A 115,343-nucleotide genomic window follows, 5' to 3' on the forward strand; every position below is an offset into this window, starting at 1 on the left:
CACCGACAAGGCTGCGCAGAATCAGCAGATCACCAGTCAGCAACTGGGCGTCAAGACCGACAAGCCGTTCACTGTCACGATGCGTACGCTGCATGGCGGTCGTCAGGAAGGCGTGAGCATCATCGATATCGACAACGGTACGATGAAGCTGTCGGTCGTCCCGACCCGCGGCATGAACGTGCTGCAGGCATCAGTCGGCGATGTGCGTATGGGCTGGGATTCGCCGGTCAAGGACGTGGTCAATCCGGCCTTCATCGAGCTCAATGGCCGCGGCGGATTGGGCTGGCTGGAAGGTTTCAACGAGCTGGTAACCCGCTGCGGCTACGAGTGGGTGGGCCATCCGGGGATGGACAACGGCGAGCTGCTGACCCTGCACGGCCGTGCAGCCAATATTCCGGCGAGCAAGGTGACACTGCAGATCGACGAAAAACCGCCGTACGCGATCCGCCTCAAGGGTGAATTGAAGGAGCAGGCGTTCAAGAAGGTCGACTTCTCGGTGCAGACCGAACTGGTCACCGAGCCCGGCAGCACGAGCTTTTCGCTCAACGATACGCTGACCAACAATGGCGACTATCCGAAAGAATACCAGGCGCTGTACCACAGCAATTTCAGCACGCCGTTCCTCGAGCAAGGGGCGCGTTTCGAAGCGCCGGTCAAGCAGGTTTCGCCGTTCAACGACAAAGCCAAGGGTGATCTCGGCGACTGGCAGACCTACCGCGCGCCGACGCCGGATTACGACGAGACGGTCTACAACATCGTGCCTTACGGTGATGCCAAGGGTGACACGCTGACCGTTCTGCACAACAAGGCTGGCAGCCTGGGCGTGTCGGTCGGTTTCAATACCAGGCAGTTGCCGGTGTTCTCGCTGTGGAAAAACACCGACACCAAAGGCCAGGGCTACGTCACCGGACTGGAACCGGGGACCAGCTTCTCCTATAACCGCCGCTTCCAGCGCCCGCTGAATCTGGTGCCAACCATTGCCCCGAAAGAGCAACGTCAGTTCCAGATCAGCTACAGCCTGCTGGCTGACAAAGGCGCGGTCGACAAAGCCCTTGGGCAGGTCAAGCACATTCAGGACGGTCGCGAAACTGAAGTGCGCAAAGAGCCGCTGGTGGACCTGAGCAAGGAGCAATGATCGTTATCTGACGATTTTTCAACGCCGCGCTGAAACAGGGCCGGGTGTCGACGCAAGCCATTACGTCGACATCCGGCCCTGCTCGTTTCGGTGGTAAAAAATTCTCACAACACTTGAGGTTTTCGCCTGTCTACACCCTCTCAACCCTTCGAAGACGAGCATGCACATGAAAATCCTGATGGTTTTGACATCCCATGACCAACTGGGCGACACCGGCAAGAAAACCGGTTTCTGGCTCGAAGAGTTCGTCGCGCCGTATTACGCGTTCAAAGAGGCCGGTGCCGACGTTACGCTGGTTTCTCCGAAAGGCGGTCAACCACCGCTGGACCCGAAGAGCGATGAGCCCGACGCGCAGACCGAAGACACCAAGCGTTTCTCCAAAGATGCAGATGCGCAGAAAGCACTCGCTAACACCGGCCTTCTGTCTGGCGTCAATGCTGCCGATTTCGATGCCGTGTTCTACCCGGGCGGTCACGGCCCGCTGTGGGACCTGGCTGAAGACAAGCACTCCATCGCTCTGATCGAGGCATTTGCCAAGGCAGACAAGCCACACGCAATGGTCTGCCATGCACCTGGCGTATTGCGTCACGTCAAAGCAGCGGACGGCCAGCCACTGGTCAAGGGCCGCCGCGTCACAGGCTTCACCAACAGTGAAGAAGAAGCGGTCGGCCTGACCAATGTCGTACCTTTTCTGGTCGAAGACACGCTCAAGCAACTGGGCGGTGACTACTCCAAGGGCGACGACTGGGGCGTTTACGTATTGACCGATGGCAAGCTGGTGACTGGCCAGAACCCGGCCAGTTCGGCGCAGGCAGCCAAAGACCTGATCACGCTGCTGAGCTGATCGATGTGTGCGGTTCGGCGTCCGACGCGATCAGCATCGGGCAACGGACCGCGCGTCATTTAAATCGAATCTTGCACACGCCACACTGACCAATAACCACACCCCTCGACAATAAGGAATACGGTCATGGCTGATGAATCCAAACGCGAAGACCTCGATCACAAGCCGGAAAACGCCGGCAAAGTGGGCGAGAAGAACAAACAGCTCAATCAGCAGGGTGAACAGGCCCGACCTGCCACCTCTCCCGACCCGCAGAAAGACAAGTCAGGCAACTGACGCCGCGTCAGAGCAAGCCGCGCTCGGCACACACCTTCACGACTTGTTCACGCAGCCAGCCACTGGCTTCGTCTCGATCCGCCTGGGCGCTCCACAGCATGTCCAGACTGAAGCCGGGCAAGTCAGGTGGCAGTTCGAATACGCAAATCCACGGCTCATTGCCCAGCAGCGTCTGAATACGGCGTGGCAGAACCAGAATGAAATCGGTGCCTTCCAGCAATTGCAATGCCGCCCGGTAGCTGTTGGCGCGCGCGACGATGTGGCGCTCAAGCCCCTGGCGCTGCAGCCAGCCATCCACCATGTTGGTGTCGGACGTCCAAGGCGTCGGGTAGACATGACGGTGCCGGATGAAGGTTTGCAGGTCGATCAGGGCGCTGACCGGCGCGAACCGGGAGTCCATGATGCAAACCAGATCATCCTCCATCAACACCTGCGAAATCAGGCTGTCCGGGACTCGGTGAAAGCCAGGCCCGAAGCACAGGGCGAGGTCAAACAGACCGTCGTTCAATTGCTCGGCAGGCAACTGCTTCTCCAGCTTTTGCACATTGACCGTCACCGAGAAGCCGGCTGCAACGAAGTCACGCAGCAAATGCGGCAATACCAGCAGCTCGAAATACTCAGGCGCGCAGACCGTGAAGGTGGTCTGTGCGCGAGTCGGGTCGAACAGATCGAGACCGTCATGACACAGGTTGACCGAGCGGAGAATCTGCTGCACATGGTCATGCATGGCCAACGCCTTGCGGGTCGGACGCATGCCGTTGCGGGTGCAGATGAACAGATCGTCCTCGAAGTTGGCACGCAGCTTTTTCAGGCAGTAACTGACCGTCGACTGGCTGACATGCAACGCTTCCGCGACCAGGGTCAGGTTGCGCTGCTCATACACCGAGACAAAGACCATGAGGTCCTGCATGTCCAGCTTTCTCAGGGCATTACTGTTAAGCATCAAGGCATCTCGCTGGCGCTATGACCGGGCGGTCAGGTCAACGCGCACAAGATAGCATCAAAATGCAATCATTCAGCCTGTCTGCCAGTGATGACAGGTTCGCCGAGTGCGTCGCGCAGATGATCAGCATAACGTCGAGGGTCGAGTCGCACCACCATCAACAGCATGATCACGACCAACGCCATCAGTGACCACCATGCACCCGCAAAGCTGCCCGTCAGGTCACGAATCACTCCGGCAAGCAGCGGCGACAGGCTGGCGATCAGATAACCCACGCCCTGCACGAATGCCGTCAGGCTGCCCGCCTGCTGCGGATCATCGCAATGATCCATGGACACGATCAGGCTCATCGGAAAAAGACCGCCAATCCCCAAGCCCAGCAGGCATGCCCACAGCAGGCCCAACTGCTGCGGCATCAAAATCAGCCCGGCAAAGCCGGTCATCATCAATATCAGCAGCACAACCAGCGCCACGCGCTTATCGCGACTGCGGTTGGCCAGCGCCGGAACCAGCAGACCCGATACGACCTCCATCAGGGTCAGAAAGCCCAGCAGTAACCCTGCACCCTGCTCACCCCAGCCGTTTTCCAGATAATAGGGCGCCAGCCAGGCCAACACACAGGTATAGGACGCAGTGCCAAGACCGAAGAAAATCCCCAGCATCCAGGCCCGAGGCATGTGGAAGAAGGTCTGCCGGTGCCCTGCAGCGATTGACGCGTCGGACTGCAACACGTGCCGCTGGGCAAACCAGAAGCACATTGCCAGAAGAGCCAGTAGCGACCAGACCGCCAGGCCGACGCGCCAACTGCCACTGCTGCTCATTACCAGAGGGCTGAATGAGGCGGCCAGCGCGGCCCCGCCCATAATCGCGGTCACGTACAGCCCCATGTACAAGGAGACGTCGGCCTTGAAGCGCGATTTGATCAACGCGGGCATCAGCGCCTGAATCAAGGCAATACCCAGACCCGCCAGCACAGCGCTGAAAATCAGTTCGGCAGCAGAATCGAGAAACAGACGCGCCAGGGTTGCCAGACCGATAAGCGCCAGTGAAAGCATGATGCTGCGATACGAACCCAGGTAACGAGCAATGCCCATGCCGAAAAACATGGCCAGTCCCATGGCCATGACCGGCAGCATGGTCAGCAACGACGCCGTCCCGAAACCCAGCGGGACGTCCAGACGAATCGCCACCAGCAATGGACCGACCGCGGCCATCGAAGGGCGCAGGTTCAGCGCCACCAACAGGACACTGATCATCAACCCCATATTCTGAACCGCCGAGCCACGCATCTGCATACCGTCACCATCGCTATTGATGGTCATGATTAGGCCGGGCGCGTGCTCAGGTGACAAATCAAAATCTGGGCCGTGCTATCTAAAAATCAGTTCACCCATGCCACAGGCAGATTTCAGGCATTCTGCCGACGGCAGCCGCAGGATTCTGCACCCTCGGTCTGTGCGGTTTCAGGCTCAACCACCTCATCCACGCCCAGCCACCAGGTCAGACCGCGACACGGGTATTGCACATAGAACGGCTGGCCCATCATCGGCGTGGCGATCGAGACATTCTGCTCCCAGGCCAGGGCCAGAATGCGATCGAACGGTTCGTGCCAGGCATGCATCGACAGGTCGAAGGTGCCGTTGTGGATCGGCAGCAACCAGCGACCGCGCAGGTCCAGGTGCGCCTGCAGCGTCTGCTCGGGCTGCATGTGCACATCGGGCCACTCGACGTTGTAGGCGCCGGTTTCCATCAGGGTCAGGTCAAATGGTCCGTATTGCTCGCCAATGGTTTTGAAACCATCGAAGTAACCGCTGTCGCCACTGAAGAAGATCCGTTGATCGCCATCGATCATCACCCAGGACGCCCACAAGGTGCGGTTGCTGTCGAGCAGCGTACGCCCCGAGAAATGCTGCGAGGGCGTGGCGACGAACTCGATGCCCACCACCTCGGTCGACTGCCACCAGTCCAGCTGACGCACCTTGTGCGCAGGCACGCCCCACTCGATCAACGTATCGCCCACGCCAAGCGGCGCCAGAAAGTGCTCGGTCTTTTCGGTCAGCGCCTTGATGGCCATGCGATCGAGGTGATCGTAATGGTTGTGCGAAAGAATCACCGCCTTGATCGGCGGCAACTCTTCGAGGCTGATCGGCGGCTGATGAAAGCGCTGCGGGCCAGCCCACTGCACGGGCGAGGCACGCTCGGCAAACACGGGGTCGGTCAGCCAGAACTGGTCGCGCAGTTTGAGCAGAACGGTCGAATGCCCCAGGCGGTAAACAGTGTTGTTCGGCGCTGCCAGCAACTGTTGACGCGACAGCGGCTGTACCGGAATGTCGCCTGCCGGGCGTGTGTCCTTGGGCTTGTTGAACACCTGATCCCAGAAAATCCCGAGCGTGCGCAGCAGACTCGACGGCTTCATGGCCGCATGATTGCGGTATCGCCCTGCGTGGCGGGACAAGACAGGCAGTGAAGAAGCATACTTTTTCTGATGTGTCGAGGCCATGGTTCGCTGACTCCTGGGGGCAGGTTGAGGCTCCAGCCGTGCATTCTTCGTACGTGATCCTGTTGCAGGATGTCCGAGGGAAAATATGTAACAGTGTTTTACACTACACGGTGTAGTTTTAAGCTTGCATGATCCTTGGCGACAAGTAAACTGCTGAGTGTAATTTTCTCTAAACGCACGTTTGAAGCGAACCTAATGACCGAACCCATGCGCCTTACCGATCAGAAACGCGAATCCATCGTCCAGGCGGCTATTGCCGAATTCGGCGATCGTGGCTTCGAGATCACCAGCATGGACCGGATCGCCGCGCGGGCCAAGGTTTCCAAGCGTACGGTCTATAACCATTTCCCCAGCAAGGAAGAACTGTTCGCCGAGATGCTGCAGCGCCTCTGGAGCTGCGCCCCGCCGCAGGCTGAGGTGGTTTTTCGCCCGCAAATCGGGCTGCGCGAGCAGTTGCGGGAATTGCTGTGGGGCAAGATGCGCAATCTGACCAACAGCCACTTTATCGACCTGGCCCGCGTGGTGGTCGGCGCCACCATTCACTCACCCGAACGGGCTCAGGTGTGGATGGCGCGTATCAATGAACGAGAAGAAACCTTCAGTGCCTGGATTCGCGCCGCGCAGAAGGACGGCCGCCTGAAGCCGGTTGACCCGGCCTTTGCCGCGACGCAAATGCATGCATTGCTCAAGTCGTTCGCGTTCTGGCCGCAGGTGACGTTCAGTGCTGCATTGCTTACCCCCGAGGAGCAGCACACGGTGGTCGAGTCGACGCTGGACATGTTTCTCGGCTGGTACGAAATAACCCGCTGACGCTGAAGCGGTCAGTCCAGCACAACGCCCCGGCACTCACCAAAGCCAATCGAGACGTGCCCTTCGCGATGACAACGGGCACGCAGAATCACTTCGTCGCCACTTTGCAGGAACATGCGCACTTCGCCATTGGGTAATGTGACCGGTTGTTTGCCGCCTGCGGTCATCTCCAGCAGGCTGCCATACTGACCTTCCTGGGGGCCGGACAACGTACCGGTGCCGAGCAGGTCACCCGGCTGCAATTTGCAGCCGTTAACGCTGTGATGCGCAACCATCTGCGCCACTGTCCAGTACATGTTCAGCGAGTTGCTCAGACCCAGCCTGTGGGGCGCCAGCCCGTCGGCTTTCATCTGTGCAGTCCGCAATAGCACTTCCAGCTCGATATCCAGCGCCCCGCCCTGCTGATCGTGGTCATCGAGCAGATAAGACAGCGGTTGCGGATCGCCGTCCGGACGTGGCGGTTGGGCACGACGAAACGGTTCAAGCGCTTCGGCAGTCACCACCCAGGGCGAAATCGTCGTGGCAAAACTCTTGGACAGAAACGGTCCCAACGGCTGGTATTCCCATGCCTGTATGTCACGCGCCGACCAATCGTTGAGCAGGCAGAACCCGGCAATATGCTCAGCGGCCCGATCGATCCCGATGGACTCGCCCTGGGCATTCCCCGGCCCGATCCAGACCCCCAGTTCCAGTTCGTAATCCAGGCGTTGGCAGGGACCGAAAGCAGGAGCGTTCTGACCTGCCGCCAGGGTTTGTCCGCTGGGGCGCCGCACAGCCGTACCCGAGGGACACAAGGTCGACGCTCTGCCGTGATAGCCGATCGGCACGTATTTATAGTTGGGCAGCAGCGGGTTGTCCGGGCGGAACAGCTTGCCGACATTCAGCGCGTGATGAATACCGACGTAGAAGTCCGAGTAATCACCCACCCGAGCGGGCATGTGCAACGTGCACTCACTCATCGGCAACAACAAACCGGCAACGCCCTGCAGCCTGTCGCGCTGCGGGCTGTCTTCATCGAGCAACTGCAACAAGGCGGCGCGCAATGCCTGGCGGGCAGCGGCACCCAGTGCAAGAAAATCATTGAGCTGGTCGCGGCTGGCAACCTCGGCAACCTCGGCGGCCGGTGCCTGAAACACCCCGGCCTCTGTTGCTGCGCGCAGATCGAAAATCCTGTCGCCTATGGCCACTCCGCCACGCGGGCAGGTCTGGCCATGGCTGAACACGCCCAACGGCAGGTTCTGCAGCGGGAAATCGGCATGCCCGTTGGCAGATTCGACCCAGCTACGACGATTGAGCGCGGTAGTCATCAGCGTGGCTCCTGGGTGAACGTCCTGGCCATATCCTTCCAGCAGGCATCGTAATCGGTTTGCAGTTGCGGACAGTCGAGCGCGTGACGACTGGGGCGCAATACCTTGCCGGTTTCGAACATGAAGGCCATGGTGTTGTCGATCCTGTGCGGTTTCAGCTCGGCAGCAATGGCTTTTTCGGCGGTAACATTGTCGGGGCCGTGCGCACTCATGCAGTTGTGCAGCGAAGCGCCACCGGGCATGAAACCTTCGGCCTTGGCGTCGTACGCGCCGTCGATCAGGCCCATGAATTCGTTCATCAGGTTGCGGTGGAACCACGGCGGACGGAAGGTGTTTTCCGCCACCATCCAGCGCGGCGGGAAGATCACGAAATCGATATTAGCCTGGCCATGAATAGCCCCCGGTGAGGTCAGCACGGTGAAAATCGATGGGTCCGGGTGATCGTAGCTGACCGTACCGATCGTGTTGAAACGCCGCAGGTCGTACTTGTACGGAACGTTGTTGCCGTGCCAGCCCACCACGTCAAAGGGTGAGTGCTCCAGTTGCGTCGACCACAGCTCACCGAGGAACTTCTGCACCAGTTGCATCGGCTGGCGACTGTCTTCAAACCAGGCAACCGGGGTCAGAAAATCACGTGAGTTGGCCAGCCCGTTGCTGCCGATCGGGCCCAGTTCCGGGAGGCGCAAGGCGCAACCGTGATTCTCGCAGAGGTAACCACGGGCGCTGCTGTCGAGCAGGTGCACGCTGAACTTCAAACCTCGCGGCAAGACGGCGATTTCCAGGGGCTCGATGTCCAGCAGGCCCAGTTCGGTAACGATTCTGAGCCGGCCCTGCTGGGGCACCACCAGCCATTCGCCATCCGCGCTAAAGAACGCTCGCTGCATGGAGGTGTTGGCGGTGTACAGGTAAACGCTGACACCCTCGGCCTGCTCTGCCGCCGAGGTGCTGGCGAGGGGGATGAGACCGTCAATGAAATCGGTCGGTGCCGCGGGGATATCGAAGGCATTCCAGCGCAACCGGTTGGGGTTGATCGGCCCCGGCTCCTGACCGGCCATCTGCCGATCCATGCGCTGGTAACGCGAATGGGCTGCCGATGGCTTGATCCGATACAGCCAGGTACGTCGGGCTTCGCTGCGCGCGACCGTAAAGGCGGTGCCCGAGAACTGCTCGGCGTACAGACCCAGCGGATGCTTTTGCGGCGAATTCTGGCCAACGGGCAGCGCGCCGGGCAGCACCTCGCTGCTGAACTGGTTGCCAAAGCCCGACTGATAAACCAATGCGCCGGAACTGGAGTGGATAGCCATCTGGACCTCTTGTTGTCATGGGGTCGGGCAGAGACAGGACGAAACATTATTTTACGTAAAGCGATTACGCATAACGTAATTTGAGTTTGCCAGCCGGTCAAGCTATAAAGCTGCCTTTCCCGATCGGCGCACAGCACCCCCATGACCCAGGAAACCGAAAGCCCCGCAGGCGGACGCCAGCAGAAGGTCCAGGCCGCTGAAGTCGGGCTGGGCGTGCTCAAGGCACTTGCCGAACTCGCCCCTGCCACGTCCCTTTCGAGACTGGCCGAACACCTGGGCATGCCCGCCAGCAAGGTTCATCGTTATCTGCAGGCGCTGATTGCCAGTGGCTTTGCCGAACAGGATGCTGTCAACAATCACTACGGGCTGGGGCGCGAGGCGTTGCAGGTGGGGCTGGCCTCGCTCGGCAAGCTGGATGTCCTCAAGGTGTCGGCCCCTTGGCTGGCCAGCCTGCGCGATGAGCTGAATCAGACCTGCTTTCTGGCGGTATGGGGCAACAAGGGGCCGACCGTGGTGTATGTCGAACCCTCGATGGGTGCGGTGACGCTGGTCACGCAGATCGGCTCGGTGCTGCCGCTGCTTGGCTCGTCCACCGGTTTGGTGTTCGACAGCTTTCTGAACGACCGCGAAACCGCTGCGCTTCGCGAGCAGGAAGTGCCGTTGCTGAGCGCCGCACAGGTGCGTGAGGTCGAGCAGCATGTCGAGCAGATTCGTACCGCCGGCGTGCACCAGATTCAGGGCTTGCTGATGCCGGGTATCAACGCAGCCTCCTCACCGCTGTTCGCCATGGGTGACAAGCTGGTGGGCGTGATTACCGTGGTCGGGCCGGGGTCGGTGTTGAACGACGCGACACAGGATCTGGCGGCCACGCGGCTTTTGCAAACGGCGGTGGCGATCAGCGAGCGCATGGGCGGTAGCCGTCCGTCAGACTGAATCAGGGGGAAGCACTGGATACCCTGGCAAAATGGCTATCTGCTTGCCACCCTTGAATCGAGCGACCTTCGACGCGGTTACGCCCTTTGGTTTTGGCCAGGTAAAGAAGTCGATCCGCTTCCTTCAGCGCAGCGGTGTGCGCATCCTTCTTCTCTGCTGCGTTGATCGCCACCACGCCCGAGCTGATGCTCAGCCTGCCCAGCGGGCTGGACGAGTGCTCTATACAACTGGCTTCAATGGATGATCTGATTTTTTCCGCAAGTTTCAGCGCCCCTGCCAGGTCGGTTTCAGGCAACAGAATGACAAACTCTTCGCCGCCGTAACGTGCAGCCATATCCCCAGACCGGTCGAGGCTGTTGCCAATCAGCCCCGCCACTTGCCTCAGGCAGTCGTCACCCTGCAGATGGCCGTAGGTGTCGTTGTATTGTTTGAACCAGTCGATATCCAGCAAAATAATTGCGATGGTTGCATCATTCCGGCTAGCCCGCCCCCACTCCTGCTGCAAGGCCGTATCGAAGCAGCGTCGATTGGCCAGGTGCGTCAGGCTGTCCGTGTGAGCGATGATCTCCAGGTCGTTCCTGGCAATGTTCAGTTCCCCCTCCGCAGTGATCAACTGCTGGATTTGCCGATACAGCAGGACGCCCAGAAAAACCAGCGCCAAGATAATGATGCCGGTGATGGTCATGGAGCGCTGTGCATAGGCCCACCAGGGCGCGAACACATGCTGACTGGAGATACCGGCAGCGGCGACGATGGGCAATCCTGACACACGCCGATAGGCATAGATCCTTTCCACCCCATCCACCACGGAGTTGATCACTGCGGTGCCGCTGTCGCTGTACGGCAGATAGCGAGTGAAGATATCGCCCTTGGCCACATTGGTGGTCATCAGTGCGGTTAATGTGGGCCTACGCGCCAGCAGGTCGCCATTGTTCAGAGCGAGGAAGATCACGCCCTTGTCGTCTACATCCATGCGCTGGAAAAACGCCTGGAAATAAGTCACCGGCACCGTGGCCAGGGCAACGCCTGCAAAACTGCCATCCGCCGCATTGATACGCCGACTGACCGGGATGATCATGTCCCCCGTATTGCGGCTTTCGACAATGGAACCTATATGAATGGACGGGTCAGGGTTGTCGCGGTGATAAATGAAGTAGGCGCGGTCTTCGTTGTTTCTGGTCTGCACGCCCTTGGCAAAGGAGTTGGCGACCCAGTTGCCTTGAGCATCGTAGATGAACAGCCCCTGAAGCCCTTTGACGTTCACCAGGTCTTGAGCCATCAGCCTGGTCAAGCGGCTTTGCTGCTCGCCTGCGGCGCCATCCTGCTCAACACGCTCGGCAAGGTCTCGCAGCGTGTTGTCAGCCTGTTGCAGGGTGTCCTGAGCCTGTTGCTCAGCAGCAAGCACGATATTGGACACCGCAATCCTGGCGGTGGCCAAGCGCTCGAGCTTGGACTGGTTCATCTGCCAGGCGGTGGCCATGATCAACGATAGACAGACCAGGGCAATAAAGCCGATCAACGCTTTGCTGAGCGCCGAAGGTGTAAGCCTCGTCGAAATAAAGGAAAGCGGCTTCATAGGATTGTCATCAAATTGGCAGTGAAACCTTCTATGCAGTTTCCATACCTTTGCGACACTTAACCTGAACATCTTGTTGCATCAGGTAACGCTGGCCTTAGTTGGATCGATGCCCGCCTGGCTAGTTGCTCAAGAAGTTGTTACAGGTATCCGGTTTTTTGACGATACAGCTTCTGAGCTGTCCGAAAACAGCTGCCGATACGCTACTGTGAGAGGTGCTCCAATGCCAATGTATCGAACGTTGTTTTTCCGGCATGGCGCAGGCGCGTGTTGGCAGGGTGCTTTCAACGGTGCCGGCACAGCGGCGTTGCCCATCGATCGCTGCGTGTTTCAGGCGCGATCAGCTTATAGCGATGGCCTCAAATGAACACTTACCCGGTCGGCGATGATGACGAAGAACGTATTCGTATCTTGAATGCCTTTTCGTTGATGGATACCCCACCTGAGCACGAATACGATCAGATCGTGCAAATGGCATCGCGGATTTTCGATGTGCCCATTGTGCTGATTTCTCTGGTTCATCGAGACCGGCAATTCTTCAAGGCGCGCGTTGGCCTCGATGTCTGCGAAACGGGCCGCGACGTCTCATTCTGCAATTTCGCGCTCATGGGCCGTAACGTTTTTCTGGTACCGGATGCCTTGCAGGATGAGAGGTTCAGCTCAAACGCTCTGGTGGTCGGCGCTCCCTATATTCGCTTTTATGCCGGGGCGCCGCTGATAACCGCCAGCGGTCATGTGCTGGGCAGCCTGTGCCTGATCGACAATAAACCCAGGGAGACTTTCTCGGAGCGAGATCAGCGGGTTCTTCAGGACCTGGCAGTCATGGTCATCGAAAGAATGGAGTTGCGTCGGCTCGAACTGGAGAATGAAGACAGCCACACCCGCTTTATGAATATCACCTCGACTTCACCCGACGCGATCATCTGCTCGGACAGCAAAAACCGGATCATCTCATGGAACAACTCGGCCGAGATCATTTTCGGGCATCGATCCGAGGACGCCATGGGAAAGCCTCTCGACATCATTATTCCGCCCGAAATGCGCTCCAGGCACCATGCCGGTCTGTCGAGGGTGGCTGCAGGCGGTCCGGCCTCCATCATCGGAAAGTCCATCAACCTGACGGCCGTCCATCGCGACGGTCATACCATCCCCATCGAGCTCTCGCTCTCACAATGGACGTCTGCCGGCGAGCCACAATTCGGAGCGATCATTCGTGACATCACCCAGCGTGTCGAGGCGGACAAATTACTCAAGCATGCGGCCGAATACGATCACCTGACCGGGCTTGCCAATCGATCGACGCTCAAGAGGCGGATCAAGGAGGCGTGCGATGCTCAGCTTTCAGCAGCCATCCTGCTGATCGATCTGGACGGTTTCAAGGACGTCAACGACACGTTGGGCCACGCTGCGGGTGATTTTGTGCTCAAGGTGACCTCTCACCGTCTTCGCGAACACGTACCGGCCTGCCATATGGTCTCGCGTCTGGGCGGCGATGAATTTGTCGTGTTCCTGTCCGAAACGGCAGACCCCGACAAGGCGATCAAGCTGGGCCTGGAGCTCATCGCGGTCATCGAGGAGCCGATAGAGTTTGAAGACAATTCAATCTATATCGGCGCCAGCATCGGCGTCTCCGTAAGGTGTGGCTCCGACTACGACGAGGAGCAAATGCTCGGTAATGCGGACCTGGCGCTCTACCAGGCCAAGTCTGACGGACGCTCCCTGGTTCGCACCTTCACCTCCGAGCATCGACAGACCGCGTCCAGAAGAGGCGCGCTCAGCTCATCGATGCGTCAGGCGTGGGCCAACAAAGAGTTCGAGCTGTACTACCAACCTCAGGTACGACTTGCGGATGGTCGTATCACCGGAGCCGAAGCCCTTATACGCTGGAACCATCCGACACTGGGTGTCGTGTCCCCTGCGGTTTTTCTACCGGCACTGGAAGCCGGTCTTCTTGCGGTGCCGGTGGGCGAATGGATACTGCGTTCAGCCTGTGAGCAGGCAGCGCAATGGCGAAATACCGGCTGCGAGGAATTCCGCATCGGCGTCAACCTGTTCGCCGCGCAGTTTCGCATGCGGGACTTTGCCGAAATGGTTGAAAGCGCGCTTGAAGACTTTTCCTTGCCGGCACACTCACTCGAACTGGAAATCACGGAAAACATCATCCTGCGAAACGAACAGCGCATTATGGAACCGCTGCGCCACCTTCGCTCATTGGGTGTGGGCATCGCATTCGATGATTTCGGTACCGGCTATGCGTCCCTGAGCCTGCTCAAAGACTATCCGGTGACACGACTGAAGATCGACCGCTCATTCGTGAGTGGCGTGGAGCGCAGCAAAAAAGACGAAGTCATCGTCGAGGCCGTCGTCAGGCTGGCAAACGGCTTCAATCTTCAGGTCACGGCAGAAGGCATAGAAACCCGTGAGCAGGAAAGTCTGATGCGCCATTATGTGTGCGACGAAGGCCAGGGCTATCTGTATGGTCGCCCCATGCCGGCGCATGAATTCACCAAGCGTTATATCTCTTCTCACAATTGGCACGCTGACGTGCTCAAGCACAACTGACTCAGAACGAGCCTGGGCAGGCTCGTCTGATCGCGCAATATGGACGCCTCTGGTGATCACTCAGTCCGGCGTCAGTACACCACGCTGGATCTGGTCGCGTTCGATGGATTCGAACAGTGCCTTGAAGTTGCCCTCGCCAAACCCGTCATCGCCCTTGCGCTGAATGAATTCGAAAAATACCGGGCCCATCAGCGTTGCGGAGAATATCTGCAACAGCAAACGACGCTCGCCGCCTTCGGAAGAACCATCGAGCAGAATCCCGCGTGACTTGAGCTCGGCCTCCGGCTCACCGTGGTCGGGCAGGCGGCCTTGCAGCATCTCGTAGTAGGTATCCGGCGGCGCAGTCATGAAGCGCATGCCGGTGGCTTTCAGCGCGTCCCAGGTCTTGATCAGGTCATCGGTAAAGAAGGCTACATGCTGAATGCCTTCGCCATTGAACTGCATCAGGAACTCTTCGATCTGCCCCGCGCCCTTGGACGATTCCTCGTTGAGCGGAATGCGGATCATGCCGTCCGGGGCGGTCATGGCTTTGGAGGTCAGGCCGGTGTATTCGCCCTTGATGTCGAAGTAACGCAGCTCGCGGAAATTGAACAGCTTTTCATAGAAACCGGCCCAATACGCCATGCGCCCGCGGTACACGTTGTGGGTCAGGTGGTCGATGAATTTCAGACCGGCACCGACCGGGTGGCGGTCAACGCCCTCGATGAAGTTGAAATCGATGTCGTAGATCGACGTGCCCTCGCCGAAGCGATCGATCAGGTAAAGCGGCGCGCCACCGATGCCCTTGATGGCGGGCAGGCGCAACTCCATGGGCCCGGTAGCGATTTCCAGCGGTTGGGCGCCCAGTTCAAGCGCCCGGCTATAGGCCTTCTGCGCATCTTTCACGCGGAACGCCATGCCGCATACCGAAGGACCATGCTCGGCGGCAAAGTACGATGCCAGGCTGTGCGGCTCGTTGTTGAGAATCAGGTTGATCGCGCCCTGACGATACAGGGACACGTCCTTGGAGCGGTGGGTCGCGACTTTGGTGAAGCCCATCATCTGAAACACGGGCTCAAGGCTATTGGGCGTCGGTGATGCGAATTCGATGAATTCAAAGCCCATCAGGCCCATTGGATTTTCGTAAAGATCAGCCATGACTGGCTCCTTGCAGGAAAGTGAGAGTGAGTAACCCTGGCAATCACTGTCCTGCGGGCGGCGCACACGGAATCCCTCGCACGCTGCGTGCGAGAAAATCACCGAATATCAGTTGCAGACCAAGAATCTTCATGAGGGCAGCCTACTCCGGCTTGTCCGATTGTGCATCAGGGTGTGCCTGGTAAAAGACCGAGGGCTGCCGGGCCAGATGCTCGACCCGCTGAATACGCACGAATGCAGTCAGGTCGACGCGGTAACGATGCGCTGCGTACAACAGGGGTAGCAGGTAAATATCGCATGGATGCGGTGTTTTTATTTTCGTAAACCCATTACGTAATGCGTAAATTGCGTGATCGGACCCTCGCTGTCAACTCAAGCCTCGCAGCGAATGAGCTAGGATGCATTAACCCGACAATAACAACCCAGGGTGGCTTGATGAACATTCTGTACGACGAACGCATCGACGGCGTGCTGCCTGCCGTCGACAAGCAGCAACTGTTGCAGGCGCTGCAACAGCAGTTGCCCGACCTGGACATCCTGCATCGCCCCGAAGAGCTGCGGCCTTATGAGTGCGACGGGTTGTCAGCCTATCGCACCACACCGATGCTGGTGGCGTTGCCGCGTCATGTGGAAGAAGTCCAGACGCTGCTCAGGCTGTGCCACGCACGGCGCGTACCGGTGGTCGCTCGTGGGGCGGGCACCGGGCTGTCGGGTGGCGCGCTGCCGCTGGAAAAAGGCGTGCTGCTGGTCATGGCGCGCTTCAATCAGATCCTCGAGATCGACCCTTCGGCGCGCCTGGCGCGAGTTCAGCCCGGCGTGCGCAACCTGGCCATTTCCCAGGCGGCAGCGCCCCACGGCCTGTATTACGCGCCCGACCCGTCCTCGCAAATCGCCTGCTCCATCGGCGGCAATGTGGCGGAAAATGCCGGCGGCGTGCATTGCCTCAAGTACGGGCTGACCGTGCATAACCTGCTCAAGGTCGAAATCCTGACGGTGGAAGGCGAGCCCATGACGCTGGGCAGCGACACGCTGGACTCGCCGGGCTTCGACCTGCTGGCACTGTTCACCGGCTCCGAAGGCATGCTCGGCGTCATTACCGAAGTCACCGCCAAGCTGTTGCCCAGACCGCAAGTGGCCAAAGTACTGCTGGCAGCGTTCGATTCCGTGGAAAAGGCCGGACGTGCAGTGGCCGATATCATTGCGGCGGGCATCATCCCCGGCGGGCTGGAGATGATGGACAATCTGGCGATTCGTGCCGCCGAGGATTTCATTCACGCAGGCTACCCGGTCGATGCCGAAGCCATCCTGCTCTGCGAACTGGACGGCGTCGAAGCCGATGTGCACGCTGACTGCGAACGGGTCAGCGAGGTCTTGACACTGGCGGGCGCCACCGACGTGCGCCAGGCGAAAGACGAGGCCGAACGGGTCCGCTTCTGGGCCGGGCGCAAAAACGCTTTCCCGGCCGTGGGTCGCCTGTCGCCGGATTACTACTGCATGGACGGGACCATCCCGCGCCGTGAGCTGCCGGGCGTATTGCGCAGCATCAGGGAGTTATCCGGGCAATACGGCTTGCGTGTCGCCAACGTGTTTCATGCCGGTGACGGCAACATGCACCCGCTGATCCTGTTCGACGCCAATCAACCGGGTGAGCTGGAGCGCGCCGAGGCACTGGGCGGCAAAATCCTTGAGCTGTGCGTCAAGGTCGGCGGCAGCATCACTGGCGAACACGGTGTCGGTCGCGAGAAGATCAATCAGATGTGCGCCCAGTTCAATAGCGACGAACTGACCTTCTTCCATGCCATCAAGGCGGCATTCGACGCCAGCGGCCTGCTCAACCCTGGCAAGAACATCCCGACCCTGCACCGTTGCGCGGAATTTGGTGCCATGCACATCCACGCCGGGCAATTGCCGTTCCCCGACCTGGAGCGCTTCTGATGAGCACGATGGACAACGATGTCAGCCAGGCACTGCTCGAGCGGGTCGAACAGGCGCTGCGCGACAACACGCCGTTACGTCTTCAGGGCGGCAACAGCAAGGCTTCTCTCGGTCGTGAAACCGCTGGCGAAGTACTCGATACCCGCGAGCACCGGGGCATCGTCACTTATGACCCGACAGAGCTGGTGATTACTGCGCGCGCCGGCACGCCATTGAGCGAGCTGATCCAGACACTGGACGCCGCAGGCCAGATGCTGCCTTGCGAACCGCCAGACTTTGGCGCTGCGACGCTCGGCGGTATGGTCGCTGCGGGGCTTTCGGGACCGCGCCGCCCGTGGAGCGGGTCGGTGCGTGATTTCGTGCTGGGCACACGGGTCATCACCGGTCTTGGCAAGCACCTGCGTTTCGGCGGAGAAGTCATGAAGAACGTCGCAGGCTACGACGTTTCGCGCCTGATGGCAGGCAGTTTCGGCTGCCTGGGGCTGCTGACCGAGGTGTCGCTCAAAGTGCTGCCAAAACCACGTCTGTGCAGCAGCATCGTGCTGCACATGGACAGCGCGCTGGCCTTGGCCCGCCTTGCCGAGTGGGGTCAGCAACCGATACCGATCAGCGCAGCCAGCCACGATGGCCACGTACTACGCCTGCGCCTGGAAGGTGGTGAAGGTTCAGTGGCAGCAGCCCGGGACCGGCTCGGCGGCGAGCTGCTCGATGCCGCCTACTGGCAGCAGTTGAATGCGCATCGCCTGCCCTTCTTCGATGACCCGCGGCCCCTGTGGCGGCTCTGTGTACCTGCCGACAGCCGCCTGCCGGATCTGCCGGGCGAGCAACTGATCGACTGGGGTGGCGCGCAACGCTGGCTCAAGTCGGACGCGGACGGACAAACCATTAGAGCGATCACCATGGCGGTTGGCGGCCATGCGACCTGCTACAGCCAGGGCGTCGTCGACAGCCCATTCGAGCCGTTGGCCGCACCTGTGCTGCGCTACCATCAGGCACTCAAGACCCGACTCGACCCGCAGGGGATTTTCAACCCCGGCCGACTGTACGCGGAGCTTTGAAACATGCAGACCACATTAAGTGAACACGCCAGAACCCTGCCGCGTGCCGAAGAAGCCGAACGTATCCTGCGCAGTTGTGTGCATTGCGGTTTCTGCAACGCCACCTGTCCGACCTATCAATTGCTGGGGGATGAGCTGGACGGTCCACGCGGCAGGATCTACCTGATCAAGCAGGTGCTAGAAGGTCAGCCGGTCACCGAGAAAACCCGTCTGCATCTGGACCGCTGCCTGAGCTGTCGCAACTGCGAAACCACCTGCCCGTCCGGCGTGGATTACCACAACCTGCTGGACATCGGCCGCGCGGCGGTTGAAGACCTGGTCCCGCGGCCACTCGCCCAACGCATGCTGCGTGAAGGCTTGCGTCGGGTCATCCCCCACCCCGGACTGTTCAGATCCCTGACCGGCATGGGCCTGAAGTTCAGGCCATTGCTGCCACAGCCCCTGGCCAGCAAGCTGCCGGCAACGGTACACCCTGCCGGCCTTCGCCCGCACACCGGTCATGCGCGCCAGGTGCTGCTGCTGGAAGGTTGCGTTCAGCCGGGCCTGTCGCCCAACACCAACAGCGCCACGGCGCGGGTGCTGGATCGTCTGGGCATCGGCATTACGGCGGTCAGCCAGGCGGGTTGCTGCGGCGCCGTGGATTATCACCTCAACGCACAGCAGGCCGGGCTGGACCGGGCGCGGCGCAACATCGATGCGTGGTGGCCTGCGCTACAGGGCGGTGCTGAAAGCCTGATCCAGACGGCCAGTGGCTGCGGAGCCTTCGTCAAGGACTACGGCCACCTGCTGCGCCATGATCCAGGCTACGCCGACAAGGCCGAGCAGATCAGCGCGCGAACAAAGGATCTGGTCGAACTGCTGCGCGACGAGCCCCTGGAAACCCTCGGCATAAAGGCCGAGACGCGCCTGGCGTTTCACTGCCCGTGTACGCTGCAACACGCGCAAAAACTCGGCGGCGAAGTCGAGCGCGTCCTGACTCGTCTAGGCTTCAATCTGACCACAGTGGCGGACGGTCATTTATGCTGCGGCTCTGCAGGCACCTACTCCATCACCCAGCCTGCCATCGCCCGCCAGTTGCGCGACAACCGCATGAATGCGCTGGAGAGCGGCAAGCCGCAGGTCATCGCCACCGCCAATATCGGCTGCCAGACCCATCTGGCCAGCGCCGGCCGAACGCCCGTGCGGCACTGGATCGAACTGATCGACGCGGCACTTGGCACGCCTGAATCACACTGAACCCTATTCAATAATCACTGCTCCGGAGAACCCCATGAAGATCAAAGCCGTCCTGACCCAGACCGAAGTCAGCCTGATGCTCGGCGCCGCACGTGAAGAGGCGCAGGCCAATGGCTGGGCCGTGTCCATCGCCGTCGTTGATGACGGCGGCCATTTGCTGGCATTCGAGAGACTGGACGACGCCGCCGCCATCAGCAGCTACATCGCGATTGAAAAGGCGCGCACCTCGGCACTCGGCAAACGTGAATCCAAGGGGTACGAAGAGATGGTCAATGGCGGGCGCACTGCATTCCTGAGTGCTCCGCTGCTGACGTCGCTGGAAGGCGGTGTGCCGGTCATCGTCGACGGCCAGGTCATCGGTGCGCTGGGGGTTTCAGGCGTGAAGGCCGAACAGGATGCTCAGATCGCCAGGGCCGGTGTCGCAGCGCTTGACGCCGACTGACCGGTCGACCCGGCTGGTACCACGCAAGCCAGGCCACTGCTGGAGTCTTTACAGCCGGTAGATCGAAATCCAGCTCATGTCCGGATGGGTGGAGTAGATATACGTGCCGGTCTTGTTGAGGACCGCGCCACCTACTGACGGAAAGTAAGCGATGCAGGTGGCGATCCCCTTCACCGTGTCGATCCGGTAGACATCGTAATTACAGGTATAGATCGCGTACACATAGCGGTCATCCGGCGTCACTCCGATGACTTTCACCGGGTAGCCCTGCGTGCCGATCCTTTCCCGATAGAAGGTTTTATTGGTCGCGGCATCGATGATGTAGACCTCGTCGATGCCGCCGACATACAACCAGGCGCCATCGGAACTGAAGGCCATCGAACGCGGGTCGGAAAACCCGGGGATGTCATGTTGCAGGTAATCGACCTTGCTGATCGCAAGAACATCGGTAGGCGCGGTCCGGTCAACCAGCATGGTCGCGTAAAACCTGTCGTTCAACGGGCTGATCCCGAGGGCCAGCGACGCGTTGGTCAGGGCGCCCAGATCGAACTCGTTTTCGACCGTGTAATTCTCGGTCTCGATCAGGCGAATCAACCCGCCGAGCGCGTTCTGAAAGGAAAGGCAGATAAAACGGCCATCGGCACTGCACAGAATCCTGTTGACGTTGGCTGCCGGAAGTATCCTGATCACTTCGCGCATGCGCGTATCGACCACGTAGCACCTTTTCTGGCCGATGGTGTAAAGCCTCTTGCCATCGGGACTCAGGGTAATCGCGCCCGCCCCTGCCCGCTTGATGGCCCCCGTCACGCTGGCGCTGGCGATGTCGACCACACTGACTTCCCGGCCGCTTTCATGAGCGACATACAACGTGGTTTCATCGGGGCTGATAGCGATCTCTGCGGGTACAAAGCCCAGCGGGATAATGCCGGTCAACCACGCGATGTCCAGGGGGACACCTGAACTGACGGGGTCGACGATATGCGTCAAGGCTCTAACGTTCTGAGATGCTTTTTTTTGCATTTCTCTCACCTTTCAATAGGTCTTGTAAGACCGCCAGAACGGGGAATAGATAAGAAGATATATCCCCGTCATCCAACTATGCGGCCAAGACACTTATGCCGCTCCGAGCCAAAAACGTAAGGTCATTGAATACTCAACACGGGGGGATGGGTACTGTCAGAAATAACAGTCGAAATGGGCCGCAACCGCTCGAATGAGGGTATCCCCGACAGTGCAGGACAGCACGGTCGGGCACTCCAGCCCGGAGGCATCGAGCCCGCAGAGCGCCCTTACCATTGGTCAGCGCAATGAACCGGGGAAGCTCGCCAGGGTTAGCCGGGGAAAAGACTCAAGAGCTTTCCCGCACCACCAGCTCAAACCCGAGATCCACCTGCGGATGCTGGGAGACCCCGTCAAGCAGGCCCAGCAATACCTGAGCCGCACGCTGCCCGACTGCTTCCCGGGGCGTGCGTATCGAGGTCAGGCGCGGCACCATGTGCGCGGACCCCGGCAGGTCGTTGAAACCCACCAGAGAGACCCGTTCGGGAATCGCGACGCCCAGGCGCAAGGCCTCAAGTGCAGCGCCCTGCGCCAGGTCGTCGTTACAGAAGAACACCCCGTCGACATCCGGATGCTGGTCAAGCAGACGCGCGAACAACTCCCCGCCCAGACCGATCGAGGAGGCCTGGCGGGTCGAGACCTGCAGCGCCGGGTCGAACAGCCCCGCGCTTTCCAGCACTCGACGGAACCCTTCGCCACGTTGCAGTACCCGAGGGTCGAGCTGGGCGGCCATGTACGCCAGCCGACGGCGGCCACGCCCGAGCAGGTGATGCGCGGCTTCAGCGCCGGCCTGTTGTTGCGAGAATCCGACGCAATAAGCGCCCAGGCGGGTGTCGAGTTCCATCATGTGCACGCAGGGTATACCACTGGTTTCAAGCATCTGGCGGGACGCTGCCGTGTGGTCGAAACCGGTCAGCAGAATACCGCGCGGGCGATTGACCAGATGGTTGCGCAGCAGCTTCTCTTCCTCTTCGGGCGAGTAATGGTAGTTGCCGATCAGCACGTCCAGGCCACGCACGCGCAACACGTCCTGAATGGCTTCCAGCGTCTCGATGAACAGCTGGTTGGAAAGCGATGGCACCAGCACCACGACGGTCTGACTGCAGGAAGAAGCCAGCGCCCTGGCTGCCGGGTTGGCTACATAACCCAGGCTCTGCGCCGCAGCGCGGACCTTTTCGACGAGTTCAGGCGCTACGGTGCTGATCCCGCGCAACGCACGCGAAGCGGTGATCGGAGAGACGCCAGCCAGCTTCGCCACTTCATTGAGCGTGGGCCGGCCGGTCGAGCGGGAACCAATGCGTATCATGCGTTGCCAACTAACATAGGGGTTGCCAAATGTGTCGAATGCCCCATAAGGTAGCGCTGTCTCATGGAACGTGACAATGCTTTATCGCTGGTTTCACAGGGGTTGCCCGGTTCGGGTCCCGCGGAGAACAGCCTCCCATGCTTATTGATGAGCCCAAAACAACGACAAATAACTGGAACAGCCCGGGCTGAGACTCATGTCCACCCGCAAGAAGACAGCGCTGTCTCCAGATGAGGTGCCTACTGTGACAACTGCGAATACTGCTATTTCCGCCCTTGTGGTGATGGGTGTGTCTGGCTGCGGCAAGAGCGCCGTGGGTGCCGAGATCGCGCTGAACAGCGGCGGCCGCCTGATCGAAGGCGATGCGTTCCATCCACCGGCCAACATCGAAAAGATGAGCGCCGGAACCCCCCTCAACGACGAAGACCGTGCCGGCTGGCTGACCCGCCTGGGCGAAGAGATGGCTGCCGCCCTCGCCAAGGGTGAACACCCGGTCCTGACCTGCTCCTCGCTCAAGCTCATCTATCGCCAGCGCCTGCGTGATGCGGTGCCTGGCCTGGGTTTTGTATTTCTGGAACTCAGCAAGGAACTCGCCGCCGAACGTTGCTCGCACCGGCCTGGGCACTTCATGCCCGCCAGCCTGGTGGACAGCCAGTTCGCGACCCTCGAACCGCCTTATGGCGAACCGCTGACATTGATCGTGGACGCCTCCCAGCCTATCGATGTCATCGGCAAACAAGCCGCAGCATGGTGGAAAGGCTCTCACGCCTGACACAGGCATGAGTGCAAAAGACAGCGCTGTCTTGCGCACACACGATTGAAGTCGGCGCTGTTAGGCTTTGTACGAAAAGTCGGCGAGCGAAGGTCAGGCAAGGCAAAAACAGGCGAGGAAGCGGAGTCTACGTGTTGTAAATGAGCATTCCGAGCCTGTTTTTAACGCAGCATCACCGAGCGCAGCCACTTTACGTACAGAGCCTAACAGTTCCTTAAAACAATAAACCGGAGAGACACCCATGTTCGGTATGACCCATGAGACGTTCCTGCTCGTCGATGCGTTGGTGACCATCGTCGGCCTGGTGCTGCTGATCACCACCTTCAAGGTGCACCCTTTCGTCGCGTTGACCCTGGCGGCAGGCTTTCTTGGCCTGACCTCGGGAATGCCGGTGGAAAAAGTCATGAAATCCTTCCAGGACGGCTTCGGCGGCGTGCTGGGCTTCGTCGGCATCATCCTCGGCCTGGGCACCATGCTCGGCAAGCTGATGGCCGATTCGGGCGGCGCGGACCAGATTGCGCAAACGCTGATACGCACCTTCGGCAAACAGAAAGTGCACTGGGCAATGATGTTCTCTGCCTTTCTGGTGGGCATCCCGCTGTTCTTCGAGATCGGTTTTGTCCTGCTGATCCCGCTGGTATTCATCGTCGCGCGGCGCACCGGCGTGCCCATCGTCAAGATCGGCATTCCGCTGCTGGCAGGCCTGTCGGCCGTACACGGTCTGGTTCCTCCGCATCCAGGTCCGTTGCTGGCCATCGGCATCTTCGGGGCTGACATCGGCAAAACCATTTTCTACGGACTGATCGTTGCACTGCCGACGGCCATCATCGCTGGCCCGATCTTCGGTAACTGGATTTCCAAAAGCATCCCCGGCACACCGTCCAAGGAACTGATGGATCAGATCGCCAAGGAGTCGAGCACTGAAAACCTGCCAGGCTTCGGCATCACGCTGGTGACCATCCTGCTGCCGGTCTTCCTGATGCTGCTCAAGACCTTTGCCGACGTGGTGTTGCCGGAAAACAACATGTTCCGCATCTGGATGGACCTGATCGGTCACCCGATCACCGCCCTGCTTGCCGCGCTGTTGCTGGCGTTCTACACCTTTGGTGCCGCGCGTGGTTTCGACCGCAGCAAGATCATGAAGCTGCTGGACCAGAGTCTGGCCCCGGTGGCGGCAATCGTGCTGATTGTCGGCGCAGGCGGTGGCTTCAAGCAGATGCTGGTTGCCAGCGGCGTGGGTGACGTGATCGGGCACATGGCCGTGCAGGCGCAGATCAACCCGATCATGCTGGCCTGGCTGGTAGCGGCGGTCATCCGCATCGCAACCGGTTCGGCGACGGTGGCAACCATTACCGGTGCCGGCATCGTAGCGCCGGTGGTCGGCCTGATTCCAGGGGTCAATCGCGAGCTGCTGGTGCTGGCAACCGGCGCCGGCTCGTTGATCCTGTCGCACGTCAATGACGCCGGGTTCTGGCTGGTGAAGCAGTACTTCAACATGACCGTTGCCGAGACCTTCAAGACCTGGACGGTGATGGAGACCATCCTCTCGGTCGTCGGCCTGATCTTCATCATGCTGTTGTCAATGGCGGTGTAAACCCCGACCAGGCCTTCGCGGGAGCTGAAGCCCGCGAAGGCCTGGCCCCGCCTCACACCTGTGCATCACCCCACTCCAGTCCCCCCGCAATACCCCGCATCAGCGTGGACACGAAGGTGATCCGCAGCCCCTTCCTACACACTCGCTCACCACTTTCATTTGAATTTTCAGAAAGCACGGGCAATCTGGTGCAGTCATGCCTACGCTTGTACTCATATCGAAATGGCTTGAGCAGCGCCGTCGACCGAGAGGATGACGACCTGAAACGGTGCAGCGGTTCACGTTACTTTTTATATGACGCCAGTAAATACGGGCATTTTCACGTCGAAACGGGCAGAATTGGCGCACTCGTCGTATCCGGGATGCAAATCTCGATGACAAGAAAATGAACCGAGGGAATTTAATTCACCTGTGCGACGTCATAAGACGGATGCATTTGGATGCACTCGGCAACAATCACCACGCAAAGGCAAACGCCAGCCTCTTGAGAGAGGCGTTTTCAAGAGGCCATCAAGGAAAAGATTATGTTGATACTCACTCGCAAAGTAGGCGAAAGCATAAACATCGGTGACGAGATCACCGTCACGATTCTTGGCGTTCAAGGGCTTCAAGTCCGCCTGGGCATCAATGCACCCAAAAATGTTTCAGTGCATCGTGAAGAAATCTACAAACGTATCCAGGCAGAACTGGCTCCCAACCAGGACCCACAATAATTCTCGCACTCCCCCTTATTCAATGCTGATTTGCCGTTTATTGGCAGACCGGCCATACGGCGTCCCTGGGACGCCGTTTTTTATGGCCGCCATTCTGCGCTTTTCTGCTGCACCCGCTTAACCGGCTTGAAGGCCTAACACCGCCTGCATGAATCCGTCCGAAATGAACGTCTCGGCAGCTACAGGCTGATGAGCGAGTCTGCGCGTGACCGCCTCCAGTACCGCTCGGCTGGCATCATGATGAAACTGCCAGACGCCGTATATCCGGCCGTCGAAGGCGGGTTCGCTGCCTAATTGCGGGTCGACGCCCAGCCCGGCGCCCAGGCCGAAAAGATGCAGCCCCCTCATTCGACGACCGTGCTGATCGACTGGACAGCCGCCAGCGTCCGAGTCGAGACCACCCTTGGCCTCGCGCAAACTGACGGGGTTGCCATCGGCATCCCACAGTCTCGGCAACACGGGCTGATAGCCAGAGCACTGCACGATTACAGTCGAGTCGGCCAGGGCCAGTCGGGCCTGCTCATGTTCATCGGAGCGTCCGCCCAGTGTCTGCAACATCTGCACGCGCACGCCGGTTTTGCCTACGCGGCCGCTTTGCAGCGCCTCGCGTCCGATCTCCAGCGCACGGTAACGCAAACCTCCGGAACGGTTGACCCGACCTGAAACCGGGCAGACATCACACTGCGAGTCGAATGCGTAACCGGCCGCCTGTGCCAGCTCGGCACTTTCGTAAAACAGCCTGATACTGCTGCGATGAACCAGTGTCAGTTCCTGCAGGCCGGCAAACTCCAGTGCATCCGCCAGATTCTCCAGCGTCGAGAACGCGCTGTGAGATCCCCCGACGATGGTTATGCGCCCGTCACCGGCCAGCGCCGGGGCAAACACTTCGCGCAACTGCACCGCGTTCATGCGCAGCAAGCGGTCGGCGCTCTGGATAGTGCAGTGCTCCGGCAGCGCCAGGCCTTGTCGGGCAAGATCATCGATCAAGTGTTGTGGATCCTGTCGCCCGCCCAGGTTGAGTACCAGCGCCTGGCAGCGCACGCGTCTTTTGCCATGCACACTGTCAACGCGCAGACAGAACCCGTCGCCCTCGCAAATGACTTCATCAAGGCGGGTGCCGGACCATACTTCTACGCCATAACGTTGCACGATGTGGTCCAGCACCAGCCTGGCTGCCTCGGCCATGAGCACGCCCACATCCGACAGTTGCGGCGCGCTCTGTGCCTGCGCCTTGATGCGCCAGTAGGCTGCCGAGTATTCGAGGGTCTCGAACACCTCGCGCAATGCAGGATCGCGAAGGCAATCGATGAATACATCGCCTACCGAGTTGGCAGTGATCCGGTAGTCTCCCAGCGCACCCGCCCCGGGCCGGTCACTTGCATCAATGACAATCAGTCCTTTCGCAGCAAGCCCGGGCATCGCGCCGCTCTTCAGGGCGTTGAACAAAAAACCCATGCCTGCCAGCCCGGCACCGCCCACCACACAACCGCAGGCTGTTTCCATACAGTTATCAAACATAATGATGCTCCATCGTCATTTTCATACGTTGGTGCAGTCCAGAAGTTCTGGATGATCGAATACCTGGCTGATAAGGCGAACCAGCGTCCATGCACGATTCGAGGCGAAACATACGCAGCAGAATACACACACGCTCATTCACGGCGCTGAGGAGACGCCATGGTTAGAAAAGGTGGTCTTCACAAAAAATTACAATACTGCAGGTACAGTTTGAAGTTTCAGACCTGCCAGAAGGGAGGCGTCATGCTACCGCCCTTTTTAAGACAGCGCTTTTATCAACCTGCAAAGAGTGACAATGCGTTACAAAATAAGTCGGCAACTGAATAGTTGCAAAGAAACGCGGGAGTGTCAAACGGGCTGCCGGAGGCCGCCATCGCTCAGTGTCGCTGTATAACCTGATGATTTGAATGACCTTGCATCTTTTGATCCTTGAAGGCCACTTCAAAAAGATAGTGTTCGATGACATTAACGCGCTCAATGCGTTCAACTTATTTTTTATCGTCTGCGCTAAAAACAGCATGCTTTCGACGCTGTTAATTTGACGAGCTCAAAGCGGTTGTGCGCCACCAGAAGTTTCGCGGTCATGAAGACCAGACGTGCCCCGTTCCGGGCGCTGAATGAGGCCGCCACAGCGCCCATAAAAATGACAAGGCCCCGATCAGCGATGATCAGGGCCCTGTAACGTGATGCCGCGGCATCAGCGGGGTGCAGCCGTATCAGGCAGCGCTGTAGTACGCTTTCGCTACTCGAGTCGTCACCGGTTCTTCACGCAGCTCGGCCACCAGCGCAGAGATGTCCCGAACCGTATTGATACGGCTGAGCGGCAGGCTCTTCTGACGCTGGGTGCGCCCCGATACCGGGTCGCTTATCTGCACATTCATCTGCTCGTTGGCAATCGTACAGGTGCAACGCAACGGCAGAAACGCACGTTCCACAATGCTCCTGAGTTCTAACTCGGACAGTCCACTCGCGATCATTTCTTTATCTCCTTATGTGTGTAAGCATGTCCCGGCAGTGACAAAATTTTGATAATTTTTATTGTTGATGACTTTTTAAAAACGGCACGCGCCAGCCCGCCAATTATCTGTCGCCACTTACGTGATGCTTAAACCCGTTATACACGGTGCCCTGCACTTCAGGCAACTTCCATAACTGAATATCCCGCGCCCTTTTAACGCTGTTTCTTATTGAGGGCATCCACAGAAAAAACGATTCACCGTCATGATCTTCAACAAAATGGCACCCGGCGTGAATCACAGCGGATAAAAGGCGCGCGAAGCAAGAGAATAAAGACTGACGAACGGTCAACGCCTGGAACGCAAGCGGCTCGACACGGCACGCACGCCCTGTTGAAAAGGGTCGCGCGTGCCCACGTTGAAAACTTACTCTTGTGTATGTTCCAGGTCCTTGCCGGACAGCCGCAGATGAATCAGCGCAACACGCTCGCCGCGCTTATCGCGCTTTTCTTCAATGTGGAACGGACGAAACCCCATCCGCGGATAAAACAGCAAGCCTGGCACGTTGTGGTTGAAGCACGACGCGATCATTTCGCTCGCTTCGTGCTTGTCGAACGCGATCCCCATCATGGTGGTGATCATGAAGCGCCCTACCCCTCTGGACCGGGCCTTCGGTGCGATGATGACGTTGCCCAGCGAACAGCGGCCGCGAAAGGTGCAGTGAGAGAAATTGGCAAAGCCTACCACCTCACCGTCCATTTCGATGACGGTCGAGTCATGACGCGTTTGAAGCGCTTCACTGAGTTGTGAGGCAGTCAACGGGTACGTTGCCCTGGGGAACATGTAGAACAGCTCATCGGCATTCTGCGGCAGCTCGCAGATGAGAGGGACGTCTTTTTCTTCCAGGGGACGGTGAGTGAACATAGGCGGTAACCTCTTGAAGAAATTGAAGAAAGCGCGGGTATACAGCAATCAGATTGGTGCAGCGGGCGACGGAAGGTGACAAAAACACAGCGCCCTCGCTGACACAGCATAATCCGCAGCTATCGAAAAGGGCTACCTCAATAGCAAAACGTGCTAATGAGCAGCGCTGTTGACCCCGCCTTTGAGCCACCTCGCGCAAGGTGTTGAAGCGATGGGTTTTACTCGAACATCGCGTTCCCGCTCAGCCTGCCAGTAGTTACGGCGAAAGTACGCAATATCCTGTAACCCGGTATTCGTCGGCTGGTCTTGCATCCCGAATGCAGATTCTGCATTTATTTCACTTTGTTGACCGGACTATTCCTTTTATGTCGATTTCGCCACTGGCCCGCTTCAAAGCCCGTCCGCTCAGATGGGTTTGCATGATAGCCATCATTCTTGGCCTGCCCGTCGGCTGTGCAGTGCTTGAACACAAGGAGCGCGAACTGGTGTTTCGCATCGAGCCCGGTACCGCCAGCTGGTACAGCGGTCTGCCGGCAGATGTGCAGGAAATCGAACTCAGTACACCGGCATTCGGTACCTCGCAGAATATCCACGCATGGTGGTGGCCCGCTGCGGACAAGAACGCCCCGGCGGTGTTGTACCTGCATGGATCACGATGGAACCTCACCGGCCAGCTGTTCCGTATCCAGCAACTCAAGGCACAGGGCTACTCGATACTGGCGATCGATTACCGGGGTTTCGGGCAAAGCATGGGCCAACTGCCTTCGGAAAGGTCTGTATATGAAGACGCACGCATCGCCTGGGAACGCCTGAAGCAATTGCAACCCGACCCGCAGCGCAGGCTGATTTATGGACACTCTCTGGGCGGTGCGGTGGCAGTGGATCTGGCTGCCGAGCTGGGCGAAGACGCTGAAAAGGACAATGCACCCGTTCAGGCCCGCGGGCTGATCATCGAATCCACGTTCACCAACCTCGCCGATGTGGCCACCGCGCTTGCCAACACATCGTTGCCGGTGCGTTGGCTGCTGTCGCAGAAGTTCGACTCGCTGGACAAGATTGCAGACATCCATATGCCGGTGCTGATCGTGCACGGCACCGAGGATCGCTATGTACCGGCACGCTTCAGCGAACAGTTGTTTGAGGCCGCGCAGGAACCGAAGAAACTGCTATTGGTGCCTGGCGGTACGCATAACAACAGCATGCAACTCGGGCAGCCCGCTTACAGCCAGGCCATTCGTGCCCTGCTCGATACACCCGCATCGCTGCCTCAGGTAACAAAACAGGGCAAGGACTCTAAGAACGCCGGTTAGACATTGCCGGGCACGTGGCAGTAGTCTTCGGACTCATGGCCAAAGGACCCTGCAATGAACTGTATTGTCGAGTATTCAGACCCGCATCACCGCCTCGCGGTCATCCAGTTGTGGAAGACCGTCTTCAATGACGACATGCCGCACAATCGCCCAGACCTGTCGATCGACAAGAAACTGGCTGTCGACGACCATTTGTTCTTCGTTGCTCTCGCGGATGACGAGGTGGTCGGCACCCTCCTTGCCGGCTATGACGGGCATCGCGGCTGGCTGTATTCGGTCGCCGTCGATCCGCAACAGCGCGGCAACGGCCTGGGCACCCGGCTGGTCAGGCACGCAGAAAAGTCGCTTGCGGGTCTTGGCTGCGTGAAGATCAACCTGCAGATCCATACCTTCAATGAAAGCGTGCAGGCCTTCTATAAAACCCTGGGCTATACGCCTGAGCTCATTATCAGCATGGGCAAGCGGATCGATGCCAACGTAACGGCTCAGTCCTGAGCTGAGGGCTCTCTGTCTGCCGAGGCGACCGAAACCATCGGGCGCCTCAATCATTTATTTACATGAGAATTAATATCAAATTACAATTATTGCTATTAACGTCCTAGCAGAGCATCTTCCTTGAGCACTTCCTTCCAATGCCCTCGCCGTCCCGGCTCTTTTCTGCTGTCCGCGCTTTCTCTGGCAATGTTCTCCGGCGGCGCAGTGCATGCAGCCGAAACCGCAACGCTGCCCGCTACGCAGGTGTCGGCAACCGCGACCGAAGCGCAGGAAGGCTACAGCGCCAAAAGCGCCAGCACTGCGAGCAAGAGTGACGTACCGCTCAAGGAAGAAGCGCAGTCGGTCAACGTGGTGACACCGCAAACCATCGCCGACTACAACGTGCGCTCGCTGGACGATGCCATGAAGTTTGTCAGTGGTGTCAGCCAGGGCAATACCCTTGGCAATACCAAGGACTCGCTGGTCAAGCGCGGCTTTGGCACCAACGATGATGGCTCGGTGCTGCGTGACGGCGTGCGCTCGGTGGTGTCGAAAAATTTCGGTGCCACTACCGAACGCGTTGAAGTGCTCAAAGGCCCGGCCTCGCTGCTGTACGGGGCGATGGAGCCGGGTGGCGTGATCAATGTGATCAGCAAACAGCCGCAATACGTGCAAAGCACCACGCTCAGTGGCTCGGCGTACAGCGAAGGCGGCGGCAGCTTCGGCATCGACACCACCGGCCCGCTGGGTGACTCGGGGCTGGCCTACCGCCTGGTGGCCGAGCGTCAGAGCGAGGACTACTGGCGTAACTATGGCGTTGACCAGCACACGCTGGTCGCGCCATCGCTGTCCTGGACCGGGGAGCGCGCCAGCCTGACGCTGGCTTACGAGTACAACGATTACGTCAGCCCGTTCGATCGTGGCACGGTGTTCACCGGCGGTCATCCGGCCGATATCAGCTACGACAAGCGCCTGGACGAAAAATGGGCCAATACGGTCGGCATCAGCGAAACCGCTACCGCACGCTTCGAGTACCAGCTCAGCGATGACTGGAAAACCCGCCTGACCTACGGCTGGAACAACGACCGCTACAGCCTCTCGATTGCCCAACCGAGCACGCTGTCCAGCAGCGGCGTGCTGCGACGCCAGGCCAATGGCGGCCATTACGATTATGAAACGCGTTATGCCAGCTGGGACTTCATCGGCAAGCAGGAGGTGTTTGGCCAGCAACATGATCTGCTGATCGGTGCCGAGCAGGAGGATTCCGACAAGTACCGCGGCAAGACTTACCGCAATGGCGTACAGGGTGGCTTCAATATCTTTTCGCCCAGCTACGGCAGCCTGGCGGAGCCCAGTGTTGTCAGTACGACCACCAGCAACCTGAGCAATCAACTGACCTCATCGTCCATCTACCTCAAGGACAACTGGCATCTTGATGACCGCTGGATTCTGGTCCTGGGCGGCCGCTATCAGCATTATGACCAGCACATCGCCCAAGGCCTCGGCGCCAGCCGCAACACTAATCTGAACAAAAATGACGATATATTCCTGCCGATGGCGGGACTGGTATTCAAGGTCAATGAGGACCTGTCGTTGTACGGCAACTACAGCCGCTCTTTCGTCCCCAATGAGGCGGTTAACGATGACGGCACCACCTTCGACCCGGAAGAAGGCCGCAGCTACGAAGTCGGCGCCAAATATGCGCTGGCACCGGAACTCGACTTCAACCTCGCCGTGTTTGACATAGAGAAGAAAAATGTTGTGACCACCGTTGCTACCGGCGTCAGCGAAGCGGCTGGCAAAGTGGGTTCACAGGGCGTGGAGCTGGACGTGACCGGTCGAATTGCCGAGCGCTGGGACATGATCGGCACTTATGCCTACACACATACCGAAGTGCTTGATGACCCCAAAAACGAGGGCAACCGTTTGAGTCAGGCACCGAAACATACCGCCAGCCTGTATCTCACCCATCACCTGCAAGTCCCGTCCGGTCTGGGCGAATGGCATGCCGGTGGTGGCGCGCGCTATGTCGGCGATAGGGCGGGTGACAACGCAAACACGTTCTACATGAGCAGCTACACCGTGGCTGATGCGTTCCTGCGCTGGGATGTGCCAATGGCAGGTTATAAAACCCGCCTTCAATTGAACGTGGATAACCTGTTCGACAAGCAGTACTACCCGTCCAGTACCGACAGCCCGTTGCAGGTCAATGTGGGTGAACCACGCACCGCACGCCTGAGCGCCAGCGTCACGTTCTAAGAGGTTGCCACGAAGCAGGCCTGCGCGGGCTTGCTCCGTGGGCAATCAAACGGATGAATCAGAACTTCATTCGGTAAAAACTGATCAGCGCTTCATTGCCATACAGGTATTCGAACCTGCCGATGAATGCGCTCTTCTCCAGCCACTCGTTAGGGCCCAGAGCGACCTGAAAGCGTGGTGTGCAAGTGCACTGGTAATGGCCTTCGCTGATTGGCCATAGCCCGTTCTGAAGTTCGTGCTGGCCCGTTTCGTCAACGAGCAGAGCGCCCCTGCTTTCAACGTTGATCATTTCGCCCAACTGGGTGACCAGCGTGAAACGGGTTTCCAGAAAGGCAAGCTCGGATGACAACTCAACCAGCGTATTGCTGCCGCCGGAGAGTACCGAGCCGCTGAAGTTTTCGCCGTAAAACTCCCCGCCCACTACATTGCTGTTGCTACGCAGTCCGTCGCTGCATATCCCCATGAGCACAGGAGCGTCGGTCTTCAGAATCACGGTCAGCACTTTTTCCAGATGAGGAGCGGCTACCGTGTTACCACGAAAAGCGCGTTTGACGGATTTGTTGAAGTCGATAATGGTCATAGAACTGTTCACTCCATCTTTGAATGGATTCGGGCAACGAATGGCCGGGTGCAGTCCATCGGCATTTATCTACGCCTGCTTTTCCAGTAAGCTCCACGGAGTCGACTGAAATCGTACCGAACGGTTCAGTTCCAGTCTAGAGAATTTTGTACACGATCTGCTCACTGGAGAATTGAGGATATGAATGAAGGTCCGTACTGAAGCTCGCCGCGAAGCCATCATTGATGCCGCAGCAAGTGTCTTCCTCGAAATGGGCTACGAGCGTGCCTCGATGAATGAAGTCACCAAACGAATGGGGGGCTCCAAGGCAACGATCTATAGTTACTTTCCCTCCAAGGAAGAACTGTTCATCGCTGTGGTCAACAGGCTTGCAACTGCCCATCTGGCCGACGCGGTTTCAGAGCTGGCGATCCAGGATGACAAACCGATCGATTTGCGGGCCCTGTTCACGCGCTTCGGGGAACGCATGCTGATGGTGCTTATCAATGATGACAAGGCATTGGCCGTGTATCGCATGGTAGTGGCCGAGTCCGGGCACTCGGACATCGGCATGATGTTCTACGAATCCGGCCCCAGCCAGTGCCTGCAGACAGTCACCTCACTGATGACTCTGGCGATGCGAAAAGGCCAGTTGCGTGAAACCGATCCGCACATCGCCGCGTTGCAGCTGACCTCGCTGTTGACTGCCGAGACCGACATTCGCCTTTACCAACAGGCGCCCATGCCGCTGAGCATCGAAGAAATTCGCGCCATGGTCGAACGCGCAGTGGATACCTTCATGTTGGGTATGGAGAAACGCTGAGTCCGCATAACAGAACCAAGCGGTATTGATAAGAACCGATATTGCAACCCTTCTGACACACCTTGTTACTCTTTTGCAGCCAAGTTAATCCGAATGAGGGCGATAGCTGATTACCCCTTCGGAGAAACACTATGATCCTGCGAAAACTCAACCTGGCCGCCCGTTCGACGCTCTGTTTCGGCGTGTTTTGCCTGATGATCATTGCCTTGGGCTTGCTTGCCCTGCGTCAGGCGGCCGAGCTCAATGCGGCGGAAAAATTCATCGAGACCAATGTGCTTCCGAGCGTGAAACAGCTCGCATCGATCGATCGGGAGTTTGTCAGTATCCGCGGCAACAACGCCCGTGTGCGCAATCCGATTGAGCCGCAGGATCGAAAGACCAAGGCGCTCAGCGATATCCAGCAGTCGCGCTCGCTGATCGCCGGCTATTTTGACACGCTCGGCAAATTGATCGTGACTCCGCAAGGGCGCCAGGCCTTCGACGAATTGTCCCAGGCACAGGCCGGGTATCAGGTGGCACAGGATCGCTACCTCGCCTCGGTAGCCGCCGGCAATCTGGAAGCTGCAGTGGCAACTTCCAATGGTGAAATGAGAAGCGCGGCCGATCAGGTTGAAGCCGGGCTGAAAAAACTCATCGGCGTCAACGACGTCAAAGCCGAGAAAGCCGGCGCTGCCGCTAACGCTGCCTATCAGCAGACGCTGTGGATGGTGGGCATTTTCATCACCGTGGGCGTCATCACCACGCTGCTCCTCGCCTGGATGTACACCCGCAGTCTGACTGGCCCGATTGGCGATTCGTTGAGTATCGCGCAACGCATTGCCACCAATGATCTGAGCAAGGACATCCCGCAACATGGCACTGACGAGGCGGCGAAACTGATTGCCGCACTCGCCACCATGCAGGCCAACCTGCGCAATGCCCTGATCCTGATCGGCGACTCTTCTACCCAGCTGGCTGCGACTTCCGAGGAAATGCATGCCGTCACCGAAGACGCCTCGCGCACCATTCTGCGCCAGACCAACGAGATCGAAATGGCAGCCACCGCCGTCAACGAGATGAGCGCGGCAGTAGAGGAAGTGGCCAGTAACGCCGCATCGGCATCTGAGGTGACCTCGCAATCCAGCACTGCAGCCATGGCTGGGCGCGCGCAGGTCGATGAGACCGTCACGGCGATCAACCTGATGGTCTCCAAGGTGCAGATCACCTCCACTGAGGTACAAGGCCTGGCCGTCATGGCGACGGATATCAGTAAGGTGCTGGATGTGATCCGTGCCATCGCGGAACAGACCAACCTGCTGGCACTCAACGCAGCCATCGAAGCGGCTCGTGCAGGTGAAGCCGGGCGGGGTTTTGCGGTGGTGGCGGACGAGGTCAGGGCGCTGGCGCATCGCACCCAGCAATCGACCCGTGAAATCGAACAGATGGTCGACTCGATCCAGACCGGCACCGGCAATGCTGTCAGCGCAATGGAGCAGACCAGCGTTCAGGCCCACAAGACGCTGGAGATGGCCAATGGCGCCGGCAAGGCGCTGCTGGAAATCACCGAATCCATAAGCCAGATCAATGAACGCAACCTGATGATCGCCACCGCTGCCGAAGAACAGGCTCAGGTCGCTCGAGAAGTCGACAGAAGCCTGGTCAGCATTCGTGATCTGTCCAGCCAGACATCGGAGGGCTCCAATCAGACGGCCATCGCCACTGCCGAACTGTCGACCCTGGCTTCAAGCCTGAACCGTCTCACCAAGCAATTCCGCGTTTAAGCCCCTCTGCCGGGAAGCTCGCTTCCCGGCATCTCCCCTTGTCGAATGGCCTTCCCTGATCTAAGTTGTACGACGACAGATGAATTCTGTCATCTGCGCCGGTTTCGCTCACCTTCAATAATCACAAGAAAAGGGATGAACATGAAAAAGCTGACACTGCTGATGGGGTTTCTGTGCCTGTTCACCGGTTACGTCGCGGCCTCGCCTTCCGACGAGACCGATGTCGCCAATGCCGTAGACAAACTGACACAAGCCATGTGGCACAAGGACATAGCGCAACTCGATGCGCTGACCGCCGACAACCTCACGTATGGTCACTCCAGCGGTACTATTCAGGACAAGAAGGCATTCATTGCGGACATCGAAACCGGCAAGAGCGCCTTCAATGACCTGAAGATGCTCAATCAAAAGATCACCCTGTCCGGCGACGTGGCACTGGTGCGCAATCACTTTTCGGCTCAGGCGGTGAACAACGGCAAGCTTGTGCCGACTGAAATCGAGAACTTCCAAATCTGGCAAAAGCAGAACGGCCAATGGTTGCTGATCGGCCGTCAGGCATTCCGCTTCTGATTCCAGGTTACCAGCGCAGCGCCAGACGCTACTGCTGCGTGCCGAACATTGCCGTCCAGTAAATTCCTGCGTCACTTTTGGGGTCCATTGCGTAGGCTGCGCCCAGCTCGCGGAAATCCGGATTCATCAGGTTGGCGCAGTGGCCCGGGCTCAGCAGCCAGCCATCCACCACCTTGCGCGCACTGTCCTGGCCGGCGGCAATGTTCTCGCCCACCTGCTGACCCACATACCCGGCCAGTTCGGCGCGATCGCCAGGTGTGCGTCCGTCGCGATCCTTGTGGTCAAAAAAGTTTTGATTGGCCATAGCCTGGGAATGACGTTGCGCAGCGGTCCCCAGCACCAGGTTCCAGGCCAGCGGCGTGGCAGCGGCGAAGGATTGCGTGCCGCACTGGCGTGCCTGAGTGCGGGCGTTGTTGATCATTTCCAGAATCTTTTGCCCCTCTGCCTGCCAGTCGCCAAGACGCGACGCTACCAGCGAGCGCGCCAGCACGATACGCCAGTCTCGCCCTTCGCGGCTGACCCCGATGTCGACGAATTGCGGGTCCAGCACCACGCGGCAGAAACTCTCCAGCACCGCCTTGAGTGCAGCGTCGGCATTGTTCGGACCGGACAGGCTTATCGCCTGCACAGTGACCATCGGATAGGAAGCACGGGTCAGCGCCTGTTGCAGGTCCAGATTGCCACTGGCCGGCAGCACCAAACGCGTGTCGCTGGTCAGCGGCGGCAGTTCCATGGACACCTGCTCGCCGCAGCGCTGCGCCTGGCCGCGATAGGCATTGAGGGATTCGATCAATTGCGTTTCGTCACCGGCCAGCGCAGCACTGGAAAAAACGCCAGAGCACAACACCGCCAGAAAGGCTAATGACACTCGCGGGAGCGACAGACGCAGAAGGTAATGAATGACAGGCATGAAAAGTCTCTCTCGGGCTGAGTCCGCCTATGATGCGCGAAATGACCCGGTCGGGCGCAACGCCTTTTTTATGCCTGACCGGAATTTAACAACCGATCGAGCCCAGACGTGCGCCAGACAATGCCTCGTGAGGACGACTTACAGCTTGAAGTTGGCAACCAGTGAGTTGAACGAAGTGGCCAGTCGCGACAGTTCCTGACTGGACGCGCTGGTCTGGTTGGCACCGGCAGCGCTCTGGGTCGACAGGTCCTGAATATTGATCAGGTTGCGGTCTACCTCGCGGGCCACTTGGGCCTGCTCTTCCGAGGCGGAAGCAATGACCAGATTGCGCTCGTTGATGGTGGCTACACCCAGGGTGATTTTCTCCAGCGCCGCGCCCGCACGCAGGGCCAGTTCCTGCGTGTTGGTGGCCAGCGACAGGCTCTTGCCCATCGCCGCAACCGCGCCGTCGGCACCTGACTGCACGGTGCTGATCATGCCTTCGATTTCCACTGTCGATGCCTGGGTACGGTGCGCCAGGGCCCGAACCTCGTCAGCCACGACCGCAAAACCACGACCCTGCTCGCCAGCACGTGCAGCTTCAATGGCGGCGTTCAAGGCCAGCAGATTGGTCTGCTCGGCGATACTGCGAATCACGTCAAGCACCTTGCTGATTTCCCGCACATGCCCGGCCAGCTCGGAGACAGCGCCAGTGGATGCGGTGATCTCGTGGACCATGGTGGTGATGCCCTTGACCGTGTGATCGACCTGACCACGGCCATCGACCGCATCGTCTGTAGCGGACTTCGACGCTTCAGACGTGGACACCGCATTGCGCGCCACTTCTTCCACCGCGGCAGTCATCTGATTGACGGCTGTTGCCGCCTGCTGGATTTCGTCGTTCTGGCGAGTCAGCCCGCGGGTGCTTTCATCGGTGACGGCGCTCAGCTCTTCGGCAGCGGAAGCGAGCTGGTCCGAGGCACTGGCAATCTGTTGAATGGTGTTTTTCAGACCGCCCTGCATATCGGACAGCGCGTTCAACAGTTGTCCGGCCTCATCGCCACTAGTAGAAACAATGGGCTGGGTCAGGTCACCGCCCGCAATGCGCTGAGCACTGGCGACTGCGACAGCCAAAGGACGGGTGATCATGCGGGTAATCAGCACGCCCAGCATGATCGCCACCAGAAACGCGATCACCACACCAATCTCCAGCATCAATACCGAACTGGCCTTCAGGTCGGCAGCAGCGGCTGCGCCTTCCTTGATCTGACGATTGTTGGAGTCGATCATGACGCGCATGTAACTGCGCACCTTGGTAAAGCTTTCCGAGGACAGGCTGTTCAACTGGGTCCGGGCAGCCTCGTAATTACCTGCCTTCATCAGGTCGACAACCTGTTGAGAGCCGGAAATGTAAGCGGGCAGCATCAGTTCCAACTGATCACCGGCAGCGCGCTCGTCATCTTCCAGAGGCGTGGCGCGGTAGATCGCGAACACTTTTTGCGCACGGGCCAGGTCATCACTCAACGCCTGACGAACTCGATCCTTGTCCGCTTCGGAGACACCGCCATCCTGCGCATCCAGCAAACGGTACAACCCGCGGTTGTGAGCGGTAAAGCTGGTCAGCGCTTCATTGGTGTTGCTGACCGATACAAGGTTGTTGGAGAAGGTCAGCTCAAGAGCGTTGGCCAGGCGGGTCACGCCCACCATTCCCAGAGCGCCGACGGCCAGCGTAATCAATGCACAAATGATGAAAGCAGAGAGCAGCTTGGTGGAAAACTTGGACTGACGCAGGACGTTCATGGGGCTTACCTGTTGCTGAATGAGGAGTGGTGTCAGTGCCGGAATGAGTTGATCAAACAGCGATGATGTCATAATGACTTCACCTCATTTGGATCGTTCCACGGCCTCCTCGCTTTTTGATAAAAAGAGCTTTGACAAGTCGCACGTGTGCAACTAATGCCCTCTATCGGTCCTGCCTCGTTCGCACGCTCTTCTTTAATCAGTGCAGCCGCAACGTTTGCGACACGCCGTCTGCCAGGCCATCGTTGCCTAGACGTTGCTCGGCGAATGTTCTCGCTTCAAGGGCCATGCGGTCCAGATGGCGGTCGCGTTGCTTCTCCGCATCGACCATCGCGCTGTTGCCATGCTGTTTGAGCAAATAAGCGTGGATCTGCCGCACTTCCACCGAGTTGTAGATCGGTGCGATATCCATGACCACAAGCAGACCGTCAGTACCGTGATCACGCGTGTTCATGATGACCTGCGGACCACGCGCACCCAGCACCTGAAAACCCATGGCCTCGAAATACGCGACTTTGCCGACCACGCAATACAGCTCTGCGTGCGGATAGCGACTGGTCATTTTCTCCAGCATCGAGCGTGCGATGCCCTGACGGCGGTGGCTGTCGCGCACCGCCATGTAAGCTACGGCGCAGGCCTCCGGGTCATCCTGCACAGGCAGGTACAGCAAAAAACCCAAGACGGTTTCGGGGTCTTCGTCGTCCAGCGCAACGATCAGCTCCACGGCCAGCTGCTGCGAACCGTCCATGGCATTCAGGTACAGATGCACCTCGTACCCCACGCCGTACTGGTAAAGGTTGTACAGTGGGTTGCTCGGCGCGATGGCTACCAGGCTGATGTCAGTCACGTAATCGACGACCATCTGCTGGATCTGGCTACGGATGAATTCCGGCGGCGGGGTGTGTAGCAGCATGATCGTTGGCATGGGACAAGGGGCTCCATTAAAGAGGTGTGTCTGTACAGAATGTGGCCACATGATAGCGCGTCGAGGCATTCAAGACCGATATTGTCATATTGCCAGCATTCTGCAGCGCGGCACCTTAGTTACAACTTATACGATGACCTGGAAAAAGAATATCAAATAGCCACCTACTAACAAGATGGCCACAAGTATCAGTACGATCGTACCAGCGCACATCACGGCCATCTGTAGTGCTACCAGACAATAAAGCTGATAATGATTCACATTAACCTGAACACGGAGAAAAACAGCGTGTTTAATGACTGCCGACATTTAATAAAAATCAAATATTTTCAATGAGATGCATAACTAGCGAACGCAGGAAAATATAACTTGATCCACCGCATATGAACGTGCTCTCAGTGCACCATACGAACGCGGTACAAACATTCTTTACCGGGTCTACCTTTTGCCTGAGTATTTATCTCAATCGCCTCGATACATTTTTATAATCACTGTATTTCCCTCACGCGCCTAAGATAACCCGGCCTACTAAAAATATGAGGGATTCAAAATGCCGTTATTAAACTGGTCCAGACACATGGTGTGTTTAACTGCAGCCGGTCTGATTACTGTTCCGACCGTTTATGCCGCTGACACCCTGACCCGCGACAATGGCGCCGTCGTCGGCGACAATCAGAATTCTCAGACCGCAGGCGCCCAAGGGCCTGTCCTGCTGCAAGACGTGCAGCTGCTGCAAAAGCTGCAGCGCTTTGATCGCGAACGCATTCCTGAGCGCGTCGTGCATGCCCGTGGCACCGGCGTCAAAGGCGAGTTCACGGCCTCGGCCGATATCAGCGACCTGAGCAAGGCGACCGTGTTCAAATCCGGTGAGAAGACCCCGGTATTCGTACGCTTCTCCTCCGTGGTTCACGGCAATCACTCGCCGGAAACCCTGCGCGACCCGCATGGCTTCGCCACCAAGTTCTACACGGCTGACGGCAACTGGGACCTGGTGGGCAACAACTTCCCGACCTTCTTCATCCGTGACGCCATCAAGTTCCCGGACATGGTCCACGCGTTCAAACCTGACCCGCGTACCAATCTGGACAACGATTCGCGTCGCTTCGACTTCTTCTCCCACGTACCGGAAGCCACCCGTACGCTGACCCTGTTGTATTCGAACGAGGGCACCCCGGCGGGCTATCGCTTCATGGACGGCAACGGTGTACACGCCTACAAACTGGTCAACGCCAAGGGCGAAGTGCATTACGTGAAGTTCCACTGGAAATCCCTGCAGGGCCTCAAGAACCTTGATCCCAAGGAAGTCGCTCAGGTCCAGTCCAAGGATTACAGCCACCTGACCAACGATCTGGTCGGCGCGATCAAAAAGGGTGACTTCCCGAAATGGGATTTGTACGTTCAGGTCCTGAAGCCTGAAGAGCTGGCGAAATTCGACTTCGATCCACTGGACGCCACCAAGATCTGGCCGGACGTTCCCGAGAAGAAGATCGGGCAGATGGTCTTGAACAAGAACGTCGATAACTTCTTCCAGGAAACCGAGCAGGTCGCCATGGCCCCGGCCAACCTGGTTCCAGGTATCGAACCTTCCGAGGATCGCCTGTTGCAGGGCCGTGTGTTCTCCTACGCTGACACCCAGATGTATCGCCTTGGCGCCAATGGCCTGAGCCTGCCCGTCAACCAGCCCAAGGTTGCGGTCAACAACGGCAATCAGGACGGTGCGCTGAATACCGGTCACACCACCAGCGGCGTCAACTATGAGCCGAGCCGTCTGGAACCGCGTCCAGCGGATGACAAGGCGCGTTACAGCCAGCTGCCGCTCAGTGGCACTACCCAGCAGGCGAAGATCACGCGTGAGCAGAACTTCAAGCAGGCGGGTGATCTGTATCGCTCCTACAGCGCGAAAGAGAAGACTGACCTGGTGCAGAGCTTTGGCGAGTCGCTGGCCGACACCGACACTGAAAGCAAGAACATCATGCTGTCGTACCTGTACAAGGCAGATCCGGACTACGGCACTCGGGTAGCCGAAGTCGCCAAAGGCGATCTGAGCAAGGTCAAGTCCCTGGCTGCAAGCCTCAAGGACTGATGATCTGATACCCCGTCCCGGTGCTTTGTCGCCGGGACGGTTCCCGTTAGGAGAACGCCCATGAAGCATCTGATCTATGGCTTGCTGCTGTTTGCCGCAGCCGCAAACGCCACACCACCGACTCCCACTCCAGCGCCTTCAGAGCTGAGCGCCGAACAGACTGCCAGCCAGCTGCGCACGCTGTTTTTCGACGCCTCCCGTGAAGGCAACAACCCGATGCTGGACACCTTTATCGAAGCTCATTACGACCTCAATATCCGTGACGAACAAGGCTATACCGGTCTGATTCTGGCGGCCTATCACGGCCATGAAGACTCGGTGATACGCCTGATAGACGCCGGAGCAGACCCCTGCGCCAAGGACAATCGCGGCAATACGGCGCTGATGGGTGCGATTTTCAAGGGTGAACTGAGCATCGCCAAGCGTCTGGTGCAGGCAGATTGTGGTGCGAACCTCACCAACAATGCCGGACAGACCGCCGCCATGTACGCCGCCTTGTTCAAACGCACTGAAGTGCTCAAGGAACTGACCGACAAGGGCGCAGACCTGAGCATTCGTGACAGCATGGGCAATGACGTGGAAGGCTTGTCCAAAGGTGAATTCCAGGCGCCGCCCACCCGCTGACGGCTGCTGGAATCAGTCTTCGCGCTCGATCATTTCGTAGATGCGGCTGGCAAACGCTTCCATGGTGAAGGGTTTGGTGAGCACCCACATGCCCGGATCCAGATGGCCGTTGCCAATGATGGCGTTCTCTGCGTACCCGGTGATGAACAGCACTTTGAGGTCGGGTCGAATGATGCGCGCAGCATCGGCCAATTGCCGGCCATTCATGCCACCCGGCAACCCGACGTCAGTCACCAGCAGGTCGATACGCGCATCGGACTCCAGCACCTTGAGCGCGGATGCACCTTCGCCCGCCTCGATCGGAATGTAGCCCTGATCCTCCAGCACTTCAGCCACCAGCATGCGGATGGTCGGCTCATCGTCAACAATCATTACCGTGCGCTCGGTCTGTGCAGGCGCCGATCCACAGGCATCTGCCGCCTCGATCTCTTCTGGCGCCCCGAGGTAATGACGCGGCAGGTACAGGCACATGTTCGTGCCCTGACCAGGCTCGGAATAGATGCGCACCTGCCCGCCGGACTGGCGCACGAAACCGTACACCATCGATAAGCCCAGCCCCGTACCCTGCCCCAGTGGCTTGGTGGTGAAGAAAGGGTCGAATACCCGATTGATGACCTCGGGCGACATGCCTGTACCGGTGTCGCTGACACACAGCGACAGGTACTGCCCGGGGATCAGGTCGCGGCCTTGCGAACCGCGCTCGTCAATCCATCGGTTGGCCGTCTCAATGGTGATCCGCCCGCCTCGCGGCATGGCGTCCCTGGCGTTGATGCACAGGTTCAACAAGGCATTTTCCAGTTGCGGCGCGTCGATGAAGGTTGACCACAACCCGACCGAGGTCACGACTTCCAGAGTGATGTGCGGCCCGACCGTGCGCCGAATCAGCTCTTCCATGCCGATCACCAGCCGGTTGATGTCGACCGGTTTGGGGTCCAGGGTTTGCCGGCGCGAAAACGCCAGCAATCGATGAGTCAGTGACGCCGCACGTTTGGAGGCATCCTGCGCAGCCCCTAGGTAGCGATCCAGTTCATTGAAACGGCCCTGGCTCACCCGTGTCTTGAGCAGTTCCAGCGAGCCCGTGATGCCGGTCAACAGGTTGTTGAAGTCGTGGGCGATACCGCCAGTCAACTGGCCTACGGCTTCCATTTTCTGGGACTGGCGCAAGGCTTCTTCAGCCTGGCTCAGGCGCTCCTGCTCGCGCAGCCGTTCGCTGACATCGTAGGCAAACAGGTAAGCGCCAATGGCCTGCCCCTGAGCATTGCGCAGCGTGCTGTAACGTATTTCAAAATGGCTGGCCGGATCGTTCGAGTCGCTGAAGCTGACGCTTTCGGCGAACTCTTCGCCCGCTAATGCGCGCGTCCAGCGCCTTTCAAGATCAGCCTTGCTCTGCGGACGGTCGTCGAGCAGGTCGAGCATACTGTCACCCACTTGCGGCCGGATGCCGAACAGGCGCTCGAACTCGCGCAGTGCCGCGCCATTGATGGCCATCCAGCGAAAATTGCAGTCGACGACATGAATGATCGCATTGGTGCCGTTGACGACATCGGCCAGCACATTGCGCTCGGCCACTGCTTCGACAATGCGCGCCTCCAGTGTCTCGTTCAGCTGCTTGAGCTCCAGTTCAGCGCGCTTGCGTTCAGTGATGTCTTGAAACAGTACAGCGACCTGCCGACGGCTGGCCGGCTCGATGCGAAACGCGGTCAAGGCCAGATAGCGCCCGGTGGCCACCAGTTCGCGTTCAAAACGGATCGGCTTGCCGGTCCGCAACACGTCGCCGTAAAACTCCACCCAGCCATCGGCCTCCTCGCGAACCATCTCACGCAGCTTCTTGCCCACCACGTTGGAAATGCCGGCGTGGTACTCATAGGCCGGGTTGGCTTCAACGTGAATGTAATCGCTCAGCGGACCGTGCGGCCCGTCAAGGAATTCAATGATGCAAAAGCCTTCATCCATGGCGTTGAACAGAAAACGATAACGCTCCCGGGATTGCGCCAGGGCGTATTCGGCCTCCCGCCCCGTGACGCTCAGGCTCTCTTTAAGCGAAGCGTTTTCCTGCTCCAGAGCCGCTAGCCGGCTCTGGAGATGCTGTAAATCTGTCGGGGTCAAAGCGGCGGCACCTGAGGCATTGGTTGCGCCGCTTTCCCGTCATGCGGGGCGGCACGAGCACGCTACGAGAAAAACCACTCGCATGCAAAAAATAATGGCGTTTTGAGCTCGTAATTTGTTGGTTCTCGCCAGACCAGAGCGAGAGACGATTTGGTGAGCAGCCTTCACCAGCACAGAAACTTACCCTGCAGGACCGCTCCCATCGCCGCAGCGATGTCAGTTCGATGCTGAGGCTGCGGCATGCAGGCGCAGCCATTGGTCTGCGACTTGCCCCATGTTCTTGGGCTCGCCATTGTTGATCCACGCCATGAATGGCCGATCGAACCTGAACGACGCCCCGCACTGCAAGGTCATGAAGCGCCTGACGTTCTGCGTATTCCGATAGGTGTCATCCACCGGCGTGTCACGCGTGATGAGGTCGGAGTGCCAATCGAAAGCCATGCCTTAATCCTTCTGCTGTCGGGTTGCAGGCACTCTTTATAGCGGGATTCTGGTGCAGTCGCGAGGTTTGGAAGGGCTTGTGGCGTAGAGGAAATTGCGCAAACCCGCCTCACTCTCCCGCAAACGGTACCAGCGACTCCAGCAGCCACGCCCCCGCAGGCCCCAGACTGCGCTGGAACGACCAGATGACGTCCACCGCCGAGCGCCGTGGCCAGCCTGAGACTTGCAGTTCTTTCAGCAGTCCGCCCGAGTAGCGCGACACCAGCCAGCGCGGCAATGCCGACCAGCCAAACCCGAACGCAGCCATGTCCATCAACAGCAGGTAATTGGGTGCCGACCAATGCCGATGGCCGCTGGTGGGCAGGTCGTCAGTGGGGATGCTGTGCTCGATCAGCGTATTGAGGCGCAAGGCGCGATAGCGGGCCAGCTGTTGGTAATCGACCCGTTCCAGCGCGGCAAGCGGATGTTTGTGCGACACGAACAGCCCGAAATCGGCACTTTCATCGATGGTCGCGTGACCGATTTCCGGTGGATAGCTGGCTTGTGCCGACAGCAGCCCCAGTGACGCCCTCCCCGACTGCACCAGGCTGATGGCGTCGCCATGCTCGGCGAACACGCATTCCATCTCCAGCTCTGGAAAGCGTTGATCGAGCTCGGTCATCAGCCGTTCGAAATCGGCAAACTGGTTGGCATCCGACAGCACCAGCGTCAGCCGTGGCTCGACGCCTGCCGCAAGCCGCGCAGCCGCGCGACGCAGCCGGTCCGAGGCGCACAGCAGATCATCGACACGACCCAGCATGACCCTCCCCGCTTCGGTCAGGACCGGTTGCCTGGAAGAACGATCGAACAGCTCCAGGCCCAGATCGATTTCCAGGCGGGCGATTGCTTCACTGATGGTCGATTGACTCTTGCCCAGCCGGCGTGCGGCGGCGCTGAACGAACCCAGGGCAGCAATCTGGGCGAAGGCTTCCAGGGCTTCGGGTGAATAACTCATGGCACTCTCAAATCGGTTTAACCGATGGTATTGATTTTCAGATTAACGCAAACACCGATGATAATGCTGCCATCAACCAGCACCAAGGGCAGCGTAGTATGAGTAACAGCCAACCGCACATTGACCAGCACCCCGGCGTCGCCAGCAAAACCCTGCGTGAGCGGGCACTGCATGCCGCGCTGTTCGAGGCCGGCGGCGTGATTCTGGTCGCACCGTTGCTGGCCTGGCTGATGAACCAGTCACTGGCGATGATGGGCGCCATGACGGTGATGATCTCGACCATCGCCATGCTGTGGAACATGACCTACAACGCGCTGTTCGACCGCCTGCGCAAGCGCTACGGATTTTCCATGAGCCTGACGGTCCGCGTCCTGCACGCAACGGGTTTCGAAGCCGGACTGATTCTGGCCGTGGTGCCGCTGGCCGCATGGTGGCTGACGATCAGCCTGATGGAAGCGTTCTGGCTGGACATCGGCCTGCTGCTGATGTTTCTGCCCTACACCCTGCTGTTCAACTGGGCCTACGACACACTCCGTGAACGCCTGGTGCAGCGACGTCTGGCAAGGTGCGAGGTGTGATGCATCACGCACATGCATACCGTGCATCAAATGTTCTCACTGGCTAATCAAATCCTCGTCATTGCACACTGTCCCCCACTGACCCAGGCAAGGACACCCTTCGATGACAACTGAAGTACTCAAACTGGCGGCGTTCAGCGATGGAGATCGCGGTGGCAACCCGGCAGGTGTGTGGATTGGCGATGCGTTGCCCGATGACGCTGTCATGCAGCAGATTGCCGCCGACATCGGCTTTTCCGAAACGGCGTTCGCTGCGCCTGTCGAAGGCGGCTGGCGGGTGCGGTATTTCTCGCCGCTGGCAGAAGTACCTTTTTGCGGGCACGCGACCATCGCCCTGGGCGCAGCGCTGGCGGCACAGCAAGGCGATGGCGTGTTTCAGCTGACACTCAATCAGGCGCAGATTACCGTCGAGGGCCACGCGTAGGGCTTGCTGACGTCGGCGGCGCTGCAATCGCCGCCTACCTTCAGTAAGCCGATCAGTACGCCGGTGCTGGAACAAGCCCTGGCGCTGTTCGGCTATAGCCATGCCGATCTGGATGAGCGCATTACCCCCGCGCTTATCAATGGCGGTGCCGGGCATCTGCTGCTGGCGCTGAACAGCCGGGCCAGGCTCAAGGCCATGCGCTACGACCAGCAGGCGGGTCACGACCTGATGGTTCGTGAAGGCTGGGCGACGATTCTGCTGGCGTGGGCCGAGACCGATCAGTTGTTCCACACCCGCAACCCGTTTGCGTTTGGCGGCGTCTATGAAGACCCGGCCACCGGTTCGGCCACGGCAGCACTGGGCGGCTACCTGCGCGAGATCGGCTGGCCGCATGGCGGTTTGATAGACATTATTCAGGGCGAGGACATGGGCAGCCCGTCGCGCCTGCGCGCCGAAATCCCGCAGCAACCGGGAAGCTCCATCCGGGTGTCGGGGATGGCGCGCAGGTTGTAATACCGATCAGGTCCTGAGCTTGCTGCCGCCGATCGCCACGCCTACCAGCATCACGGCGACGATCATGAACGCCAGTTCAAGGCTGCTGACATGGGCGATGAAACCGATTGCCGCAGGACCGATCAGAATCCCGGCGTAGCCGACTGTAGTAATGGCCGGGATGGCCACGCTTTCAGGCATGGTCTTCTGCCGACCGGCTGCGCTGTAGCAGACCGGCACGATGTTCGAGCAACCCGCCCCCACCAGTGCATACCCCAGCAGCGCAGCCTGCCAGAACGGGATCAATGTCGCGACGGCCAGGCCCGCCGCGGCACACAGTCCGCCGAGAATGATCACTCGAGTGGAGCCGACCCGTTTTACCACTGCATCGCCAAACAGCCGTCCCAGGGTCATGGTCGCGGCGAATACCGCATAACCCAGCCCGGCATAGGAAGGCTCGACACCCCGCAACGAGGTCAGGAATACCGCGCTCCAGTCGAGCATCGCGCCTTCGGCCAGGAATACAGTGAAGCACAGCAGGCCGATAAACAGCACCACGCCACGCGGAATCGCAAAGGCCGGTCCATCGGACGGACTGCCATAGGGCAATAGATTTGGCGCCGCTTTCGCCAGCGCGGCCAGGGTCAGCACCACCACAATCAGCATCGCAGCAAAAGGCGAGATACCCAGGCTGAGCAGGCCGGCGACACCCGCCGCACCGACAATCCCGCCGAGGCTGAACAGGCCGTGAAAACCCGACATCATCGTCTCGCCGCTGGCGCGCTCGACAATCACCGCCTGCACGTTGGCCGTGCAATCCACTCCGCCCATGCTCGCACCAAACAGAAACAGCGTGGCTATCAATAGCGGCAGACTGGAAATCGTCGCCAGTAGCGGCAGGCACAGGCAGATCAACAGCGTCGAACACACCAGCAGGCGCCGACAGCCAAACCGCGCCGCCAGTGCGCCCGCCAGCGGCATCGAAATGATCGAGCCCACCCCCAGGCACAACAACAAGAGCCCGAGTGTGCCCTCATCAAGGCCCATCCGCTGTTTGACGTAAGGCACCAGCGGCGCCCACGAGGCCACGCTGAAACCGGCAATGAAAAACGCGATACGCGTCGAAGACTGTTCCGCCCGAGCCTTGGCATCCTGGGCTGCGGTGCTGAAAGAGGTCATGCATGCTCCTTGTAATTTGCCGAGTACGGTCACACCGACCAGCGCGACAGCCTAACAAAGCTGATCGATTAGCCAAAACCTCTGATGCACTTAAAGGAGGCTCGTTCCATCGCCATGCGGGGGACGCCTGATTTGCAGCTTTTTGCACCTCAGGCCAGTAGACTGGCGAGCAAGCGCACCAGACAGGTGCGTAATCTGTCGAATCAGCTGTTGCGGAGGCCGTTGTGTACAAAGGTGTGGTGCTGTCGGTCCTGGCGTCTACGCTGTTCGGGGTCATGTATTTCTATACGTCACTGATGACCCCGCTCGACGGTGAAGAAATCTTTGGCTGGCGCATGCTGCTCACCGTGCCATGCGCGACGCTGTTCATGCTGGTCAGCGGTGACTGGCGGCGAGTCCGCGAAGTGGCTGTCCGGCTCAGGCAGCAACCGCTGCTGATCTTCGCGCTGCTGCTGTCTTCGGTGCTGCTCGGTGCGCAGCTGCTGATCTTCATGTGGGCACCGCTGCACGGGCGCAGTCTGGAGGTATCGCTGGGCTATTTCCTGCTGCCGCTGAGCATGATTCTCACCGGCCGCGTGGTGTATGGCGAGCACCTCTCCTACCTGCAGAAAGTCGCTGCGGTGTTTGCCATGATCGGCGTGGGGCATGAGCTGTGGCGGCTGGGCAGTTTCTCCTGGGAGACCCTGCTGGTCGCGGGCGGCTATCCGCTGTACTTCGTGCTGCGTCGCAAGCTCAAGACCGATCACCTCGGCGGGCTCTGGTTCGACATGCTGCTGATGCTGCCCATCGGCCTGTGGTTCATCGCCCACGGCCATCCGCAGGCCATTCAGCAGGCACCGCTGTTGTACCTGCTGATTCCGCTGCTCGGGGTGATCAGTGCCTCGGCGCTGGTCAGTTACATTCTTGCCAGCCGCCTGCTGCCGTTCAGCCTGTTCGGGCTGCTCAGTTATGTCGAGCCGATCCTGCTGGTCGGCGTCGCCCTGCTGCTGGGCGAAAGCATCAGTCGCGATGAATGGCTGACGTACCTGCCGATCTGGCTGGCCGTGGTGGTCCTGATGATCGAAGGCGCCAAGCATATGCTGGCCCAGCGCCGCCGGGACGCGAGCTGAGCGTCAGGACTCGGTGAAACGCTCCAGCTGCATTTCCTGAAGCCGACTGAGGGTGCGCCGGAAGGCAAACGACAAGTAGCCCTCGGTGTACAGCTCGTCCATCGGCACCGGCGCTTCGACATACAGCGGAATGCGCCGGTCATAGCACTCGTCGACCAGCGCGATGAAACGGCGCACGCCATCATCGTTGGGCGACAACTGCGGCAGCTCGCGATCGCCTGCGGTCACCTGCTCGACGCCATCCTCGGTGCCGCGGGCAATTTTCGCTTCGCGCTGTGCGGCCCCCAGCAGCGGCACCTCGCTGAGCAGAATCACCGAAAAGCGATCGCACAAGGCGATGAAATCCATGGCCGCCAGCGGCTGTTCGCAAAGGTCGCGATAGCGGCACCACACGGCCGTGTCGGAATGCTGAACCACGTTGATGCTGCGATAACCGAGCATGACCTGCGAATCGTGAACCGGCTGATCCGCGCTCAACGCGTCGAAGATGCCCTGCAAGGCGCTGGGTCGACCGGCTTCGGCAATCCAGTAACGCTGATGCAGTTGCCCGGGGTGCAGCCGGTGATCCTCGCCGCCGTCGACCGCCACGACATCCATGTACTTGAGAATGGCCGCAACCGCTGGCAGGAAGCGCTCGCGATTATGGCCGTGGCTGTATAACTGCTCCGGTGGCTGGTTGGACGTGCAGACCAGCACCACACCCTCTTCGAACATCACCTGCAGCAGCCCGCCGAGGATCACTGCGTCGCCGATATCGGTGACGAACAGCTCGTCGAAACACATCACCCGCACGTCACGCGCCAGCTCCCTGGCGACCACAGTCAGGGGTTGGGAAGTGCCCATCAACTCGAACATGCGTTTGTGCACCCAACGCATGAAGTGATGAAAATGCTGACGCCGGGCCGGTACGCTCAGGCTCTCGAAAAAGCGGTCCATCAGCCAGGTCTTGCCACGCCCGACCGGTCCCCACAGATAAACGCCGCGTGCCCGACCGCGAGCGTCGGCCAGCCCCTCGTAACACGCCTGCAACTGCCGGGCGGCCTGCAATTGCGCCTGGTCGGGTTGAAAACCACGCTGGACGGCACGTTCGTAGGCTTGCAGAGGAGAGACGGCATCCATCAGGCACACACCCTTCGCTATCGGAGAAAAGACATCCAGCCTATACGAGGCTGCGTCGCGCAACGCAACTCATCAACTCAACTCAGGCATGCTGCACGCCGGCACGCTTGAGCAGTCGCTTGCAGCGCTCGGACAGGTGGACCACACGCAGATGCTTGCCCGCTTTGGCGTAACGCTCGCGCAGGGTCTTGAGCGCAGCGATGGCCGAGTAGTCGACAAAGCTCAGGTGGCGGCAATCCAGAGTCACCTGAGTCGGGTCTTCGGCCGGGTTGAACTGGTCGAGAAACGGTGTGATCGAGGCGAAGAACAGCGTGCCATGCAGGTGGTAGACCTTGCTGCCATCCGCTTCGACATGGCTGTCGGCGTACAGCTCGCGAGCCTGCTGCCAGGCGAAATTGATCGCCGCGATAATAATCCCGAACAGCACTGCGGTGGCCAGATCGGTCAGCACCGTGACCACGGTCACGGCAATGATCGCCAGTACATCGTTGACCGGCACCTTGCGCAACACACGCAACGAGGCCCAGGCGAAGGTCTGCTGGGCGACCACGAACATCACTCCGACCAGTGCCGCCAGTGGAATGCGCTCGATCAGCGGCGAGAGAAACAGCACGAACATCAGGATCATCAAGCCGGCGACCACGCCCGACAGCCGACCGCGGCCGCCAGAACTGAGGTTGATCACGGTCTGGCCGATCATCGCGCAGCCGCCCATGCCGCCGAAGGCACCGGACACCACGTTGGCAGCGCCCAGTGCTACACATTCGCGATCCGGATAACCACGGGTTTCGGTGATTTCGTCGGTCAGGTTCAGGGTCAGCAGGGTTTCCAGCAGACCGACCAGCGCCATCAGAATGGCGTACGGGGCAATGATGCGCAGGGTCTCAAGATTCCACGGAATATCCGGCATGGCGAATACCGGCAAGCCACCGGCAATGTGCGCCATGTCGCCCAGGGTGCGAGTCGGCAGGCCGAGCAGGTACACCGCCAGCCCGACGCTGAGGATGGCCACCAGCGCTGGCGGCGCAATGCGGGTCAGGCGTGGCAACAGGTAGACAATCGCCATGGTCAGCGCCACCAGCCCGATCATCACGTACAGCGGCGTACCGCTGAGCCACGAATCACCGACCTTGAAGTGCTCAAGTTGCGCCATCGCAATGACGATCGCCAGGCCGTTGACGAAGCCCAGCATCACCGGATACGGCACCAGCCGCACCAGTTTGCCGAGCCGCAGCAAGCCGAACAGGATCATGATCAGACCGCCTAGCAATACGGTCGCCAGCAAATACTGCAAGCCCTGCTGAACCACCAGCGCGACGATCACCACCGCCATGGAACCGGCCGCACCGGACACCATGCCCGGGCGCCCGCCGAACAGCGCGGTCAGCGTACAGATGATGAATGCGCCGTAGAGCCCCATCAGCGGATTGAGATGGGCCACCAGCGCAAAGGCGATGCACTCGGGCACCAATGCAAAAGATGTGGTGAGGCCTGCCAGAACGTCGGCACGTATACGGATCGTTTTCATGGGTTACCTGAGCGGCGCTCCATGGAGGAAGCGCAAAAAAGGGGGCATATTACGCAAACCTTTGACGACCGACCACCACGGTGGGGCTTCCAGGAAAGCTCTCTGATGATCGGCCCATGCCTCAAAACAACAAGGAGTAAACCGATGCAATGGAATGGAGCGCTGCTCTGCACAGGACTTCTGCTGGTCAGTGCAGTGGCTGTTGCCGACGACGACACAGCGTCTGTCGACGCATTCGTGCAGGCAGAAGCCAGTAAAGTGATGCAGGAAAATCATATCGCGGGCCTGTCGATTGCCGTCACTCGCCAGGGCAAACAGCAGTTCTACACCTATGGCGTCGCGTCAAAAGCCACCGGCCAGCCAGTGACCCGCGATACGCTGTTTGAACTCGGCTCGATCAGCAAGACCTTCACCGCCACCCTCGCTACCTGGGCGCAGGCCAATGGGCAGCTGTCGCTGACGCAAAGCATCGACAGCTATATTCCGCAGTTGCAGGCCACGCGGCTGGGCAAGGTGCCAATTTTCCATCTGGGCACCCACACGGCTGGCGGCTTCCCGCTTCAGGTGCCGGACAAAGTGCAGAACACCCGTCAGTTGATGGAATATTTCAAGGCCTGGCAGCCCGAATATCTATCCGGCACCCATCGCACGTACGCCAACCCCAGTGTGGGCCTGCTCGGCATGGTTGCAGCGCGCAGCATGCAGCTGCCGTATGAACAGGCCCTGCAGCAGCGGCTGTTTCCGGCGCTGGGTCTGAGTAACACCTATATCAACGTACCCGATGAAAAACAGGCGCTGTATGCGCAGGGCTACAACAAACTCGACGAGCCGGTCAGGGTCAATCCAGGTCCGCTGGCGGCTGAAGCCTACGGGGTGAAATCGAGCAGCAGCGACTTGCTACGCTTCGTCGAAGCGAACATCGGACTCGGTCAAAACGACGCCGCGCTGCAAAAAGCCCTGCGCGATACCCGGACCGGCTATTTCAAGGTCGGCGGCATGACTCAGGACCTGATCTGGGAGCAGTATCCGCTGCCGGTTCGTCTGGAGACGCTGCTTGAGGGCAATGCCAGCGCCATGCTGAACACGGTCAAAGCCGAAATGATCGAACCGCCGCAGGCAGCGCAATCTTCGGTCTGGGTCAACAAAACCGGATCAACCAACGGTTTCGGCGGCTATGTGGCGTTCATTCCGGAGCAGCAGTTGGGGATTGCCATCCTCGCCAACAAAAACTACCCAAACGAGGAGCGGGTGAAACTGGCCTATCGGATTCTGCAGAAAATGGGCTGCTGCTCAACGCCCTGAAAACAGCCCTGCCCCTTCGGCCGCTTCGATTTCAAGCAGCTTGCGCTTGCGCTCGACGCCCCAGCGGTAGCCCGACAACGATCCATCGCTGCGCACCACGCGGTGGCAGGGAATCGCCACCGCGAGCTTGTTCGCACCGCAGGCGTTGGCCACCGCACGGACTGCACTGGGCAGCCCTATCTGCGTCGCGATCTGTGTATAGGTGGCCGTCGATCCGGCAGGAATGTCCCTGAGCGCCTGCCAGACCCGCTCCTGAAACACCGTGCCGCGGATATCCAGTGGCAGCGCCAGGCCGGTCGCAGGTGATTCGACAAAACCCACGACCTCGGCAACCAGTTGTTCGAACGCGGCGTCTGCACCGATCAGGTTGGCGTTGGGAAACTGGTCCTGGAAAGCTTCGATCAGCGCATGCGGGTCATCACCGAGCGAAATCGCACAGATGCCCTTGCTGCTGGTGGCCACCAGAATCGAACCCAGCGAACTTTCCCCCAGAGCGAACCTGATATCGACATTGGCGCCGCCCGCGCGGTATTCGGAAGGTTTCATGCCGAGCATGTTCTGCGAAGCCTCATAGAAACGACTGTTGGCGTTGTAGCCCGCCTCGTACAACGCACGGGTAATGCTTAGGTCCTGTGAGAGCTGGACTTTCACCCGCGAACGTAACGAGGCGACACTGTAGGCCCTGGGCGTCAGCCCGGTCAGTCTTTTGAAAATGCGGTGGAAATGAAAACCGCTGATCCCGACCTGCTCCGCAAGCGCGGTCAGATTGAGCATCGAATCGGCGGCATCGATCAGTCTGCAGGCCTGGGCAACGACTTCTGCGTGCTTGCGTTGCAGCGCGTTTGAGTCGCCGGCATTGCGCAGGGATGGGCGAAACCCGGCGGCCTCGGCGTCGTGCGCACTATCAAAAAACACCACGTTTTCCGGACGCGGCAGCCGGGTCGGGCTGCACGGCTTGCAATAGATGCCGGTGGTCAGCACGCCATAAACGAAGTCAGCGCCGGCGTGTGAACGCCGATTGACCAGGATGTCCCAGCGCGGGTCGTCTTCAGTGCGCAGGGCGCGTGCCGTTTGAGTGCCTTCTGTGCTGTCCATGGTCGAGCCTGCCTTGAGTTTCGATAAGCCTGCGCCTGTCGGAGCCACTGGGCACTCCGAGTCTTGCTTTCAAATTCGAGATGAGCCGAGTTCGCTGAAATCGACCGGTACTCGCCACAGATACCAGGCAGCAATGGTTCGGTAAGGCGCGAAGCGTTCGGCAAGCCGGGCCATTTGCCGGTGCGACGGTTTGAGTTGCAGAGCATACAGTCGCCGGTATCCTTCGCACACGCCGAAGTCGCTGGCTGGCATCACATCCAGCTGACCGAGCCCATAGATGAGCATCATCTCCACGGTCCAGCGCCCCACGCCCGGCAACTGGATCAGGCGTTCGACCAGCGCCTCGTTGCCCATCGCCAGCGCAGCACTGACCTCAGGCACCAGACCGTCCAACCGCGCAGCGGCAATCGCCTTGATCGCCCGGCATTTGGACGCCGAGAAGCCACAGGAACGCAGTGCCTGATCATCCAGCTCGACCAGTGCCGGGGCACTCGGAAAGCTGACCTCTGGAAAAAGGGAGCGCAATCTCATGACCATCGCATCGCCCGCCCTGGCATGCAATTGCTGATAGGCAACGGCCTTGACCAGCGCCTGAAACGGGTCCTGCGCTGCGCTGACCGGATGCAGACAAGGGCCGACCAGGTCGATCAGCGCCTGCCATTGCGGGTCTAAAGACCTGAGCGCCGCGACCGCCTCGGCATGCTCGCGGTCGGTGCTGTCTGATTCTGATGACATGATGATTTCCAGATGAGAGCGGCAACCAGGGTTTACAAGAGGGTTGAAAATGATCGCTGATTGTCGAAGGCCGCGGAACGTTCAAAACACCGCGAGCGATTAGCTGAACCTGACCTGAACGACCTGCCAAAAACGCAATCCCGATAAAAAACAACTACACGCATTCAAGAATGAGTATCATTATGTTACGCAGTGTTTCCGGCCTATGGCTCGTCGAGACACATTCACCCTACAGCTTTGACCCGGTGAGATATGCTCGTTCCCTTTTTGATCATGCTGCGCGAAGGCATCGAAGCCGCACTTATCGTTGGCATTATCGCCAGTTACCTGAAGCAGACCGGCCGTGGCGAGTGGATGCCTGCGGTGTGGATCGGCGTATTTCTGGCTGTCGCGCTCTCGCTGTTCGTCGGTGGCGGGCTTGAGTTGATGAGCGCCGAGTTTCCGCAGAAGCAGCAGGAACTGTTCGAAGGCATCGTCGGCCTGATCGCCGTTGGCATTCTCAGTTCCATGGTGTTCTGGATGCGCAAGGTGGCACGATCGATCAAACACGCGCTGCACGAATCGCTGGACGCAGCCCTCACCGGCTCGAAAAACCAGACCTACGCGCTGATCGCCATGGTGTTTTTCGCCGTGGCCCGCGAAGGGCTGGAAACCGTATTCTTTCTGCTCGCTGTGTTCCAGCAGAGCGAAGGCTCCGGCGCGCCGTTGGGCGCCCTGCTCGGTCTGTTGCTGGCGGTCGGTTTCGGCGTGGCCATCTACAGCGGCAGCATGCGTCTCAACCTGAGCCTGTTTTTCCGCTGGACCGGGCTGTTCATTCTGGTAGTGGCGGCGGGCATTCTCGCCAACTCCGTTCAGGCACTGCATGAAGCCGGGGTCTGGAATCACCTGCAGGAAGTGGTCTTCGACATCAGTGCACGGTTGCCGATGGACGGCCCTGCCGGTTCGGTGCTGGCAGGCATGTTCGGTTACCAGGACGCACCGACGGTCAGCACTCTGAGTGCCTACCTGATTTACCTGATCGGGGCGCTGCTGCTGTTCTTCAAGCCGCATACCCCGACGACTGGCAAGGTCATGCAGCCAAACACCTCTTCTGTTACGAACGAATAAGGGCCTCCATGTCTAACCGTCCCTCAGGGCCTTCCGGGAAAGCCCGGCCGCCCCGTGTCCTGCGATTGGCAGTCGCCGGCTCAGTGATCCTGATGATCGCCGCAGGCGGGCTGTTCTACTACGCCTCGCAGGTCGCCGTGAAAAAGCGCGCAGCCAATGCCGGAACTGAAACCGTGGTCAATATCCACGCGCACAACTGCGAACCGAACGCCTTGACGGTCGCGGCGGGCAACAACGCCTTCCGCATCGTCAACCGCTCCGAGCGCGCCGTCGAATGGGAAATTCTCGATGGCGTGCTGGTGATCGAAGAGCGGGAAAACATCGCGCCGGGCCTGAGCCAGGTGATCAATGCCAACCTGGCACCCGGCGATTACACGATTACCTGCGGTCTGCTGAGCAATCCGCGCGGCACCTTGCACGTCACGCCGACGGCAGAGTCCGACGCCAAGGCCAAGGCGCGTCCGTCCATGACCGCCTTCATCGGGCCGCTCTCCGAGTACCGCGTGTACCTGAGCCTGCAGAGTTCGGCGCTGATCAAGGCAGTCACCGCCCTGCAACAGGCCATTGATGCCGGCGACCTGAGCGCCGCCCAGGCGGCCTACCTGCCCGCCCGCGCCGCCTACCAGCGCATTGCACCGGCTGCACAGCGTCTCGCCGAACTGGACAATGCAATCAACGCCCGCGCCGACTACTACGAGAAACGTGAACAGGACCCCGGCTTCAGCGGTTTCCATCGCATTGAATACGGCCTGTTCGAGCAACACAGCGTCGAGGGCCTGACGCCGGTGGTGCAGCGTCTGCAAACCGATGTCACCCAGCTCAAGCAACAGTTGCTGGCGCAATCGCTGGCGCCCGAGCAATTGGCGGCCATCGCCACCCGCACCCTGCGCAGCCTGGCTGAGGTACGCAGCAACGGCGAAGAGGAACGCTACAGCCACAGCGACCTCAACGGCTTTGCTGCCAACCTGGACGGCACCCGCAAGATCGTCGACCTGCTGCGTCCGTTGCTGGCCCGCAGTGCGGGCGATCTGTTGCAGAAGATCGACGCGGCCATGGCCGATCTGGACACCACGCTCGATGCGCTGAGCAGCGCCGATGGTGGCGTGCGCCCGTACGATCAGGTGGACGCGACGCAGCGTCAGCAGATCGCCGCCAAGGCTGGCGCTCTGGCTGACGCGCTCAATGGCATCGACCCGGCACTCGGCCTCTCCGGCCTCTGATTTACTGGAGCACAGCACATCACCATGAAAAACCCGGACAGCAATCCAGACACAAGCAACGCTCCGACCTCCCTGCAACGCCGCCGCGTGCTGATGGGGCTTGGCGCTGCAGGGGCCGCGCTGGCTGGCAGCAGCCTGAGCGGCAACGTACTTGCCGCAGCACCTGCACAAGTCGCCGAAGCGCCAAACAGCGAGAAAACGCAGGACCACAACGCGTTTCACGGCGTGCATCAGAGCGGCATCGTCAACCCGCGCCCTGCCGCGGGCATGCTGGTGGCGTTCGATGTTCTGGCCGCCGACCGTGAGGACCTGGAACGCCTGTTTCGCACGCTGAACGAGCGCATCGCGTTCCTGATGACCGGTGGCCCGGTGCCGGAGATCGATCCGAAACTGCCCCCTCCGGACTCGGGCATTCTCGGCCCGGTGGTGACCCCGGACAACCTGACCATCACCGTGTCGGTGGGCGAGTCGCTGTTCGATGAGCGTTTCGGCCTGGCCCCGATCAAGCCGAAACGCCTGAGCCGGATGACCGGTTTCCCCAACGATGCGCTGGATCCGGCCAGTTGCCACGGCGATCTGAGCATCCAGTTCTGCGCCAACACCGCCGACAGCAACATCCATGCGCTGCGCGACATCGTCAAGAACCTGCCCGATCTGCTGCTGGTGCGCTGGAAACAGGAAGGCACCGTGCCGCCCCAGGCACCGAAGAAACCCGGTCAGCCGCCGGAAAGTGCGCGCAACTTCCTGGGTTTCCGGGATGGTTCGGCGAACCCGGATTCCAACAACCAGAAGACCATGAACGAACTGGTCTGGGTGCAGCCGGGCAGCGACGAACCGGCCTGGGCCGCCAACGGCAGCTATCAGGCGGTGCGCATCATCCGCAACTTCGTCGAGCGTTGGGACCGCACGCCGTTGCAGGAGCAGGAATCGATTTTCGGTCGCAGCAAAAGCACCGGCGCGCCCATGGACGGCAAGGTCGAGAGCGATGTGCCCAACTACGCGGCAGACCCGGAAGGCAAGAAAACCCGGCTGGATTCGCACATCCGCCTGGCCAACCCGCGTACCGCCGAAAGCCAGCGCAACCTGATCCTGCGTCGTCCGTTCAATTACTCCAACGGGGTGAACAAGAACGGGCAACTGGACATGGGCCTGCTGTTCATCTGCTACCAGGCCGATCTGGAAAAGGGCTTCATTACGGTACAGAGCCGGCTTAACGGCGAGCCGCTGGAGGAATACCTCAAACCGGTCGGTGGCGGCTATTTCTTCACCCTGCCGGGGGTAACCGGCGACCAGGATTTCATCGGTCGCTCGCTGCTGGCGGCCGTAGCGCCCACTAAAAACGCATGACCTATCCACTCCTGACCCGGAAGACACTCATGAAAAAGACGCCCCTGGCTTTGCTCCTGACCCTTGGCCTGCTCCAGACCCCACTGGCGGCCTTTGCCGCCACCGCGCCGCTGGATCTGGTAGGCCCGGTGTCGGACTACAAGATCTACGTGACCGAGAACATTGAAGAGCTGGTCAGCCACACCCAGAAATTCACCGATGCCGTGAAGAAAGGCGACATCGCGACAGCCAAAAAGCTCTACGCCCCTACCCGCGTGTACTACGAGTCGGTAGAACCGATTGCCGAACTGTTCAGTGACCTGGACGCCTCCATCGACTCACGCGTCGACGACCATGAACAAGGCGTGGCGGCGGAAGACTTCACTGGCTTCCATCGTCTGGAATATGCGCTGTTCTCGCAGAACACCACGAAGGATCAGGGCCCTATCGCCGACAAGCTGTTGAGCGACGTCAAGGACCTGGAAAAGCGCGTGGCCGACCTGACCTTCCCGCCTGAAAAAGTCGTCGGCGGCGCAGCAGCCCTGCTGGAAGAAGTGGCAGCGACCAAGATCTCCGGCGAAGAAGACCGCTACAGCCACACCGACCTGTATGACTTCCAGGGCAACATCGACGGCGCGAAAAAAATCGTCGACCTGTTCCGTCCGCAGATCGAACAGCAGGACAAGGCCTTTTCCAGCAAAGTCGACAAGAACTTCGCCACCGTGGACAAGATCCTCGCCAAGTACAAGACCAAGGACGGTGGCTTTGAAACCTACGACAAAGTCAAAGAAAACGATCGCAAAGCCCTGGTCGGCCCGGTCAACACCCTGGCAGAAGACCTCTCGACCCTGCGCGGCAAACTGGGCCTGAACTGACCTGAAACGCCGCGCCTGCCCAAGGTGCGGCTCTTTGCCCTGCCCGGTGGTTACTGCACCTGAGTGTGACGCAGAGCGTCACGAACTGCATTCCCACGCGGAGCGTGAGGAACGATAGTCATCAGCCTCTCAGCTACGCTTCTAAAAAGCTTTTCAACCACGATGGCACTGACGACGCAGAGTGCGACGTTAGTGACGGCTGAGTCCTGGCGCTGATCCGGGGCTAGCCTGGCAGGACGCCAGGCTAGCCGCACCGCGCCATGGATGGCGCGTTGCGGCGACCTCCGGATCAGTGTCAGGACGAAGGAACCCGACGAAGTCGGGCCGGAAACAGGAGCGAAAGGCTTTGGTTACTTTGGCCTCATCAAAGTAACTCGCCGAGGGGCGAAAAGGTGACCTGAGCCGAACTTCAATCCACCTGACAAAGAAAAACCGCCATGTGACGCAGAGCGTCAGAGCGTCACGAACTGCATTCCGACGCTGGAGCGTGAGGAACGATAATCTCACTACCGCCATCGTGCGACGCTCTGCGCCGCATGCCCTTCTGGACGCTCTGCGTCCGCTCCTAGATCCCGCTGAACCAGTTGTACCCCTGATCCTCCCAATACCCGCCAGGATTCTCGTTACTGACGAAAATCTCGACTATGTGCTTGGGATTCTTGAAGCCCAGCTTGGTCGGCACCCGCACCCGCAACGGGTAACCGTAATCAGGTGGCAGGGCCACTTCACCGAAATCCAGCGCCAACAAGGTCTGCGGATGCAGCGCAGTAGGCATATCCAGGCTTGAGTAATAGCGGTCAGCGCACTTGAAACCGACAAAACGCGCCGTCGTGTCAGCGCCGATATACTCCAGGAACGTCTTCAGCGGCACGCCGCCCCACTGCCCTATCGCACTCCAGCCCTCGATACAGATCAACCGCGTGATATCCGTGCGTTGCGGCAGTTTGCGCAGCGCCTCCAGCGTCCACGGCTGCTTGTCGCGCACCAGCCCCGACACCGCCAGTTGGTAATCGGCAAGATCCAGCTCCGGCACGTTGTATTCAGGGTAGAACGCATTGAACGGGAACGGGTTGGTCAACTGCGCCTTGCTATAGGTCGGCGCCAGCTTCTGGCCGTTGAACAGCCAGGCCTGAACCCGGTCATTCCAGCGCGACATGGCCCACAGCACCTTATCGACCTGATCGCCATCCTGCAGGTTGCAGCCCGTGAGCATCGACATCGCGCCCACGGTCAGCCCCGCGCGCAGAAACGAGCGGCGCTGGATATCGACCAGCTGACGCTGCTGCGCAGGCTCCAGAATGATGCGCTGAGTCGTACGTTTACGTGGTTCGTTCATGATTGCGCAGTTCCGTCTTCGTTCGGCTGGCGGCCGCCGGTAATCATCGGCAGCAAGGTACTGGGCACCAGCACGACCAGCAGCAGATGGACGATGACAAACGCGCCGATGGCGGTCATCGCCCCGAAATGTATCCAACGGGCGAAATCGAATCCGCCCAGCAGACTGACCAGCCATTGAAATTGCACCGGCTTCCAGATGGCCAGGCCGGACAGCACCACCAATACGCCCATGGCCAGCACCAGCCAATACATCAGTCGTTGCACGGCGTTGTAACGGCCTTTGACGTGGACCAGGCGAAAATGCAGCGCGTCATTCATGTCACGCGTCACTTCGGACGGCCGTACCGGCAGCAGATCGCGCTTGAAATGGCGGCTGAACACGCCATACAGCACATAAATCAGACCGTTGATGACCAACAGCCACATCACCGCGAAGTGCCAGGCAATGGAACCGCCCAGCCAGCCGCCGAGTGTCAGGAATTTGGGAAAGGTGAACGGCATCAGTGGTGATGCGTTGTAAATCGCCCAACCGCTCATGAACATACAGACCATGCCCACGGCATTGACCCAGTGGGTCAGGCGCACCGGCCACGGATGAATGGGGCGGGTTTTCATGTCGAGATCCCTCTGATCAGGCATGGAAGAGGCTATCAGGGGCAGCCTTGTGCCCCTGATAGCCCTGGCGGTGATTACATCGGCGGTGTGAAACCGTCCTTGCCGACGGCAACACCGCGAGCGGACTTGCCGTCGTCAGCCGGGAATACCACGACCTTCGCGCCTTTGGTCAACTGGTCAACCTTGCCTGGCTCGACGTAGGCGACAGGCACATCCTGCGGCACCACCAGTTTCTTCTCGCCACCTTCATACTTGACGATGAGTGTGCGGCCATTGGTGTCGGCCAATGTGCCAACGGTGCCATTGGTCATGGTGCCGGTGCTGCCATCCGCGTTTTGCCAGCCATAGTGACCTTCGCCGCTGCCTTTGAGGCTCGCCTCAAAAACGGTCACTTCCAGCGCTTCCAGCGTGCCGTCAGATTTCGGTTTCGCTGCCGAACCGACAAAACTGCCGTCTTTGATTTGCTTGAAGTCAGCTTCGGACACAAGACGAATACCGGTCTTGTCAGTCAGCTTGATACTTTCGTGCTGACCCGAACGGGTGGTGAAGTCGAGGGTGTCGGCGCTGACGCTGTCGACGGTCCCGCGCATGGGTTTGACCACCTTCATGTCGGCAGCCTGGGTCATGACAGCGGCACTGAGCAACAGCAGGCCGAACGTAGTAGAGAGTGCAGTCTTCATCGGTACTTCCTTGGCAGGTGAGATCTGAAAGCCATCCTTGCACCGCTACCGGCACCGTAGAATGACCGGGCAATGACATTTTTGTCATTCGCCGGACACCCTGTCGGCAACTGGTTAGACTCCGGCATCGGCGCAACAAGGGCGCCAGGAAAAGCGTAGCGGACAAAACGATGCATATCCTGCTAATTGAAGATGACACCAAAACCGGCGAATACCTGAAGAAGGGACTGGGCGAATCCGGCTACGTGGTCGACTGGACGCAGCACGGTGCCGACGGCCTGCATCTGGCGCTGGAAAACCGCTATGACCTCATCGTGCTGGACGTGATGCTGCCAGGCATCGACGGCTGGCAGATCATCGAAGTCCTGCGCGCCAGGCAGGACGTGCCAGTGCTGTTTCTGACCGCGCGCGACCAGTTGCAGGACCGGATTCGCGGCCTGGAACTGGGTGCCGACGATTATCTGGTCAAGCCGTTTTCCTTCACCGAACTGCTGCTGCGCATCCGCACCATCCTGCGCCGCGGCGTGGTACGCGAGGCGGACCACTTTCATCTGGCCGACCTGGAACTGGACCTGCTGCGCCGCCGCGTAACGCGCCAGCAGCAGGTCATCGTGCTGACCAACAAGGAGTTCGCTCTGCTGCACCTGTTATTGCGCCGCGAAGGCGACGTACTGTCCAGGGCACAGATCGCCTCGGAAGTCTGGGACATGAATTTCGACAGCGACACCAATGTCGTGGACGTCGCCATCAAGCGCCTGCGCAGCAAGGTCGACCTGCCCTACCCGGTCAAGCTCATCCACACCGTGCGTGGCATCGGTTATGTGTGCGAGGTGCGGCCATGCGACGCCAGCCTTCCCTGACCCTGCGCTCGACCCTGGCCTTTGCCCTGGTGGCGATGCTCACCGTCAGCGGCGCAGGCCTGTACCTGTATCAGTCAATCGAAGAAACGGTCATGCAGCGCAGCGACCATGCCGTGCTCGCGCGGCTGGACCACTTTCGCAAGCTGTTGCGCTATGACCTGACCATGGGCAACCTCAAGGGCAGCCCGCAGCTGTTCGAGAACATGCTCGACAGCGAAGAAGACATCTTCATCATCGGCGAGCCGGGCAAGTCACCGGTCATCTCGGTCAATCCGCAGCACGCGCCCCTGCCGGAGCTGCCGACCGTGGCGCAGGACCAACCGCTGCGGGTCGATGACCTGCGCAGCGGCATGAGCCTGCAAGGCGTGCCGTTGCGCGCTGCCGCCGTCCAGGTGATGTCCAACGGTGTCGAAGTGCGCTTGCAGGCTGCGCACCTGATGGTCAAGGAAATGGCCATGCTCGCCAGTTTCCGTCAGCGTATCTATATAGCTGTGGCCCTGGCGTTTCTGATCACCGCAGCCCTGGGTTATGTGCTGCTGCGCCGCGGCTTGCGTCCGCTGCGCAGAATGGCCGCCCACGCTGCCGCCATCACCCCGGCCAGCCTGCACAAACGCCTCGACAGCCGCGATACGCCCGTCGAGCTGCAACAACTGAGCGACGCCTTCAACGCCATGCTTGACCGTCTGGACGATGGCTACCGGCGCCTGATGCAGTTTTCTGCCGATCTGGCCCATGAAATCCGCACACCGGTCGGCTCACTGATGGGCCATTGTCAGGTCGCCTTGCGCCAGAACCGCAGCGCCGATGAATATCAGGCGCTGCTGGCCTCCAATCTGGAAGAGCTGGAGCGCATCTCGCGGCTGGTGGAAAGCATTCTGTTTCTGGCACGGGCGGACGAAGCCAAGGCCGCGCTGGAACGTCAGGCGCTGGATATGCATGACGAACTGCAACGGGTCGCCGGCTATTTCGAGGGGCTGGCCGAAGAACGCAACCTGACCCTGAGCACCCACGGACAAGGCACGCTGCTGGCCGATCCGATTTTGCTGCGGCGTGCATTGAGCAATCTGGTCGCCAATGCGATTCGCTACGCTGATGAAGACAGCGAGATTCTGATGCGAGTGACGGCTGTGGACAGGCACTGGAAGATCGATGTGGAGAATCAGGGACCGGTGCTGCCGGAGGCCACCCTCGCACGCTTGTTCGATCGTTTCTATCGCGGTGACGCCTCACGCCATGAGCGCTCGGATTCCAACGGCCTGGGGCTGGCGATCGTCACGGCAATCATGCAACTGCACGGCGGTCGGGTCGAAGTCGCTCAACCCGCCGTCGGCAGAATCTGCTTCAGTCTGATATTCCCAGCGGCCTGAAGCCTGCAGTGCGCAAGGATCAATTCTTTTTCTCGTGGGCAATGGCCAGCTTGTAGAACGTGGCCGAGCCGCCTTCCGTGGTGTAGCCGGTATTGTCCTGGGTATAGACCCCTGCCTTGAAGTAGAACAGTTTGCTGGCCCAGGCTGAATCCAGCTTGGCGTACCAGACCGCGTCAAAGGCATTGACCGTCAGATCGCCAGACGGCGACAGGTTGATGGTGTAGTTGAATTGCTTGTTGAGCGGCACACCCTGCGCAATGTTGATGACCTCGATTTCCGAGTCCGGCGTACGACGAAACTTGGCGACGATATTGCCGGTCTGCAGCTTCTCCTTGTACTGGTACTCCACCTTCAGCAGCGGTTCGGTGCTCTGGTAGCAGTGGATCTGACCGATCACGATCTTGCCGCTGGAAGGCACCTGATCGACCTCCAGGGTCGCGCGCAGAAAATTGTCGGCACTGGAGTAGGCCCAGTTGAACACCCTTCCGTCCGAAGTCGTCTCGCGCAATTCGGAACGCGGGTACTTGGCGTTTTCGGTGGTTGAACCCGTTACCGGTGCCCAGAAAAACAGCGTATCCCCGGACTGAAAGTAGCCATCCCGATAGCCCTTTACCAACTTGGGGGTTTCGATAATGGTCGCGGGGCTTCCGACAGGGACGGAGAGATTCCAGGTAGCAAGGTCGATCATCGCGTAGCTCGCAAGGTGCGCATCGCGCACCAACTGAATGGCTCTGAAACGGGTGTGCTGGCCCGTTTGGTCATCCAGACTATCGGCTTAATCGTTTATTTTTTAAACAGACTCGACAACGCTTTGGCGTCAACAAACCGTCTAAAATCGGCCAATGCCATTACTACGATATCAATTGTTACGATGCGGCCATGTGCCACTCTCAAGCTGCAAGCATTGATTCACGTGAAGAAGTGTTTTGTGAAGTGCGTCATTTTTTTGAATGTATCGAGGCCGATACAGCGCAAAAAACCGCAAATTCCCGACAGACGGTAGCAGTTATCTTCAGGATAAATGAACTTCCATTGCCCGGAGCTGACCAAGGCGGCCCTTTTAGAGCGTCACGTCGCCTCGAAACGCGCTCTTAACGGGCAGAAAAGAAACCACCTCCGCCTGGCGGCTGCGGGTTGACTGTAAGCAGTTGTTACGAGATATTAGTTAGCAAGCTATTTATCTCCCTGCTAACAATATCGCTCCTAACTAAATTCCTGGTGTTTTTCCATGTCTGTCGAAGCCTTGCATCGGACAATCAGCAGTGGTCTGGTGGCCGCGTCTCGCCAATGGCGACGCATCTGCCAGAACACGCTGGTGACCTATGGCATTTCCGAAGCCTGCGCAGGTCCGTTGCTGGCCATCGCACGTCTGGGCGATGGCGCACATCAGGTGAAAGTCGCCCAGGCGGCCGGCATGGAAAGCCCGACGCTGGTGCGTCTGCTTGATCAGCTGTGCAAGGCTGACATCGTTTGCCGCACTGAAGACCCGAATGACCGCCGCGCAAAGGCCTTGAGCCTGACGCGCAAAGGTCGCGAACTGGCCTGTTCGATCGAAGCCGAACTGACTCGCTTGCGCGCCGAAGTGCTGCAAGGGCTGCAACCTGCCGACCTGGAAGCCACGTTACGGGTGTTACAGGCGTTTGCCGATGCGGCGCAGCGCGAACACGGGGGCCAGGCTTGAACGGATTTTTCTCCAGCGTTCCACCTGCACGCGACTGGTTCTACGGTGTACGCACCTTCGGCGCGTCGATGCTGGCGCTGTACATCGCATTGTTGATGGAAATGCCCCGCCCCTACTGGGCAATGGCCACGGTGTACATCGTCTCCAGCCCCTTCGTCGGCCCGACCAGCTCCAAGGCCCTGTACAGAGCCGCCGGAACCCTGGCCGGTGCCGCAGCATCGGTGGTGCTGGTGCCCATGTTCGTGCAGACGCCCTTGTTGCTGGCCATCGTGGTCGGGCTGTGGACGGGCACCCTGTTGTTTCTGTCCCTGCACTTGCGCACCGCCAACAGCTACGCATTGATGCTGGCCGGCTACACCATGCCGCTGATTTCGCTGCCGGTGGTCGACAACCCGCAGGCTGTTTTCGACATCGCGGTGTCGCGTACCGAAGAGATTTTTCTCGGCATCATCTGCGCCGCTGTCGTGGGTGCGATGTTCTGGCCCAGACGCCTGGCACCGGTGTTTCAGGCCACCACGGAAAAGTGGTTCAGTGACGCCGCGACTTACAGTCAGCGCTTTATCAGCCGCACCTGTCAGCCCGAAGAAATCGGCACACTGCGAAATTCGATGGTCGGCAGCTTCAACTCGCTGGAAATGATGATCGGCCAGTTGAGCCACGAAGGCGCCCGCAAGCAAACCGTGCGCAATGCCAATGAACTGCGCGGCCGGATGATCCACCTCTTGCCGGTCATTGATGCGCTGGATGACGCGCTGTGGGCGCTGGAGCGACGCACACCCGAGCTGCTGGCCAGCGTCAGACCCTTATTGCACAAGACTTGCGACTGGCTCGAAAGCACTGCCGACGGGCCGCAGGTGGAGCAATGGCAGCAGCTGCATCGTGATCTGCAGAGCCTGCAACCGGACTCCGCGCAACTGGACGATCGCGATCAACTGCTGCTCTCCAATACGCTGTTCAGGCTGGGCGAATGGATCGACCTGTGGCTGGATTGCCGAACCCTGCAATACGCGATCAAGACCGACGACCAGTCACAGTGGCGCGCGGTCTACCGCCACTGGCGCCTGGGCCGTCTGACCCCGTTTCTCGACCGCGGTCTGATGCTCTATTCGGTGACTTCGACGGTGCTGGCGATCATCGCCGCGTCGGTGTTGTGGATTCTGCTCGGCTGGAAAGATGGCGCAAGTGCCGTGGCACTGGCGGCGGTGTCGTGCAGCTTCTTCGCCGCCATGGACGACCCTGCTCCGCAAATCTACCGGTTCTTTTTCTGGACCCTGCTCTCGGTGGTGTTCGCCAGCCTGTACCTGTTTGTGGTGCTGCCCAACCTGCATGACTTCCCGATGCTGGTGCTGGCCTTTGCCGTGCCGTTCATTTGCGTCGGCACCCTGACCGTGCAGCCGCGCTTCTTTCTCGGCACGCTGCTGACCATCGTCAACACCTCGTCGTTCATCAGTATCCAGAGCGCTTATGACGCGGACTTCATGAACTTCCTCAACGCCAACCTGGCGGGTCCTGTCGGACTGCTGTTCGCCTTCATCTGGACCCTGGTGTTCCGCCCGTTCGGCGTCGAACTGGCGGTCAAGCGCCTGACCCGGTTCAGCTGGCGTGACATCGCCAGTCTCAGTGAAAACGCGTCTCTGGCCGAGCATCGGCGCATGGGCGTGCAAATGCTCGACCGCCTGATGCAACAACTGCCGCGCCTGACGCTCACCGCCCAGGACACCGGGATTGCCCTGCGTGAACTGCGCGTCGCGCTGAACATGCTCGACCTGCTGGCCTACACCCGCCGTGCCACGCCTGCGGCTCAGGTGCTGTTGCGTCAGGTGATCGACGAAGTCAGCGGCTATTTCAAACTGTGCCGCAAGGCCGGTGAACGGCTACCCGCGCCCAGAGGCCTGCTGATGGCCATGGACCGCGCACGCCGTTCACTGACCGATCAGGAGATGGGCGACAACCCGGCCCGACTGCACCTTCTGCATGCCCTGAGTGGCCTGCGCCTGGCTCTGCTGCCGGGGGTCGAGATCGTCACCGTGGGCGGGGAACTGACCGAGCAACTGCCGCATAACATCGATGGAGCGCCCCTGTGATCGGTGATCTGGATATCAGCGGGATCTTCATCCCCACGTTCCTGGCGATGATGGGCATCGCCTATCTGCTGTTTCTGGTCGTGCACGCGGTGCTGTCGCGTGCCCACTTCTACCGTCTGGTCTGGCACCGGGCTTTGTTCAACGTAGGTCTATACGCTTTGTTGCTCGGCGCCGTGGATACTCTAAGTCGATACCTGATGACATGAAAAAACCGATACTGACACTGGGCCGCGTGGTCCTGACCCTGCTGGTTGTCACCCTGGCCGCCGTGGTCGTATGGCGCATGGTGATGTATTACATGTATGCGCCGTGGACGCGCGACGGGCATATCCGCGCCGATGTCGTGCAGATCGCTCCGGACGTGTCCGGACTGATCCAGAAGGTTGAAGTCACTGACAACCAGCCCGTGCACAAGGGCCAGATCCTGTTCACCATCGATCAGGACCGTTTCCGTCTGGCACTGCGCCAGGCGCAGGCGACGGTCGCCGAACGTCAGGAAACCTGGGAACAGGCGCGCCGCGAGAACAAGCGTAACCGTGGTCTGGGCAATCTGGTCGCCCGCGAGCAACTGGAAGAAAGCCAGTCACGCGAAGCTCGGGCCCTTTCGGCGCTGGGCGAATCAAAGGTTGCAGTGGATGCCGCACAGTTGAACCTGGATCGCTCGGTGATCCGCAGTCCGGTGGACGGCTACCTCAACGACCGCGCGCCCCGCGAACATGAGTTCGTCACTGCCGGGCGCCCGGTGCTTTCGGTGGTCGATTCGACGTCGTTCCACATCGATGGCTATTTCGAGGAAACCAAGCTCGATGGGATTCATGTCGGCCAGGGCGTCGACATCCGCGTCATCGGCGACACAGCGCGGCTGACCGGCCATGTGGTGAGCATCGTTGCCGGTATCGAAGACCGCGACCGCAGCAGCGGCTCGAACCTGCTGCCCAACGTCAATCCGGCCTTCAGCTGGGTGCGTCTGGCGCAGCGGATTCCGGTGCGGATCGCCTTCGATGATGTGCCTGCCGACTTCCGCATGATTGCCGGGCGTACCGCGACGGTGTCGATCATCGACGACACCCAGGAGCGCAGCCGATGAAACCTGCTTTACGCGTGGCCGCTCTCGGCTTTACCGCCGTGCTGTCAGCCTGCCAGATGGTCGGCCCGGATTACCAGGTGCCCAAGGACGGCGCGATCAACCGTCCGGACCTGCAGGGTGAACTGGCTGGCCGCTCTGTCAACACGGTTTCGGCCCCGGTGCCTGCGCACTGGTGGCGCCTGTATCAGGATGCGCGTCTGGATGAGCTGGTGCGCCAGGCTATCGCGTCCAATACCGACCTGCGCATTGCCGCGGCCAACCTGCAGCGTGCCCGCTATCAGACCTCGGAAGCCGAGGCGGCTGGCGGCTTTACCAACGGCGCGAAGATCGGCGCGCAGCGCGTGCAGGAGTCAGGCGAGGCGTTTCTGCTGACCGACAAGGTGCCGGTGGCCAATGTGGGCGACGTGGGTCTGACCACTTCGTACCAGTTCGATCTGTTCGGCACCTTGCAGCGTGGCATCGAAGCGGCGCAGGCCAATGTCGATGCCAATCAGGCAGCGGTGGATACGGCACGCATCACGGTGGTCGCCGATGTGGTGCGCGCCTACACGCAGATTTGTGCGGCCAACGAAGAACTCGACATCGCCCGCGCATCGCTGGACTTGCAAAAACAGAGTGTGTCCCTCAACCAGCGCCTGCGTGATGCCGGGCGTGGCGATGAAACGCAGGTCACTCGTTCACAGACACAGTTCAAGTCGTTACGCGCCGAAATGCCCCGTTACGAGGCACGCCGTCAGGCTGCAATCTTCCGCCTGTCGATGTTGTTGGCCAAACCTGTCGAGCAACTGCCCGCCGGGGTAAGCACCTGCAACCAGCTGCCGCAGATTGCGCAGGTCATGCCTGTGGGCGACGGTGCAGCGTTGCTCAAACGCCGCCCGGATGTGCGTCAGGCTGAACGCCATCTGGCGATGTCGACTGCCGAGATCGGTGTTGCCACCGGCGAACTGTATCCGGACATCAGCATCGGCGCGAGCATTGGCACCACCGGCCTGATCGAGAACCTTGGCAAGCCGGCGGCCAATCGCTGGGGCTTCGGGCCGCTGCTGAACTGGACCATCCCGTCCAATGGCTCACGCGCCCGCATCCATCAGGCCGAAGCCTCGGCGCAGGCGGCACTGGCGCGTTTTGACGGTGTGGTGCTCAACGCCATCCGTGAAACCCAGACCGGTCTGGCGCAATACACCGCCCTGCTCGACCGCCGCGACGCCCTCAAAGAAGCCGAGCAATCCGCCAGGGAAGCGGCTGACCAGACGCACCGCTTCTATCAGGCCGGACGCGCTTCGTTTCTCGCCGATCTGCAGGCCACACGCACTTACACTGACGTGCGCGCGCAAATGGCGGAGGCCAACACGCAGGTGGCCATGGGGCAGATCAATCTGTTTCTGGCACTCGGCGGCGGCTGGGAGAAGGATGACGTGGCGCAGAAATAGGATGGGCGTTCGCCCCGCCATCAAGCCTGGTTCGGATGGATTACGTCGCAATTTGCTTTGTCAGTGCCACTGTGATCGAAAAGCGCTTTAGAGTAGTCGGGCTAGAGGCACGGCCCGGAACCTGATGACTATCGTTCCTCACGCTCCGCGTGGGAATGCAGTTCGTGACGCTCTGCGTCACACAGCGGTTTTTCGTTGTCAGGTGGATAGGGTTCGGCTCAGGTCACCTTTTCGCCCCTCGGCGACCTACTTTGATGGGGCCAAAGTAGGCAACCCCCCTCGCTCCGGTTTCCGGCCCGACTTCGTCGGGTTCCTTCGCCCTGTCACTGATCCGGGGGTCGCCGCAACGGGCCCTCCATGGCCCGGTGCGGCTAGCCTGGCGTCCTGCCAGGCTACCCCCGGATCAGCGCCAGGACTCAGCCGTCACTTACGTCGCACTCTGCGTTGTCAGTGCCATGGTGTTCGAAAAGCATTTCGGTGGCAGTGACTGCGATTTTGAATCTCGTCCCCACGCTCCAGCTTGACTATCGTTCCAACGCTCCGCGTTGGAATGCAGTTCGTGACGCTCCGCGTCACACAGCGGTTTTTTGATGTCAGGTAGATTGGATTGGGGTTCGACTCAGGTCACCTTTATGCGGGCTATAACGACCTCTTCGCGAGCAGGCGAAGCGTCGTCCGGCTCGCTCACGCAAGTCTTGTGTGCTTGCACTCAACCTCCCAATGCTCCTAGGCTCACCCGATCTTTGATTCGGGAAGTACCATGGACAGCTCTCTCAGCCGCCGCGAGCGGCTGCATATTGTTATTTTCGAGGCCAATACGCCTGCTGGGCGGATGTTTGACAAGGCGGTGCTGGTCGCGATTCTGCTCAGTCTGCTGGTCACTATCATCGACAGCATCGAGAGTATTCATCGTGATTACGCGATGCTTTTCGCGTGGATCGAATGGGGCTTCACGCTGATGTTTGCCATCGAATACATGCTGCGCCTCTATTGCTCGCCACGGCCGCTGAAGTACGCCTTCAGTTTCTACGGGTTGGTGGACCTGCTGGCGATCGTGCCGGGCGTGCTGTCGATCTATTACAGCGATGCGCAATACCTGCTGATCGTGCGGATCATCCGTATGCTGCGGATCTTCAGGGTGCTCAAGCTCGGCACCTACCTGCGCCAGGCCAATTACCTGCTGGCGGCGCTGCGTGGCAGCAAGCAGAAGATCATCGTGTTTCTGGTCACGGTGTCTACGCTGGTCACGGTGTTCGGCACACTGATGTATGTGATCGAAGGTCCGGAGCATGGTTTCACCAGCATTCCCAAGGGCATTTACTGGGCCATCGTGACCCTGACGACGGTGGGCTTTGGCGATATAGTGCCCAAGACCCCGCTCGGCCAGATGCTCTCCTCGCTGGTGATGATCACCGGTTACTCGATCATCGCCGTGCCCACCGGGATATTCACCGCCGAGCTGGCCAACGCCATGCGCGGCGAGCAGCTGAAACACGATTGTCCGGTGTGCTCGAAAAACCTTCACGAGCATGGCGCGGCGTTCTGCTCACGCTGCGGCAATCAATTGTTTACAAAAACAGAGCACAAGGCATAAGCAAAGATCTTTTCGGTCTTTAAACCGCAGGCACGATGCTGATAGTGTCGCGGCATTACGCCATCAGGCTTGTCACATGACGCTTCATCTCAAGGACCTTGCAGTGATTAAACTCTTCGCCGCCTCGCTACTGGCCGCCGGCCTGGCTTTTGCCAACGCTGCCCAGGCAGCTCCGCCGCTGCTCAACGTCTCCTATGACGTGATGCGTGATTTCTACAAGGACTACAACAGCGCCTTCCAGAAGCACTGGAAAGCCGAGAAGAATGAAGAGGTGACCGTGCAGATGTCCTTCGGCGGGTCGAGCAAGCAAGCGCGTTCGGTCATCGACGGGCTGCCGGCTGACGTGATCACCATGAACATGGCCACTGACATCAACGCCCTGGCCGACAATGGCAAGCTGGTGCCGGAAGACTGGGTCAGCCGCCTGCCAAACAACAGCGCGCCCTTCACGTCGGCCACGGTGTTCATCGTGCGCAAAGGCAACCCGAAGGCGATCAAAGACTGGCCGGACCTGATCAAGGATGGCGTCGAAGTCATCGTGCCCAACCCGAAAACCTCGGGCAACGGCCGCTACACCTACCTGTCGGCCTGGGGCTACACCCTGAAAAAAGGCGGCGATGAAGCGGCGGCGAAGAAATTCGTCGGTGATCTGTTCAGCCATGTGCCAGTGCTTGATACCGGCGGCCGTGGTGCGACCACTACGTTCATGACCAACCAGATCGGCGACGTGCTGGTCACCTTCGAGAACGAAGCGGAAATGATCGCCCGTGAATTCGGTCGCGACCAGTTCGAAGTGGTCTACCCGTCCGTGTCGGCAGAAGCCGAGCCACCGGTCAGTGAGGTCGACAAGGTCGTGGACAGGAAAGGATCCCGCCCCCTGGCTGAGGAATACCTGAAATACCTGTGGTCACCGGAAGGCCAGGAAATCGCGGCCAAAAACTACCTGCGCCCGCGTGACCCGCAGGTGCTGGCCAAGTATACGGATCGCTTCCCGAAAGTGGACTTCCTCTCGGTGGAGAAAACCTTCGGTGACTGGCGCACAGTGCAGAAGACCCACTTCATCGACGGCGGTGTGTTCGACCAGATCTATCCGGGCAAATAAGCCGCTCAGGCAATGCAAAACGGCGACCTGCAAGGTCGCCGTTTTTATTCAAGCCTGAATCATTTACTGAACTGTTTGCCCAGCCCTGCCGGCACGCCACTGACATCAGTCGCCTGCCACGGACCGTTGGGGCTGGTTGCCCAGCTCCAGCCGTCATTCCACTGATAGTAGGTGCGCTGGCGATAGAAGGTATTGGGCTGATCGTCCATCACGTACACGCCCAGGCGCGGGTCCCAGTGGCTACCGCCGCCCGGTGGCGGCGCGAAGCTGGCCGAGGATTTCGGCGCTGCGGCAGGCGCCTTGGCAGGCTCCGAAGGCGCGCTACTCGGACGCGGCGCGCCGGGCTGCTGGCCACCCGGCAGGTTGAGGATCGGCTCCTGGCTATGTGGCGGTGCCGGATGCTGGACAGCACAGGCACTCAGGCCAACGACCAGACCCAACAAGGTGATGCGTGCGGTACGGTACATAAGCGAATTCTCTAGTTATCCGGACTGTCAATGGTCAACGCCTGCTGAACCCCGGAATCACTGGCCAGTGGCTGACTGCGGCCGACCCACTCACCGGTGGTTGGCTGCCCTGCGCGAGACACTCGCGCAACCAGTTGGACTTGCGCAAAGTTCGACAGGTTCAGTTGCGGCATCATCGCGTCGGAATCGCTCAGTTCCACGTCGGCAGGCAAGTCCGCCACGGTAATGCGTTTGACCGCCAAAGGCGCCGCCGGGCCATTGATGGCGCGGGCGAAGATGAACACGCTGTCGTTCGGCCTTACCTTGCCTTGAAGCGCCGCAGCCAGCTCGACATGAATTTTAATCGACTTCGCCTTAACCGCAGGAGCAGGCGCCGCGTCTGCAGGGCGTTTGGCGAGGTTTTCTCTGGCGCGGGCAATGCCGCCTTCCAGCGCCGAACGCGATGCGTCATCTGCGGGCAGCGCCGCGAGCAACCGGGTCCAGTAATCCACCGCCGCCTGATAGCGCTGAGTTTCAAACGCGGCAATCCCCAGCAGACCAAGGCTGGTGACTTCCCTGGGGTCAGCCTGCAGCGCTTCGTCGGTCAGCGCCTGCACCTGGGGTGTGAAGTGCTTGTCGCTGGCGAAATACAGCGCCTGAGCCCATTGCCCGAGCAACTCGGGCTGCCTTCCGGCCAGCGCTACCGAACGCTCGAACATCTGCGCGGCATCACCCGGGCGGTTCTGCGCCATGTAGCTGCGCGCCAGAAAATACAGGTTTTCGGCTGAGTCCGGTTGAGCCTGCACGCTGCGCTCCAGACGCTGGGTCATGTCTGCCAGCGAGGTCGGTGGTCGAGCGAATTCGCGACTCAGTTCAACCCGGTCGCTGGCCCCCAGCTGGAGATAGCCCGCCAGCCCCAACATCGGGACCAGCAGCGCAGCAAGCAGCAGCAAGGGCTTGCCCAGGCGCGAAGTCCGGTCGGGCTCCGCACCTTCGGTGTCGGCAAGCAGCTCGCGCGCTGCTTCGGTACGTGCAGCCTGCAGTTGCGCCACCGACAACACGCCCTGTTCCTGCTGAACCTGCAATTCGTTCAGTCGCTCCTGATACAACGCCACGTTCAGAGCCGTGCGGTCTTCTTCCCGTTGCGCGCGATGGCCGCGCAGCAGCGGAATCAGCAAGAAGCTCAGCGCAACCAGCAGCAACAGCCCGGCTGCCATCCAGAAATCGATCATGGGCGGTGCTCATCCAGCAAGGTGGCAAGACGCTGCCTTTCATCTTCGGAAAGCTCATCGGGCTGTGCGGATTGCGCCTTGCGGCGTCGGCTGACGATAAAGCCGATCACCGCCAGCCCGCCGATCAGCAGAGCGGCGGGCCCGAACCACAGCAGCCAGGTACGCGCATTGAGGCTCGGCTTGTAGCGAACGAAATCACCATAGCGATCGACCATGAAATCGATGATCTGCTGGTTGCTCTGCCCTTCGCCCAGCATGCGGTAGATTTCCTTGCGCAAATCAGCGGCAATCGGCGCATTGGAGTCGGCGATGTCCTGGTTCTGGCATTTCGGGCAACGCAGTTCTCTGGTCAGTTCGCTGTAACGCGCGCGCTCGGCGTCGTCGCGAAAGGCATAAGCGTCGATGGCCGCTTGAGCAATGCCTGAGCACAGCACGCTGAGCAGGACGATCAACAGACAGCGCTTCATGGCTGTGCCTCATCAACCAGTTGCTGATAGCGCGCGGCAAGCTTTTCGCGCCAAACTGCGTCGTCGATGACCCCGACGTGTTTGTAACGAATGATGCCTTGAGCGTCGATCAGGAAGGTTTCCGGCGCACCGTACACCCCCAGATTGAGCCCCAGAGAGCCGTCCTGATCACGAATATTCAACTGATACGGATCATGAAATTCCTTGAGCCATTTCAGCGCGTCGGCGTTGACGTCCTTGTAATTCACGCCATAGATCAGCACGCCCTGCTGCGCCAGCCGGGTGAGCACCGGATGCTCCACCCGGCAGGCCACGCACCAGGTGCCCCAAACGTTGACCAGCGCAGGTTTGCCGAGCAGATCGGCACGGCTCAACATCCGCTCGCCCTGCACCGCTGGTAGCGAAAATGCCGGAAAAGGCTTACCGATCAGTGCCGAGGGCAGCTCGGCGGGGTCCAGATACAAACCGCGATACAAGAACGCCGCGACGCCCAGAAACAGCACCAGTGGCAGTACCATGACCCAACGTTTCATTGTGCAGCTCCCGACATACCCAACGCCTCGCGCACCTTGTTCTTCACCCGGGTGCGATAACGCCGGTCCAGCGCCGCCAGCACCCCGCCCAGACCGGTCAGCAGGCCGCCAAGCCAGATCCAGCGCACAAACGGTTTGACATGAACCCGAACGGCCCACGCGCCATCGCCCAGCGGTTCACCCAAGGCGACATACAGGTCACGGCTGAAACCGGCATCAATGCCCGCTTCGGTCATCATCGACTGCTGCACGGTGTAGAAGCGCTTCTCCGGGTGCAGTTCGGTCAGTTGAACGCCATTGCGCAGCACGCGAACGGTGCCCCGATCCGAGGTGAAGTTCGGCCCTTCATAATGCCGAGCGCCCTCGAAGGCAAAGGTATACCCACCCAGTTCGGTGGACTCGCCGGGGGCCATGCGCAAATCGCGCTCGGCGCTGTTCTGGCTCGACAGCACCACACCCAGCGCGCACACGACAATGCCAAGGTGCGCCAGCTGCATGCCCCAGTAGCTGCGGGTCAGACTGCGTGCGCCGCTGATCAGCCCCTTGTGGCGAGTCTTGTCGAGCAGGTCGCGAACCCCGGCCAGCAGCACCCAGGCGGCGAGCATCAGGGTCGCCAGCACCGCCCACTGGAAATCGCCCAGCAGCAGACCGGCCAGCACCGCCAGGACGACGCTGCCGACCAGTACCGGGGCCAGCATGCCGAGCAGCCATTTCAACGGCGTGTCCTTCCAGCGCACCAATACGCCGACCGCCATGACCGCCAGCAACAGGCCCATCAACGGCACGAACAGCGTATTGAAATACGGCGGGCCGACCGACATCTTGGCGCCGCTCATGGCATCGATCACCAGCGGATAAAGGGTGCCCAGCAGAATCATGGACGCGGCAACCACCAGCAACAGGTTATTGCCCAGCAGCAGGGTTTCCCGCGACCACAGACCGAATCCGACCTGGCTTTTGACCACCGGTGCGCGAATCGCGAACAGGGTCAGCGAGCCACCCACCACGACCAGCAGGAACATCAGGATGAACACGCCGCGCGCCGGGTCCGAGGCAAAGGCGTGCACGGAGGTCAGCACCCCGGAACGGACCAGGAAGGTGCCCAGCAGGCTCAGTGAAAACGCAGCAATGGCCAGCAATACCGTCCAGCTCTTGAACACGCCACGTTTTTCCGTGACCGCCAGCGAGTGAATCAGCGCAGTGCCGACCAGCCAAGGCATGAACGAGGCGTTTTCCACCGGGTCCCAGAACCACCAGCCGCCCCAGCCCAGCTCGTAATACGCCCACCATGAGCCCAGGCTGATGCCGATGCCGAGAAAGGCCCAGGCCACCAGCGTCCACGGCCTGGACCAGCGCGCCCAGGCAGCGTCGAGTCGACCGCCGAGCAAGGCGGCGATGGCGAATGCAAACGCCACGGAGAAGCCGACATAGCCCATGTACAGCATCGGCGGATGCACGATAAGGCCAATATCCTGCAACAACGGGTTCAGATCACGTCCATTCGCGGGCATCTGCGGCAACAGACGCGCGAACGGATTTGAGGTGAGGATCAGAAACGACAGGAAACCCAGGCTGATCATGCCCATCACGGCGAGGACCCGCGCCAGCATCACCTGCGGCAGTTGCCGGGAAAACACCGACACGGCGAAGGTCCAGCCACCGAGAATCAATGCCCAAAGCAGCAACGAACCTTCATGCGCGCCCCACACGGCGCTGAACTTGTAGTACCAGGGCAGCGCGGTGTTGGAGTTCTGTGCAACGTAGGCGACAGAGAAGTCGTCGACCATGAACGCGTAGGTCAGGCAACCGAAGGCGAAGATCAGAAAGCTGAACTGGCCCCAGGCTGCCGGACGGGCCAGGCTCATCCACAAGCGGTCACCGCGCCACGCGCCGATCAGCGGAATGATGGCCTGCACCAGCGCAAAGCCGAGTGCCATAATCATGGCCAGATGGCCGAGTTCGGGAATCATCGATCAACCCTGTTTGACGGGTGTGGGAGACGCAGCCGGTGCCGCCCGACCGCTGTCACGCAGGGCCTTGGTGACCTCGGGGGGCATGTACTTCTCGTCATGCTTGGCCAGTACCTCGTCGGCCACCACTACGCCCTGTGCATTGAGTTTGCCCAGCGCCACGATGCCCTGCCCTTCGCGAAACAGATCGGGAAGAATGCCTCGATAGGTGATGGTTACCGACTTGTTGAAATCGGTGACCACAAAACGCACGTCCAGCGAATCGGCCGAGCGCTGCAATGAGCCCTTTTCGACCATGCCGCCGGCCCGAATGCGGGTATCCAGTGGTGCCTCGCCATTGGCGATCTGGCTGGGGGTGTAGAACAGGTTGATGTTTTCCTGCAAGGCGCTGAGAGCCAGGGTCACGGCCAGACCAACACCGGCCAGCAGCGCGACAATGATCAACAAGCGTTTTTTGCGTAGCGGGTTCACGGGCGATTCCCCCGCTTCAGGCGACGCGCCTGCTGTTTCAGAAAGCGCTGCCGCGCCCATAGCGGCAGCGCCACGTTGATCAGCAGCACCACAAGGCACAGGCCGTAGGCCGACCAGACAAATACCCCGTGGCGACCCATGGCAAGAAAATCGCTGAACGATGCAAAACTCAAAGCGTGTTCTCCGACTGCGCTGCTGTGTGCCCCAGGCTGCGCAGAATCTCGGCCTTGACCCACTGGGTACGCGCTTCGCGACGCAACACTTCAAGACGCATGCGCATCATCAACAGCACGCCGAACAAGCAGTAGAAGCCCAGCGTGGTGAACAGCAGCGGCAACCACATTTCAGCCGGCATGGCGGGTTTCTCCGTGAGGCTGAACGTCGACCCCTGATGCAGGGTGTTCCACCACTCGACCGAATACTTGATGATCGGAATGTTCACCACGCCGACGATCGCCAGCACCGCGCAGGCCTTGGCGGCGCTGTCGCGGTTACTGATGGCATTGCCCAGCGCGATCAGGCCGAAATACAGGAACAGCAGAATCAGCATCGAGGTCAGTCGCGCGTCCCAGACCCACCATGCCCCCCAGGTGGGCTTGCCCCAGATCGCGCCGGTCGCCAGCGCCAGCGCGGTCATCCACGCGCCGATGGGTGCAGCGCAGTGCAGCGCGACATCGGCCAGCTTGATTCTCCAGACCAGCCCGACCAGCCCGCACACGGCCAGCATCACGTAACAGGACTGGGCGAGCATCGCGGCAGGTACGTGGATATAAATGATCCGGAAGCTGTTGCCCTGCTGGTAATCCGGCGGCGCGAACGCCAGGCCCCAGACAATGCCGATGACCAGCAACAGCACAGCGACAACACTCATCCAGGGCTGCAGGCGTGCGCTGACGCGATAAAACCCTTTCGGCGAGCCGAGCGTGTGCAGCCAGGCCCAATCGATGCTGCTTTTCATGGCGTTGCTTTTCATCAGGGTGCATCCAGGGGGTTGACCGGCATCGAAGTCTCGATGCCGGAGCCTCAATTATTCGCCGATGCTGATTTTCAGGCCAGCGGCTATCGCAAAGGGTGTCAGGGTGATCGCCAACGCCGCCAGGCTGGCCAGCCACAGCAGATAGCCGGTCGCCGGCATGCCCTGCAGCGCGGCTTGCAATGCACCGCTGCCCAGAATCAGTACCGGGATGTACAACGGCAGAATCAACAATGCCAGCAGCAGGCCGCCACGCTTCAAACCCACGGTCAACGCTGCACCCAATGCGCCCAGCAGGCTGAGCACCGGGGTGCCCAGCAGCAGCGAAACCATCAGCACCGGCAGGCACTGCACCGGCAGACCGAGCATCAAGGCCAGCAAAGGTGACAACAGTACCAGTGCCAGCCCGGAAAAAACCCAGTGTGCCAGCACTTTGATCAGCACCAGAAGGGCCAGCGGGTGCGGCGAAAGGACCCACTGCTCCAGCGAGCCATCCTCGAAATCACTGCGCAACAGCCCGTCCAGCGACAGCAGCACGGCCAGCAGTGCCGCCACCCAGACCAGCCCCGGCGACAAGGTTTGCAACAATTGCGTCTGCGGTCCCAGCGCCAGCGGGAACAGGGCGACCACGATCGCAAAGAACACCAGCGGGTTGGCCAGCTCTGCCGGGCGCCTCGCCAGCAGCCGCACCTCACGAAGCATCAGCAGGACAAACACATTGCTCATGCTGACCATTGCCCCAGGTCGAGGTCCCGATAGCCCGCAGGCAGGCGGTTCAGGCTGTGGTGGGTGGTCATGACAATCATACCGCCGTGTTCACAGTGCCGGGCGAGGTGGTTTTCCAGTTGCTCGATGCCTTGGCGGTCGAGCGCGGTAAACGGCTCGTCGAGCAGCCAGAGTGGCGGGCCCGGCAGATACAGACGTGCCAGCGCGACGCGACGCTGCTGCCCGGCTGACAAGGTATGACAGGGCACGTCCTCGAAACCTGCCAGGCCGACCGCATCGAGGGCGGTGGCTATGGCGTCGGCATCGGCTGGCTGGTGCAGTGCGCTGAGCCAGGACAGGTTTTCCAGCGGCGTCAGCACATCCTTGAGCGCTGGCGCATGACCGATCCACAACGGTTTGCGGCCCGGTGCGGCGGGCTGCCGGCCCAGTGGCTGCGCGTCGAGCAGGATTTGCCCGGCCGTTGGCTGCATCAGCCCGCACAGCAGGCGCAGCAGGCTGGTCTTGCCGCAGCCGTTGGGACCGCTGATCTGCAGCATGTCGCCTGTGTGCAGGTGAAGATCGAGGTTTTCGAACAGCATCCGCCCGTCCCGCTCACACGCCAGAGCCGTCGCTTGCAAAAATGGGGTGGCTGGGATCATCGGGCGTTTCCAGTGTTTTGCGTCGCGAAATGTGCCAAAACAGACACATACGGAGTAAAACGCGGTTCAAGTCGGGGTTGATACGGCCGTTACATGAAGAGAAGTTAATGGCGGCTGGTCCGGTTTTGGCCGGTATTATACATGCGAGTCCTGTTATCAAAGGGGCAATTTCCTCGGGTCGATAGTTCAATGACAGGCGACATCACCAGCGTTCCGGCAACAAACGCCACTCTGACACTGTTGCGCGCCGGCATCTCCCCCGCGCAAGTGCTGACCATGCTGCAATCGGCGGAAAATCTGATCCCCGAAGGCGAAACCGCCAACGCCGAAGTGCTGACCCTCAAGCAGGTCAACCAGAACTTCCAACTGCTGTTGCGGCTGGTGCTCGCCAACGGCAGCCTGACCAATTTACCGGTCACCAGCAGCGTCCCGTTCACGCCCGGCAGCCTGCTGCAAGTGTCGCAGGCGTCGGCTAACGAGCTGACCTTGACGCTGCAGCAACTCAACAGCGCGATGAAAAACTCGATGACCAGCATCGATACCCGACAATTACCGGTCGGCACGCTGCTGCAGGGCAAAGTCATGACCAGCCAGGTGATCGCTCAGGCGGTCAATCAACTGGCCGGCCAGAACCCGGCCGCTGCGACGCCCACCTACCGCTCCATCGTGATGCTGCTCAACACGGCGCTGGCGGGTTCCAGTCTGACCATCGAGAGCCCGCAGCCGCTGACGGTCGGCAGCCTCTTGAGCGCTCAGGTACAAGGCAATCAGGCACTCAACTTCGTGGCCCTGCCCGGTCGCTTCGACCAACTGGCCTTGGCGCAGCAACTGTCCGCACAGCAAAATCGCCAAGGCTCGCTGGACACCCTGATCAACGCCCTGCAAAACCTGCAGTCCGGCAGCCCGACCAGTAACAGCCCGGCCATCAGCGCGCCGCTGCAGGCCAGTATCGACCAATTGCTCGCCGACCTGCCCGATGTCGAGCAGATGACCACGCCCAAAGGCGTGGCCCAGGCGTTCAACGCCAGCGGCGCTTTTCTGGAAGCCAGGCTGCTGGCCGGCTTGAACCCGGCGCAAATGCCGGACATGAAGGCCAACCTGATGCGCCTGATCGCCCAGATCCTTCCCGGCCTGCCGGACAACATGTCTTACGGCGCAGCGGCGGCCTCCAATACCCTGGCGCGCACGATGCCCAATGCAATCCGCAATGCGCTGGGTACCCTGGGCCTGGTTGCGGCACGCACTCAGCCCAGCATTTTTCCGTTGCCATCGCGCACGGTCGGCGGTGGCGAGAAGGAGGATGATCTGGAAATCCTCCTCAAGCTCGCGGCGGCTGCTGTCTCACGCCTGCAAAGCCATCAACTGGGCGGGCTGGAACAGACGCGTAGCAACGCCGACGGCACCCAGGTGACCACCTGGCAGCTGGAAGTGCCGATGCGCAACGCCCACGACATTGTGCCCTTGCAGGTCAAGGTGCAGCGTGAAGACAAGCCGGATCAGGAAGCGGCCGAAGACCGTGATGGTATCGAGATCAAGGACACCCGGGAAAAGCTCTGGAAAGTCGACCTGGCGTTCGACCTCGAGCCGTTGGGCCCCTTGCAGGTGCATGCGCAACTATTGCGCGGCACACTGTCCAGCCAGCTATGGGCCGAGCGCCCCGACAGCGCGGCATTGATTGAACATGAACTGGGGTACTTGCGCGAACGGCTGATAGCCTGCGGTCTGGAGGTGGGCGAACTGGCCTGCAGCCACGGCGCACCGCCGAGCGGTCCGCGCACCGCGCTCGAACAACGCTGGATTGATGAGAACGCCTGATGAGCCTACCCGATCACACTCCGCGCCAGGCTATCGCCCTCAGCTATGACGGCCAGCACGCCCCGACGCTCAGCGCCAAGGGCGACGACCAGTTGGCCGAGGCCATCCTGGCCATCGCCCGCGAATACGAAGTGCCGATCTATGAGAACGCCGAACTGGTCAAGCTGTTGGCACGCATGGAGCTAGGCGACAGTATTCCAGAGCCGCTGTACCGCACGATTGCCGAAATCATCGCGTTCGCCTGGCACCTGAAAGGCAAATTTCCAGCAGGTCAGGACCCGGACGCGCCGCCTGTCGAACGCGATATCACGCCGCGCTACTGACAGCCGAGGCGCTGGCCGGCATCACATTGCAATCGGCTTGCGCCCTGCAAACGAATGCGCCAGCGTGCCACCGTCGACCAGGTCCAGCTCGCCACCCAACGGAACGCCGTGAGCAATGCGCGACGCGACCAGGCCCTTGTCGTGGAGCAGTTGGGCGATGTAATGCGCCGTCGCCTCACCTTCCACCGTCGGATTGGTGGCGAGGATCACCTCGGTGAAGGTGCCCTGCTGGCTGATGCGCTCCATCAATTGCGGAATGCCGATGGCCTCCGGTCCCAGGCCGTCGAGTGGCGACAGATGGCCCTTGAGCACGAAGTAACGACCGCGGTAGCCAGTCTGCTCCACCGCATAGACATCCGTCGGGCCTTCGACTACACACAGCAGCGTGTCATCACGCCGCGGGTCTGCGCATTGCGGGCAGAGCTCCTCTTCGGTCAGCGTGCGGCACGAGCGGCAGTGACCCACGCCGTCCATCGCCTGCCCCAGTGCCTGCGCCAGCCGCGAACCGCCGCTGCGGTCGCGCTCCAGCAACTGCAACGCCATGCGCTGAGCGGTTTTCTGACCGACGCCCGGCAGCACGCGGAAGGCATCGATCAACTGGCGAATCAGGGGGCTGAAGCTCATGGAGAAAAATCCGACAAAAACACAAGACGCGGTTTATACCCGCGCGTTGCCGTGAGCGTCAATTAAGGTGTTCAACCCAGCGACCAACAGCGTGCCGGTACTGTGCCGAATCAGGCTTTCAGGGCTGTCTCGAGAAACTCGGTCAACGCCTGTACCCGTGCGCTGCGATGCTTGCGTACAGGCACCAGCAGGTTGATCGGCGCACTGGCCAGCTGCCAATCGGCAAGCACCCGCACCAGCCTGCCACTGGCAATGGCGTCGCTGACGTCCCACTGCGAGCGCAACACGATGCCCAGCCCCTGCTCGGCCCAGCGCCGGGCGACCGAGCCGTCGTTACTGAGCAGCGCGGGCTCGATGCGCAGGGTCTTTTTCGTCTGGCCCTTGCTCAGGTGCCAGAGGGTGACGTCTTCATCGTTTTCGCGAATGCAGATGCAGCGATGGCCGGCCAGCTGCTCGGGCGTCGAGGGCACACCATGCTGCTCGATATACGCCGGGCTGGCGCACAACCAGCGATGATTCTGTGCCAACGGCATGGCGATCCACTGGCTGTCATTGAGGCTGCCGATGTGTATCACCGCATCGCTGTCATGACGGTCCGGCCAGGGTGTTTCGCGCAGGTCCAGTTGCAGGCACAACTGCGGGTGCAGCCTGGCGAAGCGCGCCAGCAGCGGCGCAATGCGCTGGCGTCCATAACCGAACGGCGCTGCCAGGCGCAGCGTGCCCACCAGTCGTTCATCTCGCTGCCTGAAGGACTCCGGGAGTGCCTCCAGTTGCTCCAGCAACTGTGCGCTTTCGCGGGCGAAACGCTCGCCATCAGCGGTCAGACTCAGGCGTCTGGCGTCGCGACTGGCCAGGGTGATGCCCAGTTGCGTCTCCAGTTTGCGCAAGCGCATCGACAATGCGGGCGGCGAAACATTGAGGATTCTGGCGGCAGCACTGAGCGATTCGCAGCGCGACAGGGTCACGGCCAGACGCAGGTCTTCGATGGCGATCATTCACTTCAGCTTAAGGATTGATGATCACGCATTGAACCACAGCTTCATCATCGCTGCGTAGAGTGGCTGCCGTACCTAGTCACACGAGCGCTTTCCATGTCAGCCTCCCTGTCTTCTCTCGATACGCCTGTCGCGCTGCTCGACGTGTCGCGCATGCAGCACAATATCCAGCGCATGCAACAACGCATGAATGAACTGGGCGTGCGCTTGCGCCCACACGTCAAGACCAGCAAATGCCTGCCGGTCATTCAGGCGCAGATTGCAGCGGGCGCCAGCGGCGTCACGGTGTCGACATTAAAGGAGGCCGAGCACTGCTTTGCCGAAGGCATCGACGACGTGTTCTATGCCGTCGCCATTGCACCCGGCAAGCTGGAGCAGGCACTCAGACTGCGGCGCAAGGGCTGCCGCCTGAGCATCCTGACCGATAGCGTAGCGGCGGCCCGGGCGATTGCGGTTTTCGGCCAGGCGCATGACGAACGTTTCGACGTGTGGATTGAAATCGATTGCGACGGTCATCGCTCCGGGCTGACCGTCGAAGACCCCTCGCTGGTCGAGGTCGCGAGCACGCTGGTCAACGGCGGCATGCAACTGCGTGGGGTAATGACCCATGCCGGGTCCAGTTATGACCTCGACACCCCCGCAGCCCTGCAAGCGCTCGCCGAACAGGAACGCAGGCTGTGCGTCAGCGCCGCCGAGCGGATTCGCCAGGCAGGGCTGCCCTGTGAGGACGTCAGCATCGGTTCGACCCCGACGGCACTGTCGGCGCAGAGCCTGCACGGCGTGACCGAAGTTCGCGCCGGGGTGTATGTGTTCTTCGATCTGGTGATGCACAACATTGGCGTATGCCGGGCAGATGAGCTGGCCCTGAGCGTGTTGACCACGGTCATCGGCCATCAGCAGGACAAGGGCTGGATCATTGTTGACGCGGGCTGGATGGCCATGAGTCGCGACCGTGGCACTCAGCGCCAGCGTGAGGATTTCGGCTACGGCCAGGTGTGCAGCGAAACTGGCGAGTGGATCGACGGTGCACGGGTCACCGGTGCCAATCAGGAGCACGGCATCATCACGCTTGCTGCGGGCAGCGAGACCGACATCAGCGAGCGTTTTCCCATCGGTAGCCGGCTGCGCATTCTGCCCAATCACGCCTGTGCCACCGGCGCGCAATTCCCCGACTACCACGCCTGCGACAGCGAAGGCGCAATCCATACCTGGAGTCGTCTGCATGGCTGGTGAGATGAAACCGATCAGTACGCCCGGGGCTGCAGCACCCGGCGGGCATTATTCGCAGGCGATGCTGCATCAAGGCACGCTGCATGTTTCCGGACAACTGCCGGTGCGCGCCGATGGCAGTCACAGCGTCGGCGAGCCGTTCGAGGTCCAGGCCGCCGTGGCGCTGGACAATCTGCTGGCCATCCTTGGCGCAGCGGGATGCAGCACGGATGACCTGCTTAAAGTGACCATTTACATCGCAGGCGTCCAGCACTGGCCTGCCTTCGACCGCCTCTACGCGGGCTATCTGGGCGAGCATCGCCCTGCGCGCGCGGTGGTGCCGGTCCCGGAATTGCACCACGGTTACCTGATCGAGATCGAAGCCCTGGCGCGTTGCAGCCAATCAACATGACCGGGAGCCCCTCATGACCCCACAAAAAAGCGATGTCCTGATTATCGGCGGCGGCTTCATGGGCGCATCCTCCGCGTTTTTTCTGCGCCAGCACGGCCGTTCGGTCACCCTGCTGGAGCGCGACCAGATCGGCCAATATGCCAGCGGCGTGAATTTCGGCAACGTGCGCCGTCAGGGACGGTTTCTCGGCCAACTGGAACTGTCCAATCGCTCCTGGGCACTGTGGAAGCGCCTGCCGGAGCTGATCGGCGAAGACCTGGAATTCATTCCCAGCGGGCACATGCGCGTTTGCTATCGCGAAGACGAAATCGCCGAACTGGAAGCCTATGCCGCCGCCCCGGAAGCCCGCGAGCTGGACTTGCAGATCCTTTCCGGCAAGGCGCTGCACGACCGTTTTCCGTTTCTCGGTACACAAGTCAAAGGCGGTTCCTATGCGCCCCATGACGGGCACGCCAACCCAAGGCTGGCAGCCCCCGCGTTCGCCCGTGCGGCGATTCGTGCAGGTGCAAGAATCGAAGAACGCACTGAAGTGACCGAGGTGCAAAAGGTGGGCGGCGAGTTTCAGGTCACCACCGCCGATGGACAGCTATTCGTCGCCGAACAGTTGCTCATCACTGCCGGTGCCTGGGGCGCCAGGCTCGCCGAGCAGTTCGGCGAGTCTGTCCCTCTTGAGCCCAACGGACCGCAGATGTCGGTGACAGAACCGGTGCCTTACGCGCTGCCGACGGTGATCGGGGTGTTTACCAGGATCAAGGAAGAAGTGATCTATTTCCGGCAGATCCCGCGCGGCAACATCATCATCGGGGGTGGCAATCGCAATAAGCCGGACATGCTCAACCGCCGCGCCTACTTCAAGCCGGAGAGCCTGATCAACCAGATGAAACAGATGAAACGCCTGCTACCGGGCGCAGAAAAGCTGAACATCATCCGCGTCTGGAGCGGCATCGAGAGTTACACACCGGACTCGCTGCCGATCATGGGCCGCAGCGGCAAGGTCGACGGCCTGTTCTATGCGTTTGGCTTTTGCGGCCACGGTTTTCAGCTTGGCCCCGGCGTCGGTGACGTCATGGCCGAGCTGATCAGCACCGGCAGCACGCGCACGTTGATCAGCCCGTTCGATATTCGCCGCTTCACCGATCCGACCGCCATCGAAATGCCGCTCATGTCCAGCCTGATGAGCACCGGAAAGCTGGTATGAGCCCAACCACTCACCCACCTCATCGCAACGGAGGCGCCATGCCTGCAACCCCAGACGCTCACTACCAGTATCGCCCGGTGACTGCGGCGGATATCCCGGCAGCCCATGCCCTTTCAGTGAGCCTCAAGTGGCCACACCGCGAACAGGACTGGGCAATGGTGCAACGTACTTCCGAGGGTTTTGTCGCCGAGCACGATGGCCAGCTGGTTGGCGTGGCGTTTACCTGCCATCAGGGTGACTGGTCCTCGATCGGGCTGGTGATCGTCCGCGATGATCATCAGGGCAAAGGCATCGGTCGCCACTTGATGAGGCTGTGTCTCGACGCAACAGCACCGCGCACGCCGATCCTCAACGCCACAGAACTGGGCGCGCCGCTTTACCAGAGCCTGGGTTTCGTTGACTTCGCACGCATCCAGCAGCATCAGGGCGTTGCCGACCTGTCAGGGCTGGCGCCAGCGAAAGACGACGTGCCGATACGTACGCTGGGCGCGACCGACCACGCAGAATTGATCCGCCTGGCCAACGCGGGCAGCGGCCTGGATCGCACTGCTGTGTTGACTGATCTGTTGCACGATGCAGAACAGGCGGTCGGCATTGAACACGCAGGCCAGTTGCAAGGCATCGCCCTGCTGCGTCGCTTCGGCCGCGGTCATATCATCGGCCCGGTGGTTGCCGGTGATGTAAATCAGGCACAGCGATTGATTGAACACCTGCTGCAACAGATACCCGGCCTGTTCGTGCGCTTCGACATTCTGGCCGACTGCGGGCTGGCGGCGTGGCTTGAAAGCCTGAGTCTGCCTTGTGTCGACAGGGCACCGCGCATGGTGCTCGGGACGCCGCCTGCCGCGAACCCGGATGTGCAGCAATTCGCGCTGGTGACTCAGGCGATCGGCTGAAAACAGCGCGGATAAACGGCCGAAACAGGTCCGCCATGTTAGCGGGTTGCATACAGCAGATTATTCTTTGCAACCCGGCAGATCGGCGCTTTTTATCCAGACTGCTTTGTTAGCTTATGGGTATCGAACGGCCCGACAGCAAACGGCCCGGCCTTGACCATTATCGCTCCAGGGAGCCCGCTGGATGACCTCACAGTCCTTGAACAGCCATCACGTTGATCCGGACACCGCGCTGAAACTGTATATCGATGGTCGTTGGTCCGCCCCGCTCGACCCGGTCAGTATCGCGGTGATCAACCCAGCGACCGAAGAAGTGGTGGCGCATGTCGCCAGTGGCTCGGCCGCCGATGTCGACCGTGCAGTTGCGGCAGCGCGGGCAGCCTTTGCCGGCTGGTCCGGCTCCTCGCCACACGCCCGCGCCCAGGTCATCGGCCGGATCCACGAGCTGATTCTCGAGCGCAAGGAACAACTGGCGCAGGCGATCTCGCTGGAGATGGGCGCATCCATCAGTTCGGCGCGGGCCATGCAGGTGCCGCTGGCCGCAGAACACGTGCGTGTCGCACGTGACCTGCTGGCGACTTACCGCTTCCACACCGTCGAAGGCAGCACGGCGATCGAACGCGAGCCCATCGGTGTGTGCGGGCTGATCACGCCGTGGAACTGGCCGCTGTATCAAATCACCGCCAAGGTCGCCCCGGCCATCGCGGCCGGCTGCACCGTGGTGCTCAAGCCCAGCGAACTGTCGCCCTTGAGCGCCCTGCTGTTCGCACAACTGGTGCATGACGCGGGTCTGCCGCCGGGGGTATTCAATCTGGTCAATGGCAGCGGCCCCGAGGTCGGTGGTGCGATGGCGGCCCACCCTGATATCGACATGATCTCGATCACCGGCTCCAACCGGGCAGGCGCATTGGTGGCGCAGGCCGCCGCGCCGACGGTTAAACGAGTGACTCAGGAACTGGGCGGCAAATCGCCGAATATCCTCCTGCCCGACGCCGACTTCGCCAAAGCCGTGCCGCCCGGCGTGATGGCCGCGTTCCGCAATGTGGGTCAGTCGTGCAGCGCACCGACGCGAATGATCGTGCCCAGGAACCGACTGGCAGAAGTCGAAGCGCTGGCTGCCGAAACGGCCGCAGCAATTGTTGTGGGTGATCCGCAACTGGAGGAAACGGTACTCGGTCCGATCGCCAACGAGGCGCAGTTTCAGCGTGTCCAGGCGATGATCGATGCCGGGCTGAGTGAAGGCGCGAAGCTGATCTGCGGCGGGCCGGGACGAGTACAGGGCCATGAGCGAGGCTTCTATACCCGGCCTACGGTGTTTTCCGAAGTGGACTCGTCGATGCGTATTGCCCGGGAAGAAATTTTCGGCCCGGTGCTGTGTCTGATTGCCTACGACACGGTCGAGGAGGCCATCGCAATTGCCAACGATACGGTCTATGGCCTGGGCGCGCATGTACAGGGGCAGGACCTCGAGCAGGCGCGCGCAGTGGCTTCGCGCATTCGTGCCGGGCAGGTGCACCTGAACTACCCAGCCTGGAATCCGATGGCCCCGTTTGGCGGCTACAAGCGCTCGGGCAACGGTCGCGAGTACGGTGTGCAGGGGTTCGAAGAGTATCTGGAGACCAAGGCTATTGTAGGGTTTGCCTGAGTGGCGTTTGTGCTACGCACTGATTCTTGCCGATTGTGACTATCGTTCCCACGCTCCGCGTGGTAATGCCTTTCGTGACGCTCCGCGTCACACAGCGGTTCTGCGATATCAGGTGGATTGAGGTTCGACTCAGGTCACCTTTTCGCCCCTCGGCGACTCACTTTGAGGGACCAAAGTGAGCAAAGTCCTTCGCTTCTGTTTCCGGCCCGACTTCGTCGGGTTCCTTCGCCCTGTCACTAACGTCGCACTCTGCGTCGTCAGTGCCATCGCGGTTGAAAAGCACTGCGGTAGCCGCGACTGCGTGTAAGGCATAACATTGTTTCGCATCGACGATTTGTGACGCGGAGCACCAAGAACTCCATGCCTGCACGGAGCATTGGCACGATAGTCACTGGAGCGTGCGAAACGAGAGTAAGGAATCACTTTCTCGCCGCTTTGGCCACGTCCAGCCTGCGCAGGTGGCAGGTGACTTCTTCGCGGTCGTGGTAGAGCTGTTTGCAGCCGATGGACACCCGCACCCCTCGCGCCTGAAAGCCCTCTTCGATACGGTCGAGCAGTCGGCGCACTTCAGCGTAGCGCTGTTTCATAGGCAACTTGAGGTTGACCACCGCTTCGCGGCACAGGCCTTCGCCCAGCCAGGTTTCCAGCAGCGCCGCGTTGCGCGCAGGCTTTTCGACGATGTCGCAGACCATCCAGTCCACAGGCTGTCGAGGCTTGTAGGTAAAGCCGTCCGCCATCAGATGCTGCACCAGCCCGGTGTCCATCAGGCTTTCCGCCATAGGCCCGTTATCGATGGCGGTCACCAGCATGCCGCGGCGCACCAGTTGATACGTCCAGCCGCCCGGCGCGGCACCCAGGTCCACGCCGGTCATGTCGCCGGAAAGGCGCTCGTCCCACTGGTCTCTGGGAATGAAGTGGTGCCAGGCCTCTTCAAGCTTCAGGGTCGAACGGCTTGGCGCTTCGCGGGGAAACTTGAGGCGCGGGATGCCCATCGGCCACATGGCGGAGTTGTCCGCATCGGCCAGACCGAGAAACACCTCGCGACCACTCTTGAAGGTCAGCAGCAGACGCGGCTTGCGCGGGTCATCCACCAGTTTGCCTGCCTGAGTCAGGGCCTTGCGCAGCGGCGCCTCGAACTTCTTGCAGAAATTCGACAGCTCCTTGCCGTCGTTGGTATCCACGACCTCCAGCCACAGACTGCCGCAAATCGGGAACGCCGCCAACTGCGCGAGAATCACGCTGATGCGATCGGTTTCCGGCAACTCGAGAAACAGCCCCCGCGCCCACTGACGGGGAAAGATCAGCTTGTCGAAGCGCTGACCGCTCATCAACCGTTCGGCGCCATCCGCCTCGGTGCAGATGAATTCGGCGCAGGCTGTGTCGGGACGGGCCTTGGCATACCCGGCCACGTCCAGGCGCGCGGCGTGATCGGCTATTTCCGAGCAGACTTCGCCCTCAAAACCGGGTCGGCAGTGCATAAACAGTGTATTCATGGGTTACTCCTGGGCAGTGGGCACTCGGGCGTAACCCCGCAGACTTGAAAGCCGCGCATGATAGCCCAATCCAGGAACCACTGGTGCGGCCGAACAGTCCACAGAACTTGAAGCCTGATGCGGCGCTCCCGACCTGATGCACATGGAGCCCGTGAACCGATGTTCGGAGAACATTCCTCAAAGGAGACATTCATGCCCTCCCTCGATAGCCTGAAAAGCCTGAAAACCCTCGAAATCGATAACAAGACCTACCACTACTTCAGCCTGCCGGAAGCCGCCCGATCGCTGGGCGATCTGGACAAGCTGCCCATGTCACTCAAGGTGCTGCTGGAAAACCTGCTGCGCTGGGAAGACAACAAGACGGTAACCGGCAACGACCTCAAGGCCCTCGCCGACTGGCTGACCGAGCGTCGTTCGGACCGGGAAATCCAATACCGCCCTGCGCGCGTCCTGATGCAGGACTTCACCGGTGTACCGGCGGTGGTCGATCTGGCCGCAATGCGCGCAGCCGTAGCCAAGGCCGGCGGCGATCCGCAGCGGATCAATCCCCTTTCCCCGGTGGACCTGGTGATTGACCACTCGGTGATGGTCGACAAGTTTGGCAACGCCGAAGCCTTCGGCGAGAACGTCGATATCGAGATGCAGCGCAACGGTGAGCGCTACGCGTTCCTGCGCTGGGGCCAGAGTGCTTTCGATAATTTTAGCGTGGTGCCGCCCGGCACCGGCATTTGCCATCAGGTGAACCTCGAATACCTGGGCCGCACGGTATGGACCAAGGAAGAGGACGGCCGCACCTACGCGTTCCCGGACACGCTAGTCGGTACCGACTCGCATACCACGATGATCAATGGCCTGGGCGTGCTGGGCTGGGGCGTGGGCGGTATCGAAGCCGAAGCGGCGATGCTCGGCCAGCCGGTGTCGATGCTGATCCCGGAAGTCATCGGTTTCCGGCTGACCGGCAAACTGAAGGAAGGCATCACCGCCACCGATCTGGTGCTCACCGTCACCCAGATGCTGCGCAAGAAAGGGGTGGTCGGCAAGTTTGTCGAGTTCTACGGCGACGGCCTGGCTGACTTGCCATTGGCCGACCGCGCGACCATTGCCAACATGGCGCCCGAGTATGGCGCGACCTGTGGTTTCTTCCCGGTCGATGATGTAACGCTGGACTACCTGCGTCTGTCAGGTCGCCCCGACGAAACCGTCAAGCTGGTCGAAGCGTATTGCAAGGCTCAGGGGCTGTGGCGCCTGGCAGGCCAGGAACCGGTGTTCACCGACAGCCTGGAACTGGACATGAGTACGGTCGAAGCCAGCCTTGCTGGCCCCAAGCGCCCTCAGGATCGTGTAGCACTGCCAAATGTGTCCAAGGCCTTCAGCGATTTTCTCGGTCTGCAGGTCAAGCCTGCCAAGGTCGATGAAGGTCGCCTGGAGAGTGAAGGCGGCGGCGGTGTCGCGGTTGGCAACGAGGCCCAGGTCAGTGGCGAAAGCCAATATGAATACAACGGCCAGACCTATCATCTGAAAGACGGCGCCGTGGTGATCGCGGCGATCACGTCCTGCACCAACACCTCCAACCCCAGCGTCATGATGGCAGCCGGGCTGGTCGCGAAAAAAGCCGTCGAGAAAGGCCTGAAGCGCAAGCCGTGGGTGAAAAGCTCGCTGGCTCCCGGTTCCAAGGTGGTGACCGATTATTACAACGCAGCAGGTCTGACCCAATACCTCGACGCCCTGGGCTTCGATCTGGTCGGTTACGGCTGCACCACCTGCATCGGTAACTCCGGTCCGCTGCTGGAGCCTATCGAGAAAGCCATTCAGCAGTCCGACCTGACCGTTGCGTCCGTGCTGTCGGGCAACCGTAACTTCGAGGGCCGCGTCCATCCGCTGGTCAAGACCAACTGGCTGGCATCGCCCCCCCTGGTAGTTGCCTATGCACTGGCAGGCTCGGTGCGCATCGACATCAGCAGCGAACCGCTGGGCGAAGGTGCTGACGGCAAGCCGGTTTACCTGCGTGATATCTGGCCGAGTCAGCAGGAAATCGCCGACGCCGTGGCCAGCGTCAACACCGGCATGTTCCACAAGGAATACGCCGAAGTGTTTGCCGGCGACGAACAATGGCAAGCCATCGAGGTGCCGCAAGCTGCCACCTACGTCTGGCAGGACGATTCCACCTACATTCAGCACCCGCCATTCTTCGACGGCATCGACGGTCCGCTGCCGGTTATCGAAGACGTGGAAAACGCGCGCATCCTGGCCCTGCTGGGCGACTCGGTGACTACCGACCACATCTCCCCTGCCGGTAATATCAAGGCCGACAGCCCTGCCGGGCGCTACCTTCAGGAGAAAGGCGTCAAGTATCAGGACTTCAACTCGTACGGCTCGCGCCGTGGCAACCATGAAGTGATGATGCGCGGGACCTTTGCCAATATCCGCATCCGTAACGAAATGCTCGGCGGCGAAGAAGGTGGCAACACGGTGCATGTGCCCTCCGGCGAGAAGCTGGCGATCTATGACGCGGCCATGCGTTATCAGACAGAAGGGACGCCACTGGTGATCATTGCCGGTCTGGAATACGGCACGGGTTCCAGCCGTGACTGGGCTGCCAAAGGTACCAACCTGCTGGGCGTCAAGGCGGTCATCGCCGAAAGCTTCGAGCGCATTCACCGCTCGAACCTGGTGGGCATGGGTGTGCTGCCCTTGCAGTTCAAGAACGGCCAGACGCGCAAGACCCTCGGCCTGACCGGCAAGGAGACGCTGAAGATCACCGGGCTGACCAACGCAGACGTGCAGCCGGGCATGAGCCTGACCCTGCATATCGAACGCGAAGACGGCAGCAGGGAAACCGTCGACGTGCTGTGCCGCATCGATACGCTTAACGAAGTGGAGTACTTCAAGTCGGGCGGCATTCTGCATTACGTGCTGCGCCAGCTGATCGCGTCCTGATACCCGCTGAATGGGGCCTGCACCCTGCTTCAGGGTCAGGCCCCAGCATGAAAATTTCTATAATCTCGCCCCTGCCCTGCTGAACGCCGGATAGAATTCCCCGCTCTCAAGGCAGGACTTACTCATGACCACAAGGCACTGGCTGACTTTCTGCCTGCTGAGCAGCGGCTACGCGCTGGCGTTGTTTCACGGCAACCTTGAACCTTCGGCGGCGCTAAGCTTTGGCGCATTGTTCATTGCCTGGTTGTGCGTGGCGCGATCCTCTTATTTCTCCATCCGCCTGTGTGGCCACGGATTATTTATCGTGACCGGTCTGGCGCTGGCCTTTCACCTGGCGCCCGGCTTCAATAACGCCAACGTCATCGAAGCAACGCGATTCAGTGCCGATGCCGCGATGTTTTCCATGGACCTGAATCTGGACAAGCCGCTGATCGGCTTCTGGCTGATAGTGGCCTGCCCATGGATTCTGCCGAAAGTCGACGTTGCCCATTCACTGCAAACCGGGGTTCTGGCGCTGATTGTGACGTCGGCGTTCTGCATGACTGCCGCGGTCATGCTAAACGTCGTCGGCTGGACACCTAAATGGCCTGCCCAGGGCCTGATATGGCTGCTCAACAACCTGTTGCTGGTGACCCTGACCGAAGAGCTGTTTTTCCGCGCTTACCTGCAAGGCGGCCTGCTGCGCCTGTTCAAGGGCTCAAGGTATGCGACGGCATTATCGATCGCCCTCGCTGCCGGCCTGTTCGGACTTGCGCACGCAGGTGCCGGCCCGCAGTGGGTGGCATTGGCGGGCATGGCTGGCGTGGGGTACGGCCTCGCATTTCGTTTCGGCGGGCTGCAGGCCGCCGTCATCAGCCACCTGGGCCTGAACCTCGTGCATTTCGGGCTGTTCACCTACCCCATGCTGGCCCGACAGGGCTGACTCTCCAGTCACTTGTCGCACGCCGCTCAATTTATCGACGTGCCCGCCGATAACCACGCCATAGTCTTCCGGATCGAAGGATCGAAATCCCATGCGCAACAACCAACCCATCACTCAACATGAGCGGACATTTCCTGCCGAACAACGACTGATTTCCACCACCGACACCCGAGGCACCATCACCTATTGCAATGATGCCTTCGTCGACATCAGTGGTTACAGCGAGGCTGAATTGCTGGGTGCGGCGCACAACACCGTGCGTCATCCGGATGTACCGCCTGCGGTATTCGAGCACATGTGGACCACGCTCAAGTCCGGGCAGCCGTGGATGGGCATCGTCAAGAACCGCTGCAAGAACGGCGATCATTATTGGGTCAATGCCTACGTGACGCCGGTGCTGGAAAACCGCCAGGTGGTGGGTTTCGAGTCGGTACGCATCAAGCCGACCGCCGAACAGGTCCGCCGTGCCGAGGCGCTTTATACCCGGCTCAACAAGGGCAAGAGCGCGGTACCAGGCCGCGACAAGTGGCTGCCGGTACTTCAGGACTGGTTGCCGTTCATTCTGGTCAGCCAGCTGAGCTTTCTGATCGGGGTGTGGCTCAATTCACATTGGGGGTTTGCCCTGGCTGCGGCATTGTCGGTACCGCTGGGCCTGCTGGGGCTTTCCTGGCAGCAGCGTGGCACCAAACGCTTGTTGCGCCTGGCCGAACAAACCACTTCCGACCCGTTGATCGCGCAGATGTACACCGACAGCCGTGGGCCGCAAGCGCGCCTGGAAATGTCGATCCTCAGCCAGGAAGCGCGCATGAAAACCTGCCTGACGCGTTTGCAGGACACGGCCGAACACCTGAACAGTCAGGCCCGCCAGTCCAACTCGCTGGCCAATGCCAGTTCGATCGGGCTGGAACGTCAGCGTGTGGAGACCGAGCAGGTTGCCGCCGCCATCAACCAGATGGCCGCCACCACTCAGGAAGTCGCCAGCCACGTTAACCGTGCCGCTGATGCCACCCAGCAGGCCAACGAACTGACGCGTCGCGGGCGCGATATCGCCGGTGAAACCCGCGAAGCCATTCAGCGCCTGTCCACCTCGGTGGGCGAAACCGGCCTGACCGTGACCCGCCTGGCCAAGGACAGCGATGAAATCGGTGGCGTGGTCGATGTGATCAAAGGCATTGCCGACCAGACCAACCTGCTGGCCCTCAACGCCGCGATCGAAGCGGCGCGCGCCGGTGAGATGGGTCGCGGCTTTGCCGTCGTGGCAGATGAAGTACGCCAGCTGGCACAACGCACCGCCGAGTCCACCGGGCAGATTCATGGCCTGATCGCCAAACTGCAGCAGACCGCAACCGACGCGGTACACACCATGGACACCGGTCGCCGTCAGGCCGAAGAAGGCGTTGCCCGGGTACTGGAGGCAGATCAGGCGCTGGTGGGCATCAGCGAGGCTGTCGCCAATATCACCGACATGACCACGCAAATCGCCACCGCCACGGAAGAGCAAAGCGCCGTGGCCGAGGAAATCAATCGCAACATCGCCACCATCGCCAGCCTGGCAGACCAGACCTCTGACGAAGCGCGTCGCTCTGCCGTATTGAGTGGCGAACTGACCGACACGGCCAACTCACAGTATTCGCTGGTAGAGCGGTTTAATCGCTAAGGCCTGAAGCTGTTTACCAAACCTCGACGAACTTCGGTTGGTCGGGGCTTTTTTATGAGTGTTAACAGTGTGCCCTGTTAGCGCTCTCTTCAAATCTGACAGAACTTAAGAAGCCATCTGAAGACCGTGTAGGATATTTCCTTAACATCTTCAATGACAGCAACGCAATAGTTTTGACCATTGACAGCGAACGCATACTCCGATTAGTTGAAATTCAGGTGATGCGGTAGTTATCTATTACCTCTTACGCCGACATGCAGATCGTTTTCAGTAAAGTATTCTTGCTCGGTCTGGACACCACGGCACTGTCACTACAGTTTTAAGCACAGCCGCCTACATTTCTGCCCACAACCTTGACGGTTTCGCACGCTAACACGTGCGAGACCCTAATGATAAAGTTGAGTGAATATTCCTACGCAGGAGTGGGAATTCAGCCAAAACGTACTTTTTTACCTTTTGTAAGACTTATCTGTAGTTAATGTCCTACAGGTATTTCACGCATAAAAACCCCTGGAAAAACACCCACATCAAGCCACACCCTTTATTTACAGCATCTCCGGCACTAACGAGCGATAATTCACTACGAACATGATACCAAATGTAACTGCACAACCTCACACAACCCTGGCTTGGCTTTGACATCCGCAGACGCTTGACCTGAACACTTATGTGCCTTGTAATATTTCCGTTGCCGACAACTGCCGGCACGCACATAACAACTCAACTTAATGTCAATAAAAGAGTTTACGATGGATAAAGAACAATCCACGGATGTAGCGGCGCGCACCCAAAAAGAACAAAACAATCCCGACAGCGCGAGCACTGTTCAAGAAGCCCCACCCCACCAGAGCCTCTACCGACACGCGAGCCCCCTCCATCTTCCATCCGATATTTCCGACACGCTGAAAGCACCTGTGCTGCCTGACATCGATCCTGATTCCATCAGTCACGAACAGGCACATGCGGGCATTACCATTCATATCCCAGGGTCAGTCAAAATGTGCTGGGGTGACGAAATCCGTTTTTATTGGGGAAAAAACCTGTCATCGACCACGCTTTTCCATCGGGTGGGCGAAAACAGCGTGATACGTGTGCTGTGTATTTCCTACACTTTCACGCCCTATGTTCAGTACGGTCTGGTTGACCTGTATTACGAGCTTTATCGTGATCATCGACGGATCGGCACATCGCCAGTGCTGCGGGTAAACGTCAACTACGCGGTGCCTGTCACCTCTCGACAGAGACAACGCAAACGCAGGTTTACCGATCAATAACTGAAAAGCCCCCGGTGATCACTCACTGGGGGCTCTGGTGTTGCTCAGTCACTGGCCTCAAGAATCAGAATGCCAGGCGCAGCCCCACATTCGCTCCCCAGGGTTGCTCGATATGCTGACCTTTCATGTAATCGAAGTCCGCGTGCAGTTTCAGACGCTCGGACAGCGACACCGATACCCCGGCTCCCAGTTCGCCGCGCGAACCGAACAGGCTGTTATCGAATTTCACATCGTTGGCTTTCACCTCGTTGCGGCGCGAAAACTCCTGTGCAATGGCGACACGTACATAAGGCTGCAATACTCCGCCATCCTTGAGCGCAACACTGCGGCCCAGCGAGGTGCCCACCTTGCCCAATACCGATTGGGTCTGGTCGTTCTTCGCTTTCATGCCGTTGTCCAGGCGCAGCTCCTGCCCCTGAACGACGACACTGGACAACTGAGCGAACGGTTCGAGAAAGTAATCGTCCGCCAGTTTGATGTGGCGGCCGAACTCGACCCAGCCCCCTATCCCGTTGTTGGTGTAGTCACCCTTGGCCTTGCTTGCATCGCTCATGGCAACATCTGCCTTGTTGCGAAAGCGGTTGAGTTTGAGCACGCCGTCAACGTAGTAGCCATCGTCCGACAGCCAGGTGGCATAGGCGCCTGCATAGTAGCTGTCGACTTTACCCGTGGTGCCACGGCTCAAATCGATATCGGAGGTGCTGTACCCTCCCAGCACACCCACCACCAGCTGACCATTGCTGACCTCGACGGGCGCATCGGCACCCAGCGACAGGCCACTTTGTTTCTGCCGGTAGTCGACACCGTCACTGGTCGTGGCATTCAGCCTGTTGCCATAGGCACGCATCCAGCCGCCCGCCCTGCCGCTTGCACGAACCTCACCCATGCGCGAACGCAAGGTAGAGAGCTCACTCATCCAGATCGCAGGTGCCGCGCTGTAAAGGGCAAGCGCGCTCTGGGTCGAAGGGCTTATGACCTTGTCTTTACCGACGATGAACCAGTCATTGCCCTGCTGCTCCAGCAAATACGAATAGGCCCCCAGGTCAACCCGCCCGCCCAGCAGGCTGAATTGCGCGTCGCCACCTTCGGTATGCACCACCTTGAGCGGTGCCATGTCGGCAGACACAACCTCCACCCCCGTATTGCGCACGCGCAAGCCGAACTGCCCACTGGCCTGGCCGTTGACGTCGATGAGGTCTCCGACGCCGTTGTCCAGATCCACGCGCAAGCCGAACGTGCCAGCGCCTGACAACTCATTCAGCGAAAGGGTATGAAACCCTTCGCCAGCAAACGAAACCCTGCCACCCTGCAGGGAAAGCGACCTGACGGCATTGTCGCCCTGCATCTGCCAGTGACTGCCCGAGGTAATCGCCAGACGGTTGCCATTGACGATGTCGCCGTTCAATTGCGCGCCGTTTTGCAGCGTGATGTTCAGGGTGCTGGTGTCATCGGCGACAAGGTTGCCATTGAGGGTGCTGTTGTCGACGTTGAAGTTGGCGGTGCTCTGGTTCAGAACCTCAAGAAGCATGCCATTGCCGGACAGCAGGAGGGTGTTGTTCTTGATCTCAATATCCGCAAGGTGGCTTATACCCTCACGCCCTTCCACCCTTATGGCGGCTCCTGTCAGCCCTTCGACGGTAGAGTTGTCGATGCTCAGTTGACCGTAATTGAACTGCGTTCCATCACCCACTGTGAGGCGTGGATGAGTGAACCATACCCCGTGAGACAAGCCTTTTATGTAGCTTCGGGAAGTGATGTCAGCGCGAGCGCCAAAAATGCCAACGCCCCAGCCAGTGTGTCTACCAACTTCACCCTGCAGCGAGCCGACCTGTGTATTGCTGATCAGGGCGAAGGCGTCCTCGGCAACGGTGATGCCGCCCCCTTTTCCCTCAACGACACTGTGTTCAAGTGTCATGTTCGAGTTGCCCTGCACCACGAGCGCTATCGTGCTATCGCTGAGGATGGTGGAGTCTTTAACTGAAACTCGAGCGTCGCCGTCAGACAACATTCCATCCTTGACCAGGGTATTGCCCGTTAATTCGGTCCTTCCGCCATAAGAAGAGATACGTTTGATCGCAGCCCCATCGGAATGAAGGTATCCAGTACCGTATACAGAGTAATTATGAAATGCGCTGGCCGCATCCACATACTCTGTCCGGTCGCTGACAATCTCCCTAAGCGGAGAGTCAGCCATCACGTGAGTCGATGCGAGGCACGCAATAGCGCCCAGCCCTGCCCTGTAAAGCCCACACTTCCCAATAAAACACTCAGCCACAATAAGAAACCCTCAACATTCATAGGAGTTTTATTGTGGCTGCAACGCTAGCGGATACAATTAATTTCCACTAACAAACAAGTAATCCAATTCCGAAATTTTAGTAGTACCTTTCCCACAAAACATTAAGCTCACCGGATTGGACAGCTAGCCTACCCCAATAAAAATATTTACCTAAAGAGCATTGACAGCTGCTCAAAAAGTCTATTACTTAAAAATCCAGGTGAAGCCAAGAACTTCTCTCTGACGGCCAAGCGCCCTTGGAATTATCGTTATCGACTGACGGCGTCAGGACACTCCTGCTCGTCAATAAAAATCAAATAGAGGAATTTCGACATGCGTCAAAAAAACAATTTTTACACACGCAGCCCCAATCAAGAACTGACGCTCATACCACCGTTTGTTCCTGTCGCCGATGAAGCGGACGGACTTATAAAAACTGCCGACCTTGTCAATGACATCATCGTCGAATTTCCGGTCTGGGAAGGTGCCAGGCTTCAAGACTCTTACCAGTTGCAATTGAATGGCGATAAAGTTGGTTTAGCAGGTCAACTGGTACCTCTTCCACCGGTCGGAACGTTACTACGCTTGACCATCCCCGTCGACACCGAACTGAAAGACGATGGCGCGTACAAACTTGACTACTTGACGATCGGTTATCCCAGTGGTACCGAGCAATCGTCCCAAATCAAAACGATTATTGTCGACCGCACCGCTCCGGGCGCCCATCAACTGGGTTATATGGATTTTCCAGCCGGGGCCAAAGATGGTCTGACACTTGAAGAGCTTCAGTCCATGGGCGGTGTATTGACCGGTAGCATTTTCGGGTATTCGGGACTGAATCGCGGCGACGTTATCAAAACCTATTGGGGAAACGTGCCCGGTCCAGAGCTTGAACTGAACGGCCTGGAAGATGAAAGTCAAGCGATCGAAATCCTGTTTACCCAAGAGTTTCTTACTGCTCTCGGCAGCCCTGCAGGCGCAACCTATTACACGGTGACAGACCGGGCCGGAAACACGTCTGCCGAGTCTCAGAAGATTACCATCCCTCTGTTTCTGACCGACGTGACACCAGGACTGCCTGCTCCGGTTATCGATAATAACGACGGCGTGATTGATTACGCAGAGGCCATGGCCAGCGTCGAAGTGAAAATTCCTTTCTCGTCTTTTTTGATGGAAGGCGATCAGATTCTCCTGCACTGGGGTTCTGAAGAGTTAGGGCCTGCTTCTATTGCCGTGGAAGACCTGGACGAGCCTTTCATTCTGTTTTTTGATGTTCCGTACCTGATCATTGAACAGGCTCAGAATGGTCTGCGCGATATCAAGTATGACGTCATTAGAAATGGACAGGTTACCGGTACTTCAGACCCTCTTGAGGTGCTTGTCAACATCGAGCTGCCCGTGCCCGGCGTTCTCGACAAACCGACGATCAAAGGTAGCAGCAGCACGCCCAGCAACGAAGACAACTTTATTGATGAGAACGACTTTGAACTTGACGCCACCGTCTTGATTAACTGGAACCCTCTCTTTAAGGCCAATCAGATCTTGACGGTCTTTTGGGGCGGCCAAGAAGTATTGGAACAACCCTACACGCTCACCAACAGCGACGTCGTCGCCGGCCGTACGCTGTTGCTCACTGCACTGAACAGTAAGTTCACCGCCGTGGGCACAGGTAACGACATCAGAGTTTATTACACCGTCAAAACCGAGGGTAATCCCAATCTCTCCACGTCATCAGAGCAGGGCTTGATCGTGCGTTCAAAAAATGAATTACCGGGTGGCCCGGACGGACCAGAAGCGCCGCAATTTATGTCGCTGTCTGCCAACGGCACGCTCACTTTTGAAAACAGTGCGCAAGGCGCCCCCATTTTTATCCAACCCTATTTAAATATGGCCCCAGGACACGTCATTGTCTTCACCTATGAAGCCTACAACGAACTGGTGGGCGATGATAAAAAATTCGAATGGTCAGTCACGTCACCGGCCCTCACTCAGGAAGAAGTCCAGAACGGCGTTAATATTCTGGTGCCCCGCACTGTATTGAACCAGCACTGTTACGGGCATGCCGAGATCAGCTTCCAGGTAAGAAGCAGTATGGGCCAAGGTAACTCGAAACGCGCCAGCGCCTACGTCGATATGCGTGTCGGTGGACTCTGCAGAATTTGACCTCGCCTGAACTTCGCCATTTATCTTTAAACAAGAAAAAGAGAACATCCATGAACTCACTACAGACTCCACCTGCACTGCCTGTTCCACTGCCCTTGAGCTATAACCCTCAAGGCATTGGCGATGTTGACGTAGCAGACCCCGCCAAGCCGATAGAAATACTGATCGGCCCTATCAACCTCAAGCCAAAAGATCGGATCGACCTGTTCTGGGGCACACACAATGAGGTTATTGATACCTACACACACTCTTCAGACTCACCGAACACCAATGGCTTTTTTTCATTGTATGTGGATACCCGCTGGGTCCAGTCAGGCCTTACTGATGTCAACTATCTCTATACACCGTTCCCCTCCAATATCCAGGAACATTCGCCTGTTAACAAAATAGTCGTCAAACTGGAAATCCCCGGTGGTCGGGATCCCGACCCAGCCACACCCTACGAAAATGAAAAGCTCGACATCCCGACCGTCAACCCGTCTGGCGTGATCACCTCACCTGAGGGGGTAAGCGTTACCCTCGACGCTTACGAAAATATGGCTGCAGGGGATTCGATTTTCATCTATTGGCACGGCATCAGAGTCGAACACCCTCCTCTGACAGCAGACCAGCTTGGTAAACCGGTCACTGTGAGTATCGACAAGCAGATTATTATCGAAGCAGGGGACTCGGAAAATATTGTTGTCCGGTACGATGTCAGGGATATCGTCAATAACTGGTCACGCTTCTCTTTCCCAGCCTATGTTGCAGTCGAGGCTGGCAACTCCAGCCTGCAGGCCCCTATCGCCCCACAGGCGCCCAACATGGAGCTTGATCTCGATAAGCTGGCCGGCGCAGATGTTCAAGCGCTCGTGCTGTCACATGCCAGTATCGCCACTGGTGACATCATAAACTTCGTGATGGAGCGTAACACTGCAGAAGGCATTCAGCTGGAGTCCTTCACCGCATCAAAAGTGGTTCAGATACCTGGCAGCTTCGTGGAGTTTCTCATCCCCAATGAACAGTTCCATCCCATCGCACAGGGCCGGGCACGTTTGAAATACACAGTGATCAAAGGCACTGGCGAGGCATTGCGTTCAAAGAGTCTGACTCTCGCAGTACTCGGTCAACCGCAGCAACTGTCATTGCCACATGTCCAAGGCGTCACCAATGGAATTCTGAACCCTGATAGTCACAATGTGATCACTCAGGTGCCGCCTTATTACTTTATGGCGGACGGCCACGACATCAATCTGGTATGGATTGGCAAGGCTGCCAACGGTGAGACGGTCATGCATCAGGAGGTTAAAAACCTGAATGCTGATGATATCGGCAAGGGCATCGAGTATTTGATCCCGGATGAAAAGGTGAGTGCATTGGCAGGCGGTTCACTTGAGGTTTACTACACCGTAACCACCTACGCGAGAGCGTTCTTCAAATCGCCCATACTACGGTTGCTCGTGGACGTGGATAACAGCAGTCCGCTGGAAGCTCCTGCCGTAGACAAGCTGAGTGCGGACGGCATTCTCGACCCGGCCGATATACCACTCGAAGCCATTGTTCGCGTGTTGCCTTATCGCGCAATGGCTGAGGGAGACAAAGTCACCATTCACTGGGAAGGCGGTGATGCAGGGGGCACCTACAGCACATACACCGTTATCAATACAGGAACCGTCAACAGGGAAACCGTATTCCGCATTCCCAAACGGTACATCGATGCCAATCTAAACGGGCTGGTACAGGTCTGGTATACGGCGCAACATGGAGACAGAATTGCTGAATCGCAGAGATTGGCAATTACTATCCGTGAGAGCGTGGCACTGCCCCTCCCCACCCCCACCCTAAAAGAAGCCACCGGCACCACGCTCGACCCGGCCAACGCTTCATCCGGCGCAACCGTGGTGATCGACGCCACCGCCAATCTGCAAGCCGGCGACCAGGTGATCGCACAGTGGCAAGGGCCCAACGGCAATGACACCCGGGAAAAGACCCTGACCGGCGCAGACGCGGGCAAGACGCTGGAGGTAGTGTTTGCTGCGGCGCTGGTGACGGCAAACGCCGGGCAGACGGTGGCGATTTCCTATGTCGTCAATCGCGTCAACGGTCTGGTGCAGGTATCCGGCACGCTGGCCCTGCAGATTCTGGCGGCGCAGCCCGCGCTGGTGCTGGACACTTCGCCGGTCACGCTGGCTGGCAAGGTGTATCTGCTTCCGGGCTCGCCGGACCTGCTGCCGAACTTCCCGGCCGACACCACCGTTCAGCGTCAGGCCAGTGGCGGACAGGCCCCCTATCAGTACACCTCGAGCGACCCGCTGGTCGCGAAAGTGGACAGCAACGGCCTGACCTCGGTTCGAGGCAAAGGCACGGCCATCATTACTGCGACCGATGCGCTGGGCGCGAGCAAGCAGTACACGGTCACCGTCACCGGCGTCATCCATTGCATCGGCCTGGGCAGCGGCAGCTTTTCTCAGATCAGCAAAAACGCGGGCAACAACGGCGCGAGGATTCCAACCATTCACGAGCTGGTGGATATCCACGCCCTGTATGGCAATCGCTGGCCGATGGGCAACGGCAACTATTGGTCGTCGACTGTCTCAAGCGCCGGCATCGGCGGATGGAACTGGTATTACGTGAAAAACATGGTCACTGGCGGCAACTTCAAACTGAAGAGCCACAACTCCAGCCTTGGCGTAGGCATCAGATGATCGATTGCTGAAACCCGTTGATCATCCGGCAGGGCGTTGCGCTAAAGGTGTAACGCCCTGTCGCCGTTTTCAGGAGCTTCTCAGGTTCAGTCCATGCATCGTCCGCCTCCCTCACCCCTGCGTTGCGTTCACACTGCTGTCCATGAAGGCCGTTTTGCCGCCAGCATCAACACGCAACCCTTCAAGACCTCCTCTCTGACAGGCAGACTGACCCTGCGATCGGAACTGGAACGGGCCCCTGCTCAATGGATATGGCAGGTTATCGCCGACGGCAAGGTGGGCAACAGGCGAGCCACCCTCGGCTTGTTCCTGGATCGCGATCTTGAGCCCGGCGACCACGACCTGATCGATCATGAGCAGATCAAGGTGATCTACAACGAAACGCTGCACCGGAAGAACACCGTCTACCACTCGGCGCATTTCCAGGGCGGCCGGCTGGTTCTGCTTGAAGGCAGTCCCTGCACACTGCGGATAAGAGGCTTATTCAGTTTCAATATGTCATCAATCAACCTGGATGTGACCGACGGCGCTTTCGACCTGTATTGCCGGTGACTCAGGTGCGCAGGAACCCGGCAATCTCTCTCGCGGAGTCAGCCAGGCATTGCTCGTGGCTGATGCCCGCGACCTTCAATGGTTTGAGGTCATGATTGGCAGTCGGCAACCAGTGCAGCCGGATGGCACTCGACAATGCATAGCCTTCCACCGCTTCGCGATTACCCAGCGCGTCGCGTTCGCCCTGCACGATCAGCGTGGGTGTCTTCAGTTCGGCCAGATGAGCCACGCGTGGTTTTTCAGGCTTGCCCACGGCGTAGAACGGATACCCCAGACACACCAGCGCATCGACCTCAAGCTCATCGGCGATCAGGCTGGCCATCCGCCCGCCCATCGATTTGCCGCCGACCGCCAGACGTCCGGAGATGTGAGCACGCGCGCAGGCGAACACTTCTCTCCAGCATTCCAGCAGTTGCGCCTGTGGATTGGGTGGACGCTTGCTGCCGCCCTGACGCCGCTGCGCCATATAGGGAAACTCGAAGCGCAGGACGCTGATACCTTGCGCCGCCAGATCAGCCGCCATGCGGTTCATGAAGTCGCTGTCCATCGGTGCGCCTGCACCGTGCGCCAGCAGCAAAGTCGGCGCTTCCAGCGCATCCGCAGGCCGAGCGGGCGTCCATAGCCAGCCTCTGTCACTGATCAGGTGCAGCCATTGATTCGTACCGATAACAGGCTTCAAGCCGTTGCTCATGGTTGCCTCATTCAGGTGAGTCGCCGAGTGGCCCGCTACTATAGCGGCGAACAGGGTTGCGAATCCTGCACGAATCGCGAGCGCGAGGCGCATCGGCATGCCTCGTCCCGTCGGACAGCCACCATTCAGGTCTGCCCGAGTACTCTGTCAAGGTGCAAAAGGTAAAGTACCGAGGCGATGAGCGCCCCAAACCTGACACCCCGGGCGGTTTCATTGACGGCACTGGCCTCGCACAACTGCAACAACACCGCTGAGTCGGTCACCAGAGTCATATGCCTGCTCAGGCCAATTTGCGGGGCAATGACAGGTGTCACTACCGACTGAATAGACGTGACGGTCTTTGCGCGAGTCCTGATCAACTCTTCTGTACGCGAAGGTCGCCACCGCTGTGTTCCAGTCCAGCGGCGCTGCGTGAACTCCGCACCCTGCAACGGGGTGCGGAATACCCACTCACACATAGCGCTGCCCTCTGCGCCTTGCTACGACTTCCCACACCCCTGTTTCAAAGCTAAACTCGCGAAACGCGTCTGCCGCAACCCTTTGACACTCTTTGATGTGCCTGTCTGTTCCTGCCCCTGCCTTTTCGGTGTGCTTCGATGCCATTTCCAGCGCTGCATCGCCCTGGCCCGATTACGTCTGCGGTAACCCTCTGAATCGTGGAAGTCTGCAATGAGCACAACAATCAGTCCGACAACCTACAACTACACCGTGGTGCGTCAGTTTGCCATCATGACCGTGGTCTGGGGTGTGGTCGGCATGAGCCTGGGCGTGTTCATTGCTTCGCAGCTGGTCTGGCCAGGGCTGAACCTGGAACTTGAATGGACCACCTTCGGGCGCCTGCGCCCGCTGCACACCAATCTGGTGATCTTCGCTTTCGGCGGCTGCGCGCTGTTCGCCACCTCCTATTACGTGGTGCAACGCACTTGCCAGACACGGCTGATTTCCGATGGTCTGGCGGCCTTCACCTTCTGGGGCTGGCAAGCCGTGATCGTCGGCGCCATCGTCACGCTGCCGATGGGCTACACCACCACCAAGGAATATGCCGAGCTCGAATGGCCGGTGGCGATTCTGCTGGCCATTGTCTGGGCCGCCTACGCTGCGGTGTTTTTCGGCACCATCGTCAAACGCCGGACCCGGCATATCTATGTCGCCAACTGGTTCTACGGCGCGTTCATCGTGGTGACCGGCATGCTGCACATCGTCAACCATATCTCGTTGCCGGTCAGCCTGTTCAAGTCCTATTCGGCGTATGCCGGCGCCACCGACGCCATGATCCAGTGGTGGTACGGACACAATGCCGTCGGTTTTTTCCTGACCACCGGTTTTCTCGGCATGATGTATTACTTCGTGCCCAAGCAGGCCGAGCGCCCGGTCTACTCCTATCGTTTGTCCATCGTGCACTTCTGGGCATTGATCACCCTGTATATCTGGGCCGGTCCTCACCATCTGCACTACACCGCCCTGCCAGACTGGGCGCAGTCGCTGGGCATGGTGATGTCGATCATTCTGCTGGTGCCCAGCTGGGGCGGGATGATCAACGGCATGATGACGCTGTCAGGCGCGTGGCATAAGTTGCGGACCGATTCGGTACTGCGTTTTCTGGTGGTCTCGCTGGCGTTCTATGGCATGTCGACGTTCGAAGGTCCGATGATGGCAATCAAGACCGTCAACTCGCTTTCGCACTACACGGACTGGACCATCGGCCATGTCCACGCCGGGGCACTGGGCTGGGTCGCGATGATTACCATCGGGTCGGTCTACCACATGATTCCGAAACTCTATGCCCGCCCGCATATGTATAGCGTCAGCCTGATCAACACGCACTTCTGGCTCGCGACCGTCGGCACCGTGCTGTACATCACCTCGATGTGGGTCAATGGCATCACCCAGGGCCTGATGTGGCGCGCAGTGAACGACGACGGCACGCTGACCTACTCCTTCATCGAAACCATGCAGGCCAGCCACCTGGGCTATATCGTGCGGGCCATCGGCGGCGCGATTTTCACCAGCGGCATGCTGCTGATGGCCTACAACGTGGTGCGTACGATACGTGCCTCGGACCCGCAGGCAGCCGAATCAGCCACCCGTATCGCCGTCGCGGGAGCGCATTGATGAAGCATGATGCGCTGGAAAAAAACATCGGTCTGCTGGCCGTCTTCATGGTGATTGCCGTGAGCATCGGCGGGCTGACGCAGATCGTCCCGCTGTTCTTTCAGGACGTCACCAACCAGCCTGTCGAGGGCATGAAGCCGCGCAGCGCGCTTGAGGTGGAAGGCCGTGATGTGTTCATCGCCAACGGCTGCGTCGGTTGCCACTCGCAGATGATCCGCCCGTTGCGCGCCGAAACCGAGCGCTACGGGCATTACTCGGTGGCAGGCGAAAGCGTCTGGGACCACCCCTTCCTGTGGGGCTCCAAACGCACCGGGCCGGACCTGGCAAGGATCGGCGGTCGCTACTCGGACGAGTGGCACCGGGTACACCTGAACAACCCGCGCGACCTGGTTCCGACCTCGATCATGCCGGCCTACCCGTTTCTGGCCGAGAAGACCATCGACAGCACGCAGACTGCGAAAAAGCTGCAGGTGCTGCGCACCCTTGGCACCCCGTACACCGACGCGGATATCGCCGGTGCAGCGGCTGCGGTGCAGGGCAAGACCGAAATGGACGCGCTGGTGGCCTATCTGCAAGGCCTTGGCACGCTCATCAAGAGCAAACGGTGATCATGATGGACATCGGAATGATTCGAGGCCTGGGTACACTGGTCGTGATGGTGGCGTTCATCGGCCTGATGCTGTGGGTGTTCAGCCCTGCCCGCAAGGCAGACTTCGACGACGCGACCCTGCTGCCTTTCGCGGATGACCCCGAGGCCATCGGCAAGGTCGAAACTGCCAGGGCTGAACGGGAAGGCCGGTCATGAGTACGTTCTGGAGCCTGTACATCGCGGTCCTGACCCTGGGCACCATCATCGCCATGCTCTGGCTGCTGCTGTCCACACGCAAAGGTCAGCCCGACGAACCGACAGATGAAACCGTCGGCCATACGTTCGACGGTATCGAGGAATACGACAACCCGCTGCCCAGATGGTGGTTCTATCTGTTCCTGGCGACCATCGTCTTTGCACTGGGCTATCTGCTCCTGTACCCGGGGCTGGGCAACTGGCAGGGGTTGCTGCCCGGTTATGAATACCGGGACCAGGACAGCAAGACGCAATTCTCCGACGGCCAGCAAGGCTGGACCAGTGTCCATGAATGGGAGCGGGAAGTCGCAAACGCCGAGGCCCGTTACGGGCCGCTGTTTGCCAGGTACGCGGCCATGCCCGTCGAGGAAGTGGCCAAAGACCCCCAGGCGTTGAAAATCGGTGCACGTCTGTTCGCGTCCAACTGCTCGGTCTGCCACGGCTCTGACGCGAAAGGCGCCTATGGCTTTCCCAACCTGACCGATGCCGACTGGCGCTGGGGCGGCGATGCCCAGTCGATCAAGACCTCCATTCTTGCAGGCCGTATGGGCGTGATGCCGGCCCTGGGCGGCGTGCTCGGCGAACAGGGTGTTCGCGATGTGGCGGCCTACGTGCTGACGCAGCTGGACGCGCGCGCACTACCGGAGGATGCCAAGGCTGACCCGGTGGCCGGACAGAAGACCTTCGCCAGCCTGTGCGTGGCCTGTCATGGTCCAGAGGGCAAGGGAATGCCGATTCTCGGCGCACCGGATCTGACCCACCCCAATGCGTTTATTTACGGTTCCAGCTACGCTCAGTTGCAGCAGACCATACGTGATGGCCGCCAGGGCCAGATGCCTGCTCAGCAAGCACTGCAAGGCAATGACCGGGTTCACATTCTGGCTGCCTATGTTTACAGCCTGTCCCGCCAGGAGCAGCCTGCTGAATCCAGATGACAGGGCTCCGCTCAGTCCATGGTTGTTGCAGTCTGAAACAACAAATTCTTTGTAGTTACATCTCTACATGACTAGACTCGCTCACGACCACAATACGCTGTCTACTCATTCCGGAAGTCGCGCACATGCCCACTACCCTCTCCAGCCGTGAATTCAATCAGGACACCAGCGGGGCCAAGAAGGCGGCTAATGAAGGCCCGGTGTTCATTACCGACCGCGGCCGCCCGGCCCATGTGCTGCTTTGCATCGAGGATTACCTGAAGCTGACCGGCAGTGCCGCAAGCATCGCCGACATGCTGATAATGCCCACTGACATCGATATCGAGTTCGAGCCTCAGCGCGCCGTGATCACGCCCCGACAGGTTGATCTGTCCTGATGTTCCTGCTCGACACCAACGTGGTTTCAGAGCTCAGAAAGCGCACTGCAGACGCCAATGTGCTGCGCTGGTCGCGAACACAAATGGCCTCCAGCCTGTTCATCTCGTCCATCACGATTCTTGAACTCGAAACAGGTATCCTGCGCATCGAACGCCGCGACCCGACACAAGGCGCAGTATTGCGAATGTGGCTCGACCAGCATGTATTGAAGGCATTCGCCGGGCGTATCCTGACAGTCGACACCCAGGTCGCAAGGCGCTGCGCGCAATTGCACGTTCCCGACCCGCGCAGCGAATGCGATGCGCTGATCGCCGCCACTGCGCTGGTACATGGCATGACCGTGGTCACACGCAACACAATGGACTTTCAGTCGTGCGGGGTCGCGCTGCTCAATCCCTGGGTCAGCCAGTTGAATGAAGAAGCGGCCGTTTATTCACGTGCAGCACGTTGAACGCGGATGTGAACCTGCCTGACCTGTATCGGCCGGGGTCAGGCTACCGCCACTGGACTCATCGATGACCAAGCAGATTCCAGTACACGACATCACCCCGGCATCCGAAACAGGCGGCGAATTCACCGACCTCTATGCTTCGCGCGAGAAGATCCAGACCCGCGCGTTCAAAGGCCTGTTTCGAAACGTGCGGATGCTCGGCGGCGCCCTGTTGCTGCTCATCTTTTTCGGCACGGTCTGGCTGAATCGCAGCGGGCATCAGGCGGTCTGGTGGAACCTGCCGGAACGCAAGTTCTACATCTTCGGTGCAACGTTCTGGCCGCAGGATTTCATCCTCTTGTCCGGCATTCTGATCGTTGCAGCGTTCGGGCTGTTCTTCATCACCGTCTATGCCGGGCGGGTCTGGTGTGGCTATACCTGCCCGCAGAGTGTCTGGACCTGGATCTTCATGTGGTGCGAGAAAGTGACTGAAGGCGACCGCAACCAGCGCATCAGGCTCGACCACGCCTCGATGAGTGCCGGCAAACTGCTGCGCAAGTTCGCCAAACACAGCCTGTGGCTGCTGATCGGGTTTGCCACCGGTATGACCTTCGTGGGGTATTTCTCACCCATCCGCGCGCTGTGCGTGGATCTGTTCACGGGCCAGGCGGATGGCTGGGCCTATTTCTGGGTCGGTTTCTTTACCTTGGCCACTTACCTTAATGCCGGCTGGCTGCGCGAGCAGGTATGCATTTACATGTGTCCCTATGCGCGGTTCCAGAGCGTGATGTTCGACAAGGACACGCTGATCATCTCCTACGACCAGAATCGTGGCGAAGCCCGAGGTCCGCGCAAGAAGGAGGCCGATCCTCAGGCACTGGGGCTGGGTGACTGCATCGACTGCACGATGTGCGTGCAGGTCTGCCCGACCGGCATCGACATTCGTGACGGCCTGCAGGTGGAGTGCATCAGCTGCGCGGCGTGCGTCGATGCCTGCGATACGGTCATGGACAAGATGGATTACCCTCGCGGCCTGATTCGCTACACCACCGAACACAACCTGTCCGGGCAACGCACCCGCACCCTGCGCCCGCGTCTGATCGGTTATGCGCTGGTCCTGCTGCTGATGATTGCGCTGTTGACCGCGGCGTTCTGCATGCGCACGCTGGTGGGTCTGGAGGTCAGCAAGGACCGCATGCTGTTCCGGGAAAACGCCGAAGGCCGGATCGAGAACGTCTACAGCCTGAAAGTGATGAACAAGGATCAGGTTGACCACGCCTATGTGTTGCAGGCCAGCGGCCTGCCCGACCTGAAACTGCAGGGCCGTCGGAAAATCAGCGTACCGGCGGGTGAAATCGTCAGCCTGCCGGTGGAGCTGTCCAGTGCGCCGGAAAAACTGCCGTCGCACAGCAACGAGGTCACCTTTACCCTCAAGGATATCGACAGCGATGCACAGGTCGAGACCCAAAGCCGCTTCCTTGGCCCACCTATTCGTTAAGAGCCCCGTCATGCCCGCTGCGACTGCTGCAAGCCCCTGGTACCGGCACCTCTGGCCATGGATCATCATCGCCATCCTCACCGGCTCGGTGACCTTGAGCCTGTCGATGGTGTTCATCGCCGTGACCCACCCGGACCCACTGGTCACCGATAACTATTACGAGGCCGGCAAGGGCATAAATCGCTCGTTGAATCGCGAAGTGCTCGCCCAGACCCTCAAGCTGCACGCGCGCCTGCACATGGATGAGCTGACCGGCGAAGTCGAACTGCGCCTGAGCGGCAACAGCAACCCGGAGCGTCTGGAACTCAACCTGATTTCACCCACGCGCCCTGACAGTGATCGCCGGGTGTTCCTGACCCGAAGCCCGTCCGAACCAGGCCGTTACATCGGTCAGTTGCAGGACAAGGTCAACGGTCGGCGTTTTGTGGAACTGCTGGGTGTCGAAGGCGAGCAGACCTGGCGCCTGTTCGAGGAAGAACAGATTGGCACTGACGACGTGACCCTCGGTGACGAACCCCTGCAAGCCGCGCAACGCCGGAAAGACTGAACGTGGCCAGGCCCTCCTCTCCCACGCCGCTGCACTGCTACCACTGCGGTTTGCCGGTTCCGGCGGGCAGCCATTTCAACGCGGTGGTGCTCGGTGCAACCCGACAGCTGTGCTGCCCCGGTTGTCAGGCAGTGACCGAGGCCATCGTTGCCAGCGGTCTGGACAACTACTACCGCCATCGCAGTGAAACCTCGGCCAACCCGGGAAGCCTGCCCAGCCAATTGCTCGATGAACTGGCGCTCTACGATCGCCCCGACGTACAGGCGCCATTCGTGCGCCACGACGGCGACCTCTCCGAAGCCACCCTGCTTGTCGAAGGCATCAGTTGCGCGGCCTGCGGCTGGCTGATCGAGCAACGCCTGGGGCGATTACCCGGGGTGACCGAAGCGCGGCTGAACCTGTCCACTCATCGCCTGCTGGTGCGCTGGAACGCCGACCAGCTTGCCCTCAGCCAATTGCTCAACGAACTGCACGCGATTGGCTATGTCGCCCATCCATGGCAGGCCGATCGCGCTGCCGAACGCCTGGCGAGTGATAATCGCCTGGCGTTGCGACAACTGGGCGTCGCCGGCCTGCTGTGGTTCCAGGCCATGATGGCAACCATGGCCACCTGGCCGGAGTTCAATATCGACCTCAGCCCGCAGATGCACACCATCCTGCGCTGGGTGGCGCTGTTTCTGACCACGCCGATCGTCTTCTACAGTTGCGCACCGTTCTTTCGCGGTGCCTTGCGCGACCTGCGCAGCCGCCACCTGACAATGGATGTGTCGGTGTCGCTGGCAATAGGCGCGGCCTACGCCGCAGGGATCTGGACCGCTGTCACCGGCGCTGGCGAACTGTATGTCGATGCCGTCGGCATGTTTGCACTGTTCCTGTTGGCTGGCCGCTACCTGGAGCGCCGGGCCCGCGAGCGCACGGCGGCGGCCACCGCCCACTTGGTAAACGTGCTGCCCGCCTCATGCCTGCGCCTCAGCGATGACGGCCAGAGCCA

General features: G+C 59.8%; 103 protein-coding genes and 3 pseudogenes (2 of these 106 only partly in view). 61 read left to right on the top strand and 45 right to left on the bottom strand.

Features of this window, described 5'->3' with window-relative positions:
• The 3 genes from KUIN1_RS17030 to KUIN1_RS17040 form a co-directional block, all read left to right on the top strand.
• Positions 1–1,135: the 3' portion of an aldose 1-epimerase family protein gene (locus KUIN1_RS17030; protein WP_024638681.1), read on the top strand. 83 nt of this gene lie to the left of the window's left edge; 1,135 of the gene's 1,218 nt are visible here — the last part of the coding sequence; the start codon falls outside the window, past its left edge; it ends in the stop codon at positions 1,133–1,135.
• 166 nt (positions 1,136–1,301) lie between these two features.
• Positions 1,302–1,979 (top strand): type 1 glutamine amidotransferase domain-containing protein, encoded by a 678-nt coding sequence (locus tag KUIN1_RS17035; RefSeq protein ID WP_024642312.1) that lies wholly within the window; start codon positions 1,302–1,304, stop codon positions 1,977–1,979.
• A 126-nt stretch (positions 1,980–2,105) separates the two neighbouring features.
• Complete coding sequence (locus KUIN1_RS17040; protein WP_002554136.1) at positions 2,106–2,255, top strand: hypothetical protein; 150 nt, start codon at positions 2,106–2,108, stop codon at positions 2,253–2,255.
• A gap of 7 nt (positions 2,256–2,262) precedes the next feature.
• On the opposite strand, the gene KUIN1_RS17045 is transcribed toward KUIN1_RS17040, so the two are convergent.
• The 3 genes from KUIN1_RS17045 to KUIN1_RS17055 all read right to left on the bottom strand — a co-directional run bounded on the left by KUIN1_RS17045 (position 2,263) and on the right by KUIN1_RS17055 (position 5,698).
• Positions 2,263–3,198, bottom strand: a complete 936-nt coding sequence (locus KUIN1_RS17045) for a LysR family transcriptional regulator (RefSeq protein ID WP_011268357.1) — start codon at positions 3,196–3,198, stop codon at positions 2,263–2,265.
• Between the two features lie 68 nt (positions 3,199–3,266).
• Entirely contained in the window at positions 3,267–4,493 is a 1,227-nt protein-coding gene (locus tag KUIN1_RS17050; RefSeq protein ID WP_116886981.1) for a cyanate transporter, read from the bottom strand.
• A 113-nt stretch (positions 4,494–4,606) separates the two neighbouring features.
• The gene (locus KUIN1_RS17055; RefSeq protein ID WP_152092137.1) at positions 4,607–5,698 is read right to left on the bottom strand and encodes an MBL fold metallo-hydrolase; all 1,092 of its coding nucleotides are present in this window, start codon (positions 5,696–5,698) and stop codon (positions 4,607–4,609) included.
• Between the two features lie 195 nt (positions 5,699–5,893).
• Here KUIN1_RS17055 and KUIN1_RS17060 point away from each other — a divergent pair, with 195 nt between their 5' ends.
• Positions 5,894–6,508, top strand: a complete 615-nt coding sequence (locus tag KUIN1_RS17060; protein WP_003403760.1) for a TetR/AcrR family transcriptional regulator — start codon at positions 5,894–5,896, stop codon at positions 6,506–6,508.
• 11 nt (positions 6,509–6,519) lie between these two features.
• Here the strand turns inward: KUIN1_RS17060 and fahA are convergent, their stop codons facing one another.
• Together fahA and hmgA are read right to left on the bottom strand one after the other, a co-directional pair.
• Positions 6,520–7,815 (bottom strand): fumarylacetoacetase, encoded by a 1,296-nt coding sequence (fahA, locus tag KUIN1_RS17065; protein WP_011268360.1) that lies wholly within the window; start codon positions 7,813–7,815, stop codon positions 6,520–6,522.
• Positions 7,815–9,119: a homogentisate 1,2-dioxygenase gene (hmgA, locus tag KUIN1_RS17070; protein ID WP_116886974.1), complete on the bottom strand. Its 1,305-nt coding sequence runs from the start codon at positions 9,117–9,119 to the stop codon at positions 7,815–7,817. Before hmgA ends, fahA begins: the two co-directional genes overlap by 1 nt.
• Before the next feature lie 141 nt (positions 9,120–9,260).
• Here hmgA and KUIN1_RS17075 point away from each other — a divergent pair, with 141 nt between their 5' ends.
• On the top strand, positions 9,261–10,052 hold the full coding sequence (locus KUIN1_RS17075; RefSeq protein ID WP_103754377.1) for an IclR family transcriptional regulator: 792 nt from the start codon (positions 9,261–9,263) through the stop codon (positions 10,050–10,052).
• A 1-nt stretch (position 10,053) separates the two neighbouring features.
• Here the strand turns inward: KUIN1_RS17075 and KUIN1_RS17080 are convergent, their stop codons facing one another.
• Entirely contained in the window at positions 10,054–11,628 is a 1,575-nt protein-coding gene (locus KUIN1_RS17080; RefSeq protein ID WP_024651386.1) for a sensor domain-containing diguanylate cyclase, read from the bottom strand.
• Between the two features lie 363 nt (positions 11,629–11,991).
• Between KUIN1_RS17080 and KUIN1_RS17085 the strand changes: the two genes are divergently transcribed.
• Positions 11,992–14,190 (top strand): putative bifunctional diguanylate cyclase/phosphodiesterase, encoded by a 2,199-nt coding sequence (locus KUIN1_RS17085; protein WP_103378914.1) that lies wholly within the window; start codon positions 11,992–11,994, stop codon positions 14,188–14,190.
• A gap of 60 nt (positions 14,191–14,250) precedes the next feature.
• Here KUIN1_RS17085 and hppD read toward each other — a convergent pair whose 3' ends face one another.
• Positions 14,251–15,327, bottom strand: a complete 1,077-nt coding sequence (gene hppD, locus KUIN1_RS17090; RefSeq protein WP_010438666.1) for a 4-hydroxyphenylpyruvate dioxygenase — start codon at positions 15,325–15,327, stop codon at positions 14,251–14,253.
• Between the two features lie 142 nt (positions 15,328–15,469).
• Positions 15,470–15,628 (bottom strand): annotated as a pseudogene (locus KUIN1_RS28085) (maleylacetoacetate isomerase); the annotation flags it as partial.
• Between the two features lie 134 nt (positions 15,629–15,762).
• Between KUIN1_RS28085 and glcD the strand changes: the two are divergent.
• From glcD to KUIN1_RS17115, 4 genes are read left to right on the top strand one after another with little or no spacing between them, the layout of a single operon-like run.
• Positions 15,763–17,262: a glycolate oxidase subunit GlcD gene (glcD, locus tag KUIN1_RS17100; RefSeq protein WP_116886975.1), complete on the top strand. Its 1,500-nt coding sequence runs from the start codon at positions 15,763–15,765 to the stop codon at positions 17,260–17,262.
• Complete coding sequence (gene glcE, locus KUIN1_RS17105; protein ID WP_024642320.1) at positions 17,262–18,320, top strand: glycolate oxidase subunit GlcE; 1,059 nt, start codon at positions 17,262–17,264, stop codon at positions 18,318–18,320. The genes glcD and glcE overlap by 1 nt, the downstream gene beginning before the upstream one ends.
• Before the next feature lie 3 nt (positions 18,321–18,323).
• Entirely contained in the window at positions 18,324–19,556 is a 1,233-nt protein-coding gene (gene glcF, locus KUIN1_RS17110; protein WP_060400580.1) for a glycolate oxidase subunit GlcF, read from the top strand.
• A 34-nt stretch (positions 19,557–19,590) separates the two neighbouring features.
• Positions 19,591–19,998, top strand: coding sequence for a heme-binding protein (locus tag KUIN1_RS17115; protein WP_003403773.1), 408 nt, complete (start codon positions 19,591–19,593; stop codon positions 19,996–19,998).
• A gap of 48 nt (positions 19,999–20,046) precedes the next feature.
• Here the strand turns inward: KUIN1_RS17115 and KUIN1_RS17120 are convergent, their stop codons facing one another.
• Positions 20,047–21,018 carry a YncE family protein gene (locus tag KUIN1_RS17120; RefSeq protein WP_116886976.1) on the bottom strand — a complete coding sequence of 324 codons (972 nt, stop codon included), beginning with the start codon at positions 21,016–21,018 and terminating at the stop codon, positions 20,047–20,049.
• Between the two features lie 328 nt (positions 21,019–21,346).
• A complete protein-coding gene (locus KUIN1_RS17125) occupies positions 21,347–22,363 on the bottom strand; it encodes a LacI family DNA-binding transcriptional regulator (protein WP_060400579.1) in 1,017 nt (338 codons plus the stop codon).
• 283 nt (positions 22,364–22,646) lie between these two features.
• On the opposite strand from KUIN1_RS17125, the gene KUIN1_RS17130 reads away from it, so the two are divergent.
• The 3 genes from KUIN1_RS17130 (at position 22,647) to csrA (ending at position 25,442) form a co-directional block, all read left to right on the top strand.
• Complete coding sequence (locus tag KUIN1_RS17130) at positions 22,647–23,135, top strand: gluconokinase (RefSeq protein ID WP_024638672.1); 489 nt, start codon at positions 22,647–22,649, stop codon at positions 23,133–23,135.
• A 241-nt stretch (positions 23,136–23,376) separates the two neighbouring features.
• Positions 23,377–24,729: a GntP family permease gene (locus KUIN1_RS17135; protein WP_003315860.1), complete on the top strand. Its 1,353-nt coding sequence runs from the start codon at positions 23,377–23,379 to the stop codon at positions 24,727–24,729.
• Between the two features lie 524 nt (positions 24,730–25,253).
• A complete protein-coding gene (gene csrA / locus KUIN1_RS17140) occupies positions 25,254–25,442 on the top strand; it encodes a carbon storage regulator CsrA (RefSeq protein ID WP_002554157.1) in 189 nt (62 codons plus the stop codon).
• Positions 25,443–25,559: 117 nt separating this feature from the next.
• Here the strand turns inward: csrA and KUIN1_RS17145 are convergent, their stop codons facing one another.
• From KUIN1_RS17145 to KUIN1_RS17160, 3 genes are all read right to left on the bottom strand, one after another.
• Entirely contained in the window at positions 25,560–26,960 is a 1,401-nt protein-coding gene (locus KUIN1_RS17145; protein ID WP_103714180.1) for a pyridine nucleotide-disulfide oxidoreductase, read from the bottom strand.
• 716 nt (positions 26,961–27,676) lie between these two features.
• Positions 27,677–27,937, bottom strand: coding sequence for a DUF1652 domain-containing protein (locus KUIN1_RS17155; protein ID WP_003403781.1), 261 nt, complete (start codon positions 27,935–27,937; stop codon positions 27,677–27,679).
• A 405-nt stretch (positions 27,938–28,342) separates the two neighbouring features.
• Positions 28,343–28,840, bottom strand: a complete 498-nt coding sequence (locus KUIN1_RS17160) for a GNAT family N-acetyltransferase (RefSeq protein WP_003403782.1) — start codon at positions 28,838–28,840, stop codon at positions 28,343–28,345.
• A gap of 365 nt (positions 28,841–29,205) precedes the next feature.
• On the opposite strand from KUIN1_RS17160, the gene KUIN1_RS17165 reads away from it, so the two are divergent.
• The 3 genes from KUIN1_RS17165 (at position 29,206) to KUIN1_RS17175 (ending at position 32,883) form a co-directional block, all read left to right on the top strand.
• Positions 29,206–30,150 (top strand): alpha/beta hydrolase, encoded by a 945-nt coding sequence (locus KUIN1_RS17165; RefSeq protein WP_060400578.1) that lies wholly within the window; start codon positions 29,206–29,208, stop codon positions 30,148–30,150.
• A 54-nt stretch (positions 30,151–30,204) separates the two neighbouring features.
• Entirely contained in the window at positions 30,205–30,645 is a 441-nt protein-coding gene (locus KUIN1_RS17170) for a GNAT family acetyltransferase (RefSeq protein ID WP_103754383.1), read from the top strand.
• 120 nt (positions 30,646–30,765) lie between these two features.
• A complete protein-coding gene (locus tag KUIN1_RS17175) occupies positions 30,766–32,883 on the top strand; it encodes a TonB-dependent siderophore receptor (RefSeq protein WP_024642325.1) in 2,118 nt (705 codons plus the stop codon).
• Between the two features lie 58 nt (positions 32,884–32,941).
• On the opposite strand, the gene KUIN1_RS17180 is transcribed toward KUIN1_RS17175, so the two are convergent.
• Complete coding sequence (locus KUIN1_RS17180) at positions 32,942–33,463, bottom strand: DUF3237 domain-containing protein (RefSeq protein ID WP_054092397.1); 522 nt, start codon at positions 33,461–33,463, stop codon at positions 32,942–32,944.
• Positions 33,464–33,647: 184 nt separating this feature from the next.
• On the opposite strand from KUIN1_RS17180, the gene KUIN1_RS17185 reads away from it, so the two are divergent.
• From KUIN1_RS17185 to KUIN1_RS17195, 3 genes are all read left to right on the top strand, one after another.
• Positions 33,648–34,265, top strand: a complete 618-nt coding sequence (locus tag KUIN1_RS17185) for a TetR/AcrR family transcriptional regulator (RefSeq protein WP_024651396.1) — start codon at positions 33,648–33,650, stop codon at positions 34,263–34,265.
• Between the two features lie 131 nt (positions 34,266–34,396).
• On the top strand, positions 34,397–36,025 hold the full coding sequence (locus tag KUIN1_RS17190) for a methyl-accepting chemotaxis protein (protein ID WP_024651397.1): 1,629 nt from the start codon (positions 34,397–34,399) through the stop codon (positions 36,023–36,025).
• 141 nt (positions 36,026–36,166) lie between these two features.
• Positions 36,167–36,595, top strand: coding sequence for a nuclear transport factor 2 family protein (locus KUIN1_RS17195; RefSeq protein WP_152092138.1), 429 nt, complete (start codon positions 36,167–36,169; stop codon positions 36,593–36,595).
• Between the two features lie 28 nt (positions 36,596–36,623).
• Here the strand turns inward: KUIN1_RS17195 and KUIN1_RS17200 are convergent, their stop codons facing one another.
• The 4 genes and pseudogenes from KUIN1_RS17200 to KUIN1_RS17210 all read right to left on the bottom strand — a co-directional run bounded on the left by KUIN1_RS17200 (position 36,624) and on the right by KUIN1_RS17210 (position 40,209).
• Positions 36,624–37,505, bottom strand: coding sequence for a CAP domain-containing protein (locus KUIN1_RS17200; RefSeq protein WP_116886977.1), 882 nt, complete (start codon positions 37,503–37,505; stop codon positions 36,624–36,626).
• Positions 37,506–37,643: 138 nt separating this feature from the next.
• Entirely contained in the window at positions 37,644–38,507 is an 864-nt protein-coding gene (locus KUIN1_RS28785) for a methyl-accepting chemotaxis protein (RefSeq protein WP_404944258.1), read from the bottom strand.
• Positions 38,502–39,356 (bottom strand): annotated as a pseudogene (locus KUIN1_RS28790) (MCP four helix bundle domain-containing protein); the annotation flags it as partial. The pseudogene KUIN1_RS28790 and the gene KUIN1_RS28785, both read right to left, overlap by 6 nt.
• A gap of 127 nt (positions 39,357–39,483) precedes the next feature.
• Positions 39,484–40,209, bottom strand: coding sequence for a GNAT family N-acetyltransferase (locus KUIN1_RS17210; RefSeq protein ID WP_060400576.1), 726 nt, complete (start codon positions 40,207–40,209; stop codon positions 39,484–39,486).
• Positions 40,210–40,786: 577 nt separating this feature from the next.
• On the opposite strand from KUIN1_RS17210, the gene katB reads away from it, so the two are divergent.
• Complete coding sequence (katB, locus tag KUIN1_RS17215; protein WP_024638661.1) at positions 40,787–42,292, top strand: catalase KatB; 1,506 nt, start codon at positions 40,787–40,789, stop codon at positions 42,290–42,292.
• A 60-nt stretch (positions 42,293–42,352) separates the two neighbouring features.
• The gene (locus KUIN1_RS17220) at positions 42,353–42,916 is read left to right on the top strand and encodes an ankyrin repeat domain-containing protein (protein ID WP_060400575.1); all 564 of its coding nucleotides are present in this window, start codon (positions 42,353–42,355) and stop codon (positions 42,914–42,916) included.
• 12 nt (positions 42,917–42,928) lie between these two features.
• On the opposite strand, the gene KUIN1_RS17225 is transcribed toward KUIN1_RS17220, so the two are convergent.
• From KUIN1_RS17225 to KUIN1_RS17235, 3 genes are all read right to left on the bottom strand, one after another.
• Positions 42,929–45,022, bottom strand: a complete 2,094-nt coding sequence (locus KUIN1_RS17225) for a hybrid sensor histidine kinase/response regulator (protein ID WP_058398930.1) — start codon at positions 45,020–45,022, stop codon at positions 42,929–42,931.
• A gap of 216 nt (positions 45,023–45,238) precedes the next feature.
• Positions 45,239–45,463 (bottom strand): DUF6434 domain-containing protein, encoded by a 225-nt coding sequence (locus tag KUIN1_RS17230; RefSeq protein WP_011268383.1) that lies wholly within the window; start codon positions 45,461–45,463, stop codon positions 45,239–45,241.
• Positions 45,464–45,572: 109 nt separating this feature from the next.
• A complete protein-coding gene (locus tag KUIN1_RS17235) occupies positions 45,573–46,457 on the bottom strand; it encodes a LysR family transcriptional regulator (protein ID WP_003403808.1) in 885 nt (294 codons plus the stop codon).
• Between the two features lie 98 nt (positions 46,458–46,555).
• Between KUIN1_RS17235 and KUIN1_RS17240 the strand changes: the two genes are divergently transcribed.
• Complete coding sequence (locus KUIN1_RS17240) at positions 46,556–47,035, top strand: multidrug/biocide efflux PACE transporter (RefSeq protein ID WP_103714174.1); 480 nt, start codon at positions 46,556–46,558, stop codon at positions 47,033–47,035.
• 103 nt (positions 47,036–47,138) lie between these two features.
• Positions 47,139–47,972, top strand: a pseudogene (locus KUIN1_RS17245) (PhzF family phenazine biosynthesis protein).
• A gap of 6 nt (positions 47,973–47,978) precedes the next feature.
• Here KUIN1_RS17245 and KUIN1_RS17250 read toward each other — a convergent pair.
• Positions 47,979–49,130, bottom strand: a complete 1,152-nt coding sequence (locus KUIN1_RS17250) for an MFS transporter (protein ID WP_103714172.1) — start codon at positions 49,128–49,130, stop codon at positions 47,979–47,981.
• Positions 49,131–49,354: 224 nt separating this feature from the next.
• Between KUIN1_RS17250 and rarD the strand changes: the two genes are divergently transcribed.
• Entirely contained in the window at positions 49,355–50,239 is an 885-nt protein-coding gene (rarD, locus tag KUIN1_RS17255) for an EamA family transporter RarD (RefSeq protein WP_003403812.1), read from the top strand.
• Between the two features lie 3 nt (positions 50,240–50,242).
• Here rarD and zapE read toward each other — a convergent pair whose 3' ends face one another.
• Positions 50,243–51,358 (bottom strand): cell division protein ZapE, encoded by a 1,116-nt coding sequence (gene zapE, locus KUIN1_RS17260; protein WP_004410979.1) that lies wholly within the window; start codon positions 51,356–51,358, stop codon positions 50,243–50,245.
• 82 nt (positions 51,359–51,440) lie between these two features.
• Entirely contained in the window at positions 51,441–52,886 is a 1,446-nt protein-coding gene (locus KUIN1_RS17265) for a SulP family inorganic anion transporter (RefSeq protein WP_152092139.1), read from the bottom strand.
• Positions 52,887–53,030: 144 nt separating this feature from the next.
• Between KUIN1_RS17265 and ampC the strand changes: the two genes are divergently transcribed.
• Positions 53,031–54,188: a class C beta-lactamase gene (gene ampC / locus KUIN1_RS17270; protein ID WP_003403815.1), complete on the top strand. Its 1,158-nt coding sequence runs from the start codon at positions 53,031–53,033 to the stop codon at positions 54,186–54,188.
• On the opposite strand, the gene ada is transcribed toward ampC, so the two are convergent.
• On the bottom strand, positions 54,177–55,283 hold the full coding sequence (gene ada / locus KUIN1_RS17275; RefSeq protein ID WP_003403817.1) for a bifunctional DNA-binding transcriptional regulator/O6-methylguanine-DNA methyltransferase Ada: 1,107 nt from the start codon (positions 55,281–55,283) through the stop codon (positions 54,177–54,179). The two genes, ampC and ada, sit on opposite strands and share 12 nt — an antisense overlap.
• Before the next feature lie 69 nt (positions 55,284–55,352).
• The gene (locus KUIN1_RS17280) at positions 55,353–56,018 is read right to left on the bottom strand and encodes a DNA-3-methyladenine glycosylase family protein (protein WP_116886979.1); all 666 of its coding nucleotides are present in this window, start codon (positions 56,016–56,018) and stop codon (positions 55,353–55,355) included.
• A 252-nt stretch (positions 56,019–56,270) separates the two neighbouring features.
• Between KUIN1_RS17280 and efeU the strand changes: the two genes are divergently transcribed.
• From efeU to efeO (KUIN1_RS17300), 4 genes are read left to right on the top strand one after another with little or no spacing between them, the layout of a single operon-like run.
• Positions 56,271–57,125: an iron uptake transporter permease EfeU gene (gene efeU, locus KUIN1_RS17285; RefSeq protein ID WP_003403822.1), complete on the top strand. Its 855-nt coding sequence runs from the start codon at positions 56,271–56,273 to the stop codon at positions 57,123–57,125.
• A gap of 8 nt (positions 57,126–57,133) precedes the next feature.
• Positions 57,134–58,345 carry an iron uptake system protein EfeO gene (efeO, locus tag KUIN1_RS17290; RefSeq protein ID WP_116886980.1) on the top strand — a complete coding sequence of 404 codons (1,212 nt, stop codon included), beginning with the start codon at positions 57,134–57,136 and terminating at the stop codon, positions 58,343–58,345.
• Between the two features lie 24 nt (positions 58,346–58,369).
• Positions 58,370–59,692: an iron uptake transporter deferrochelatase/peroxidase subunit gene (gene efeB, locus KUIN1_RS17295; protein WP_024651408.1), complete on the top strand. Its 1,323-nt coding sequence runs from the start codon at positions 58,370–58,372 to the stop codon at positions 59,690–59,692.
• Positions 59,693–59,721: 29 nt separating this feature from the next.
• Positions 59,722–60,546 (top strand): iron uptake system protein EfeO, encoded by an 825-nt coding sequence (gene efeO, locus KUIN1_RS17300; protein ID WP_003403826.1) that lies wholly within the window; start codon positions 59,722–59,724, stop codon positions 60,544–60,546.
• 565 nt (positions 60,547–61,111) lie between these two features.
• Here the strand turns inward: efeO (KUIN1_RS17300) and KUIN1_RS17315 are convergent.
• The 3 genes from KUIN1_RS17315 to KUIN1_RS17325 form a co-directional block, all read right to left on the bottom strand.
• A complete protein-coding gene (locus KUIN1_RS17315) occupies positions 61,112–61,882 on the bottom strand; it encodes a molybdopterin-dependent oxidoreductase (RefSeq protein ID WP_004407366.1) in 771 nt (256 codons plus the stop codon).
• Complete coding sequence (locus KUIN1_RS17320; RefSeq protein ID WP_116887054.1) at positions 61,879–62,499, bottom strand: cytochrome b/b6 domain-containing protein; 621 nt, start codon at positions 62,497–62,499, stop codon at positions 61,879–61,881. The genes KUIN1_RS17315 and KUIN1_RS17320 overlap by 4 nt, the downstream gene beginning before the upstream one ends.
• A 74-nt stretch (positions 62,500–62,573) precedes the next feature.
• Entirely contained in the window at positions 62,574–63,179 is a 606-nt protein-coding gene (locus tag KUIN1_RS17325) for a hypothetical protein (RefSeq protein WP_011268394.1), read from the bottom strand.
• Positions 63,180–63,349: 170 nt separating this feature from the next.
• Here KUIN1_RS17325 and KUIN1_RS17330 point away from each other — a divergent pair, with 170 nt between their 5' ends.
• Positions 63,350–64,039, top strand: a complete 690-nt coding sequence (locus tag KUIN1_RS17330; RefSeq protein WP_004407375.1) for a heavy metal response regulator transcription factor — start codon at positions 63,350–63,352, stop codon at positions 64,037–64,039.
• Positions 64,018–65,406 (top strand): heavy metal sensor histidine kinase, encoded by a 1,389-nt coding sequence (locus KUIN1_RS17335; protein WP_116887052.1) that lies wholly within the window; start codon positions 64,018–64,020, stop codon positions 65,404–65,406. The genes KUIN1_RS17330 and KUIN1_RS17335 overlap by 22 nt, the downstream gene beginning before the upstream one ends.
• Before the next feature lie 19 nt (positions 65,407–65,425).
• On the opposite strand, the gene KUIN1_RS17340 is transcribed toward KUIN1_RS17335, so the two are convergent.
• On the bottom strand, positions 65,426–66,094 hold the full coding sequence (locus KUIN1_RS17340; RefSeq protein WP_011268396.1) for a polysaccharide lyase family 7 protein: 669 nt from the start codon (positions 66,092–66,094) through the stop codon (positions 65,426–65,428).
• Between the two features lie 540 nt (positions 66,095–66,634).
• Here KUIN1_RS17340 and KUIN1_RS17345 point away from each other — a divergent pair.
• The 7 genes from KUIN1_RS17345 (at position 66,635) to KUIN1_RS17380 (ending at position 74,384) form a co-directional block, all read left to right on the top strand.
• The gene (locus tag KUIN1_RS17345; protein ID WP_004407381.1) at positions 66,635–67,087 is read left to right on the top strand and encodes a MarR family winged helix-turn-helix transcriptional regulator; all 453 of its coding nucleotides are present in this window, start codon (positions 66,635–66,637) and stop codon (positions 67,085–67,087) included.
• A complete protein-coding gene (locus KUIN1_RS17350; protein ID WP_004407383.1) occupies positions 67,084–69,171 on the top strand; it encodes an FUSC family protein in 2,088 nt (695 codons plus the stop codon). Before KUIN1_RS17345 ends, KUIN1_RS17350 begins: the two co-directional genes overlap by 4 nt.
• The gene (locus KUIN1_RS17355) at positions 69,168–69,377 is read left to right on the top strand and encodes a DUF1656 domain-containing protein (RefSeq protein WP_003315925.1); all 210 of its coding nucleotides are present in this window, start codon (positions 69,168–69,170) and stop codon (positions 69,375–69,377) included. The genes KUIN1_RS17350 and KUIN1_RS17355 overlap by 4 nt, the downstream gene beginning before the upstream one ends.
• A complete protein-coding gene (locus KUIN1_RS17360; protein WP_054091964.1) occupies positions 69,374–70,258 on the top strand; it encodes an efflux RND transporter periplasmic adaptor subunit in 885 nt (294 codons plus the stop codon). The genes KUIN1_RS17355 and KUIN1_RS17360 overlap by 4 nt, the downstream gene beginning before the upstream one ends.
• Positions 70,255–71,688 carry an efflux transporter outer membrane subunit gene (locus KUIN1_RS17365; RefSeq protein WP_011268398.1) on the top strand — a complete coding sequence of 478 codons (1,434 nt, stop codon included), beginning with the start codon at positions 70,255–70,257 and terminating at the stop codon, positions 71,686–71,688. The genes KUIN1_RS17360 and KUIN1_RS17365 overlap by 4 nt, the downstream gene beginning before the upstream one ends.
• Positions 71,689–72,448: 760 nt before the next feature.
• Complete coding sequence (locus KUIN1_RS17375; RefSeq protein WP_004408189.1) at positions 72,449–73,282, top strand: ion transporter; 834 nt, start codon at positions 72,449–72,451, stop codon at positions 73,280–73,282.
• A gap of 76 nt (positions 73,283–73,358) precedes the next feature.
• Positions 73,359–74,384, top strand: a complete 1,026-nt coding sequence (locus KUIN1_RS17380; RefSeq protein WP_004408188.1) for a sulfate ABC transporter substrate-binding protein — start codon at positions 73,359–73,361, stop codon at positions 74,382–74,384.
• Between the two features lie 59 nt (positions 74,385–74,443).
• Here the strand turns inward: KUIN1_RS17380 and KUIN1_RS17385 are convergent, their stop codons facing one another.
• From KUIN1_RS17385 to ccmA, 10 genes are read right to left on the bottom strand one after another with little or no spacing between them, the layout of a single operon-like run.
• On the bottom strand, positions 74,444–74,851 hold the full coding sequence (locus KUIN1_RS17385) for a hypothetical protein (RefSeq protein WP_004408187.1): 408 nt from the start codon (positions 74,849–74,851) through the stop codon (positions 74,444–74,446).
• Positions 74,852–74,862: 11 nt separating this feature from the next.
• The gene (ccmI, locus tag KUIN1_RS17390) at positions 74,863–76,062 is read right to left on the bottom strand and encodes a c-type cytochrome biogenesis protein CcmI (RefSeq protein WP_024640411.1); all 1,200 of its coding nucleotides are present in this window, start codon (positions 76,060–76,062) and stop codon (positions 74,863–74,865) included.
• The gene (locus KUIN1_RS17395) at positions 76,059–76,529 is read right to left on the bottom strand and encodes a cytochrome c-type biogenesis protein (protein WP_024640412.1); all 471 of its coding nucleotides are present in this window, start codon (positions 76,527–76,529) and stop codon (positions 76,059–76,061) included. Before KUIN1_RS17395 ends, ccmI begins: the two co-directional genes overlap by 4 nt.
• Positions 76,526–77,062 (bottom strand): DsbE family thiol:disulfide interchange protein, encoded by a 537-nt coding sequence (locus KUIN1_RS17400; RefSeq protein ID WP_011268401.1) that lies wholly within the window; start codon positions 77,060–77,062, stop codon positions 76,526–76,528. Before KUIN1_RS17400 ends, KUIN1_RS17395 begins: the two co-directional genes overlap by 4 nt.
• Complete coding sequence (locus KUIN1_RS17405) at positions 77,059–79,032, bottom strand: heme lyase CcmF/NrfE family subunit (protein WP_116886192.1); 1,974 nt, start codon at positions 79,030–79,032, stop codon at positions 77,059–77,061. The genes KUIN1_RS17400 and KUIN1_RS17405 overlap by 4 nt, the downstream gene beginning before the upstream one ends.
• Positions 79,033–79,035: 3 nt before the next feature.
• Positions 79,036–79,503, bottom strand: coding sequence for a cytochrome c maturation protein CcmE (gene ccmE / locus KUIN1_RS17410; RefSeq protein WP_011268403.1), 468 nt, complete (start codon positions 79,501–79,503; stop codon positions 79,036–79,038).
• Positions 79,500–79,676 carry a heme exporter protein CcmD gene (ccmD, locus tag KUIN1_RS17415; RefSeq protein WP_011268404.1) on the bottom strand — a complete coding sequence of 59 codons (177 nt, stop codon included), beginning with the start codon at positions 79,674–79,676 and terminating at the stop codon, positions 79,500–79,502. Before ccmD ends, ccmE begins: the two co-directional genes overlap by 4 nt.
• Complete coding sequence (locus KUIN1_RS17420) at positions 79,673–80,476, bottom strand: heme ABC transporter permease (protein WP_116886193.1); 804 nt, start codon at positions 80,474–80,476, stop codon at positions 79,673–79,675. The genes ccmD and KUIN1_RS17420 overlap by 4 nt, the downstream gene beginning before the upstream one ends.
• 54 nt (positions 80,477–80,530) lie before the next feature.
• Positions 80,531–81,202 carry a heme exporter protein CcmB gene (ccmB, locus tag KUIN1_RS17425; protein ID WP_004408170.1) on the bottom strand — a complete coding sequence of 224 codons (672 nt, stop codon included), beginning with the start codon at positions 81,200–81,202 and terminating at the stop codon, positions 80,531–80,533.
• Positions 81,199–81,840: a cytochrome c biogenesis heme-transporting ATPase CcmA gene (gene ccmA, locus KUIN1_RS17430; protein ID WP_024659626.1), complete on the bottom strand. Its 642-nt coding sequence runs from the start codon at positions 81,838–81,840 to the stop codon at positions 81,199–81,201. Before ccmA ends, ccmB begins: the two co-directional genes overlap by 4 nt.
• Positions 81,841–82,029: 189 nt before the next feature.
• Here ccmA and fliK point away from each other — a divergent pair, with 189 nt between their 5' ends.
• Both fliK and KUIN1_RS17440 read left to right on the top strand, forming a co-directional pair.
• Positions 82,030–83,655: a flagellar hook-length control protein FliK gene (gene fliK / locus KUIN1_RS17435; RefSeq protein WP_004408167.1), complete on the top strand. Its 1,626-nt coding sequence runs from the start codon at positions 82,030–82,032 to the stop codon at positions 83,653–83,655.
• Complete coding sequence (locus tag KUIN1_RS17440) at positions 83,655–83,978, top strand: EscU/YscU/HrcU family type III secretion system export apparatus switch protein (protein ID WP_003370273.1); 324 nt, start codon at positions 83,655–83,657, stop codon at positions 83,976–83,978. The genes fliK and KUIN1_RS17440 overlap by 1 nt, the downstream gene beginning before the upstream one ends.
• Before the next feature lie 21 nt (positions 83,979–83,999).
• On the opposite strand, the gene recR is transcribed toward KUIN1_RS17440, so the two are convergent.
• On the bottom strand, positions 84,000–84,602 hold the full coding sequence (recR, locus tag KUIN1_RS17445) for a recombination mediator RecR (RefSeq protein ID WP_004408165.1): 603 nt from the start codon (positions 84,600–84,602) through the stop codon (positions 84,000–84,002).
• 110 nt (positions 84,603–84,712) lie between these two features.
• The gene (locus KUIN1_RS17450) at positions 84,713–85,597 is read right to left on the bottom strand and encodes a LysR family transcriptional regulator (RefSeq protein ID WP_004408163.1); all 885 of its coding nucleotides are present in this window, start codon (positions 85,595–85,597) and stop codon (positions 84,713–84,715) included.
• 96 nt (positions 85,598–85,693) lie between these two features.
• Here KUIN1_RS17450 and KUIN1_RS17455 point away from each other — a divergent pair, with 96 nt between their 5' ends.
• The 5 genes from KUIN1_RS17455 to KUIN1_RS17475 all read left to right on the top strand — a co-directional run bounded on the left by KUIN1_RS17455 (position 85,694) and on the right by KUIN1_RS17475 (position 90,957).
• Positions 85,694–86,830: a DSD1 family PLP-dependent enzyme gene (locus tag KUIN1_RS17455; protein WP_110392864.1), complete on the top strand. Its 1,137-nt coding sequence runs from the start codon at positions 85,694–85,696 to the stop codon at positions 86,828–86,830.
• The gene (locus tag KUIN1_RS17460; RefSeq protein WP_011268409.1) at positions 86,820–87,218 is read left to right on the top strand and encodes a RidA family protein; all 399 of its coding nucleotides are present in this window, start codon (positions 86,820–86,822) and stop codon (positions 87,216–87,218) included. Before KUIN1_RS17455 ends, KUIN1_RS17460 begins: the two co-directional genes overlap by 11 nt.
• Positions 87,219–87,231: 13 nt before the next feature.
• On the top strand, positions 87,232–88,416 hold the full coding sequence (locus tag KUIN1_RS17465) for an NAD(P)/FAD-dependent oxidoreductase (protein ID WP_011268410.1): 1,185 nt from the start codon (positions 87,232–87,234) through the stop codon (positions 88,414–88,416).
• Positions 88,417–88,454: 38 nt separating this feature from the next.
• The gene (locus KUIN1_RS17470) at positions 88,455–89,312 is read left to right on the top strand and encodes a GNAT family N-acetyltransferase (protein WP_011268411.1); all 858 of its coding nucleotides are present in this window, start codon (positions 88,455–88,457) and stop codon (positions 89,310–89,312) included.
• Between the two features lie 184 nt (positions 89,313–89,496).
• Entirely contained in the window at positions 89,497–90,957 is a 1,461-nt protein-coding gene (locus tag KUIN1_RS17475) for an aldehyde dehydrogenase family protein (protein WP_024659642.1), read from the top strand.
• A 419-nt stretch (positions 90,958–91,376) separates the two neighbouring features.
• Here KUIN1_RS17475 and rlmM read toward each other — a convergent pair whose 3' ends face one another.
• Positions 91,377–92,450 carry a 23S rRNA (cytidine(2498)-2'-O)-methyltransferase RlmM gene (rlmM, locus tag KUIN1_RS17485; RefSeq protein ID WP_054092377.1) on the bottom strand — a complete coding sequence of 358 codons (1,074 nt, stop codon included), beginning with the start codon at positions 92,448–92,450 and terminating at the stop codon, positions 91,377–91,379.
• A gap of 192 nt (positions 92,451–92,642) precedes the next feature.
• Between rlmM and acnA the strand changes: the two genes are divergently transcribed.
• From acnA to KUIN1_RS17505, 4 genes are all read left to right on the top strand, one after another.
• Positions 92,643–95,387 (top strand): aconitate hydratase AcnA, encoded by a 2,745-nt coding sequence (gene acnA / locus KUIN1_RS17490; protein WP_024640081.1) that lies wholly within the window; start codon positions 92,643–92,645, stop codon positions 95,385–95,387.
• A gap of 124 nt (positions 95,388–95,511) precedes the next feature.
• Complete coding sequence (locus tag KUIN1_RS17495; RefSeq protein WP_103714160.1) at positions 95,512–96,309, top strand: CPBP family intramembrane glutamic endopeptidase; 798 nt, start codon at positions 95,512–95,514, stop codon at positions 96,307–96,309.
• Between the two features lie 91 nt (positions 96,310–96,400).
• On the top strand, positions 96,401–97,966 hold the full coding sequence (locus tag KUIN1_RS17500; RefSeq protein ID WP_011268416.1) for a methyl-accepting chemotaxis protein: 1,566 nt from the start codon (positions 96,401–96,403) through the stop codon (positions 97,964–97,966).
• Between the two features lie 749 nt (positions 97,967–98,715).
• The gene (locus KUIN1_RS17505) at positions 98,716–99,240 is read left to right on the top strand and encodes a hypothetical protein (RefSeq protein ID WP_024640083.1); all 525 of its coding nucleotides are present in this window, start codon (positions 98,716–98,718) and stop codon (positions 99,238–99,240) included.
• Between the two features lie 64 nt (positions 99,241–99,304).
• Here KUIN1_RS17505 and KUIN1_RS17510 read toward each other — a convergent pair whose 3' ends face one another.
• A complete protein-coding gene (locus KUIN1_RS17510; RefSeq protein WP_024652079.1) occupies positions 99,305–101,248 on the bottom strand; it encodes an autotransporter outer membrane beta-barrel domain-containing protein in 1,944 nt (647 codons plus the stop codon).
• 603 nt (positions 101,249–101,851) lie between these two features.
• Between KUIN1_RS17510 and KUIN1_RS17515 the strand changes: the two genes are divergently transcribed.
• The 3 genes from KUIN1_RS17515 (at position 101,852) to KUIN1_RS17525 (ending at position 106,917) form a co-directional block, all read left to right on the top strand.
• A complete protein-coding gene (locus tag KUIN1_RS17515; protein ID WP_011268419.1) occupies positions 101,852–103,681 on the top strand; it encodes a hypothetical protein in 1,830 nt (609 codons plus the stop codon).
• A 50-nt stretch (positions 103,682–103,731) separates the two neighbouring features.
• Positions 103,732–106,365, top strand: coding sequence for a hypothetical protein (locus KUIN1_RS17520; RefSeq protein ID WP_152092140.1), 2,634 nt, complete (start codon positions 103,732–103,734; stop codon positions 106,363–106,365).
• 93 nt (positions 106,366–106,458) lie between these two features.
• The gene (locus KUIN1_RS17525) at positions 106,459–106,917 is read left to right on the top strand and encodes a hypothetical protein (RefSeq protein WP_004408129.1); all 459 of its coding nucleotides are present in this window, start codon (positions 106,459–106,461) and stop codon (positions 106,915–106,917) included.
• Between the two features lies 1 nt (position 106,918).
• On the opposite strand, the gene KUIN1_RS17530 is transcribed toward KUIN1_RS17525, so the two are convergent.
• A complete protein-coding gene (locus tag KUIN1_RS17530; protein WP_024640087.1) occupies positions 106,919–107,608 on the bottom strand; it encodes an alpha/beta family hydrolase in 690 nt (229 codons plus the stop codon).
• Between the two features lie 669 nt (positions 107,609–108,277).
• Between KUIN1_RS17530 and ccoN the strand changes: the two genes are divergently transcribed.
• The 9 genes from ccoN to KUIN1_RS17580 all read left to right on the top strand — a co-directional run.
• Complete coding sequence (gene ccoN, locus KUIN1_RS17540; RefSeq protein ID WP_011268422.1) at positions 108,278–109,720, top strand: cytochrome-c oxidase, cbb3-type subunit I; 1,443 nt, start codon at positions 108,278–108,280, stop codon at positions 109,718–109,720.
• Positions 109,720–110,328 (top strand): cytochrome-c oxidase, cbb3-type subunit II, encoded by a 609-nt coding sequence (gene ccoO / locus KUIN1_RS17545; RefSeq protein WP_024642995.1) that lies wholly within the window; start codon positions 109,720–109,722, stop codon positions 110,326–110,328. The genes ccoN and ccoO overlap by 1 nt, the downstream gene beginning before the upstream one ends.
• Positions 110,329–110,333: 5 nt before the next feature.
• On the top strand, positions 110,334–110,525 hold the full coding sequence (locus tag KUIN1_RS17550; protein WP_004408120.1) for a CcoQ/FixQ family Cbb3-type cytochrome c oxidase assembly chaperone: 192 nt from the start codon (positions 110,334–110,336) through the stop codon (positions 110,523–110,525).
• Positions 110,522–111,499, top strand: coding sequence for a cytochrome-c oxidase, cbb3-type subunit III (gene ccoP, locus KUIN1_RS17555; protein WP_103714155.1), 978 nt, complete (start codon positions 110,522–110,524; stop codon positions 111,497–111,499). The genes KUIN1_RS17550 and ccoP overlap by 4 nt, the downstream gene beginning before the upstream one ends.
• Before the next feature lie 125 nt (positions 111,500–111,624).
• Positions 111,625–111,876: a type II toxin-antitoxin system prevent-host-death family antitoxin gene (locus tag KUIN1_RS17560; RefSeq protein ID WP_003370228.1), complete on the top strand. Its 252-nt coding sequence runs from the start codon at positions 111,625–111,627 to the stop codon at positions 111,874–111,876.
• Entirely contained in the window at positions 111,876–112,328 is a 453-nt protein-coding gene (locus KUIN1_RS17565; protein WP_024640091.1) for a type II toxin-antitoxin system VapC family toxin, read from the top strand. The genes KUIN1_RS17560 and KUIN1_RS17565 overlap by 1 nt, the downstream gene beginning before the upstream one ends.
• Before the next feature lie 64 nt (positions 112,329–112,392).
• A complete protein-coding gene (ccoG, locus tag KUIN1_RS17570) occupies positions 112,393–113,805 on the top strand; it encodes a cytochrome c oxidase accessory protein CcoG (protein WP_011268426.1) in 1,413 nt (470 codons plus the stop codon).
• A 10-nt stretch (positions 113,806–113,815) separates the two neighbouring features.
• A complete protein-coding gene (locus tag KUIN1_RS17575) occupies positions 113,816–114,352 on the top strand; it encodes a FixH family protein (protein ID WP_011268427.1) in 537 nt (178 codons plus the stop codon).
• Positions 114,353–114,354: 2 nt separating this feature from the next.
• On the top strand, positions 114,355–115,343 hold the 5' end (the start) of the coding sequence (locus tag KUIN1_RS17580) for a heavy metal translocating P-type ATPase (RefSeq protein ID WP_024642992.1). The gene runs 1,486 nt beyond the window's last position; the window shows 989 of its 2,475 coding nt (coding positions 1–989); the start codon lies at positions 114,355–114,357; the stop codon falls past the right edge of the window.

Source organism: Pseudomonas sp. KUIN-1 (assembly GCF_009176725.1).
GTDB lineage: Bacteria > Pseudomonadota > Gammaproteobacteria > Pseudomonadales > Pseudomonadaceae > Aquipseudomonas > Aquipseudomonas fragariae.

Coding starts and splice junctions, on each gene's coding strand:
- KUIN1_RS17035 (WP_024642312.1), top strand. CDS start 1,302: ATGAAAATCCTGATGGTTTTGACATCCCATGACCAACTGGGCGACACC.
- KUIN1_RS17040 (WP_002554136.1), top strand. CDS start 2,106: ATGGCTGATGAATCCAAACGCGAAGACCTCGATCACAAGCCGGAAAAC.
- KUIN1_RS17045 (WP_011268357.1), bottom strand. CDS start 3,198: ATGCTTAACAGTAATGCCCTGAGAAAGCTGGACATGCAGGACCTCATG.
- KUIN1_RS17050 (WP_116886981.1), bottom strand. CDS start 4,493: ATGCAGATGCGTGGCTCGGCGGTTCAGAATATGGGGTTGATGATCAGT.
- KUIN1_RS17055 (WP_152092137.1), bottom strand. CDS start 5,698: ATGGCCTCGACACATCAGAAAAAGTATGCTTCTTCACTGCCTGTCTTG.
- KUIN1_RS17060 (WP_003403760.1), top strand. CDS start 5,894: ATGACCGAACCCATGCGCCTTACCGATCAGAAACGCGAATCCATCGTC.
- fahA (WP_011268360.1), bottom strand. CDS start 7,815: ATGACTACCGCGCTCAATCGTCGTAGCTGGGTCGAATCTGCCAACGGG.
- hmgA (WP_116886974.1), bottom strand. CDS start 9,119: ATGGCTATCCACTCCAGTTCCGGCGCATTGGTTTATCAGTCGGGCTTT.
- KUIN1_RS17075 (WP_103754377.1), top strand. CDS start 9,261: ATGACCCAGGAAACCGAAAGCCCCGCAGGCGGACGCCAGCAGAAGGTC.
- KUIN1_RS17080 (WP_024651386.1), bottom strand. CDS start 11,628: ATGAAGCCGCTTTCCTTTATTTCGACGAGGCTTACACCTTCGGCGCTC.
- KUIN1_RS17085 (WP_103378914.1), top strand. CDS start 11,992: ATGAACACTTACCCGGTCGGCGATGATGACGAAGAACGTATTCGTATC.
- hppD (WP_010438666.1), bottom strand. CDS start 15,327: ATGGCTGATCTTTACGAAAATCCAATGGGCCTGATGGGCTTTGAATTC.
- glcD (WP_116886975.1), top strand. CDS start 15,763: ATGAACATTCTGTACGACGAACGCATCGACGGCGTGCTGCCTGCCGTC.
- glcE (WP_024642320.1), top strand. CDS start 17,262: ATGAGCACGATGGACAACGATGTCAGCCAGGCACTGCTCGAGCGGGTC.
- glcF (WP_060400580.1), top strand. CDS start 18,324: ATGCAGACCACATTAAGTGAACACGCCAGAACCCTGCCGCGTGCCGAA.
- KUIN1_RS17115 (WP_003403773.1), top strand. CDS start 19,591: ATGAAGATCAAAGCCGTCCTGACCCAGACCGAAGTCAGCCTGATGCTC.
- KUIN1_RS17120 (WP_116886976.1), bottom strand. CDS start 21,018: ATGCAAAAAAAAGCATCTCAGAACGTTAGAGCCTTGACGCATATCGTC.
- KUIN1_RS17125 (WP_060400579.1), bottom strand. CDS start 22,363: ATGATACGCATTGGTTCCCGCTCGACCGGCCGGCCCACGCTCAATGAA.
- KUIN1_RS17130 (WP_024638672.1), top strand. CDS start 22,647: ATGGGTGTGTCTGGCTGCGGCAAGAGCGCCGTGGGTGCCGAGATCGCG.
- KUIN1_RS17135 (WP_003315860.1), top strand. CDS start 23,377: ATGTTCGGTATGACCCATGAGACGTTCCTGCTCGTCGATGCGTTGGTG.
- csrA (WP_002554157.1), top strand. CDS start 25,254: ATGTTGATACTCACTCGCAAAGTAGGCGAAAGCATAAACATCGGTGAC.
- KUIN1_RS17145 (WP_103714180.1), bottom strand. CDS start 26,960: ATGTTTGATAACTGTATGGAAACAGCCTGCGGTTGTGTGGTGGGCGGT.
- KUIN1_RS17155 (WP_003403781.1), bottom strand. CDS start 27,937: ATGATCGCGAGTGGACTGTCCGAGTTAGAACTCAGGAGCATTGTGGAA.
- KUIN1_RS17160 (WP_003403782.1), bottom strand. CDS start 28,840: ATGTTCACTCACCGTCCCCTGGAAGAAAAAGACGTCCCTCTCATCTGC.
- KUIN1_RS17165 (WP_060400578.1), top strand. CDS start 29,206: ATGTCGATTTCGCCACTGGCCCGCTTCAAAGCCCGTCCGCTCAGATGG.
- KUIN1_RS17170 (WP_103754383.1), top strand. CDS start 30,205: ATGAACTGTATTGTCGAGTATTCAGACCCGCATCACCGCCTCGCGGTC.
- KUIN1_RS17180 (WP_054092397.1), bottom strand. CDS start 33,463: ATGACCATTATCGACTTCAACAAATCCGTCAAACGCGCTTTTCGTGGT.
- KUIN1_RS17185 (WP_024651396.1), top strand. CDS start 33,648: ATGAAGGTCCGTACTGAAGCTCGCCGCGAAGCCATCATTGATGCCGCA.
- KUIN1_RS17190 (WP_024651397.1), top strand. CDS start 34,397: ATGATCCTGCGAAAACTCAACCTGGCCGCCCGTTCGACGCTCTGTTTC.
- KUIN1_RS17195 (WP_152092138.1), top strand. CDS start 36,167: ATGAAAAAGCTGACACTGCTGATGGGGTTTCTGTGCCTGTTCACCGGT.
- KUIN1_RS17200 (WP_116886977.1), bottom strand. CDS start 37,505: ATGCCTGTCATTCATTACCTTCTGCGTCTGTCGCTCCCGCGAGTGTCA.
- KUIN1_RS28785 (WP_404944258.1), bottom strand. CDS start 38,507: ATGCAGGGCGGTCTGAAAAACACCATTCAACAGATTGCCAGTGCCTCG.
- KUIN1_RS17210 (WP_060400576.1), bottom strand. CDS start 40,209: ATGCCAACGATCATGCTGCTACACACCCCGCCGCCGGAATTCATCCGT.
- katB (WP_024638661.1), top strand. CDS start 40,787: ATGGTGTGTTTAACTGCAGCCGGTCTGATTACTGTTCCGACCGTTTAT.
- KUIN1_RS17220 (WP_060400575.1), top strand. CDS start 42,353: ATGAAGCATCTGATCTATGGCTTGCTGCTGTTTGCCGCAGCCGCAAAC.
- KUIN1_RS17230 (WP_011268383.1), bottom strand. CDS start 45,463: ATGGCTTTCGATTGGCACTCCGACCTCATCACGCGTGACACGCCGGTG.
- KUIN1_RS17235 (WP_003403808.1), bottom strand. CDS start 46,457: ATGAGTTATTCACCCGAAGCCCTGGAAGCCTTCGCCCAGATTGCTGCC.
- KUIN1_RS17240 (WP_103714174.1), top strand. CDS start 46,556: ATGAGTAACAGCCAACCGCACATTGACCAGCACCCCGGCGTCGCCAGC.
- KUIN1_RS17250 (WP_103714172.1), bottom strand. CDS start 49,130: ATGACCTCTTTCAGCACCGCAGCCCAGGATGCCAAGGCTCGGGCGGAA.
- zapE (WP_004410979.1), bottom strand. CDS start 51,358: ATGGATGCCGTCTCTCCTCTGCAAGCCTACGAACGTGCCGTCCAGCGT.
- KUIN1_RS17265 (WP_152092139.1), bottom strand. CDS start 52,886: ATGAAAACGATCCGTATACGTGCCGACGTTCTGGCAGGCCTCACCACA.
- ampC (WP_003403815.1), top strand. CDS start 53,031: ATGCAATGGAATGGAGCGCTGCTCTGCACAGGACTTCTGCTGGTCAGT.
- ada (WP_003403817.1), bottom strand. CDS start 55,283: ATGGACAGCACAGAAGGCACTCAAACGGCACGCGCCCTGCGCACTGAA.
- KUIN1_RS17280 (WP_116886979.1), bottom strand. CDS start 56,018: ATGTCATCAGAATCAGACAGCACCGACCGCGAGCATGCCGAGGCGGTC.
- efeU (WP_003403822.1), top strand. CDS start 56,271: ATGCTCGTTCCCTTTTTGATCATGCTGCGCGAAGGCATCGAAGCCGCA.
- efeO (WP_116886980.1), top strand. CDS start 57,134: ATGTCTAACCGTCCCTCAGGGCCTTCCGGGAAAGCCCGGCCGCCCCGT.
- efeB (WP_024651408.1), top strand. CDS start 58,370: ATGAAAAACCCGGACAGCAATCCAGACACAAGCAACGCTCCGACCTCC.
- efeO (WP_003403826.1), top strand. CDS start 59,722: ATGAAAAAGACGCCCCTGGCTTTGCTCCTGACCCTTGGCCTGCTCCAG.
- KUIN1_RS17315 (WP_004407366.1), bottom strand. CDS start 61,882: ATGAACGAACCACGTAAACGTACGACTCAGCGCATCATTCTGGAGCCT.
- KUIN1_RS17320 (WP_116887054.1), bottom strand. CDS start 62,499: ATGAAAACCCGCCCCATTCATCCGTGGCCGGTGCGCCTGACCCACTGG.
- KUIN1_RS17325 (WP_011268394.1), bottom strand. CDS start 63,179: ATGAAGACTGCACTCTCTACTACGTTCGGCCTGCTGTTGCTCAGTGCC.
- KUIN1_RS17330 (WP_004407375.1), top strand. CDS start 63,350: ATGCATATCCTGCTAATTGAAGATGACACCAAAACCGGCGAATACCTG.
- KUIN1_RS17335 (WP_116887052.1), top strand. CDS start 64,018: ATGCGACGCCAGCCTTCCCTGACCCTGCGCTCGACCCTGGCCTTTGCC.
- KUIN1_RS17340 (WP_011268396.1), bottom strand. CDS start 66,094: ATGATCGACCTTGCTACCTGGAATCTCTCCGTCCCTGTCGGAAGCCCC.
- KUIN1_RS17345 (WP_004407381.1), top strand. CDS start 66,635: ATGTCTGTCGAAGCCTTGCATCGGACAATCAGCAGTGGTCTGGTGGCC.
- KUIN1_RS17360 (WP_054091964.1), top strand. CDS start 69,374: ATGAAAAAACCGATACTGACACTGGGCCGCGTGGTCCTGACCCTGCTG.
- KUIN1_RS17365 (WP_011268398.1), top strand. CDS start 70,255: ATGAAACCTGCTTTACGCGTGGCCGCTCTCGGCTTTACCGCCGTGCTG.
- KUIN1_RS17375 (WP_004408189.1), top strand. CDS start 72,449: ATGGACAGCTCTCTCAGCCGCCGCGAGCGGCTGCATATTGTTATTTTC.
- KUIN1_RS17380 (WP_004408188.1), top strand. CDS start 73,359: ATGACGCTTCATCTCAAGGACCTTGCAGTGATTAAACTCTTCGCCGCC.
- KUIN1_RS17385 (WP_004408187.1), bottom strand. CDS start 74,851: ATGTACCGTACCGCACGCATCACCTTGTTGGGTCTGGTCGTTGGCCTG.
- ccmI (WP_024640411.1), bottom strand. CDS start 76,062: ATGATCGATTTCTGGATGGCAGCCGGGCTGTTGCTGCTGGTTGCGCTG.
- KUIN1_RS17395 (WP_024640412.1), bottom strand. CDS start 76,529: ATGAAGCGCTGTCTGTTGATCGTCCTGCTCAGCGTGCTGTGCTCAGGC.
- KUIN1_RS17400 (WP_011268401.1), bottom strand. CDS start 77,062: ATGAAACGTTGGGTCATGGTACTGCCACTGGTGCTGTTTCTGGGCGTC.
- KUIN1_RS17405 (WP_116886192.1), bottom strand. CDS start 79,032: ATGATTCCCGAACTCGGCCATCTGGCCATGATTATGGCACTCGGCTTT.
- KUIN1_RS17420 (WP_116886193.1), bottom strand. CDS start 80,476: ATGAAAAGCAACGCCATGAAAAGCAGCATCGATTGGGCCTGGCTGCAC.
- ccmB (WP_004408170.1), bottom strand. CDS start 81,202: ATGAGCAATGTGTTTGTCCTGCTGATGCTTCGTGAGGTGCGGCTGCTG.
- ccmA (WP_024659626.1), bottom strand. CDS start 81,840: ATGATCCCAGCCACCCCATTTTTGCAAGCGACGGCTCTGGCGTGTGAG.
- fliK (WP_004408167.1), top strand. CDS start 82,030: ATGACAGGCGACATCACCAGCGTTCCGGCAACAAACGCCACTCTGACA.
- KUIN1_RS17440 (WP_003370273.1), top strand. CDS start 83,655: ATGAGCCTACCCGATCACACTCCGCGCCAGGCTATCGCCCTCAGCTAT.
- recR (WP_004408165.1), bottom strand. CDS start 84,602: ATGAGCTTCAGCCCCCTGATTCGCCAGTTGATCGATGCCTTCCGCGTG.
- KUIN1_RS17450 (WP_004408163.1), bottom strand. CDS start 85,597: ATGATCGCCATCGAAGACCTGCGTCTGGCCGTGACCCTGTCGCGCTGC.
- KUIN1_RS17455 (WP_110392864.1), top strand. CDS start 85,694: ATGTCAGCCTCCCTGTCTTCTCTCGATACGCCTGTCGCGCTGCTCGAC.
- KUIN1_RS17460 (WP_011268409.1), top strand. CDS start 86,820: ATGGCTGGTGAGATGAAACCGATCAGTACGCCCGGGGCTGCAGCACCC.
- KUIN1_RS17465 (WP_011268410.1), top strand. CDS start 87,232: ATGACCCCACAAAAAAGCGATGTCCTGATTATCGGCGGCGGCTTCATG.
- KUIN1_RS17470 (WP_011268411.1), top strand. CDS start 88,455: ATGCCTGCAACCCCAGACGCTCACTACCAGTATCGCCCGGTGACTGCG.
- KUIN1_RS17475 (WP_024659642.1), top strand. CDS start 89,497: ATGACCTCACAGTCCTTGAACAGCCATCACGTTGATCCGGACACCGCG.
- rlmM (WP_054092377.1), bottom strand. CDS start 92,450: ATGAATACACTGTTTATGCACTGCCGACCCGGTTTTGAGGGCGAAGTC.
- acnA (WP_024640081.1), top strand. CDS start 92,643: ATGCCCTCCCTCGATAGCCTGAAAAGCCTGAAAACCCTCGAAATCGAT.
- KUIN1_RS17495 (WP_103714160.1), top strand. CDS start 95,512: ATGACCACAAGGCACTGGCTGACTTTCTGCCTGCTGAGCAGCGGCTAC.
- KUIN1_RS17500 (WP_011268416.1), top strand. CDS start 96,401: ATGCGCAACAACCAACCCATCACTCAACATGAGCGGACATTTCCTGCC.
- KUIN1_RS17505 (WP_024640083.1), top strand. CDS start 98,716: ATGGATAAAGAACAATCCACGGATGTAGCGGCGCGCACCCAAAAAGAA.
- KUIN1_RS17510 (WP_024652079.1), bottom strand. CDS start 101,248: ATGTTGTCTGACGGCGACGCTCGAGTTTCAGTTAAAGACTCCACCATC.
- KUIN1_RS17515 (WP_011268419.1), top strand. CDS start 101,852: ATGCGTCAAAAAAACAATTTTTACACACGCAGCCCCAATCAAGAACTG.
- KUIN1_RS17520 (WP_152092140.1), top strand. CDS start 103,732: ATGAACTCACTACAGACTCCACCTGCACTGCCTGTTCCACTGCCCTTG.
- KUIN1_RS17525 (WP_004408129.1), top strand. CDS start 106,459: ATGCATCGTCCGCCTCCCTCACCCCTGCGTTGCGTTCACACTGCTGTC.
- KUIN1_RS17530 (WP_024640087.1), bottom strand. CDS start 107,608: ATGAGCAACGGCTTGAAGCCTGTTATCGGTACGAATCAATGGCTGCAC.
- ccoN (WP_011268422.1), top strand. CDS start 108,278: ATGAGCACAACAATCAGTCCGACAACCTACAACTACACCGTGGTGCGT.
- ccoO (WP_024642995.1), top strand. CDS start 109,720: ATGAAGCATGATGCGCTGGAAAAAAACATCGGTCTGCTGGCCGTCTTC.
- KUIN1_RS17550 (WP_004408120.1), top strand. CDS start 110,334: ATGGACATCGGAATGATTCGAGGCCTGGGTACACTGGTCGTGATGGTG.
- ccoP (WP_103714155.1), top strand. CDS start 110,522: ATGAGTACGTTCTGGAGCCTGTACATCGCGGTCCTGACCCTGGGCACC.
- KUIN1_RS17560 (WP_003370228.1), top strand. CDS start 111,625: ATGCCCACTACCCTCTCCAGCCGTGAATTCAATCAGGACACCAGCGGG.
- KUIN1_RS17565 (WP_024640091.1), top strand. CDS start 111,876: ATGTTCCTGCTCGACACCAACGTGGTTTCAGAGCTCAGAAAGCGCACT.
- ccoG (WP_011268426.1), top strand. CDS start 112,393: ATGACCAAGCAGATTCCAGTACACGACATCACCCCGGCATCCGAAACA.
- KUIN1_RS17575 (WP_011268427.1), top strand. CDS start 113,816: ATGCCCGCTGCGACTGCTGCAAGCCCCTGGTACCGGCACCTCTGGCCA.